Annotated in this window: 101 protein-coding genes (1 of these 101 running past the window's edge); 40 read left to right on the forward strand and 61 right to left on the reverse strand. The window is 70.3% G+C overall.

Going from position 1 to position 114983, the window contains the following annotated elements; translation table 11 throughout:
* Positions 1–221: 221 nt before the first annotated feature.
* Positions 222–2777, reverse strand: a complete 2556-nt coding sequence (locus tag ABH935_RS24880; protein ID WP_370380330.1) for a SpoIIE family protein phosphatase — start codon at positions 2775–2777, stop codon at positions 222–224.
* Between the two features lie 189 nt (positions 2778–2966).
* A complete protein-coding gene (locus ABH935_RS24885; RefSeq protein WP_370380331.1) occupies positions 2967–3377 on the reverse strand; it encodes a (deoxy)nucleoside triphosphate pyrophosphohydrolase in 411 nt (136 codons plus the stop codon).
* Positions 3378–3468: 91 nt separating this feature from the next.
* On the opposite strand from ABH935_RS24885, the gene ABH935_RS24890 reads away from it, so the two are divergent.
* A complete protein-coding gene (locus ABH935_RS24890; protein ID WP_370380332.1) occupies positions 3469–3762 on the forward strand; it encodes a 4a-hydroxytetrahydrobiopterin dehydratase in 294 nt (97 codons plus the stop codon).
* A 34-nt stretch (positions 3763–3796) separates the two neighbouring features.
* Here ABH935_RS24890 and ABH935_RS24895 read toward each other — a convergent pair whose 3' ends face one another.
* From ABH935_RS24895 to ABH935_RS24920, 6 genes are all read right to left on the reverse strand, one after another.
* Complete coding sequence (locus ABH935_RS24895) at positions 3797–4807, reverse strand: anion permease (RefSeq protein WP_370380333.1); 1011 nt, start codon at positions 4805–4807, stop codon at positions 3797–3799.
* A 3-nt stretch (positions 4808–4810) separates the two neighbouring features.
* The gene (locus ABH935_RS24900) at positions 4811–5443 is read right to left on the reverse strand and encodes a DUF47 domain-containing protein (RefSeq protein WP_370380334.1); all 633 of its coding nucleotides are present in this window, start codon (positions 5441–5443) and stop codon (positions 4811–4813) included.
* Positions 5444–5809: 366 nt separating this feature from the next.
* Positions 5810–6025, reverse strand: coding sequence for a hypothetical protein (locus ABH935_RS24905; protein WP_370380335.1), 216 nt, complete (start codon positions 6023–6025; stop codon positions 5810–5812).
* An 88-nt stretch (positions 6026–6113) separates the two neighbouring features.
* A complete protein-coding gene (locus ABH935_RS24910; RefSeq protein WP_370380336.1) occupies positions 6114–7115 on the reverse strand; it encodes a hypothetical protein in 1002 nt (333 codons plus the stop codon).
* 111 nt (positions 7116–7226) lie between these two features.
* Positions 7227–7988, reverse strand: coding sequence for a helix-turn-helix domain-containing protein (locus tag ABH935_RS24915; RefSeq protein WP_370380524.1), 762 nt, complete (start codon positions 7986–7988; stop codon positions 7227–7229).
* A 217-nt stretch (positions 7989–8205) separates the two neighbouring features.
* The gene (locus ABH935_RS24920) at positions 8206–8874 is read right to left on the reverse strand and encodes a hemolysin III family protein (RefSeq protein ID WP_370354181.1); all 669 of its coding nucleotides are present in this window, start codon (positions 8872–8874) and stop codon (positions 8206–8208) included.
* Between the two features lie 250 nt (positions 8875–9124).
* Here ABH935_RS24920 and ABH935_RS24925 point away from each other — a divergent pair, with 250 nt between their 5' ends.
* The 6 genes from ABH935_RS24925 to ABH935_RS24950 all read left to right on the forward strand — a co-directional run bounded on the left by ABH935_RS24925 (position 9125) and on the right by ABH935_RS24950 (position 17417).
* Complete coding sequence (locus ABH935_RS24925) at positions 9125–10987, forward strand: phosphoenolpyruvate carboxykinase (GTP) (RefSeq protein ID WP_370380337.1); 1863 nt, start codon at positions 9125–9127, stop codon at positions 10985–10987.
* A 179-nt stretch (positions 10988–11166) separates the two neighbouring features.
* On the forward strand, positions 11167–11946 hold the full coding sequence (locus tag ABH935_RS24930) for an isoprenyl transferase (RefSeq protein WP_370380339.1): 780 nt from the start codon (positions 11167–11169) through the stop codon (positions 11944–11946).
* Positions 11947–12285: 339 nt separating this feature from the next.
* Entirely contained in the window at positions 12286–13620 is a 1335-nt protein-coding gene (locus tag ABH935_RS24935) for a PhoH family protein (RefSeq protein WP_370380340.1), read from the forward strand.
* A gap of 335 nt (positions 13621–13955) precedes the next feature.
* Complete coding sequence (locus ABH935_RS24940) at positions 13956–14795, forward strand: transglycosylase SLT domain-containing protein (protein ID WP_370380341.1); 840 nt, start codon at positions 13956–13958, stop codon at positions 14793–14795.
* Between the two features lie 350 nt (positions 14796–15145).
* Positions 15146–16069: a lytic transglycosylase domain-containing protein gene (locus ABH935_RS24945; protein WP_370380342.1), complete on the forward strand. Its 924-nt coding sequence runs from the start codon at positions 15146–15148 to the stop codon at positions 16067–16069.
* A 127-nt stretch (positions 16070–16196) separates the two neighbouring features.
* Positions 16197–17417, forward strand: coding sequence for a low temperature requirement protein A (locus ABH935_RS24950; protein WP_370380343.1), 1221 nt, complete (start codon positions 16197–16199; stop codon positions 17415–17417).
* Here ABH935_RS24950 and ABH935_RS24955 read toward each other — a convergent pair.
* The 10 genes from ABH935_RS24955 to ABH935_RS25000 all read right to left on the reverse strand — a co-directional run bounded on the left by ABH935_RS24955 (position 17414) and on the right by ABH935_RS25000 (position 25330).
* Positions 17414–17944 (reverse strand): carboxymuconolactone decarboxylase family protein, encoded by a 531-nt coding sequence (locus tag ABH935_RS24955; RefSeq protein ID WP_370380344.1) that lies wholly within the window; start codon positions 17942–17944, stop codon positions 17414–17416. The genes ABH935_RS24950 and ABH935_RS24955 overlap by 4 nt on opposite strands.
* Positions 17944–18516, reverse strand: coding sequence for a peroxiredoxin (locus tag ABH935_RS24960; protein WP_370380345.1), 573 nt, complete (start codon positions 18514–18516; stop codon positions 17944–17946). Before ABH935_RS24960 ends, ABH935_RS24955 begins: the two co-directional genes overlap by 1 nt.
* Before the next feature lie 289 nt (positions 18517–18805).
* Positions 18806–19276: a hypothetical protein gene (locus ABH935_RS24965; protein WP_370380346.1), complete on the reverse strand. Its 471-nt coding sequence runs from the start codon at positions 19274–19276 to the stop codon at positions 18806–18808.
* A 304-nt stretch (positions 19277–19580) separates the two neighbouring features.
* Positions 19581–19730: a hypothetical protein gene (locus ABH935_RS24970; RefSeq protein ID WP_370380347.1), complete on the reverse strand. Its 150-nt coding sequence runs from the start codon at positions 19728–19730 to the stop codon at positions 19581–19583.
* A gap of 179 nt (positions 19731–19909) precedes the next feature.
* Positions 19910–20479: a hypothetical protein gene (locus tag ABH935_RS24975; protein ID WP_370380348.1), complete on the reverse strand. Its 570-nt coding sequence runs from the start codon at positions 20477–20479 to the stop codon at positions 19910–19912.
* A 367-nt stretch (positions 20480–20846) separates the two neighbouring features.
* Complete coding sequence (locus ABH935_RS24980; RefSeq protein WP_370380349.1) at positions 20847–21509, reverse strand: SDR family oxidoreductase; 663 nt, start codon at positions 21507–21509, stop codon at positions 20847–20849.
* Between the two features lie 27 nt (positions 21510–21536).
* Positions 21537–22757 (reverse strand): alpha/beta hydrolase, encoded by a 1221-nt coding sequence (locus ABH935_RS24985; protein ID WP_370380350.1) that lies wholly within the window; start codon positions 22755–22757, stop codon positions 21537–21539.
* Between the two features lie 135 nt (positions 22758–22892).
* Positions 22893–23303, reverse strand: a complete 411-nt coding sequence (locus tag ABH935_RS24990; RefSeq protein ID WP_370380351.1) for a RidA family protein — start codon at positions 23301–23303, stop codon at positions 22893–22895.
* Between the two features lie 85 nt (positions 23304–23388).
* Complete coding sequence (locus tag ABH935_RS24995) at positions 23389–24129, reverse strand: IclR family transcriptional regulator (protein WP_370380352.1); 741 nt, start codon at positions 24127–24129, stop codon at positions 23389–23391.
* Positions 24130–24208: 79 nt separating this feature from the next.
* On the reverse strand, positions 24209–25330 hold the full coding sequence (locus ABH935_RS25000; protein WP_370380353.1) for a sugar kinase: 1122 nt from the start codon (positions 25328–25330) through the stop codon (positions 24209–24211).
* A gap of 162 nt (positions 25331–25492) precedes the next feature.
* Between ABH935_RS25000 and ABH935_RS25005 the strand changes: the two genes are divergently transcribed.
* The 5 genes from ABH935_RS25005 (at position 25493) to ABH935_RS25025 (ending at position 31060) form a co-directional block, all read left to right on the forward strand.
* Positions 25493–26794, forward strand: a complete 1302-nt coding sequence (locus ABH935_RS25005) for an amino acid deaminase (protein WP_370380354.1) — start codon at positions 25493–25495, stop codon at positions 26792–26794.
* The gene (locus ABH935_RS25010; RefSeq protein WP_370380355.1) at positions 26794–28380 is read left to right on the forward strand and encodes an amidohydrolase family protein; all 1587 of its coding nucleotides are present in this window, start codon (positions 26794–26796) and stop codon (positions 28378–28380) included. The genes ABH935_RS25005 and ABH935_RS25010 overlap by 1 nt, the downstream gene beginning before the upstream one ends.
* Entirely contained in the window at positions 28377–29039 is a 663-nt protein-coding gene (locus ABH935_RS25015; RefSeq protein ID WP_370380356.1) for a bifunctional 4-hydroxy-2-oxoglutarate aldolase/2-dehydro-3-deoxy-phosphogluconate aldolase, read from the forward strand. The genes ABH935_RS25010 and ABH935_RS25015 overlap by 4 nt, the downstream gene beginning before the upstream one ends.
* Positions 29040–29090: 51 nt before the next feature.
* Positions 29091–30137 carry a hydrogen peroxide-inducible genes activator gene (locus ABH935_RS25020; RefSeq protein WP_370380357.1) on the forward strand — a complete coding sequence of 349 codons (1047 nt, stop codon included), beginning with the start codon at positions 29091–29093 and terminating at the stop codon, positions 30135–30137.
* Between the two features lie 203 nt (positions 30138–30340).
* A complete protein-coding gene (locus ABH935_RS25025) occupies positions 30341–31060 on the forward strand; it encodes a hypothetical protein (protein ID WP_370380358.1) in 720 nt (239 codons plus the stop codon).
* A 412-nt stretch (positions 31061–31472) separates the two neighbouring features.
* Here ABH935_RS25025 and ABH935_RS25030 read toward each other — a convergent pair whose 3' ends face one another.
* Together ABH935_RS25030 and ABH935_RS25035 are read right to left on the reverse strand one after the other, a co-directional pair.
* A complete protein-coding gene (locus ABH935_RS25030) occupies positions 31473–31667 on the reverse strand; it encodes a hypothetical protein (protein ID WP_370380359.1) in 195 nt (64 codons plus the stop codon).
* 70 nt (positions 31668–31737) lie between these two features.
* A complete protein-coding gene (locus tag ABH935_RS25035) occupies positions 31738–33390 on the reverse strand; it encodes a fumarate hydratase (protein WP_370380360.1) in 1653 nt (550 codons plus the stop codon).
* A 113-nt stretch (positions 33391–33503) separates the two neighbouring features.
* Here ABH935_RS25035 and ABH935_RS25040 point away from each other — a divergent pair, with 113 nt between their 5' ends.
* From ABH935_RS25040 to ABH935_RS25050, 3 genes are read left to right on the forward strand one after another with little or no spacing between them, the layout of a single operon-like run.
* On the forward strand, positions 33504–34871 hold the full coding sequence (locus ABH935_RS25040; RefSeq protein ID WP_370380361.1) for a CynX/NimT family MFS transporter: 1368 nt from the start codon (positions 33504–33506) through the stop codon (positions 34869–34871).
* 13 nt (positions 34872–34884) lie between these two features.
* Entirely contained in the window at positions 34885–35589 is a 705-nt protein-coding gene (locus ABH935_RS25045) for a FadR/GntR family transcriptional regulator (protein ID WP_370380362.1), read from the forward strand.
* Between the two features lie 36 nt (positions 35590–35625).
* On the forward strand, positions 35626–36276 hold the full coding sequence (locus ABH935_RS25050; protein ID WP_370380363.1) for a DUF1707 domain-containing protein: 651 nt from the start codon (positions 35626–35628) through the stop codon (positions 36274–36276).
* A gap of 23 nt (positions 36277–36299) precedes the next feature.
* Here ABH935_RS25050 and ABH935_RS25055 read toward each other — a convergent pair whose 3' ends face one another.
* The 3 genes from ABH935_RS25055 to ABH935_RS25065 form a co-directional block, all read right to left on the reverse strand.
* Entirely contained in the window at positions 36300–36662 is a 363-nt protein-coding gene (locus ABH935_RS25055) for a YbjQ family protein (protein WP_370380364.1), read from the reverse strand.
* Between the two features lie 37 nt (positions 36663–36699).
* Positions 36700–37764 (reverse strand): NAD-dependent epimerase/dehydratase family protein, encoded by a 1065-nt coding sequence (locus tag ABH935_RS25060; protein ID WP_370380365.1) that lies wholly within the window; start codon positions 37762–37764, stop codon positions 36700–36702.
* Between the two features lie 73 nt (positions 37765–37837).
* A complete protein-coding gene (locus tag ABH935_RS25065) occupies positions 37838–38386 on the reverse strand; it encodes a hypothetical protein (protein WP_370380366.1) in 549 nt (182 codons plus the stop codon).
* 593 nt (positions 38387–38979) lie between these two features.
* Here ABH935_RS25065 and ABH935_RS25070 point away from each other — a divergent pair.
* Both ABH935_RS25070 and ABH935_RS25075 read left to right on the forward strand, forming a co-directional pair.
* Positions 38980–39480, forward strand: a complete 501-nt coding sequence (locus ABH935_RS25070; protein ID WP_370380367.1) for a SigE family RNA polymerase sigma factor — start codon at positions 38980–38982, stop codon at positions 39478–39480.
* A gap of 37 nt (positions 39481–39517) precedes the next feature.
* Positions 39518–40459 carry a hypothetical protein gene (locus ABH935_RS25075; RefSeq protein ID WP_370380368.1) on the forward strand — a complete coding sequence of 314 codons (942 nt, stop codon included), beginning with the start codon at positions 39518–39520 and terminating at the stop codon, positions 40457–40459.
* A gap of 9 nt (positions 40460–40468) precedes the next feature.
* Here the strand turns inward: ABH935_RS25075 and ABH935_RS25080 are convergent, their stop codons facing one another.
* Positions 40469–42568: a thioredoxin domain-containing protein gene (locus ABH935_RS25080; RefSeq protein WP_370380369.1), complete on the reverse strand. Its 2100-nt coding sequence runs from the start codon at positions 42566–42568 to the stop codon at positions 40469–40471.
* Between the two features lie 80 nt (positions 42569–42648).
* A complete protein-coding gene (locus tag ABH935_RS25085) occupies positions 42649–43095 on the reverse strand; it encodes a MarR family winged helix-turn-helix transcriptional regulator (RefSeq protein WP_370380370.1) in 447 nt (148 codons plus the stop codon).
* A 138-nt stretch (positions 43096–43233) separates the two neighbouring features.
* Between ABH935_RS25085 and ABH935_RS25090 the strand changes: the two genes are divergently transcribed.
* The 3 genes from ABH935_RS25090 to ABH935_RS25100 all read left to right on the forward strand — a co-directional run bounded on the left by ABH935_RS25090 (position 43234) and on the right by ABH935_RS25100 (position 45205).
* Complete coding sequence (locus ABH935_RS25090; protein ID WP_370380371.1) at positions 43234–44178, forward strand: alpha/beta hydrolase; 945 nt, start codon at positions 43234–43236, stop codon at positions 44176–44178.
* 104 nt (positions 44179–44282) lie between these two features.
* On the forward strand, positions 44283–44645 hold the full coding sequence (locus ABH935_RS25095; protein WP_370380372.1) for a DUF1304 domain-containing protein: 363 nt from the start codon (positions 44283–44285) through the stop codon (positions 44643–44645).
* Positions 44642–45205, forward strand: a complete 564-nt coding sequence (locus ABH935_RS25100; RefSeq protein WP_370380373.1) for a TetR/AcrR family transcriptional regulator — start codon at positions 44642–44644, stop codon at positions 45203–45205. Before ABH935_RS25095 ends, ABH935_RS25100 begins: the two co-directional genes overlap by 4 nt.
* Positions 45206–45870: 665 nt before the next feature.
* Here ABH935_RS25100 and ABH935_RS25105 read toward each other — a convergent pair.
* The 12 genes from ABH935_RS25105 to ABH935_RS25160 all read right to left on the reverse strand — a co-directional run bounded on the left by ABH935_RS25105 (position 45871) and on the right by ABH935_RS25160 (position 61547).
* Complete coding sequence (locus tag ABH935_RS25105; RefSeq protein WP_370380374.1) at positions 45871–46908, reverse strand: NAD(P)-dependent alcohol dehydrogenase; 1038 nt, start codon at positions 46906–46908, stop codon at positions 45871–45873.
* Positions 46909–46912: 4 nt separating this feature from the next.
* Positions 46913–49111: an alpha-galactosidase gene (locus ABH935_RS25110; protein WP_370380375.1), complete on the reverse strand. Its 2199-nt coding sequence runs from the start codon at positions 49109–49111 to the stop codon at positions 46913–46915.
* Positions 49112–49120: 9 nt separating this feature from the next.
* Positions 49121–49918 carry a carbohydrate ABC transporter permease gene (locus ABH935_RS25115; protein ID WP_370380525.1) on the reverse strand — a complete coding sequence of 266 codons (798 nt, stop codon included), beginning with the start codon at positions 49916–49918 and terminating at the stop codon, positions 49121–49123.
* An 83-nt stretch (positions 49919–50001) separates the two neighbouring features.
* On the reverse strand, positions 50002–50949 hold the full coding sequence (locus tag ABH935_RS25120) for a carbohydrate ABC transporter permease (RefSeq protein ID WP_370380376.1): 948 nt from the start codon (positions 50947–50949) through the stop codon (positions 50002–50004).
* Complete coding sequence (locus tag ABH935_RS25125; protein ID WP_370380377.1) at positions 50946–53405, reverse strand: glycoside hydrolase family 95-like protein; 2460 nt, start codon at positions 53403–53405, stop codon at positions 50946–50948. The genes ABH935_RS25120 and ABH935_RS25125 overlap by 4 nt, the downstream gene beginning before the upstream one ends.
* Positions 53395–55764: a hypothetical protein gene (locus ABH935_RS25130; RefSeq protein ID WP_370380378.1), complete on the reverse strand. Its 2370-nt coding sequence runs from the start codon at positions 55762–55764 to the stop codon at positions 53395–53397. The genes ABH935_RS25125 and ABH935_RS25130 overlap by 11 nt, the downstream gene beginning before the upstream one ends.
* Positions 55765–55797: 33 nt before the next feature.
* Positions 55798–56847, reverse strand: a complete 1050-nt coding sequence (locus tag ABH935_RS25135) for a Gfo/Idh/MocA family protein (protein ID WP_370380379.1) — start codon at positions 56845–56847, stop codon at positions 55798–55800.
* Positions 56844–57596, reverse strand: coding sequence for a ThuA domain-containing protein (locus ABH935_RS25140; protein WP_370380380.1), 753 nt, complete (start codon positions 57594–57596; stop codon positions 56844–56846). Before ABH935_RS25140 ends, ABH935_RS25135 begins: the two co-directional genes overlap by 4 nt.
* Entirely contained in the window at positions 57572–58885 is a 1314-nt protein-coding gene (locus tag ABH935_RS25145; RefSeq protein ID WP_370380381.1) for an ABC transporter substrate-binding protein, read from the reverse strand. Before ABH935_RS25145 ends, ABH935_RS25140 begins: the two co-directional genes overlap by 25 nt.
* Positions 58886–59036: 151 nt before the next feature.
* Positions 59037–60035: a LacI family DNA-binding transcriptional regulator gene (locus ABH935_RS25150; protein ID WP_370380382.1), complete on the reverse strand. Its 999-nt coding sequence runs from the start codon at positions 60033–60035 to the stop codon at positions 59037–59039.
* Positions 60036–60232: 197 nt separating this feature from the next.
* Positions 60233–61084 carry a hypothetical protein gene (locus ABH935_RS25155; RefSeq protein WP_370380383.1) on the reverse strand — a complete coding sequence of 284 codons (852 nt, stop codon included), beginning with the start codon at positions 61082–61084 and terminating at the stop codon, positions 60233–60235.
* A gap of 94 nt (positions 61085–61178) precedes the next feature.
* Positions 61179–61547, reverse strand: a complete 369-nt coding sequence (locus ABH935_RS25160; RefSeq protein WP_370355648.1) for a MerR family transcriptional regulator — start codon at positions 61545–61547, stop codon at positions 61179–61181.
* Positions 61548–61641: 94 nt separating this feature from the next.
* On the opposite strand from ABH935_RS25160, the gene ABH935_RS25165 reads away from it, so the two are divergent.
* Positions 61642–62451, forward strand: coding sequence for an SDR family oxidoreductase (locus ABH935_RS25165; RefSeq protein ID WP_370380384.1), 810 nt, complete (start codon positions 61642–61644; stop codon positions 62449–62451).
* 58 nt (positions 62452–62509) lie between these two features.
* Positions 62510–64459 carry a DNA helicase RecQ gene (recQ, locus tag ABH935_RS25170; RefSeq protein WP_370380385.1) on the forward strand — a complete coding sequence of 650 codons (1950 nt, stop codon included), beginning with the start codon at positions 62510–62512 and terminating at the stop codon, positions 64457–64459.
* Between the two features lie 63 nt (positions 64460–64522).
* On the opposite strand, the gene ABH935_RS25175 is transcribed toward recQ, so the two are convergent.
* Positions 64523–66022 (reverse strand): glycoside hydrolase, encoded by a 1500-nt coding sequence (locus tag ABH935_RS25175; protein ID WP_370380386.1) that lies wholly within the window; start codon positions 66020–66022, stop codon positions 64523–64525.
* Between the two features lie 332 nt (positions 66023–66354).
* Between ABH935_RS25175 and ABH935_RS25180 the strand changes: the two genes are divergently transcribed.
* From ABH935_RS25180 to ABH935_RS25190, 3 genes are read left to right on the forward strand one after another with little or no spacing between them, the layout of a single operon-like run.
* Positions 66355–67419 carry a hypothetical protein gene (locus ABH935_RS25180; protein ID WP_370380387.1) on the forward strand — a complete coding sequence of 355 codons (1065 nt, stop codon included), beginning with the start codon at positions 66355–66357 and terminating at the stop codon, positions 67417–67419.
* Positions 67420–67430: 11 nt separating this feature from the next.
* Positions 67431–69311, forward strand: a complete 1881-nt coding sequence (locus tag ABH935_RS25185) for an HSP90 family protein (RefSeq protein ID WP_370380388.1) — start codon at positions 67431–67433, stop codon at positions 69309–69311.
* Positions 69308–73258, forward strand: coding sequence for a hypothetical protein (locus ABH935_RS25190; RefSeq protein ID WP_370380389.1), 3951 nt, complete (start codon positions 69308–69310; stop codon positions 73256–73258). Before ABH935_RS25185 ends, ABH935_RS25190 begins: the two co-directional genes overlap by 4 nt.
* A 78-nt stretch (positions 73259–73336) precedes the next feature.
* Here the strand turns inward: ABH935_RS25190 and ABH935_RS25195 are convergent, their stop codons facing one another.
* A complete protein-coding gene (locus ABH935_RS25195; RefSeq protein WP_370380526.1) occupies positions 73337–75823 on the reverse strand; it encodes an ABC transporter permease in 2487 nt (828 codons plus the stop codon).
* Positions 75823–76578, reverse strand: a complete 756-nt coding sequence (locus ABH935_RS25200) for an ABC transporter ATP-binding protein (RefSeq protein WP_370380390.1) — start codon at positions 76576–76578, stop codon at positions 75823–75825. The genes ABH935_RS25195 and ABH935_RS25200 overlap by 1 nt, the downstream gene beginning before the upstream one ends.
* 86 nt (positions 76579–76664) lie before the next feature.
* Between ABH935_RS25200 and ABH935_RS25205 the strand changes: the two genes are divergently transcribed.
* Positions 76665–77273 carry a DNA-binding response regulator gene (locus ABH935_RS25205; RefSeq protein WP_370380391.1) on the forward strand — a complete coding sequence of 203 codons (609 nt, stop codon included), beginning with the start codon at positions 76665–76667 and terminating at the stop codon, positions 77271–77273.
* A gap of 18 nt (positions 77274–77291) precedes the next feature.
* Here the strand turns inward: ABH935_RS25205 and ABH935_RS25210 are convergent, their stop codons facing one another.
* Together ABH935_RS25210 and ABH935_RS25215 are read right to left on the reverse strand one after the other, a co-directional pair.
* Entirely contained in the window at positions 77292–78092 is an 801-nt protein-coding gene (locus tag ABH935_RS25210; RefSeq protein WP_370380392.1) for an LLM class F420-dependent oxidoreductase, read from the reverse strand.
* Positions 78093–78164: 72 nt separating this feature from the next.
* Positions 78165–80264, reverse strand: a complete 2100-nt coding sequence (locus ABH935_RS25215) for a histidine kinase (protein WP_370380393.1) — start codon at positions 80262–80264, stop codon at positions 78165–78167.
* A 158-nt stretch (positions 80265–80422) separates the two neighbouring features.
* On the opposite strand from ABH935_RS25215, the gene ABH935_RS25220 reads away from it, so the two are divergent.
* Positions 80423–81703, forward strand: a complete 1281-nt coding sequence (locus ABH935_RS25220) for an MFS transporter (protein WP_370380394.1) — start codon at positions 80423–80425, stop codon at positions 81701–81703.
* Between the two features lie 110 nt (positions 81704–81813).
* Here the strand turns inward: ABH935_RS25220 and ABH935_RS25225 are convergent, their stop codons facing one another.
* From ABH935_RS25225 to ABH935_RS25245, 5 genes are all read right to left on the reverse strand, one after another.
* Positions 81814–83016, reverse strand: a complete 1203-nt coding sequence (locus ABH935_RS25225; RefSeq protein WP_370380395.1) for a hypothetical protein — start codon at positions 83014–83016, stop codon at positions 81814–81816.
* 26 nt (positions 83017–83042) lie between these two features.
* The gene (locus ABH935_RS25230) at positions 83043–83648 is read right to left on the reverse strand and encodes an RNA polymerase sigma factor (protein WP_370380396.1); all 606 of its coding nucleotides are present in this window, start codon (positions 83646–83648) and stop codon (positions 83043–83045) included.
* Between the two features lie 54 nt (positions 83649–83702).
* Positions 83703–84431 (reverse strand): HD domain-containing protein, encoded by a 729-nt coding sequence (locus tag ABH935_RS25235; RefSeq protein ID WP_370380397.1) that lies wholly within the window; start codon positions 84429–84431, stop codon positions 83703–83705.
* Positions 84432–84505: 74 nt separating this feature from the next.
* Positions 84506–84856 carry a UBP-type zinc finger domain-containing protein gene (locus ABH935_RS25240; RefSeq protein ID WP_370380398.1) on the reverse strand — a complete coding sequence of 117 codons (351 nt, stop codon included), beginning with the start codon at positions 84854–84856 and terminating at the stop codon, positions 84506–84508.
* A gap of 37 nt (positions 84857–84893) precedes the next feature.
* Positions 84894–85631, reverse strand: coding sequence for a Type 1 glutamine amidotransferase-like domain-containing protein (locus ABH935_RS25245; protein WP_370380399.1), 738 nt, complete (start codon positions 85629–85631; stop codon positions 84894–84896).
* 62 nt (positions 85632–85693) lie between these two features.
* On the opposite strand from ABH935_RS25245, the gene ABH935_RS25250 reads away from it, so the two are divergent.
* Both ABH935_RS25250 and ABH935_RS25255 read left to right on the forward strand, forming a co-directional pair.
* Positions 85694–86413, forward strand: coding sequence for a hypothetical protein (locus ABH935_RS25250; RefSeq protein WP_370380400.1), 720 nt, complete (start codon positions 85694–85696; stop codon positions 86411–86413).
* 66 nt (positions 86414–86479) lie between these two features.
* Positions 86480–88996 carry an ATP-dependent Clp protease ATP-binding subunit gene (locus tag ABH935_RS25255; RefSeq protein ID WP_370380401.1) on the forward strand — a complete coding sequence of 839 codons (2517 nt, stop codon included), beginning with the start codon at positions 86480–86482 and terminating at the stop codon, positions 88994–88996.
* Between the two features lie 487 nt (positions 88997–89483).
* Here ABH935_RS25255 and ABH935_RS25260 read toward each other — a convergent pair whose 3' ends face one another.
* Positions 89484–90182 carry a response regulator gene (locus ABH935_RS25260; protein WP_370380402.1) on the reverse strand — a complete coding sequence of 233 codons (699 nt, stop codon included), beginning with the start codon at positions 90180–90182 and terminating at the stop codon, positions 89484–89486.
* Complete coding sequence (locus tag ABH935_RS25265; RefSeq protein WP_370380403.1) at positions 90179–91444, reverse strand: sensor histidine kinase; 1266 nt, start codon at positions 91442–91444, stop codon at positions 90179–90181. Before ABH935_RS25265 ends, ABH935_RS25260 begins: the two co-directional genes overlap by 4 nt.
* A 174-nt stretch (positions 91445–91618) precedes the next feature.
* Between ABH935_RS25265 and ABH935_RS25270 the strand changes: the two genes are divergently transcribed.
* The 3 genes from ABH935_RS25270 (at position 91619) to ABH935_RS25280 (ending at position 96508) form a co-directional block, all read left to right on the forward strand.
* On the forward strand, positions 91619–92473 hold the full coding sequence (locus tag ABH935_RS25270; protein WP_370380404.1) for an ABC transporter ATP-binding protein: 855 nt from the start codon (positions 91619–91621) through the stop codon (positions 92471–92473).
* A gap of 82 nt (positions 92474–92555) precedes the next feature.
* Positions 92556–94985 (forward strand): ABC transporter permease, encoded by a 2430-nt coding sequence (locus ABH935_RS25275; RefSeq protein ID WP_370380405.1) that lies wholly within the window; start codon positions 92556–92558, stop codon positions 94983–94985.
* 140 nt (positions 94986–95125) lie between these two features.
* A complete protein-coding gene (locus ABH935_RS25280; RefSeq protein ID WP_370380406.1) occupies positions 95126–96508 on the forward strand; it encodes an L-serine ammonia-lyase in 1383 nt (460 codons plus the stop codon).
* An 81-nt stretch (positions 96509–96589) separates the two neighbouring features.
* Here the strand turns inward: ABH935_RS25280 and ABH935_RS25285 are convergent, their stop codons facing one another.
* A complete protein-coding gene (locus ABH935_RS25285) occupies positions 96590–96760 on the reverse strand; it encodes a hypothetical protein (protein WP_370380407.1) in 171 nt (56 codons plus the stop codon).
* Entirely contained in the window at positions 96757–97155 is a 399-nt protein-coding gene (locus tag ABH935_RS25290) for a sigma-70 family RNA polymerase sigma factor (protein WP_370380408.1), read from the reverse strand. Before ABH935_RS25290 ends, ABH935_RS25285 begins: the two co-directional genes overlap by 4 nt.
* 108 nt (positions 97156–97263) lie before the next feature.
* On the opposite strand from ABH935_RS25290, the gene ABH935_RS25295 reads away from it, so the two are divergent.
* The 3 genes from ABH935_RS25295 to ABH935_RS25305 are packed head-to-tail and all read left to right on the forward strand — an operon-like array spanning position 97264 to position 99172.
* A complete protein-coding gene (locus ABH935_RS25295) occupies positions 97264–97623 on the forward strand; it encodes a GntR family transcriptional regulator (protein WP_370380409.1) in 360 nt (119 codons plus the stop codon).
* Entirely contained in the window at positions 97620–98477 is an 858-nt protein-coding gene (locus tag ABH935_RS25300) for an ABC transporter ATP-binding protein (protein ID WP_370380410.1), read from the forward strand. Before ABH935_RS25295 ends, ABH935_RS25300 begins: the two co-directional genes overlap by 4 nt.
* Positions 98474–99172, forward strand: a complete 699-nt coding sequence (locus ABH935_RS25305) for a hypothetical protein (RefSeq protein ID WP_370380411.1) — start codon at positions 98474–98476, stop codon at positions 99170–99172. The genes ABH935_RS25300 and ABH935_RS25305 overlap by 4 nt, the downstream gene beginning before the upstream one ends.
* Positions 99173–99217: 45 nt before the next feature.
* On the opposite strand, the gene ABH935_RS25310 is transcribed toward ABH935_RS25305, so the two are convergent.
* The gene (locus tag ABH935_RS25310) at positions 99218–101182 is read right to left on the reverse strand and encodes a neutral/alkaline non-lysosomal ceramidase N-terminal domain-containing protein (RefSeq protein WP_370380412.1); all 1965 of its coding nucleotides are present in this window, start codon (positions 101180–101182) and stop codon (positions 99218–99220) included.
* Positions 101183–101305: 123 nt separating this feature from the next.
* Between ABH935_RS25310 and arfB the strand changes: the two genes are divergently transcribed.
* Positions 101306–101743, forward strand: coding sequence for an alternative ribosome rescue aminoacyl-tRNA hydrolase ArfB (gene arfB, locus ABH935_RS25315; protein WP_370380527.1), 438 nt, complete (start codon positions 101306–101308; stop codon positions 101741–101743).
* A gap of 122 nt (positions 101744–101865) precedes the next feature.
* Here arfB and ABH935_RS25320 read toward each other — a convergent pair whose 3' ends face one another.
* Positions 101866–102195, reverse strand: coding sequence for a hypothetical protein (locus ABH935_RS25320; protein ID WP_370380413.1), 330 nt, complete (start codon positions 102193–102195; stop codon positions 101866–101868).
* Positions 102196–102205: 10 nt separating this feature from the next.
* The gene (gene mca, locus ABH935_RS25325; RefSeq protein ID WP_370380414.1) at positions 102206–103159 is read right to left on the reverse strand and encodes a mycothiol conjugate amidase Mca; all 954 of its coding nucleotides are present in this window, start codon (positions 103157–103159) and stop codon (positions 102206–102208) included.
* A gap of 101 nt (positions 103160–103260) precedes the next feature.
* Here mca and ABH935_RS25330 point away from each other — a divergent pair, with 101 nt between their 5' ends.
* Both ABH935_RS25330 and greA read left to right on the forward strand, forming a co-directional pair.
* Complete coding sequence (locus tag ABH935_RS25330; protein ID WP_370380415.1) at positions 103261–103656, forward strand: DUF4307 domain-containing protein; 396 nt, start codon at positions 103261–103263, stop codon at positions 103654–103656.
* A 137-nt stretch (positions 103657–103793) separates the two neighbouring features.
* Positions 103794–104288 (forward strand): transcription elongation factor GreA, encoded by a 495-nt coding sequence (gene greA, locus ABH935_RS25335; RefSeq protein ID WP_370380416.1) that lies wholly within the window; start codon positions 103794–103796, stop codon positions 104286–104288.
* A gap of 150 nt (positions 104289–104438) precedes the next feature.
* Here the strand turns inward: greA and ABH935_RS25340 are convergent, their stop codons facing one another.
* From ABH935_RS25340 to ilvA, 4 genes are all read right to left on the reverse strand, one after another.
* The gene (locus tag ABH935_RS25340; protein WP_370380417.1) at positions 104439–106493 is read right to left on the reverse strand and encodes a serine/threonine-protein kinase; all 2055 of its coding nucleotides are present in this window, start codon (positions 106491–106493) and stop codon (positions 104439–104441) included.
* 130 nt (positions 106494–106623) lie between these two features.
* Positions 106624–107481 (reverse strand): ABC transporter permease, encoded by an 858-nt coding sequence (locus ABH935_RS25345; RefSeq protein ID WP_370380418.1) that lies wholly within the window; start codon positions 107479–107481, stop codon positions 106624–106626.
* On the reverse strand, positions 107478–108548 hold the full coding sequence (locus ABH935_RS25350) for an ATP-binding cassette domain-containing protein (RefSeq protein WP_370380419.1): 1071 nt from the start codon (positions 108546–108548) through the stop codon (positions 107478–107480). Before ABH935_RS25350 ends, ABH935_RS25345 begins: the two co-directional genes overlap by 4 nt.
* Positions 108549–108733: 185 nt before the next feature.
* Positions 108734–109954, reverse strand: coding sequence for a threonine ammonia-lyase (gene ilvA, locus ABH935_RS25355; protein ID WP_370356788.1), 1221 nt, complete (start codon positions 109952–109954; stop codon positions 108734–108736).
* Positions 109955–110075: 121 nt separating this feature from the next.
* Between ilvA and ABH935_RS25360 the strand changes: the two genes are divergently transcribed.
* Positions 110076–110564 carry a MarR family winged helix-turn-helix transcriptional regulator gene (locus tag ABH935_RS25360; RefSeq protein ID WP_370380420.1) on the forward strand — a complete coding sequence of 163 codons (489 nt, stop codon included), beginning with the start codon at positions 110076–110078 and terminating at the stop codon, positions 110562–110564.
* On the forward strand, positions 110557–112245 hold the full coding sequence (locus ABH935_RS25365) for an MDR family MFS transporter (protein WP_370380421.1): 1689 nt from the start codon (positions 110557–110559) through the stop codon (positions 112243–112245). Before ABH935_RS25360 ends, ABH935_RS25365 begins: the two co-directional genes overlap by 8 nt.
* Before the next feature lie 88 nt (positions 112246–112333).
* On the opposite strand, the gene ABH935_RS25370 is transcribed toward ABH935_RS25365, so the two are convergent.
* The 3 genes in view from ABH935_RS25370 to ABH935_RS25380 are tightly spaced (at most 34 nt apart) and all read right to left on the reverse strand, a layout consistent with a single transcriptional unit that may run on beyond the window.
* The gene (locus ABH935_RS25370) at positions 112334–112768 is read right to left on the reverse strand and encodes a hypothetical protein (RefSeq protein WP_370380422.1); all 435 of its coding nucleotides are present in this window, start codon (positions 112766–112768) and stop codon (positions 112334–112336) included.
* A 34-nt stretch (positions 112769–112802) separates the two neighbouring features.
* Complete coding sequence (locus tag ABH935_RS25375; RefSeq protein WP_370380423.1) at positions 112803–113768, reverse strand: ROK family protein; 966 nt, start codon at positions 113766–113768, stop codon at positions 112803–112805.
* Between the two features lie 25 nt (positions 113769–113793).
* A protein-coding gene (locus ABH935_RS25380; protein WP_370380424.1) for a hypothetical protein crosses the window boundary here: on the reverse strand, positions 113794–114983 show its 3' portion. 3235 nt of this gene lie beyond the right edge of the window; the window shows 1190 of its 4425 coding nt (coding positions 3236–4425); its start codon lies off the right edge, out of view — the gene reads right to left on this strand; it ends in the stop codon at positions 113794–113796.

Raw genomic sequence — 114983 nt, forward strand, 5'->3', positions numbered from 1 at the left:
GATTCTCGCGTGGCTGCTTGCTGATCCGCCTTGCCGCGCCGCCCAGCCCGCCGCCGAATCTGACGTGCCCACTTGCCGAACAACCTCGCCGCGCCCAGCCAAGCCGCCGATTCTCGCGTGGCTGCTTGCTGATCCGCCTTGCCGCGCCGCCCAGCCCGCCGCCGAATCTGACGTGCCCACTTGCCGAACAACCTCGCCGCGCCGCCGGCCAGCACCTCCGCCTACCCGCGCCCCAACCCGCCGTCCCCCGCGCCCAACTCGAACCACACGATCTTCCCGTTCCCCGTAGTCCGCGTCCCCCACCGCGTCGCCAGCTGGTTCACCAGCTGCAGCCCCCGCCCGCCCTCGTCCGTCTCCTGTGCGCGGCGGACTTGCGGCACCACGTCCAGCGCGTCGCCGACCTCCACCAGCAGCCGGTCCGTCTTCAGCATGTCCAGTGACACCGGCGACCTTCCATACCGCTGCGCGTTCGTCACCAGTTCGCTGACCAGCAGCTCCGCCGTGTCCGCCAGGCCGCTCATGCCCCACTCCGCCAGGCGCTCCCGCACCTTCCGGCGCGCGTCCGACACGGCCGAGGGGTGCGGGTCGAGCTGCCAGTGGGCCTTGCGGTCCGGGGGGATGGACTGGACTTGCGCCAGTAGCAGTGTCGCGTCGTCCGAGGTGTCGCCTGTGATGCCCAGGACGTCCGTCACCGCGTCGCAGCATTCTTCCAACGAGTCCGGGGGGCAGTTCGCCAGCAGTGCCGCCATCACGCCGATCCCCTCGTCGATGTCGCGTCCTTTGTCCTCGACCATCCCGTCCGTGTAGAACGCCAGGCGGGAGCGGTCCGGGATGTCGAACTCCTTCGTCTCGAACACCCAGCTCCGGTACGCCCCGCCGCCCACGCCCAGTGGCGGCGACGGCGGCACGTCCAGTCCGCCGACCGTCCCGTCCGGTGCCAGCAGCAGTGGCGGCGGGTGCCCGGCGCGCGAGACGGCGAGCTTGCCGGTCGCCGGGTCGTAGACCGCGTAGATGCACGTCGCCAGGTGGTTCTCCGACAGTGACGCGCCCAGCTCGTCCAGCTGGTGCAGCACCTGCGCCGGCGACAGGTCGAGCCCGGCCAGCGTCCGCGCCGCGGTGCGGAACTGGCCCATGATCCCGGCCGCGCGCACCCCGACGCCCATCACGTCCCCGACCACCAGCGCCACCCGCGCGCCGGAGAGCTGGATCACGTCGAACCAGTCCCCGCCGACCTCGGCCCCGACCGACCCCGGCAGGTACCGGTACGCCACCTGCACCCCCGGCAGGCTCGGTATCCGCTGCGGCAGCAACGCGCGTTGCAGCATCAGGGCCGTGGTCCGCTCCCGGTAGTACAGCCGCCCGTTGTCGATCGACACCGCGGCCCGCGTCGTGATCTCCTCGGCGACCTCGATGTCCTCCGGCTCGAATGGCGGGCTGTCCGGGTGCCGGTGGAAGTGCACCACCCCCAGCAGCGCCTCGCGGGCCCACAACGGCACCAGGATCGAGTCGCCGCCGGTCGGCTGCCACAGCAGCGTGCCGTCCACCGCCCGGATCGGTTCCTTCGCCACCGCGCTGATGCCCGCCGACGAGTGCCACGCCGCGCCGCCGAGCATCCGGTCGCTGATGTCCGCGTCGGTCGACCACGCGCTGAAGCCCTCGGCCCGCACCGGGTCCGGCACCGCCCCGACGCCCTCGTGCACCAGCACCCGACGCCGCCGCACCGGGGCCAGCCACACCGGACCGACCGGCCCGATCCGCTCGTCGAAGACCTCTTCCTTGATCTCGATCACGATCGCGTCCGCGAAGTCCGGCACCGCGACGTCGGCCAGTTCCCGGGCCGTCCGCTCGACGTCCAGCGCCGTCCCCATCCGCGACCCGGCCTTGTTCACCAACGCCAACCGCCGCCGCGCGCCGGCCGCCGCAGCCGCCGCCCGATGCCGGTCGGTGACGTCCAGGATCAGCCCCGACAGCCCGATGACCTCGCCGTCCGGGCCGTGCAGCCGGTTGTAGCTGACCGACCAGACCCGCTCCTCGTCGGAGGCCGGCGTGAACCCGCCGTACTGCTCGTCCACCACCGGGATCCCGGTCCGCAGCACCTCGTCGGGGATCTCCTCCAGCCGCGGATCGAGTCCCGGCAGCACCTCGCGCACCCGCTTGCCGATGTGGTCGGAGACCGGCAGCCCGTTGATCTCCTCCAGCGCCCGGTTCAGCCGGACGTACCGCCCCTGCTCGTCGTAGACCACGATCCCGACCGGGAACTGCTCGAACAGCGAGTCCAGGACGGCCCGGTCCCGCGTGAACCGGATCAGGTCCTCGGCGGAGTTGGCGTACCCGAACACCACCACGTGCCCGTCGCCGTCCCGCAGTCCCATGAGATGCGCGTCGACCGGCACGCTCGCCCCGCTCGGCGTGACCGCGTCCAGCGCCCCGCGCGCGTCGTCGCCGGACTGCACCGCCGCGACCATCCGGTCGGCCGCCGCCCGGTCCGCGGGCCGGAACATGGCGTGGAACGGCTTGCCGATCATCTCCGTACGCTGCCATCCCAGCAGCTCCTCGGCGTTGAGCCGGAACTCGCGGATGGTCCCCTCGCCGTCGAGCATGAAGGTCGCCGAGCGCACCCGCTCGATCACCCCGGCCATCCGCCCCAGCTGCCGCTGCGCGTCGCCCTCGGAGCCCTGCCCGAACACGGACGTGGTCATGGCCCACCCCCGGCCACGCCAGCCGGGATTGTCCTGCCGCTCCCGGTGGGGCTGCTGCTCCTGCGGCGTGTCGGGCATCGGGCGGACTTCGATTCTTGTTGTCTGAGAATCTGCGCTGTCTGAAGATCTGTGCTGTCTGAGAATCTGTGCGGTCAAGAACCCCGTGTTGCGGATCCGGGTCTTCCGTGATCCTTCCCGGAATGCCGCACTCTCAAGCAGTTGATCCGACTTTCACACTATGAGAGCAGTCACAGCCGTCTCCAGGTTTCACCAGGCCATATACCCCAATTGAGCCACGATCGGCACGTCCGGCGCCAGCCAGTCCAGGTCCAGCAGCTCGCCGCGCGAAACCCACGCCAAAACGTCGTGGTCCTCCAGTGGCGAAGGCTCCGGCTGACCGGGCTGCATGCGGGCCAGGAACACACGCAACGTGAACCGGTCGTCGATCCGCGCGTCCTCACCGACGCGGGCTCCGACCGTCACCTCGACACCCAGCTCCTCGCGGCACTCGCGCACGACCGCGTCGACGTCGCGCTCCCCCGCCTCGACCTTCCCGCCGGGGAATTCCCACTTCCCGGCCAGATGAGCCGGCGCCGACCGGCGGGCGCACAGCACGGCTTCGCCGTCGCTCCGGACGATGGCCGCGCCGACGACGATGACAGGTGTCCCAGTGGTCATTCCAGCGAGTCTAGGACACCGGCGGGCACCGGCGATCACGCTCCGTCACCGTCTGCCGACGCCCTCTTGGCAACAGGACGACAATGGGGACATGCGTATTCTCTCGCAAGAGGAGATCTCACCCCTGTTGGCGGACCACCCCGAGTGGACCGGCGGCGCGGAGCATCTCACGCGCGTGTTCACCGCCGGCGACTTCGCCGCGGCCATCGCCGTGGTGAACAAGGTGGCAGCCATCGCCGAGGACATGAACCACCACCCGGACATCGACCTCCGGTGGGCGACGCTGCGGTTCCGGGTCTCGACGCACTCCGCCGGCGGCGTCACGGACCTCGACCTGGAGTTGGCCCGGCGGATCGAAACGGTGCTCGCTGCGGAGACCGCCTAAGAAGCGTCCAGCCGGCCCGGCCGCCTCGCCCGCCCTACCCGAAGATCGCGTGCGTGGTCCACCAGACCACCGCCGCGCACAGCCCGGCGGCCGGCAGCGTGAACAGCCACGCGCCGAGAATGTTCCGCGCCACGCCCCAGCGGACCGCGCTCCGCCGCTTCGTCGCGCCGACGCCCATGATCGAGCCGGTGATGATCTGTGTGGTGGACACCGGCGCGTTCCAGACGAACGCGGTGAAGTACAGCACCCCCGAGGCGACCGTCTCGGCGGCGAATCCGCGCGGCGGGTCCAGCTCGATGATCTTGCGGCCCAGCGTGCGCATGATGCGCCAGCCGCCGGCGTAGGTGCCCAGCGAGATCGCGCACGCGCTGGACAGCAGCACCCAGTTCGGAACGCCCGACTTGCTGGTCGCGTGGCCGCCGGCGATCAGCGCCATCATGATCACGCCGATGGTCTTCTGCGCGTCCTGGATGCCGTGGCCCAGCGCCATCGCCGCCGCGGAGATGGTCTGCGAGATCCGGAAGCCGCGCGTCACCCGTCCCGGGTGCGCGTGCCGGAACGCCCACAGGATCCCCACCATCAGGAAGAAGGCCAGGACGAACCCGACGACCGGGGACGTCACCATCGGCACGATGACCTTCTCCCAGACGCCCTTCCACTCGACCGTGACGCCGGCCGCCAGGCCGGCCCCGATCATCCCGCCGATCAGCGCGTGCGAGGACGACGAGGGCAACCCGAAGTACCAGGTCGCCACGTTCCACACGATCGCCCCGACCAGCAGCGAGAACACGATCCACAGTCCGGCGTCGCCGCCGGGGGTCTTGATGATGCCCTTGGTGATCGTCGAAGCCACACCGCCGCCGAGCCGCAGGCCGATGTACGAGCCCAGCAGGTTCATCACCGCGGCCATCAGCAACGCGGCGCGCGGGGTCAGCGCCCGGGTGGACACCGAGGTGGCGATCGCGTTCGCCGAGTCGTGGAACCCGTTGGTGTAACTGAACCCCAGGGCGACGGCCACCACCGTGACCAGGCCGATCCAGTGCACCGGTCAGGACTCCTTGACGACGATGGACTCGACCGTGTTCGCGACGTGCTCGAACGCGTCCGCCGCGGCCTCTAAGGAGTCGACGACCTCCTTGAGTTTCATGACCGTCAGCGCGTCGTACTCCCCGGAGAACAGGTGGGCCAGCAGCTTGCGGTAGGACTGGTCGCCGGCGTTCTCCAACCGGTTGACCTCGATCCAGTACTCGGACAGGTCCTTCATCCCGCGCAGCTTGCGCATCGCCTCCGCGGTCAGCTCCGCGGCCCGCACCAGCGTGTCCACCTGCTCGGCCACCCCGGACGGCAGCGTCTGGATGCCGTAGAGGTTGACCAGGTCGACGGCCTCTTCCATCTCGTCCATGACGTCGTCCAGAGTGGAGGCCAGGGCGTAGATGTCCTCCCGGTCGAACGGGGTGATGAACGAGGAGTTCAGGGTGTTGTAGATCTTGTGCGTGGTGTCGTCGCAGGCGTGCTCGGCGGCGCGCATCCGCTCGGCGATCTTGCTCCGCTCGGCACCGGCCCCGGGTCCGGTCGCCCCGAGCAGCTCGGTGAGGATGCCGGCCCCGATGACGAGGTGGTCAGCCTGCTCGGCGAACAGGTCGTAGAAGCTGGTCTCCCTGGGGGTCAGACGCAGTTTCACTGGAAGTCTCCGGGTTTTCGGTTGCCGTTAATCCGGGCAGGGGCTGATTGTTCTGGCTTGTTCGCCGTAAGGATGCTAGGTGCTCAACCTACCGAGCGCACAACCGAGCCTCTGTCGTCACGGCCGTGAGCGGGGCCGTGTCCCTGGGCAGGGGCGATCTTCGGACCCGCAGATGTGATTTTCGCCATCCTCGCCGACGGCGCGGGCGGGGCTCGCCATGGGGACGCGGCCCGGTGGCTGCTCTGGCTGCTCAGGATGCTGAGGTGCCGTGGTTTGCCCTGGGATCCGCGGGGATGCGCCGGGTTGCCCCGGGACGCCGACGACGGAACGTCCGGGCCCTCGACGGGGCCCTGGGCCGGCGTCGCGCTAGTTCCGGTCCCGCTTCTGGTCCGTCGGCATCAGCCCGAGCGCCCGGTCGATGACCGCCCAGTCCAGCCGCTTGTCGCTGCTCGGATGCTCGGCGACGACCTGCAGCAGGTCGCCGTACAGCCGGATCTCGTCGAGCGCGGGGCCGTCGTACACCGAGGGCAGCGCGCCGTAACGGCCGTACGCCGAACCAGAATCGTGCTGGTAGAGCGTCATGGCTGATCACCGCCCGTCATCGCGACCCCTTAGTCCCCGACCGACGAGCCTATTGGGTGCCGAGGCCTGCGGGTATGGCCCAACAGGACTATTTGTGTGAGCGAGGGGGGCTAGTCGGATGGGCCGACGGGGCGGTGGCGCGGTGCCCGGGAGTGCTCTCCGCCGGGGCCGGAGTGGTGGCGGGCGTGGTCGCGGGCGTGGTCTTCGGCGCGGCGACGGTGACCGGCGTGCCGAAGCCGTACAGCTCCGTGGCCGAGGTCACCTGTGCGACCGGCTTGGTCGGACCGCCCTCCAGGAACGAGAACGTGGCGACGAAGCGGCGCAGGCGCCCCTGCGCGTCGAGGTACGCGTCGAAGGGCACCTTGGTGGTCGTGAACGCGTGCGCCGCATTGGTCAGCGCCTGCTTGTCGGCGGCGGCGTCGGCGACTTCAGCAGCGTCGGCGGCGGCGCCCTTGGCGGAGGCCGGACCGCTCAGCGCGGACGCGGCCTGCGCCAGGTCCAGCGTGCCCTGGTAGTGCACCACCGGAACGCCCCGGACGACTTCCTGTCCGACGTCGCGCACGCCGGGCTGCACGCCGCCGAGCATCGCGAAGATCAGCGCGGGATCGGTCACGCCGCCGGAGATCACGTCGCCGTCGGGGACCTCGGCCGTGGCGGTCCGGCTCCAGGCCGAGGCGGGGACCGCGGCGGCGGTCGCGGTCGCGGCGGTGGCGCTGCGGCGGACGTACACCGTGGCCGGCGTCAGCACCTCGTCGAGCGCGCCGGTCGGCACCGTGAGGCCGACCGATCCGACCTGCTTGGTGAAGTCGAACAGGCCCGCGCCGTGCATGGTCAGCGTCTGCGGCGCGACGGCCGGCGTCCTGCCCTGCGCCGGGACCGCCGGATTGGCGACGGTGACCACGGTGTCGGTCTGCGCGGTCCCGGCCCGCGCGGTGACCCCGGCCGCGCCGGTGACCGCCGCGACCGGCGCCGCGTGCAGGTCGACGGCGTTGGCGGAGCCGCCGGAGCCGAACATGCTCATCGCGCCGGCGGCGACGACGGCCAGTCCGCTGACCGAGGAGACCCCGATGGCGATGCGGCGACGGTTCACGGCTACCCCTGGTGGGTTCGGAAGGCGGCGGGTCTGTCCGCTGCCCAACGAGCCACACAGAAGGTGGTTACGTGATGACGCGCCGATACCACCGGATCGGACGATCCTGTGCTAGACGCGGGCCGCGTACTCCCGCAGCGCCTCGCCGGTCACTTCATCGGCCGGGAAGAACGTCTCCAACTGCATGTCCGCGAGCGTCAGATCGGCGGCCGAGCCGAACACGGTCGTGCAGCTGAAGAAGGTCAGCACCTTCCCGTCCCGACGGAAGCGGAACGGCAGCACCACGCCGGCGTACAGATCCGGCTCCGGCTCGGGTTCCGGATGCGGATACGCCACGCACTCCTTCAGCAGCGCGGTCAGCTCCGGATCCCCGGACGCCGCCGCACGCCGGCTCAGCGCGCGCAGCAACCGATCGCGCGCCTCGCCGTGGTTGACCAAGTGCGGCGCCAGACCCTCGGGATGCAACGTGAGCCGCACCGTGTTGCCGCCGTCCGCCAACAGATGCGGGGCCACCAGATCGGTGAAGATCCCGACCGTCTTGTTCGTCTCGATGATGTTGGAGCGCTGGTCGTGCATCAGCGCCGGATACGGCAGATGCCCGGTGAGCACCACGTCGATCGCCCGCCGCACCGCGGCCATCTCCGGGCTGGCCAGCGGCCTCGCCTTGAACTCCGGCGCGTACCCGGCGGCGACCAGCAGTTTGTTCCGCTCCCGCAGCGGCACCTCCAGCTCGTCGGCCAGCCGCAGCACCATGTCCCGGCTGGGCTTGGCGCGACCGGTCTCCATGAAGCTCAGGTGCCGCGTCGAGACCCCGCTGGCCGACGACAGATCCAGCTGGCTGACGTTGCGGGTGCGGCGCCAGGCCCGCAGCATGGCGCCGAAGTCGGCGGGAGCGGCCGGCGGCTGCTTCTTGAGCTGGGCCGCGGTCGGGTCGGTCGGGACGGTGGTCCGGGGCGCGGAGATCGTCGCGGTGCTCATGACCTCACGATACGGAGCCCGGCGTGACTGTTCGACCGGAAAGAACGGCGCCCGGGCCCGAAGCCCGAACGCCGCGCGAAAGAGAGCCCTTATATAAGGACACGATGGCGCTCTACATCGCCGCCAGCGACACCCCGATGAAGTGCAGCGAGAACGCCGCGATCGTCAGCGTGTGGAACACCTCGTGGAAGCCGAACCAGCGCGGCGAGAAGTCCGGCCGCTTCGTCCCGTAGACCAGCGCGCCGATCGAGTACAGCAGCCCGCCGACGACCATCATGACCACGATCGCCACGCCCCCGGAGTGCAGGAACTGCGGCATGAAGAACACCGCGGCCCAGCCCAGCGCCACGTAGCACGGGGTGTAGATCCAGCGCGGCGCCCCCAGCCAGAAGACCCGGAAGGCGATGCCGGCCAACGCGCCGCCCCAGACCGTGTAGAGCAGTGCGCGCTCGGCGCTTCCGTGCAGCAGCAGCACGGTGAACGGCGTGTAGGTCCCGGCGATGATCAGGAAGATGTTCGCGTGGTCCAGGCGCCGCAGGATCGCCTCGCCGCGCGGGCCCCAGTTGCGGCGGTGGTACAGCGCCGAGGTGCCGAAGAGCATGACGGCGGAGAAGGCGAAGACGGCGGAAGCCGCCCGCGCCCGGCCGTTCTCGGCCAGCGCGATCAGCACGATCCCGGCGGCCAGCGCCAGCGGCGCCGCGCACAGATGCAGCCAGCCGCGCAGTTTCGGCTTCATCGGGGCGACGGCGTTCGATACGGCATTCGTAAGCGGCGGCGTCATGTCACCGACGGTAACCTACGGAACCGTAACTTCGATAGGCCCGGGCGCCGTACGCCGGTGGTACGCCGCGAGAACACCGCGCAAACCGCCCAGAACCGGACACGACGGCGAACCGAGTGTGACGAACTAGCCATTGCCGACTATCCACCATGTGGACTGCTCTGGGTACACTCCGAAATACCCTCATACATCGACCGGGGCCGCCGACCAGTGCGGATGGGAAACGACCCCGGTGTCTTAGGAGCGCGCCATGACTGACGTGTCCACAAAAACCGTGCCCGCGAACAGCCCTGCGGCCATACCCGGGCTGGACCACGCGCCGACGGGCCACGCGGCCCTGAAGGCCTGGGTCGCCGAGATCGCGGAGCTCACCCGGCCCGACGCCGTCGTGTGGTGTGACGGCTCGCAGGACGAATGGGACCGGCTGACCACCCTCCTGGTCGAGCAGGGCACCTTCACCCGGCTGAACGAGGCCAAGCGCCCGAACAGCTTCTACGCCAAGTCGGACCCGAGCGACGTCGCGCGCGTCGAGGGCCGCACCTTCATCTGCTCCGAGGACGAGTCGGACGCCGGCCCCACCAACAACTGGATGGCCCCGGCCGAGATGAAGGGCATCCTGGGCGGCCTGTTCGCCGGCGCGATGCGCGGCCGCACGATGTACGTCGTGCCGTTCTCGATGGGCCCGATCGGCTCGCCGCTGTCGGCGATCGGCGTGGAGCTGACCGACTCCCCGTACGTCGTGGTCTCCATGCGCGTGATGACCCGGATGGGTCAGAAGGTGCTGGACGAGCTAGGCACGGACGGCGAGTTCGTCAGGGCCGCGCACACCGTCGGCGCCCCGCTGGACGCCGACCAGGCCGACGTGCCGTGGCCGTGCAACCCCACGAAGTACATCACCCACTTCCCCGAGACCCGCGAGATCTGGTCCTACGGGTCGGGCTACGGCGGCAACGCCCTGCTCGGCAAGAAGTGCTACGCGCTGCGCATCGCCTCGGTCATGGCCCGCGACGAGGGCTGGCTGGCCGAGCACATGCTGATCCTGAAGCTGACGCCGCCGAACGGCCAGGCCAAGTACGTCGCCGCCGCGTTCCCGAGCGCCTGCGGCAAGACCAACCTGGCGATGCTCACCCCGACCATCCCGGGGTGGAAGGTCGAGACCGTCGGCGACGACATCGCGTGGATGCGCTTCGGCCAGGACGGCCGGCTGTACGCCATCAACCCGGAGGCCGGCTTCTTCGGCGTCGCCCCGGGCACCGGCCGCGAGACCAACTCCAACGCGATCGACACCCTCTACGCGAACTCGGTGTTCACCAACGTCGCGCTGACCGACGACGGCGACGTGTGGTGGGAGGGCCTGACCGAGGACAAGCCCGCGCACCTGACCGACTGGAAGGGCCGCGACTGGACCCCGGACAGCGACGAGCCGGCCGCGCACCCGAACGCCCGGTTCTGCGTGCCCGCCGCGCAGTGCCCGACCATCGCCGACAACTGGGAGGACCCGGCGGGCGTCCCGATCTCGGCGATCCTGTTCGGCGGCCGCCGGGCCACCGCGGTCCCGCTGGTCACCGAGTCGTTCTCCTGGCAGCACGGCGTCTTCCTGGGCGCCAACGTGGCCAGCGAGAAGACCGCCGCCGCCGAGGGCACCGCCGGCGAGCTGCGCCACGACCCGTTCGCGATGCTGCCGTTCTGCGGCTACAACATGGGCGACTACTTCGGCCACTGGCTGCGGATCGGGCAGAAGGCCGAGGCCGACAAGCTGCCGAAGATCTACTACGTCAACTGGTTCCGCAAGGGCGAAGGCGGCAGGTTCCTGTGGCCCGGCTTCGGCGAGAACTCGCGCGTGTTGAAGTGGGTCGTGGACCGCCTGGACGGCACCGCCGAGGGCGTCGAGACCCCGATCGGCGTGCTGCCGACCAAGGACGCGCTGGACCTCGACGGCCTGGAGCTGTCGGAGGCCGACCTGGACGTGCTGCTGAGCGTCGACAAGGACGTCTGGAAGGCCGAGGCGGCGCAGATCCCGGCGCACTTCGACCGCTTCGGCGACCACCTGCCGGCCGAGCTGACCGCCGAGTACGAGGCGCTCGTGTCCCGGCTGGACCGCCTGGAGAGCTGAGACACCGCTCACACCTTGTACCGGCAGGCCCGTTCCCGCTCGCGGGAACGGGCCTGCCGGTCTTCACGAAACCCGCACCCGAAGGTTTGCTGAAGGCCGTGACGAGACGCGCCGGGACTCCGATAACCTCGATGCGTCCACTTCTGACGCCCCCTGTCCCTTAAGAAAGGCGCCGTGCTGTGAGCATGCGTGACGTCGCCTACAGCGTGTACGAACGGCGCCTGGCGGCCCGGCTGCACTCGGACGTCCAGCGCGGCAAGAAGAAGGTGCCGCGGCACATCGGCGTCATCATGGACGGCAACCGGCGCTGGGCCAAGCAGATGGGCGAGCAGATCGCCACCGGCCACCAGCGCGGGGCGGACAAGATCCACGAGGTCCTGGACTGGGCCGAGGAGGCCGGCGTCGAGACCGTGACGCTGTGGCTGTTCTCCACCGACAACTTCAACCGGCCCCCCGAGGAGCTCACCGACCTGCTGCGGATCATCGAGGGTTCGGTGCGCTCGCTGGCCGACACCGGCCGCTGGCGGGTGCACCCGCTGGGCGCGCTGGACCTACTGCCCGCCGATTTCGCCCGGCACCTGAAGGAGATCGAGGAGCAGACCCGGGACAACCCGGGGATCCAGGTGAACGTCGCCATCGGCTACGGCGGCCGCCAGGAGATCGCCGACGCGGTGCGCTCGCTGCTGGCCGACGCCGCGGCGCGCGGGACGTCCATCGAGGACCTGCTGCAGATGCTCGACGTGGAGCACATCACGGAGCACCTGTACACGCAGGGCCAGCAGGATCCGGACTTGATCATAAGGACGTCCGGGGAACAGCGGCTGAGCGGTTTCATGCTGTGGCAGAGCGCGCACAGCGAATTCTATTTCTGTGAGGCGTACTGGCCGGCTTTCCGGAAGGTCGACTTCCTGCGGGCCCTGCGCGACTACGCGAATCGCCACCGGCGCTACGGCTCATAAGCCGCGCAAGGCACGCAAGGCGTGCGGGCGCCGCACAGTTCCCGCTCTGCCGCCGATCCGCCGCCGATCTGCCGCCGCTTTGTTGCCGCGATGTTGCCGCACAGAGCGGATGCACTCGCACCCGCACCCGGCCTGCGCGAATGCCGTATTCACGTGCGTGCATTCTGTTACGTAGCGTCATCACTACAGGTCAGAACCGTGACAACACGAAGGACTGCGTTTAGCCCCATCAGGTGACGGGAACTTTCCAGACGTGCCGGTGGAGCAAGGTCGACTCACACAGATGGCTGTGACGGGTCTGCTCCCCGGCATTTGTCGCTTCTGGGGAGACAGACAACTGTGGCAGCTACCCCTCGCCGCCGCGCCTCCAGCAAGGCCCGGCGCCGCACCTACGTCCTCGACACCAGCGTCCTGCTCGCCGACCCGTCGGCGCTGACCAGGTTCGCCGAACACGAGGTCGTCGTCCCGATCGTGGTCGTGACTGAGCTGGAGGCGAAACGGCACCACCCCGAACTCGGCTACTTCGCCCGCAACGCGTTGCGGATGCTTGACGAGATGCGTGTCGTCCACGGGCGCCTCGACGCCCCGATCCCCGTCGGCGAGTCCGGCGGAACCCTCCGTGTGGAGCTCAACCACACCGACCCCGAAGGTCTGCCGCCGGGCTTCCGGCTCGGCGACAACGACTCGCGCATCCTGGCGGTGGCCTGCAACCTCAAGGCCGAGGGCCTGGACGTCACGCTGGTCAGCAAGGACCTGCCGATGCGGGTCAAGGCCAGCGCGGTGGGGCTGCCCGCGGAGGAGTACCGCGCGGAGATCGCCCTGGAGGCGGCGTCCGGCTGGACCGGCATGGCCGAACTGGAGGTCACCGCCGAATCCGTGAACGAGCTGTTCTCCTCAGGGCTCGTCGACGTCCCGGAAGCCGCGGGACTGCCCTGCCACACCGGACTGGTGTTGCTCTCCGAGCGTGGCAAGGCCCTCGGACGCGTGACGCCGGACAAGAAGGTGCGCCTGGTGCGCGGCGACCGCGACGTCTTCGGACTGCACGGCCGCTCGGCGGAACAGCGCGTGGCGCTGGATCTGCTGCTGGATCCGGACATCGGCATCGTCTCGCTCGGCGGCCGGGCCGGCACCGGCAAGTCCGCGCTGGCGCTGTGCGCCGGCCTGGAGTCGGTGATGGAGCGGCGGCTGCATCGCAAGGTCGTGGTGTTCCGACCCTTATACGCCGTGGGCGGCCAGGAGCTGGGATATCTGCCGGGCACCGAGAACGAGAAGATGTCGCCCTGGGGCCAGGCGGTGTTCGACACGCTGTCCGCGCTGACCTCGCAGGCCGTCATCGACGAGGTGGTGGACCGGGGAATGCTCGAAGTTCTCCCGCTCACCCACATCCGCGGCCGGTCACTCCACGATTCCTTTGTCATCGTGGACGAAGCGCAATCGCTTGAACGCAATGTGCTACTGACCGTTCTGTCGCGTATCGGCACCGGTTCCCGGGTCGTTCTCACCCATGATGTAGCGCAGCGTGACAATCTGCGTGTGGGGCGTTACGACGGCATCGTCTCCGTGGTGGAAAAGCTGAAGGGACACCCCCTATTTGCCCACGTAACTCTCAGCAGGAGCGAAAGGTCCCCCATCGCCGCTCTGGTGACAGAGTTGCTGGAGGAACTGGCGGTTTGAGTGCGTACCCCCCTCGTGCTGGGGATATCACGGAGCGTGCAACGTGATGCAGGACACGCCCGATTGAGTTGAAAAGGGACCAAAGGCCCTGCATCGTCGAATGCGTAAGACCCCGCGTCTGGCAATCGCATTCGACGATCCAGGGCCGAACGGCCGCCGGCGCCGAAAGCGAGAACCGGGAGTTTTCCCGGCTCGACTTTCGCTCTCGACCGCAATGAGTCGCAATGAGTCATTGCATTGTCGCTGTCTGTGAACAGACGGTGAGTCGAGCCGCAGCGGGGTGAACCCACTTCGGAAGGCTCCCTTTGTTCTCCGTGCGGAATTCTGTGTCCGGTATGCGTATTTCCCGGACGAAGGCCCTCGCCGTCACCGGCGCCCTCGCCGTGACCGGCGCGCTCGTGGCGACCGGTGTCGCCGCCCACGCCTCGTCCGTCAACACCGGCAAGGCCGCCTCGGCCGACGCCGCTGTCGTCTCCACCATGAAGGCCGACCAGGCCAAGAGCGCCGCGGACATCGTCGCGCAGCGTGCGGCCGCCGCCGACGCCGCCAACCGCAGCGCGCAGCGCGCCGCCCTGCCGGCCGCCGCCCCGGCCGCCGACACTGCCGCCGCCGCTCAGGCCGCCGCCCAGAAGGCGGCCACCGACAAGGCTGCCGCAGCCGCCGCGGCGAAGGCCGCCGCTGACAAGGCCGCGGCCGACGCCGCCGCCAAGGCCGCCGCCGAGAAGGCCGCCGCTGACAAGGCTGCCGCCGCTCAGGCCGCCGCCGCCCAGGCGCAGGCCGCGGCCGCCGCGAAGGCCAAGGCCGCCGCTGCCGCCGCCACCCCGACCTACGCCAACAACCTGGACGGCTGGATCAAGCAGGCCGTCTCCATCCTGGACTCGACCGGCACCCCGACCTCCTACAACGCCGTCTACCAGGCCGCGATGCACGAGTCCGCGGGCAACCCGAGCGCGGTCAACGGCTGGGACTCCAACGCCGCCAAGGGCACCCCGTCCATCGGCCTGCTGCAGGTGATCCAGCCGACGTTCAACGCGTACATGCTTTCGGGCCACGGCAACATCTACAACCCGGTCGACAACATCATCGCCGGCGCCCGCTACGCCGCGGCGACCTACGGTTCGCTGGACAACGTGGTCGCTCAGCGTTGCGGCGGCTCCTGCTGGGTCGGCTACTAAGCCGCTCAAACCAGCAAGAATCCGGCGTTGACCCGGTGCTGTTCCGAACAGTGACCGAATCATAACTCAATGTACTGTGACATTTCCGACCCTCTCCCGGCTTGAGTTCGATCTCAGTTCCGGGAGAGGGTCGATTTTTGGAAGACCCCGCGCTCGGGCTCGCGGGACCAAGGTCCTTCACGGACGTTGATCCACCAGGGGGTGGATGTGGCGGCGAGGAAGCCGCCTATCCGTTCGCCCATGCGCCGCTCCATGAGGGAGCCGGTCGTCTCTTCCCACACGCCACGGACGACTCCGTGCTGTGCGGAGACGGCTGTCGAAAAGGGGTGAGGCACTGCGGAAGGCAACTCTTGTCCAGCCATACTGGCCCTGAGCACGAGCACAACCCCGAGCACAACCCCACCTCGCAGGACCCGAAGACCCTGCAGGACCCGAAATCCGGGATCGCGGGCGCCGCTTCGACAGCGGCGGGCAAGACCGTCTCGTTCATGACCGCCAAGCTCCCCACCAAGACCTCCCGAATAGTCGCGGCAGCCGCCGCCGGCACGATGGTCCTGGCAGGCGCGGGCACCGCGTACGCGGTGCACTCGAACGACGTCTCCACCCACAACAGGCAGGTCGCGGCGGCACAGTTCGCGGCAGAGCAGAAGGCTGCGTCCGACAAGGCCGCCGCCGACGCCGCCACCAAGGCAGCAGCGGAGAAGGCCGCTGCCGACCAGGCCGCCGCGGCAGCGGCACAGAAGGCCGCAGCCGACAAGGCAGCAGCCGACGCCGCCGCGAAGGCCGCGGCCCAGAAGGCAGCCGCCGACAAGGCGGCAGCCGACCAGCGCGCGGCCGCAGCGGCCGCCGCGAACCGCGACGAGCAGCGCCAGCAGCTGCCGACGAGCACCACGAGCACGCCGTCCGCGCCGACCACCACGCCGACGCAGACGCCGACTCCCAAGCCGACGCCGACGACCCCGAAACCGCCGGCGCCGACCGGCTCGTACGGCGACGCGTACTCCATCGCCCAGTCGATGGTGCCCTCCGGCCAGTTCGCGTGCTTCTCGAACATCGTCGAGCGCGAGTCCGGCTGGAACGTGCACGCGACCAACCCCTCGTCCGGCGCCTACGGGCTCGGACAGGCGCTGCCCGGCGACAAGATGGCCTCGGCCGGCTCGGACTGGGAGAACAACCCGACCACCCAGATCAAGTGGGTGCTGTCGTACATGGACTCGCGCTACGGCTCGCCGTGCGGCGCGTGGTCCTTCTGGCAGTCGCACAGCTGGTACTAGGCCGACCAGCACTCGTTTGACCCGGCGCTGACACGGCGCTGATCCGGCACGCCCAAAACACCGGCGCCCCGTCCATGTCGCACGACAATTGCGACTGGACGGGGCTCCGGTGTTCTTTAATGCACCTATGCCGTCCACCCCCGTCGCCATCATCATCCGCCCGATCCGGCTCCGCGACCCCAACGAGGAGGGCCGCACCTCCACCAACCTGGAGCTGTTCTTCGACCTGGTCTTCGTGGTCACGATCAGCGCCATCGCGCAGCAGTGGCACCACGCCGTGACCACCGGGCACCTGCAGCACGGGGCCATCTCGTTCACGGAGATGATGTTCGGCGTCTGGTGGGCGTGGATGGGCTTCACCTGGTTCGCCAACTTCTTCGACCCCGACGACGTGCCGTACCGGCTGATGGTGCTGGTCCAGCTGCTGGCCTCGCTGGGGCTGGCGACCGGCATCCCGTACGTCTTCCAGAGCGACGACTTCCGCATCCTCGTGGGCTGCTACGTCGTGATCCGCCTGGTGATGTCGGCCCAGTGGTTCCGCGCCGGCCACGCCAACCCGCCGCTGCGCCAGTTCTGCAACCGCTGGGCCTACGGCATCCTCCTGGTCCAGATCGGCTGGGTGGCCTTCGGCTTCGGCCTGCGCCACCTGACGCCCGCGCAGACGATCCCGTACTTCGTCCTGGGCGCGGCCGTCGAGCTCCTGATCCCCTGGTGGGCCCAGCGCGCCGAGGAGCCGGCGATCCCGCACTCCGAGCACGTCGAGGAGCGCTACGGGCTGTTCACGATCATCATCCTCGGCGAGATGGTCCTGGTCGCCTCAGAGGCCTTCAACACGGCGCTGACGGACCACAAGCACCTGGCCACCCTGATGGTCGGCGCGATCAGCGCCGGGATCCTGGCCTTCTGCCTCTGGTGGCTCTACTTCGGCTTCCTCGGCGAGTACGACCTGACCCGCATGCGCACGGCGTTCATCTGGGGCTACGGCCACTTCTTCATCTACGGCACCCTGACCGCGATCGGCGGCGCGATGGCCGCCCTGCTGGAGCAGGTGGCGCGCGACGACGGCGAACTGGGCCGCACCGTCATGGCCCTGATGCTGGCGGCCCCGGTGGCAGCCTTCCTGGCCACCATCGCCTTCCTCCGCACGGTGAGCGAATGGGCCAACTGCACCCGCTGGCTCCTGGCCGCCGCGGCGATCCTGGCGATCGGCACCGGCGCGGGCGCCGCGTGGGGAGCGATGTGGACGTTGCTGTCCGTATGCGTCGCGACCGCCGCCTTCCTGGCTTCGGAGATCGTCACGAAGTGGAAAGCGGCGGTCAGACGCCGGCAAAACCAGGGTGCTGCTTAAGCCAGCGAGTCTTCCGCCTCCAGCGTCACGGAGACACTGTTGACGATGGCAGCAATCTTAACGGCTTCCTGGACCGTCTCACGGGAGGCACCGGCCTTCACAAGAACTTGCTCATGCGATTCCAGACACCGCTGACACCCGTTGACGGCGGACACGGCGAGCGACCACAGCTCGAAGTCGAGCTTGTCGACCCCGTGGCTCGCCATGAAGTTCATCCGCAACCCGGCACGCAGATTCTGGTACTCAGGATCGCCCAGCAGGTGCATACCCCGGTAGTAGACGTTGTTCATGGCCATGATCGCCGCAGCACCCTTAGCCGCGACATAAGCGACATCGGACAGATGCCCCTTGGCCTCCGCCGAGAGCTCCGCGACGACCTTGGCGTTCCGCGAGGCGATGGCCGTACCGAGAATCGCACCCCACAACTGCTGCTCACTCAATTTTGAGGTATTGACCATCGAGCTGAGGTTCAGCTTGATGTCCTTGGCGTACTCCGGCAACTGCTCCTTGAGAACCTCGTACCCCATCAGGCGTTCAACAGCTCACGAACGACCAGCGTCTCATCGCCGGCCTTCCAGTTGCACGGGCACAGCTCATCAGTCTGCAGCGCATCGAGCACCCGCAGCACCTCGTCCACGTTCCGGCCGACAGAGCCGGCAGTCACCATGACGAACTGAACCTCATTGTTCGGGTCGACGACGAACGTGGCCCGATCCGCGACCCCATCGGCGTTCAGCACACCACACGCGGCGGCCAGCTCCCGCTTGACGTCCGCCATCATCGGAAAAGGCAGCTCCCGCAGATCCTTGTGGTCCAGCCGCCAAGCACGGTGCACGAACTCGTTGTCCACCGAAACCCCCAACACCTGCGTGTCCCGGTCCTGGAACTCGCCGTTGAGCTTGCCGAAGGCGGCGATCTCGGTCGGACAGACGAAGGTGAAGTCCTTGGGCCAGAAGAAGACGACCCGATACCCGTTTTTCTGCTCGGTCGAGTCGATGACCTCGAAGACCTCATCCGGACCCTTGTCGGTGAGGTCGCCTCCGACGACGGAGGTCAGACGGTAGTCGGGGAACTGGTCGCCAACGGTCAGCAGAGCCATGGTTGATCTCCTTGGTGAGGGGTGTCTTCGGGGCGCGCCTCATCTCAGGCTCTTGGCCGGTCGGCGCGACGTGATCAGGCTGCCATGATCGATATTGATCGGAGAAATAGGCAGGAGCACACATCGCGATAGGCGGAGCCGATCAATCGGTGACGCTTGGCTGTCCTGGCGTGAGGTGTCGGCGTCGCACAGGCTCTAGCAGTGTCATCCAGAATCCGGCTCGTGACGAATCCACCTCGTGGGATGAGACGTCAGTTCTGGTAGCAGCGACCGTACTGAACCGGGACTCCTAAGGGATCGCGCGGCTGGGTAGTCCTACCCGAGTCCGCAGCTGTACTGGATCGTGAGTGTCCTTGAGCCAGCCGATGATCTGGGATGCGGTTCGCTCGAACGCGTCAGCCACAGCCCCGCCGTCCTCGCATTCGTGCCGCACCTCAGCGACGTCATGGAACTGATGGTCTTCCCGGCACCAGCACACAACATTCACGGTCGCCACAATCACGCGTGCGCCCTTGGTGCTGTGGCTTTCGACCTCCAACTCAAGGTAGTACGCGTCGCCGCCCCGATGGTGTTCGGTGACGCACATGTGGAAGCTGGACCAGCGGTCCCCCGCCTCCCATTTCCACAGTAGGTCATCCGTGCGTGCCTGATCGATCGCCACGCCGGCATCGGCAACCCGTCGAAGATCGTCACCGGTCACCTCCGGCATGAGCCGCGCCAACGGAACGGTGTGGATGCCCAGCCCTTCACCCTTCTCCACGAACGCATTCTGCACCGAGGCCGACGGCCGTGCCTAGACTGCCGTGGCAAGGTCGGCTTGTTGATGCCGACCATCGGCGTCATCCATTCAGCTCGGCGAGACGGTGCCTGCACTGGACCCTGGAGCCGTCACTTCGAGCTCGCCCAGTCATTCCTACGAGCGCTGTTAACATAGCGGCACTGGTCTCAGTCGCAATGAACCCCGGTCTACCACTCTGATCGTCGGACTTCGCAGCCCCCTCAGACCGCGCCACCGCCGCCAGCGTCAGAAGACCAGCACCCTCAACAAGGGTAAATACCCTGGCTCAGAAGAAGACGACCCGATACCCGTTTTTCCGCTCGGTCGAGTCGATGACCTCGAAGACCTCGTCCGGACCCTTGTCGGTGAGGTCGCCTTCGACGACGGAGGTCAGACGGTAGTCGGGGAACTGGTCGCCAACGGTCAGCAGAGCCATGGTGATCTCCTAGCGATGAGGGGTTGCCGTTCAGATGCGCCAGGCACAGGCCTCGTGAGCCGGCGGGCGCAACAAGATCAGGCTGTCACGCCGGGATTGATCAGTGAAATAGGCACGAGCGCGACACGCAATAGGTGAAGCCGATCAATCGCGGCTGCGGGCCCGCTCAGCAGAAGGCATCACCCGTCCATCCGCCGAGACAGCGCTTCCACACCCACGGCAAGCCCCTCGAATCCCTCGCGCCAGCACGGATGGTCTTTGTTGAAGTTGGTGCGTCGCAGTTCTTCGAGCAGCCAGTCGTCGCGACGGAAGTTCGAGCCCGCCGCGATGATCTCCATCGCAAGAGCCGTCGCACGACCGGCACGTGCGAGTTCCCTGAAAATCTGAAGCGTCGCCACCTGAGCCGTGAAGAAGGCGTTGCGGTCAGTTGCCCTCACGTCTCGGCTCTTACGCTCGCTGTCGGCGATCTCCGCACGGATTAGGGTTTCCGTCTCGCGCAGTGCAAGTAGATGGGAGAAGTCAGGAGGCAACCACGCGGTGGCCGTGTGCAGCAGCCACGCGATATCCCAGGAATCGGATGTACCTGTAAGCACGGTACGTATACCCGCCCGAAACAGGACCGTGGACAGAACCGGACCGACGAGATGGCAGGCTGGCAAGACCTCGGCAACGACCTGGTCCGAGCGTGCGTCGTTCAGCGCACCCCACAAGCTCACCAACGCCTCCGACGCGTCACGGTCAAGCGCCACCCCGAACCCCGTCCAATCTGCTTCTTTCCTGGCGCGCCGTTCACATAGCGCCGTCAGCCTCAGTCGCACTCAGGATCTCAGCGTCGAAGGACTCCGGTCTACGACTTTGATCGCTGAAATCTGCGGACCCCTCAGACACCCGTCGCCGTCACCACAGCGTTAGAAGATCAGCCCCCTCAAACAGGGGTAAGTGCCCTGGCTCAGAAGAAGACGACCCACCACTTCCCCTCGTAGGACCTGGGGTCGCCTGGGGAACCAACTTTCTGAAGCCACCATCGCCGATTGAGGGAACCCACGTCGGCAGCCCGCTTCGAAGCGTCATCGGCGTCGAGTCGCTGCATGAAGTCGACCATGACGCCCGAATCCATCAAACCCCTGAGTCAGCAGCCAACGCCGCAAACTCTGCCGCCCAATCCGGCAACACATCGCCCGCGTCATAGATCTCGAACGTCTTCCCCACGGCATCCGGTGACGCTAGCGACGCGACGGCCGCCGCAGCCACCGAAGCCCGGCTGACCCGCCCGTCCCCCGCGTCCCCCTGCTCCAGCCGCACCCCGCCTGCGGGCCCCGGCGTCAGCCAGGCCGGCCGCACGATCGTGTACGCCGCCCCGCTGGCCCGCAGTGCCTCTTCGCCCCGCCCGCGAGCGATGATGATCCCTGACATCTGCGGATGCTCCGCGGCCCGCGTGATGTAGATCTGCGACACCAGCACCACCCGCGCCCCGCTCTGGGCGGCGGCCTTGCCGACCGCCGCCACACCGCGGTGCATCACCGCCTCCGCGCCGTGCTCGTCCGCCGGCGGCTCGACCGAGACGACCACTCCGTCGTACCCGGCGAGCAGCGCCGTGTCGAAGCCGGCCGCCAGGTCCACCACAGCCGTGTCGGCGCCGGCGACGCCGCGGGGACGCCGCCCCGCGACCGTCACCTGTGCACCCCGCTCCAGCAGCAGCGACGTCACGAGCGAACCGGTCCGGCCCGACCCGCCGAGCACCAAGTACCTGCCGTCACCCACAGAATCGCGAACCGTCATGCGGCCATTCTCCGATCAACGGCCCGACTACGGCTGTTCGGCCACCTCCGGATACGCCGCCGAGTCGCCGTGCATCAGCGGCGAAGCCTTCCCCTTCAGAGTCTCGTCGAAGAACCCTGCGACGTAGTCGCGAGTGATCTGGATGCTGCGGAAGCCGTCCAAGGTCTGCCCCGGAACCGGCATCCCCGCCTCCTCGGCCAGCACCGAGATGTCGGTGAACGACGCGTGCGCCTCCCCCGAGACCGCGAACCACCGCTTGTACCCGCTCAGATCGGCCCAGGTGGCGCTCCAGGTGGGATCCAAGTACGGCGCGTTCCCCTCGACATGGTCGCTCTGCTTGCCGAACAGCATGAACGCCCGATCGCCGAGCGCCGCGGCCGGCACCGCGGGCAGGAAGGTGCCGTCCAGGTTCACGCCGGCCTTGATCCGCGGATCGGCCTCCATCGCCGCCGCGGCTGCCGCCCCGCCGGCGGAGTGCCCGGCTATGCCGATGCTGTGCTTGTCTATCAGGTGGCTGAGATCCCACACGTGAGCCCGAGTCAGCTGGTCCATCACGAACTTCACGTCCACGCCACGGCTGGCGACCAACTGGTCGTCACTGGCCGGGTCAGCCCCGTCCTGGTTGCACCACAAGCACGGCGCGATACTCCCGTCCGCCAACTGCTCGCCGCTGTCCTCATACGGATGCCCGACCAGCGCCACGACGTAGCCACGGCTGGCCAGATCGGTCGCCACCGAAGTCAGAGTCGCCCGCGGATTCTCCAACCCGGGCGACAGCACGACCAGCGGGAACTTGCCGTGCGCAGCCGAAGCGCCGGTAAAAGCGTGAGTCTGCAACGCCGCAACAGCGTCAGCGGTGATACCGAAACCCGGCGGCACCCGCAGAGCCACGAAGTTCTGCGCCTCACCAGCGCTCATATAGGGCGCGGGCCGCCCGGTCCCCTGACGAGCGGGGTAGAACATTGAGACAGTCAGCTGGCGATAGCCGGCCGAGGGGTTCCACGGGTCGAGGCGGCTGGTGTCGGTCAGGTGCAGAACGTCCGCACCGACCGCGTAGCGACCGGTCGGCGCGGGCAGCGCGAAATGCGCGACAGATGCGGCGGCTGCGGCGGAAGCAGGCGCGGAGACCGAGGACGATTGCCTCGCCGGAGCCGCAGCCGAAGCGGCGCCGGACCCGACGAAGGTGATAGCGGAGACGGACAGGGCAACGATCGCGGAGGCCGCAAGACGGCGTCGGTTGATTTCCATGGCTCGACGTTATGAGCCGCGCCCCTCATCGTGGATCAGTCCACGGATGGTACTTCGCCGCAGGTCATCCCGCAGATCCAGGGGGCCTCATCCCGCAGGATGAAGCCCCCGGCGTGAGCGACGCCGACCCGCACGTCAGCCGACGACGGCCAGCGCGTCGATCTCCACCAGCATCGACGCCTTCGGCAGCTCGACGAAGACGGTCGTCCGGCTCGGCTTCACACCGTCCGCGCCGAGGTTCGCCTCGATGAACTCCGCGTACGCCTCGTTCATCAGCGCGAAGTGCTCGCGCGTCGTGAGATAGACGCGGAACATCACGATGTCGTCGACCGTGCCGCCGCCGGCCTCGACGATCGCCTTCACGTTCTCCAGCGTCCGCGCGGTCTGCGCCTTCACGTCACCAGGCGCCACGTATTGGCCGGTCGCCGGGTCCTCCCCGCCCTGCCCGGACACCTGCAGGATGGGGCCCTTTCGCACGCCCTGGGAGAACACCGGCATCGGAGCCGGGGCGCCGTCGGTACGGATCTCGGTCTTGGAGGAGGTCATCAGAGGGCTCACTTTCTTTGGGTGATGACGGAATCGGAAGGGATGACAAGAAAATCAGGAGACGCAGGCGAATCAGGATGCGAACTCACGGCGCCCCGGCGTCAGCCGAAATGGCCCGCACGGTATCGAGCAGCTGCGGCAACAGCTCCAGCACCTGCTCGTACGGCAGCACGACGTCCGGCACCGAAATCGACACCGCGGCCACGGCCCGCCCGGACGCGTCCCGCACCGGCGCCCCGACGCAGTTGATGAACGTCTCGTGCTCGGCGTGATCCTGCGCCCACCCCTGCGCGGCCACCGTGTCGAGCTCCGCGAGCAGCTGCGGCCCGGAGGTGATGGTGTTCGGCGTGTGCGGCACGAACTCGATCCCGGCCACCACCCGCCGTCGCTCCGCCGCCGGCAGGTCCGCGAGCAGCACCTTCGCCACCGCCGTGTTGTGCAGTCCGGCCCGCAGCCCGACGCGCGAGTACATGCGCACCTTGTGGCGCGAGTCGTACTTGTCGATGTAGACGACCTCGCCGCCCTCGTACGCGGCCAGGTGCACGGTCTGGCCGGTCGCGGCGTTCAGCGCGGCCAGATGCGGCGCCGCGATCCGGCGGACGCCACGCTGCTCCATGGCCAGGTTGGCCAACGCGAACAGGCCGGCCCCGAGATGGTAGCGGTAGTCGGCGTCGCGGTAGACGAACCGATCCTCCTCCAGCGACTGGAGCAGCCGCAGCACGGTGGTCTTGTGCACGCCGACCACCTCGGCCAGCTGGTCGAGCGAGCGCTCGCCGTCGCCGAGCTCGGCGAGCAGGCGCAGAGCGCGGGTGACGGTCTGGCTCATGGCACCCTCACTTTCTCGCGGACGACGCCGGCTGCGCGACCCTGCGCGACCCGAGCTGCTGCGAACGGCTGATGGCGGATCACGGACGCCCTGTCTCCGGCCCGCCGACCACGATGCCGTCGGCCGAGACCCGCGTCGCGCGCCACTCCTCGGCCGAGGCGTCCAGCAGTGCGGCGATCGTCGCCGCCGACCACTGACCGTCGGTCTCAGAAGGGACAGAAGAGGCAGAACGATCGGCCCGATCGGCACCGTCACCGACAGCGAGCCTGCTCAAGTCGCCCAACTCCCCCACATCCCCGTGCGCCACCAACGCTGAAGCAGCGGCCAAATGCCCGAGCCGCAAGCGCCGCCGCTGATCGAAGCCGTGCAGCGTGCCGGCCAGGTAGCCGGCGGCGAACGCGTCCCCGGCGCCGGTCGGCTCGACCACGTCCACCGTCAGCGCCGGCTCGGACACCGCGCCGTCGGCCGTCAGCGCCGTGACCACGCGCTCGGCGTCCTTCACCACGATCGTCGACGGCCCCGGAAACAGTGTCCTGAGTTCTGCCGGAACGCCAGTGCCGAAAGCAGCCTCGGCCTCGTCGGCGCCGAGCAGGGCGACATCGGCCGCGTTCACGAACTCCCGCAGCACCCCCGCGTCGCGGTCCCGCCACAGCACCGGCCGCCAGTTCAGATCGAAGCTGATCAGCCGCTGCCCGCGCGGCGCGTCCAGCAACGCACGCACCATCGCCAAGCACGTCTCCGACAGCGCCGGCGTGATCCCAGTGAGGTGCACCAGCCTCGCGCCGTCGACCAAGTCCGCGACCGCGGCCTCGCTCAACGTCGCCGGCGACATCGCCGACGCGGCCGAACCCGCGCGGTAGTAATGCAGCCTGCTGCGACCCGCACCGAGGTCCCCGTCGCGGTCGGATCCGCCGGTCTCCTTCAGGTACAAGCCCGTCGGCCGCGCCGGATCGACCGCCACGCCCGACGTGTCCACGCCGCGCCGCGCCACTTCGCCGACCAGTCGGCGTCCGAACCCGTCGTCCCCGACGCGGCTCACCCACGCGCTCGGCACCCCCAGCGCACGCAGCGCGCAGGCCACGTTCGACTCCGCGCCGCCGGCCGACACCGCGAACGACTCGACCCCGTCCAGCGGCCCGGGCCCGTCCGGCAGCAGCGCCGCCATCGACTCGCCGACACACACCGCCCACGGCGTCACCATGCGGCCTCCCCTGCCATCCGTCGGTCCCGTCCTCGCCTCTCGCCAGGCCCGCCGCGAGTGCCGCGGCGTTGACCACCCTTCGGCTGGAATGCTAGAACCGAAGCACAGCATATGCAACGAGCGTTGCAAATAGTGCAACGCCCCTGGCAGCGGAGGTGCCGTATGGTCCACCAGACGTTCGGCAGCCACACCGCGTCCACAGGCATCGACCGAGCGGCGGTCGCCGCGCTCGCCGAGGAGCACCTGGACTGGCGGTTCAAAGCCCTGCCGCCGCAGGCCTGGGGCCGCACCGCGCACGCCTGGCTCGCCTCGGCCCCGCACCTGTCCGACCTCGGCACTCCGCTCCTCACTCTCGACGCCGGAGCGCTGGACCACAACCTGCTCACCATGGCCGCCTGGTGCCGCGACGCCGGCGTCACCCTCGCCCCGCACGGCAAGACCACGATGGCGCCGGAGCTGTGGCAGGCCCAGCTGGACGCCGGCGCGGTCGGCATCACGCTCGCCAACCTCCCGCAGCTGCACGTCGCCCGGGCTTTCGGCGTCCAGCGCCTGATGCTCGCCAACACCCTGCTCGACCCGGCCGGCCTGGCGTGGATCGCCGCCGAGTTGGCCGCCGACCCGGATTTCGCGTTCGTCTCGTGGGTCGACTCCGTGGAATCCGTGGCCCAGATGGACGCCGCCCTGCGCGCGGCGGGCGTCGGCAGCGGCGCCGATCCCGAGACGGACCGGCCGGTCGAAGTCCTGGTCGAGCTCGGCGGCACCGGCGGCCGGACCGGAGCGCGCAGCATCCCAGAGGCCGAAGACATCGCGAACGCGGTCCGGGCGGCGCCGACGCTGAGGCTCGCGGGCATCGCAGGGTACGAAGGTTCCCTGGCTCACGACGCCTCATCCGAGAGCCTCAAGGTAGTCCGCGGCTACCTCCGCAACCTCGCCGAGCTACACCTCCGCATCGCGGCGGCCTACGAGACCGAGCACGCGGTCATCACTGCGGGCGGCAGCGCCTACTTCGACGACGTCGCCGAGATCCTGAAGCCTGCGGCCATCGAATCAGGGGCCGAAGTGGTGCTGCGCTCCGGCGCCTACGTCATTCACGACGACGGGCACTACCGAACCATCTCGCCGCTGTCTCGCGACACCACGAAGACTCCCTTCCGGGCAGCGATGCATGGCTGGGCCCGCGTCGTCTCTCACCCCGAGCCGCAGCTCTCGCTGCTGGACGGCGGCAAACGCGACTTCCCCTTCGACGAAGGCCTGCCGATTCCAGCCGTCGGCACCGTGACCGCGCTGAACGACCAGCACACGTTCCTGCGCGATGCCGGTGACACCGCTCCCGTCGGCGCCGTGCTCCGCTTCGGCCTCTCGCATCCGTGCACGGCGCTCGACAAGTGGACGCTCATCCCCGTCCTGGACGACTCCGACGGGGCCGACCCGCTGATCGTCGATCTGGTGAGGACGTTCTTCTGATGACAGATCTTGTCTTCCGCGGCGTCACCGTCGTAGACGGCACGGGAGCCGACCGCTACCACGCCGACGTCACCGTCGCCGACGGCTTCATCACCGACGTCAGCCCCGTCGCCGGCCCCACCGACGGCCTCGTCCTGACCCCCGGCTTCATCGACATGCACGCGCACTCCGACCTGCGCACCCTCGTGGAACGCGACCACCCCTCGCGCGTGACCCAGGGCGTGACCTGCGAGGTCCTCGGCCAGGACGGCCTGTCCTACGCCCCGGTCGACGACACCACGTTGCCCGCCCTGCGCCGCCAGATCGCCGGCTGGAACGGCGACCCCGACGGCTTCGACTGGAACTGGCGCACCGTCGGCGATTACCTCGACCGACTGGATCAGGGTATTGCCGTCAACGCCTGCTACCTCGTCCCGCACGGCTCGGTCCGCATGCTCGCTATGGGCTGGGACAACCGCGAACCGAACCGCGCCGAGCTGAACCGCATGCGCGAGCTGGTCGCGCAGGGGATGCGCGAGGGTGCCGTCGGCATGTCCAGCGGACTGTCCTACACGCCGGGCATGTACGCGGGCACCGACGAGCTGGTCGAACTCTGCGAAGTCGTGGCCGCGTACGGCGGCTACCACTCCCCGCACCAGCGCTCCTACGGCGCCGGCGCCCTCGGCGGCTACGCCGAGATGATCGAGATCTCGCGCCGCTCCGGCTGCCCGCTGCACCTCGCGCACGCCACGATGAACTTCGGCGTCAACGCCGGCCGAGCCGCCGAGCTTCTGGAGCTGGTCGACGCCGGCCTGGCAGAGGGCTGCGACATCAGCCTGGACACCTACCCCTACCTGCCGGGCTCCACGACCCTGGCGGCCCTGCTGCCGAGCTGGTCGGCCGAAGGCGGCCCGGACGCGACGCTGGCCCGGCTCGCGGATCCGGCGTCCCGGGAGCGGATCCGGCGCGACGTCGAGGACCGCGGCAGCGACGGCAACCACGGCATGATCGTCGACTGGCAGACCATCCAGATCTCCGGCGTCCAGGATCCGAGCCTGTCCGACGCCGTCGGCCGCACCGTCGCCGAGATCGCCGCCGCGCGCGCCGTGACCGGCACCGAGGCGTTCTTCGACCTGCTGCGCACGGACCGCTTGGGGACCACGATCCTGCACCACGTCGGCAACGAGGAGAACGTCCGCGCCATCATGCGGCACCGCGCGCACACGGTCGGCAGCGACGGCCTGCTGGTCGGCGCGCGTCCGCATCCCCGCGCCTGGGGCACGTTCCCGCGCTATCTCGGCCACTACAGCCGGGATCTCAAGGTCCTGACACTGGAGGAGACGGTCGCCCGGATGACCGGCCGGCCGGCCCGGCGCCTGCGCCTGGACCGGCGCGGCCTGATCCGGGTCGGCCACCACGCCGATCTGGTGCTGTTCGATCCGCGGACCGTCACGGACACCGCGACCTTCGAACAGCCCCGCCAGGCCGCCGACGGCATCGTCGAAGTGCTGGTCAACGGCGTTTCGGTACTGACAGACGGCACGCCCACCGGGGCCCTGGCGGGCCGGGCGCTGCGACGTACAGAGCAGGGGGTATCAGCCTTATGACTTTCGATCTGCATCGATTCCCAAACCTTCCGCATCCGGACTTCCGCGCGGCCCTGGCCGCCGAGCCGGTGATAGCCGTGGTCCGCGCACCTTCGATCCCTGATTCGGCGGCGCTGTGCGCGGCACTGGCCGCCGGCGGCATCACCTGCACCGAGCTCACGTTCAGCACGCCCGACGTGGTGCCGCACCTGCGGGCCGCCGTCGCCGCCGGGCACCGCATCGGCGCCGGGACCGTCATGAACGCGCAGCAGGCGAAGGACGCGATCGATGCCGGAGTCTCATTCCTCGTCACCCCGGGGCTGCGGCCCGAGGTCGCCGCGGCCGCGCACGAGGCGGGCGTCCCGATCGTGCTGGGAGCGCTGACCCCGACGGAGGTCGCGCAGGCGATGGACCTCGGCACCGCGGCCGTGAAGATCTTTCCTGCCAAGGCGTTCGGCCCCGGCTACTTCAAGGACCTCAACGGCCCGTACCCGGGACTGCCGCTGGTCGCCTCCGGCGGAGTCAACGCCGGCAACGCCGCGGACTTCCTGGCCCAGGGAGCGCTCGCGGTGTGTGCGGGCACTGATGTGGTGCCGCCGGATGTGGTGGAGGCGGGAGACTGGCCGGAGATCACCCGGCGCGCCCGAGCGTTCATGGCGGCCCTCAAGCCATCAGCCTGACACCCGAGAGATCGATCACCTCACGCCCGGCGCTTCCCATACCGCGTTAAAGTGGATCTATCACTAGCAAGCGCGCACGCCGGGAGCACCACCATCGCCACGTCCCTCCGTACCCCGACCATCGCGCAGCTCAAAGCGTTCGCGACGGTCGCCGAACATCTGCACTTCCGGGACTCGGCCGCGGTGCTCGGGATGAGTCAGCCGGCGCTGTCCGGGGCGATCGCGGCCCTGGAGGAGAACCTCGGGACGCGGCTGGTCGAGCGGACCACGCGCAAGGTGCTGCTGACGTCGTCCGGCGAGCGGGTGGCGCGGCACGCGCAGCGCGTCCTGGCGGCCATGGACGACCTGGTCGAGGAGGCCGCGGCGGCGCGGCAGCCGTTCACCGGGACCGCGAAGGTCGGCGTGATCCCGACGCTGGCCCCGTATCTGCTACCGGCTTTGCTGCGGCCGTTGAAGAAGCGGTTCCCGAAGTTGGACCTGTTCGTCCACGAGGAACAGACCGCGGTGCTGTTGGAGGGCATAGCAACCGGGCGGCTCGACCTCGGGCTGCTCGCGTTGCCGGCGGGGGCGCCAGGCGTCGACGAGCTGGCGCTGTACGACGAGGACTTCCTGGTCGTGGCGCCCGAGCACACGCTCCCGGTCGGGAGCGGCCCGGTCTCCCGGAAAGTGCTGAAGCAGCACGACATCCTGCTGCTGGAGGAGGGTCACTGCCTGCGGGACCAGGCGCTGGACGTCTGCGCCGAGGTCGGTGCCGCGGGCTCCGGGGCGACGCGCGCCGCGTCGCTGTCGACGCTGGTCCAGCTGGTGGCCGGCGGGATAGGCGTGACGCTGCTGCCGGAGACGGCGGTCGCGGTGGACGCGCGCGCCGGGTCGGGCCTGGAGGCGCGCAGGCTGGACGGGACGGCGCCGTCGCGGCGGATCGGGCTGGTGTACCGGTCGTCGTCGGCGCGGGCCGAGGAGTTCGGCGGGCTGGCGGCGGCGATGCGCGAGGCGGTCGCGGCGGCCCGGCTGCCGGTGCGGCTGGTCGCGGCGGCGCCATTGGCCGCGGCGGCCCCGCTGACCCCACTTGTCACGGCGGAGGCCGGTGACCGGAGCTGACTCTTCATCTGTCCCCGCCGCAGGTGAAGCGGCAGCTCCGGCCCACCAGCAAATCATGCTGAGAATTGGGTGAAACGCCAAGAGTTGTTGCCGATCGGTTATCAACTTTTGCGCGGCGATGACCGTTTCGTGATGCTACCGCCACGTACCGCACAGTTGATCATTCGCGCCCGCAGTCCCGGCCGCCCTGCTTCAATAGCGCCATGACGCCCCGCGAGACTCCCGTGCCGCCCGCAATAGCCGCCCTGCCGCACGACCCGCGCGGCTACCCGATCCCCGCGATCACACCCCGTGACGCCGAGGGAAACCCGACCTTCGCGATCACCGGCGCGGCCCGCACGCTGATCTGCGCGATCGAACGCCGCTGCTCGATCTGCGGCACCCCGATGGCACCGGGGCCGGTCTACCGCGTCATCGCGGCGGCCGAGACCGAGGCGCTGACCGCCGCACACAAGGCCGGCCAGACCGCAACCAACAAGGCACCGTCCCCCGAACCGCCGGGCCACCGCGCCTGCATGCTCTTCGCCGCGTTCACCTGCCCCTTCCTGGCCCGCCCCAACGCACGCCGAGGCCAGGACGCGGACGTGATGGGCTCGGCCCTGACGCGCGGCACGGCGCGCGGCAGCTCGACCGAGTCGGGCACCGAGATCGGCGGCGCGGTCGCCGGCTTCGCAGACTACGAATTCCGCTACACCCCGGGTTCCAACCAGGTGGCGTTCGTCTTCACCGGCCTGACCGAGCTCCGGACACACCAGCTGGGCGCGGACCAGGTTCCGGAGCTCATCAAGGCACTGACAGACGCCGAACCACCGGTCGGAACATGCCCGCCATACCTGCTCGACGACGAGGACGCGGCGGCCGCGTACGCCGGCGCCCTGCTGAAGGAGGCGATGGCGCGGAGCCGGAATGCCGGCGGCGCCTGAGCCTGAGGGTGACGATCGGCGGCGACCCGGGACTACCCCGCTCCGAAACTGGTTCTTCGGCGGCGGAGTCCACATCGTCTCGCTGCTCGGCGCCAGCCTCTCGGTAACGGCAGGCGCGTCCTTCGGCGCTTTTCGGCGTCGGCGCCGAGTCGGGCACGGCCTGAGCTCGCTACCAGGCGCTCCGCCCGACGCGTCGTCACGAGCCTGACCTGGCCTGACCTAGCCTGGCCTCCGCGATCTTCGTGCGACGATTCGCCGATGGAACGCGACCTCACACCCAACGCCTGGGACGACCCGGCGGACGCGGACACCAGAATGGTCGTCGTTCCAGGCCGGCCGCCGATACGGGACAAGGCACTGACCACCGACAGCGGAAGCATCCGGCGTCCGGGAAAGAGTCGTCCTGACCCCTCTACGCAAAGCGCGTGTTGCGACCCAGTGCGACATCAACGGCCCGCAGCAACGCGCCAAGCCGCTCCATCTCCTCACTCGGCGGCGGCACCAGGTCAGCGCCGGCCGCCCAGTGCTCACCCACCTCGCGGAGCAGGTGCCACAAAGCCTGGGCGGTCGGCCGATCCAGCGTGAGCGCAATCGCGTCGTCGTCCATGCCCGGACTGTAGCCCCGGCGCACACGATCACGCGCCGGGGCCCCCATCAAAGCTCGTCCGAGCGACATCTCACGCCGTGGGCGGCTTGCTCCCGATCCGCATCACCGGACCGGTCGTGTCCTGGAAGAAGTCGTTCCCCTTGTCATCCACCACGATGAAAGCCGGGAAGTCCTCCACCTCGATCCGCCACACGGCCTCCATCCCGAGCTCGGGGTACTCCAGCACCTCGACCTTCTTGATGCAGTCCTGCGCCAGGCGCGCCGCGGGGCCGCCGATGGAGCCGAGGTAGAAGCCGCCGTGCTCCGCGCAGGCGTCGGTGACCTGCTTCGAGCGGTTGCCCTTGGCCAGCATCACCATCGAGCCGCCGGCGGCCTGGAACTGTGCGACGTAGGAGTCCATGCGGCCGGCGGTCGTCGGGCCGAAGGAGCCGGAGGCGTAGCCCTCGGGGGTTTTTGCCGGGCCCGCGTAGTAGACCGGGTGGTCCTTCATGTACTGGGGCATCGGTTCGCCGGCGTCCAGGCGTTCCTTGATCTTCGCGTGCGCGATGTCGCGGGCCACGACCAGGGTGCCGGTCAGGGCCAGGCGGGTCTTCACCGGGTACTTCGACAGTTCCGAGCGGATCTCGGTCATCGGGCGCGACAGGTCCACGCGGATGACGTCGTCGTCGAGGTGTTCGTCGGTGGTCTCCGGGAGGAAGTGGCCCGGCTCGAACTCCAGCTGCTCCAGGAACACCCCGTCGCGGGTGATCTTGCCGAGGGCCTGGCGGTCCGCCGAGCAGGACACGGCCATCGCCACCGGGAGGGAGGCGCCGTGGCGGGGCAGGCGGATCACGCGGACGTCGTGGCAGAAGTACTTGCCGCCGAACTGCGCGCCGATGCCGATGCGGCGGGTCAGCTCCAGGACCTCGGCCTCCAGCTCCAGGTCACGGAAGCCGTGGGCGGTGATCGAGCCCTGCTTCGGCATCGTGTCCAGGTAGCGCGCGGAGGCGTACTTGGCCGTCTTCAGTGCGAACTCCGCCGAGGTGCCGCCGATCACGATCGCCAGGTGGTACGGCGGGCAGGCCGCGGTGCCCAGGGAGCGGATCTTCTCCTCCAGGAACTTCAGCATCGCCTTGGGGTTCAGGATCGCCTTCGTCTCCTGATACAGGTACGACTTGTTCGCCGACCCGCCGCCCTTGGCCATGAACAGGAACTTGTACGCGTCCCCGTCCGTGGCGTACAGCTCCACCTGCGCCGGCAGGTTCGAGCCGGTGTTCTTCTCGTCCCACATCGTCAGCGGCGCCATCTGCGAGTAGCGCAGGTTCAGCCGGGTGTAGGCGTCGTACACGCCGCGTGCGATGTGCGCCTCGTCGCCGCCGGAGGTCAGCACCTGCTGGCCGCGCTTGCCCATCACGATCGCCGTGCCGGTGTCCTGGCACATCGGCAGGATGCCGCCGGCCGAGATGTTGACGTTCTTCAGCAGGTCCAGCGCCACGAACCGGTCGTTCGCCGAGGCCTCCGGGTCGTCCAGGATGTTGCGCAGCTGCTGCAGGTGCCCGGGACGCAGGTAGTGCGCGATGTCGTGCATCGCGGTCTCGGTGAGCAGCCGCAGCGCCTCCGGCTCGACCTGAAGGAACGTGCGCCCGCCAGCCTCGACGGTGCTGACGCCCTCGGTCGTGAGCAGGCGGTACGGGGTCTCGTCCGGCCCCGTCGGGAGGAGGTCGGCGTACTCGAAGTCAGGCATGTCGCCAGCGTACTCGCGGCGCACGGAGCCCCCGGAAGCCCTGCTTGTGCGGTGTGCCACACCGGGTCGCGGGAACTTGAAACACAAACATCATACGTCTTACCATCGGACGCATGACGATATCGCTCGACCGGCCGGACAGCCGCGAAACGGACCTCCTGGAAACGGACCTCCTGGAAAGCTTCGAGCGACTCACCGAACCCACCGCACCGGCCGAGCCCGAGGAACGCCGCCAACAGAAGGTCGCCGGCGGCGCCCTGATCCTGGCCGGCATCGTCCTGGTGGCGGCCAATCTGCGACTCGGCGTCTCCTCCACCGGCCCGCTGCTCGACCAGCTGCGCGACCGCCTGCACCTCGGCGCCGGCGTCGTCACCCTGCTGCCCACGCTCTGGGTCGTGATCTTCGCCTTCGCCGGCCCGGCCGGCTCCTGGCTGGCCCGTCGGCACGGCGCCGGCTCGGTCCTGGCCGCGAGCCTGGCCGTCCTGGTCGCCGGCTCCGCGGTGCGTGGCATCCCGGACGTCCCCGGCCTGCTGGCCGGTTCCGTCCTGGCCGGCATCGGCATCGCGCTGGGCAACGTCCTGCTGCCGGTCGTGGTGCGCACCTACTTCCCGCACCGCATCGGCGCCATCACCGGCCTCTACTCCACGATGATCGCCCTGGGTTCCACAGTCGCGGCGGGCATCGCGGTCCCGCTGTCCAACACCCTCGGCGGCCCCTCCGCGGGCCTGGAGTTCTGGGCCATCCCGGCCCTGGCCGGCCTCGCGTTGTGGATGGCCAGCCACCCGCACCGCCGCCGCCACGACCGCGGCGTCGCCGCCGCGGCCGCCACCTCCGGCGCCGCGCAGCGGCCGCACATCCCGCTGAAGTCCCTGGCCAAGAACAAGCTCGCCTGGGCCATGACCTTCGCCTTCGGCCTGCAGAGCATGTCCGGGTACGTGGTCATGGGCTGGATCCCGACCGTCCTGCACGACCACGGCATGTCCTCGGCCGCCGCCGGCACCGTGCTGAGCGTGACGTTCGCGGTCAACGCGCCGCTGTCGTTCATCGTGCCGCTGACCGCCGCGCGCCTGCGCAGCCAGCGCCTGCTGGCCATGAGCCTCGGCGTGGTCTTCGGGCTCGGCTTCGTCACCCTGATGGTCGCCCCGGCCTCGCTGGCCTACCTGGCCGCGGTCCTGATCGGCGTCGGCATGGCCGCTTTCCCGCTGGTCCTGACCATGATCGGGCTTCGCGGCGGCACCCCGGAGGGCACCGCGGCCCTGTCCGCGTTCTCCCAGTCCGCCGGCTACCTGATCGCCGCGACGGGCCCGATCATGTTCGGCTTCCTCGGCCACGCCCTGCACAGCTGGACCGTCCCGCTGGGCATCATGGTCGCCGTGGTCCTGGCCCAGGGAGTGGTCGCGTCCTACGTGGGATCGCCCAAGCGCGGCACGTTGGCAGCGCCCGGCGGGGACTCCGGCTCGGCCACCGCGGCCGCGAACTGAGAGACTGCCGTCTGTGGCGAACGGACTCACCGGCATCCAGCGCGGCTCACTGGTCGACGAAGTCATCGACAAGCTCCGCGAACAGATCAGCAGCGGCGCGTGGGCGGTGGACGCCCGCATCCCCACCGAGCCGGAACTCGTCGAGGCTCTGAACGTGGGCCGCGGGACGGTCCGCGAGGCGGTGCGGGCGCTGGCCCACGCCGGCCTGCTGGAGGTGCGACGCGGCGACGGGACGTACGTCCGGGCCCGCAGCGAGCTCTCCGGCGCGCTGCGGCGCGAGATCCAGGCCACGACGCACGACCACGTCCAGGAGGTCCGCCGCGCGATCGAGGTCGAGGCGGCCCGCCTGGCCGCGCGCCGGGCCACTCCCTCCGACCTCGAAGCGTGCGACGCCGCGCTGGCCGCCCGGGACGTCGCGGCGCGCAGGGTCGAGAAGGCCGATCCGAGCGACACGTCCTGGGTCGACGAGTGGGTCGAGGCCGACGCGAACTTCCACACCGCGATGGTCGCCGCCGCAGGCAACCCGCTGCTGCTCGACCTCTACCTGGAGATCGGCAGCGCCCTGCGCACCGTGTTGACGGAGCGCGCGCTGCGCACGGACTTCGACCGCTTCCTCGTCGCCGGGCACAGCACCCTGCTGGACGCGGTGCGCGCCGGGGACCCCGAGGCCGCGGTGCGCGAGGCCTCGCTGAACGTGGAGACCAGCGCGGAAGAGTAAATCCCTTCCACGATCGCCGCGCGTATAGTGCACAAGGTGAGCGTGCCCGCAGCCTTTCCGGCCAACGACCCCCACAGCACCATGCGCGCTTCCGACGCCGACCGGGACCGTGTGGCGGACGCCCTGAGAGAGGCCTACGCGGAGGGCCGTCTCGACGTCGAAGAGCACAACGAGCGCATCGATCTCGCCTACAAGGCCAAGACCCTCGGCGAGCTGTCGCCGTTGCTGTCGGACCTGCCGCAGCGGCACGCCGCGACCCTCGCCAGTCCCACCTCCCCGGTCCCGCCGATGCCCGCGGACTACGCGCCGGGTTCCAAAATTACCGCGGTCTTCGCCGAGCAGAAGCGCTCCGGGCGCTGGGTCGTGCCGTCGCAGACCACCGCGGCCGCCGTCTTCGGCTCGGTCACCATCGACCTGCGCGAGGCCGTGCTGACGCAGCGCGAGGTGGTCATCATCGCCAACGCGGTGTTCGGTTCGATCGAGATCAAGGTGCCGCACGGCGTCATCGTGCGCGACGAGGGCACCGCGGTGTTCGGCTCGCGCAGCGGTTCGGACCGGAACGCGGCCGGGGACGTGCCGATCACGCCGGACTCGCCGGTCGTGGTGCTGCGCGGGATGGCGCTGTTCGGCGAGGTGTCGGTGCGGTATCCCAAGCCGAAGAAGCTCGGCAAGTTCCTCGGGCGCTAGCCCTTCCAAGCTGGTTCCGAACTCTAGTTGAGCGGCGTCGCCACGCAGGCCGTCCCATAAGCGCAGATCTCGGTGCCGAGCTCGCCGGGCGACGTCTCGAACCGCATCGCCAGCACCGCGTTCCCGCCCCGGCGCGTGGCCTCCTCGGTCAGCCGGGCCATCGCTTCCATCCGGCTGTCGACGAGCATCTTCGTCTGGCCCTTCAGCTCGCCGCCCTTCAGCGACTTCATCGCCGATCCGAACGAGCTGCCGATGTTGCGCGCACGGACCGTCAGCCCGAAGCACTCGCCCAACACGCGTTCGATGCGGAACCCCGGCAGGTCGTTCATCGTGCTCACCATCACGGTGTTCGCAGGATCCTGGCCGCCGCTGTAGTCAGTGCTCATACCGAACAGCTTGAGCACCGCGGGCCCGATCGGCGCGCTACGCGAGCGAATGGGTTAGCGCGAACTCCGCCATCCCGTCGGCGAACTCCACGTGTGGGCGCCAGCCGAGCTCGTCACGGATCCGCGCGCTGGAGGCGGTGATGTGCCGCACGTCCCCGAGGCGGTAGCCGCCGGTCACCACCGGAGCCGGGCCGTCCATCGCGCGCGCCAGCTCGGCGGCCATCTCGCCGACGGTGCGCGGGGTTCCGCTGCCGACGTTGTAGGCGCGCAGTTCGCCGGGCCCGCATCCGTCGGCCCTGGCGGCATCGGTAGCACTGGCCGTACCAGACGCACCGGCGGCAGCGGCGGCACCGGCGGCCCACTCCAGCGCGGCGACGTTCGCGGTCGCGATGTCGCGCACGTGCACGAAGTCACGCCGCTGCCCGCCGTCCTCGAACACCGCCGGCGCCTCGCCGCGCAGCAACGCCGACCGGAACAGCGCCGCGACTCCCGCGTAGGGCGTGTCGCGCGGCAGCCGCGGGCCGTAGACGTTGTGGTAGCGCAGGGCCACGCCGCGGACGCCGTCGGCCAGACGTGCCCACGAGGCGGCCAGATGCTCGGTCATCAGCTTCGAGGCGGCGTAGACGTTGCGCGGATCGAGCGGAGCGTCCTCGCCGACCAGTCCCGGGGCCAACGGCTCCGCGCAGATCGGGCACGGGGGTTCGAAGGACCCTGAGATCAGGTCCCCTTCGCGCCGCGGACCGGGACGTACCCAGCCGTGCTCGGCACACTCGTACCGACCCTCGCCGTAGACGACCATCGACGAGGCGAAGGCCAGCGCCCGCACCCCGGCGGCGGCCATCTCGGCCAGCAGGACCGATGTGCCGAAGTCGTTGTGCGACACGTAGTCCGGCGCGTCGCCGACGGTACGATCCAGGCCGACCTTCGCTGCCTGGTGGCAGACGGCGTCCACGCCACGCAGGGCTCTGCGAACCTCCTCGGCGTCCCGGATGTCGGCGCCGTTCACCAGGTCCAATCCCACGACCTCGTGCCCGGCGGCCTCCAGCGCCTCGACGACATGCGACCCGATGAACCCGGCGGAACCGGTGACGAGAACCCTCATGCCGCCGACGCTAGACGCCGACGGCGGTGCCGCACCCCATGCGACGCCGCCGTTCAGCGAACCGTAATCAGTTCTAGCTCTCGTCCGCGCTCTCACTCTCACGGTCCGGTCCGGCTTCCCGGACCTCCTCGACCTTGCGCATCGCGTCCCGCAGGTCGCCGACCCAGTCGCCGGCGTGCTTCTCCACGAGCCGCACGCACCAGGCCAGCGCGTCGCTCCGGCTGCGGGCGACGCCGCCGTCCACCAGCGTGTCCAGCAGCGCGCGCTCTGGCTGCTTCAGCCGGGTCATCACCGGCACGGAAAGGTGCGTGAACAGGCGGCCCTGGTCACCGCACCGCACGCCCCAGGAGACCTTGCGCCCGAACTTGTGCTCCGCGTCCCGGGCCACGGCCATGCGCGCCTCGCGCGTGCGCTCCCGGAACTCCTTGATCCGGCCCTCGACGGTGGCGGCTTTCTCCGCCTCCGAGGCGCCCTCGGTGTAGGCCGGCTCCGGTATCCGCCCGACGACCGTGATCTCCTCGCGGTCGACCGTGACCTCCGGCGCGCCGTCGAACAGGTCCTCCGGCAGCCGTCCTGTGAACCATCCTCGTGTCTTCTCGATCAGCTCTTCTCGTGTAGCCATGTATCCACGATTACACGATTACAACGTCTACGACAGCTTCGCGGGCGCACGAATAAAGGCGGGGCGTTCGCCTTGAGCGAACGCCCCGCCTTGCCCCCTGGTCCCCCCAGGGAGGTTTGCACGACCTGTGTCGATCAGTGCGCGCCTCATCGCGCGCGGTTCACCGCAATCCGGAGTCCTTTCACCAGCCAGCGCGGGTACCGGCGCGCGTCCACACAACGCAGTGCCGTTGACCCTCACGACGACTTATCCCAGTGACCGTCTCTCTTGTGAAGTTTTCTATGGTGACCGTCGCGTGCCGAACCGGGCCACACCCCGGGACCGCACAACAGCAGAGGTCTTGCAGAGAATTCTCGAACGCGTTCGGCGGCTCCAGCTGCCTGTCTGGCGCCTGGCTTCAGCGTAGGCGCGAGACACCGGAAGCCTGATCCGTCAGGCGACGTAGAAATGCGCACCTATGTGACTAGGGCGCTGACGTACGCTCGGGGACGGATCCAGAGATCGCGATCGCCACCGGGCGCCGCGTCTGTAACACCGGCACCGGACTCCGCGTCGGTACGGGTGGAATGTTCGACGAGGGAAGCGCGGTGGCCATGGCGAAGCACGATGAAGAGTTCTTGGAGTTCGCTTCAGCGCGGACCCAGCACCTGTTCCGTACCGCGTATCTGATGTGCGGTGACTGGCACCAAGCCGAGGACCTCGTTCAGGAGACGCTCGGCAAGGTCTTCGCGGTCTGGGGACGCAAGCGGCGTATCGAGAACCCCGACGCCTACGCGCAGACCGTGCTGACCCGGACGTTCATTTCGGCGCGCAGGAAGCGCAGCTCACGGGAGCTGCCCTCCTCCAGCCTGCCCGAGGCCGAGTTCCACGAGGCGGACGCGTCCCTGCGCATGACCTTGCTGGAGGGCCTGGCGGCCCTGCCGGCCAAGGACCGCGCCGTGCTGGTTCTGCGGTTCTGGGAGGACCGCAGTGTCGAGGAGGTGGCGCACATCATGGGCGCCAGCTCGGGCGCGGTGCGCACGCGTACGAACCGGGCGCTGACCCGGCTGCGCGGCACGCTCGGGGATCTGCTTCCGGAACTCGCCCTCACCTGAACACCACACTGTGGATCCGACAAAGAAGGAAGCTGACATGCCCGACAACCTCAACGGTGTCATGCGGAGCGCGACGGAGAACCTGAACCCGAACATCGGCAAGCTCACCGCCGGCGGCATCGAACGCGGCGTGCGCAAGCGCCGCAACCGGCGCGTCGCGCAGATCGCCGGCGCCGCGGCCAGCGTGACCGCGGTGTTCGGCGTGGTGGCGGCGGTCGGCGCCCCCGGCCACGGGAGCCCGGCGACAATCGCGGCCGGCTCCAGCGGCACGCCCACGGCGCCGCGGTCCACGACGCCCGCCGACGTCACCGGCCCCGCCGCGACGCCGACGCCGACCACGACGAGCTCGACGAACACCCCGGCCGTCCCGCCGGTGAGCGGCGACCAGATGGCCGGCTGGCTGGAGCAGGCGCTGGCGCCGTATCACTTCACCGGTGAGAAGGTGCTGTACTCGGAGGGGTCGGACGGCCCGGCCGGTCCGTACGCCACGCTGCGCATCGGCTACGACGGCCAGGCCGGCAGCGTCTCGCTGAACGTCGTCCGCTCCAGCTACCAGGACCAGGGCGGCGGCTCGCTGCCGCCGTACTTCACGGAGCGGACCCTGCCCGACGGCAGCCACCTGCAGGTGTTCGACGGCCCGGAGTGGCCGGCCGGCAACGGCGACCCGGCCGCGAAGCGGATCGACGTCGAGTGGTACCGCACCGACGGCGTCGCCGTCGAGATCCAGGTGCTCAACGCGGTACAGGAGAAGGGCACCACGACCGCCAGCAAGCTCGGGCTGACCACGGACCAGGCGACGGCGATCGTGCAGTCGGCGGTGTGGGACAAGGCGATCGAGGCGGTGTGGGCCAAGCCGCTGCCGACCGCTCCGAAGGTTCCGAGCGGCGACAAGTCGAAGCTGCTGCAGCAGAAGAACGGCGGCGCCGACAGCCCGGCGACCAGCCCGGCGTCGAGCCCCGTTTCCAGCCCTGCCGGCTAGCCCTGTCGGCTAGCCCAGCTGCGCTGTCAGCTCACTGAGATCCGTTGTAGGGGTCTGACATACGAAGCCCCGGCAGACGTACGCGGTCGGTTCGCCGGCGATGGTGGGGCGGTCGTGGAGGAGTTCGGGGAGGGTGGCGGGGTCCCGTTGGGTCCCCGCCGCTTCTGCTGCATCTGCCGCTTCTGCTTCAGCCGTTTCCTTCGGCGGGGTCACGGCGATGACGAGGCCGGGGGCGGTGCTGCGGAGAGCGGCTTGGTGGAGGGCCCGGAAGGCGTCCTCATCTCCTCCCTTTGCCGCTTTTCCACTCCACTCGCCGACGATCGCCACCTCGCGTGGCCCGTCCGCCAGCGCCTCGGCCGCCGCCAGTCCCCAGCCCGCGAACCTCGGCGCCTTCTCGGCCAGCGCGCCGGTGAAGCGCAGCGCCTGCTCCGCGGCCTCGCGGTGGCGTCCCGAGCCGGTGAGCGCGGCGTAGGTGAGCAGCGCTCCGGCCGCCGCCGAGGTGCCGCCGGGGGTCGCGTTGTCGGTCGGGTCGGCCGGGCGGAAGATCAGGGTCTCGGCGTCATCGGCGGTGTCGTAGAAGAGGCCTGATTCGTCGCGGAAGTTGTCGAGGACGACGTCCAGCAGCCGGCCCGCGAAGGCGAACCACCGCGGCTCGCCGGTGACGGCGTACAGGGCCAGGAGCCCCTCCGCGACATCGGCGTAGTCCTCCAGAACGCCCGGATTCTGCGCGCCGGCGACGCCATCGCGCGAGGTGCGCGTCAGACGCTTCGCCTTGTCGTCCCAGTGCACGCGTTCGAGCATCTCAGCAGTCTGACGCGCAGCCGTCACGAGCTCGGGACGCCCGGTCAGCGCCCCGGCCTCGGCGAGCGCCGCCACCGCCAGGCCGTTCCACGCCGCCACGGCCTTGTCGTCGCGGCCCGGGGCGGTGCGCTCGTCGCGGCGGGCTTCGAACAGGCGGCTGCGCACGCCGGCGAAGCGCACGGCGTCATCAGGGTCCTGCAACAGCTGGAGGACAGACAGCCCGTGCTCAAAGGTGCCCCCGGGCGTGACGTCAAAGACCGTCGCGGCCCAGGCGGCGTCCTCCTCACCGAGGACGGCTTCGAGCTGGTCGGCGTCCCAGGCGTAGAACTTGCCCTCGACGCCGTCGGTATCGGCGTCCAGCGACGAGGCGAACCCGCCGGCGCCGTCGAGCCACAGCTCGCACAGCATCCAGTCGGCGGTCTCGTTGACGACGCGCAGCGCGAGCGCCTCACCGGTAGCGCGCCACAGGTGCAGGTAGGCGCGGAGAAGCAGGGCATTGTCGTAGAGCATCTTCTCGAAGTGCGGCACCACCCACGCATCGTCGACGGAGTAGCGCGCGAACCCGCCGCCGAGCTGGTCGTACATCCCACCCCGCGCCATCGCCTCGCACGTCTGCCGGACCATCACGAGCGCATCGGCATCGCCGGTCCGCGCATGGTGGCGGAGCAACTGCTCCAACGTCATGGACGGCGGAAACTTCGGCGCACCACCGAACCCACCGCGCTCACCATCGAACTCCCGCCGCAACGCCCCCACAGCAGCCCCGAGCGCAGCGGCATCCGGCACCCCCTCCGCCCCGGCCACAACCCGCGCATGATGCGCCAGCTCCGCGACCAGGCCGTCACCCGCCCGCAGCACATCGTCCCGAATGTCACCCCACGCACGATCAACAGCGACCAGCAACTGCTGAAACGCCGGCAAACCGTGCCGAGCCACCGGCGGATAGTAGGTCCCAGCCTGAAAGGGCTTGCCATCAGGCGTGGCGAAGACCGTCATCGGCCACCCCCCACCGCCAGTCATGGCCTGCGTAGCCGCCATATAGACGGCATCAACGTCGGGGCGCTCCTCGCGATCAACCTTCACGCACACGTACTTCTCGTTCATGAGAGCGGCAGTCGCCTCATCCTCGAAGCTCTCATGCGCCATGACATGACACCAATGGCACGCGGCGTACCCAATGGAGATGAGCAGCGGCACATCACGGCGCCGCGCCTCGGCGAAGGCCTCCTCGCCCCACTGGTACCAGTCGACGGGGTTGTCGGCGTGCTGGAGGAGGTAGGGCGAGGTGGCACTACCGAGCCGGTTCATGCGGCCAGTCTTTCACGATGGTCGGCCATCGTCCGATCGATCCACGCGAGTCGCGGCCCCGATCGAATCACGCCACTCCCTCAGCCCGGCTGCCCGTAAGACCCCGCCTCAAGCGTCGCGCGCAGGCTAGCCAGGATCTCCGCGAGGCGGGTCAGATCGTCGTCGGAGAGAGTCGCTGTCAGTGCCGCGAGTTCGTCCTCGACGATGGGGCGGGCTGCGGCCAGTGTCTTCTTGCCTTCGGGGGTGAGGCGGAGGACTGATGAGCGGCGGTCCTGGGGGTGGGGTTCGCGGGTGCACCAGCCGGCGGCGGCTAGGCGGTCTACTGCTTTGCTGACGGCGCCTACGGTGATTGCCACTTCGTTCACGATGTCGAGGACGCGGCAGGCGGGGATGCGGTTGATGATCTCCAGGAACTCGATGTGGCCGAGGCCTGTGCCCTGCTCGGTGCGGAGGCGGGCGGTGGCTGCGTTGTAGAGGCGGGTCTCGACGCGGACGAGGTCGGTGAAGGTGGGTGTGACGCGGCTCACAGTGGCTCCGATGGATTCCTTGGAATCATCTTCCTTGGAAGGTGGTTGGCTGGGTGCAGATGGATTCCTGGGAATCCATCTTGGCAGACCGAGTGCGGCGGCCGCAGGGGCCGCCGCTCACCAGCCACGGAGGCGACCATGTCCCGACAGCAGCGTGAAGCCATCGACGCCCTGCTGCGCTCCGCCCCGCGCCCCGAGACGCCGCCGAGCGTCGAGGAACAGCGCAGCGGTTTCGCGGCGGCCATCGCCCGGCACGCGCCGGACGATGTCGCGGTCCGACGGACCGTGCTCGGCGGGCGGCCGGCGCTGGAGCTGACGCCGAAGGGCGCCGCCAGCTACGGCCACCTGCTCTACCTGCACGGCGGCGGCTACGTCATCGGTTCGCCGGACACGCACGCCGGCCTGGTCGGCGAGCTGGCGCGCCGGGCCGGGCTCCGCGCCACGTCCCTCGACTACCGTCTGGCGCCGGAGAACCCCTTTCCCGCGGCCGTCGAGGACGGGCTCGCCGCCTATCGCGAGCTGCTGGCGACTGGCACTGACGCGCGGGGGCTCGTCGTGGCCGGAGACTCCGCCGGGGGCGGCCTGACCATCGCCACGCTCCTCGCGGCCCGCGACGCCGGGCTGCCGCTGCCCGCCGCCGCGGCCGTCTTCTCGCCGTGGGTCGATCTCACGGCGAGCGGGGACAGCATGCGCGGCAAGCACGGCGCCGACCCGATCTTCGTCGAGGCCGACATCCGCGCCTACGCAGACCTCTACATCGGCACCGGAGACCGTACGCAGCCCCTGGCCAGCCCGCTGTTCGCGGACCTGACCGGCCTGCCGCCGCTGCTCATCCAGGTCGGGACGAACGAGCTCCTGCTCGACGACGCGGTCCGCCTGGCCGGACGCGCGGGTGCCGCCGACGTGGAGGTGACGCTGGAAATCGGCAGCGATCTCCCGCATGTCTACCAGCACCACTACGGCCGGCTCGACGAAGCGGACGCCGCGCTCGACAGCACCGCCCGGTTCTTCAGCACGCGGATCAGCGCCGCGCACGCCATGACAGATGCCGGCGCCGACCGTCTCGAACCGGCGGCTCGGTGACGTCACGACACGCACCACTGAGCAGAGGCAGAGGAAGAGGCAGCAGACTAGCTTTCTAGACACCCGTCCATCTATTCTGGACACCCGTCTAGAAAGGTGGACCCGTGCAGACGACAGCGAACATCCTCACCGGCCTGGTCGCAGCCCTCCACGCCTACATCCTGATCCTGGAGATGTTCCTGTGGCAGAAGAAGCCGGGCCGCGACCTCTCCGGCTTCGACCCCGACATGGCCCGCGCCACCGCTCCGCTGGCCGCGAATCAGGGCCTGTACAACGGATTCCTGGCCGCCGGCCTGGTCTGGGGCCTCATCGCCGACTCCCCCACGGCCTTCTCGGCGAAGGTGTTCTTCCTGAGCTGCGTCGTCATCGCGGGCCTCTACGGAGCGGCCACGGCGAACCGCCGCATCCTGGTGGCCCAGGCTCTGCCGGGAGCCCTGGCGTTGGCGGCAGTACTGTTGGCTCGGTGAGCGGTGTCCAAGATCCCCGCGCCGCACGGACCCGGGAGCGACTGCGTGCGGCGCTCTTCGAAGCCTGCGCCGAGCAGCCGCTGAGCGACGTCAGCGTCGCCGACGTCGTCCACCGCGCGCACGTCGGCCGAGCCACGTTCTACCTGCACTACCAGGGGCTGGAGGAACTCGCCGTCGACGCGTGCGCGGACATCGTCCGAGAAGCGGTCGACGCGCTGCACGCCTGGCGCGGGATCCCGGATCCCGAGTCCCCGCCGCCGGCGCTCGACGAGTTCTTCACCGGGCTGGATCGGCACCGCACCGTCTACACCGCGCTCCTCACCCCGGGAGGCGGCGGCCCGCTCGGCATGGTCCTGCACCGGGATCTCAGGGAACGAAGTCGCACGGAACGCGAGCTGGCCGGAGCGCCGGAGGCGGAACTGGTCGCCGCCGCGGTGGCCGGCACGTTCACGGGAGTGCTGGCCGACTGGATGCACGGGCTCGTGCCTGGCACCGCGACCGAGGTGGCGGCGCGGGTCTGGCGTCTGCTCATCTCGCTGCACCGCACGCGACTCAGTTGAAGCCGGGCAAAGGCTCAGCTGTAGCTACTTGAGGAACGGGGACGGTGGCACGAACGCCAGCCCCGGCCCCAGCTTCACCGCCACTGCCACTGCCACTGCCACGGCCGACACCGACACCGACACAACCGGGAAGCGAAGCCGGCGCGGCATCAGGCCACACCTCACCCCGCATGGCCGACAACGCAGAACCCACTATTTCGGTCAACCCCCGCCGATCAGCGCCAGCCGCGACAGCATCCGCGACCGCCCGCTGCGCCACCGCCAGCGCCTTCGCGACTTCCGTCAAAGGATCGGCATGCGTCTTGCACCGACCACCGCCGGTCGGCACCTGGCACCGCCGACCGGACCGCGTCGGCACCCCGCACTGGACCGCCGGATCGTGGACATGGCACAAGCCAGAAGGCCGCGCGTCGACCGGGCACGGCTTGCCCGTCTTGGTCGTGGCTGAGCACTTGGTCATGACATCAGGGTATTCAGCCGCGCCGACAATCCCCGTCGAAAGATCAAGCGCCGCCCGCACAACCCTCGTGCGCGGACGGCGCCTGTCGATCTTCGGCTAGCCGGAAACGATGCTCGCGCCACACCGGAACCTTCCCGACGTGGCGGGAGCATCACAGCAGTCTGTCAAAGGTGCCGCCGGACAGCGACTACTGGCGTCATTCCCCTTAGCCTCCCGGCACCAGGACCGCCCGTCCGCCGACGCGTCCGGCGGCCACCGCCGCCATCGCCTCGGCCGCCGCCTCCAAGGGAAACGTCTCGGTGCTCAGCCTCACGCGTCCGGCGGCGGCCAGGGCCATCAGCTCGCCGAGTTCCGCGTGCGTGCCGATCTGGTTGCCGAGGATGGTCAGCTCCCGGTTGATCATGTCCAGGTGTTCGATGTGCGCGCCGCCGCCGTAGCCGACGATCGAGTAGACGGCGCCCTTGGCGAGCATGCGCAGTGCCTGCTGCGGGACGTCGCCCTCGCCGACCAGGTCGAGAACCGCCTGGGCGCCGTGGCCTGCGGTCAGGTCCAGGATCGCGTCGGCGGCTGCTTCGGCGGGGAGGGTGATGACTTCGTCGGCTCCCAGATCGCGGGCAGTCTGAGCGCGCGCCTCGTCCGGTTCCACGACGACCACGCGGGCCGGCGTCAGGATCTTCAGCAGTTGCACCGCGATCTGTCCCACGCCGCCGGAGCCGAGACAGACCACTGTCGTACCGACGCCCGCGAACGGTGTCAGCCGCTGCACCGCGTGCATCGCCGTCAGGCCCGCGTCGGCGAAGGGCGCCAGGCGGGCCGGCGACGCCTCGGCCGCCAGCTTCACCAACGCGCGTGCCGAGGTGCGCATCAGCTCCGCATAGCCGCCGGGCCAGCCGTCGACGCCGGGGAAGCGCCACGTCGCGCAGTGCATGTCGGCGCCGCGTCGGCAGGCGTCGCAGAACCCGCAGGTGACCGCCGGGTGCACGATCACCGGGTCACCGACGGTCAGATGCGACACCCCGTCGCCGACGGCCTCGACCCAGCCTGCGTTCTCATGCCCCAGCGTCAGCGGCAGCCGCTGCGAGAAGGCCGCTTCCAGGCCGCCCTCGACGATGTGCAGATCGGTCCGGCAGATCCCCGCGCCCGCGATGCGGACCACCACGTCCCGCGGTCCCTCGACCGCCGGCTCCGGCACGTCCACGACCTCGACCGGCCGCCCGAATCCGACCACTTGTACCGCGCGCATCCCCTCATCCTTCCCGCACCAGGTGCACCATCGTGCTGACCGGGTCCCCGCCGCCGAGCGCCATCGGAAGTCCCCGGCTCAGCAACACCGCGCCGTGGTGCACGATCCCGCTCCCGACGTCGCGGTACCGCCCGGCGGCATCGACGCCGCGCAGCACCACCGGCCGCTCCATCTGCGCGAACCGCCGTTCGCGCCGGTAGACGAACACCACCGCCTCCGAGCGGTCCGCGGCGACGTACTCGACCCCGCTCAGATCTCCGGAAGCGTTGCCGTGCGCGTATCGCGCGCCGTGCTGCACGACGGGACGGATCCGCTTGTAAGCGGCCACCATCTCGTGCGCCGTGCCCAGTTCCTCCTCGCTCCACTCCGCGAGGTCGCCGCCGATCCCCAGCACGCCGGACATCGCGACGTGGAACCGGAACTCCAGCGGGATCCGCCGGCCGGTGTGCGGGTTCGGCGAATCCGTCACCCACGCCGACATCACCCGCGCCGGGTACACCTGCGCGAAGCCCTCCTGGATCGCCAACCGGTCCAGCGCGTCGGTGTTGTCCGACGTCCAGACCTGGTCGACGCGCGCCAGCATCCCGGCGTCGAGCCGCCCTCCGCCGCCGCTGCACGACTCGATCCGGAGTGCGGGGTGATCGGCGCGAAGCTTGTCCAGCAAGGCGTACAGGTTCTCCACGTACCTCCGCCAAACGAGGTCGCCGCCGCGGTCGCCGGCCTCGGGCCATCCGACTTCCGTGAAGGGACGATTCATGTCCCACTTGAGGAAGCCGATGTCGTTCTCGGCGATCAGCCGGTCCAGCCACTCGTGGACCCAGGCGGCGACATCGGGCCGCGCCAGGTTCAGCACCAGCTGGTTGCGGTGCTCGCTGCGCTGCCGAAAGGGTTGGTGCAACACCCAGTCGGGATGCTCGCGATACAGATCAGAGTTCGGATTCACCATCTCCGGCTCGACCCACAAGCCGAAGTCCATCCCCAGCTCACGGACGCCCTTGACCAGCGGCGCGAGCCCGTCGGGGAAGCGTTCCGGATTGGGCCACCAGTCCCCCAGGCCGGTCCGGTCCGAGGTCCGGGAGCCGAACCAGCCGTCGTCCATGACGAACAACTCGACGCCGATCTCCGCCGCCTGCCGGGCCAGCGCCAGCTGTCCCTCCAGGGAGACGTCGAATCCTGTCGCCTCCCACGAGTTGTAGACGACCGGCCGCAGCTCCTCCGGATGCGGCAGCACGTGGTCCAGCACGTACGCGTGCCAGGCCTGCGAGGCCGCGTCGAACCCGCCGTCCGACCAGAGGCCCGCACTGACCGGCGTGGTCAGCGCCTCGCCGGGCGCCAGCGACCACATCGCGCCGTCGGGCCCGAAGCCCGCCGCCACGACGGTCCGGTCGGCGGACGTGCGCTCGACCGTGATCTGCCAGCTCCCGCTCCAGGCCAGCGCACATCCGAAGACCTGGCCGTGCGTCGCGCCGGCGGTGCCGTCGTCGACCATGACCCACGGGTTCGCGTGGTGGCCGGTGATGCCGCGACGGCTGGTCAGCAGCGTTTCGCCGAACGGAGGCGACGACCTGTGCAGCCGGGTCTCCGCAGCCCACCGGCCGCGCACCTGGCTCAGCCGGTAGTCGGCCAGCGGCGGCAGCGTCCACGACGCGGAGTCGGCTCGCAGGATGCTGATGTGCTCCTCGCCCGCCGATCCCGTGTGCCGCAGGACCAGCCGCCGCTCGATCACCGGGCTACCCCTGCGAACCCGGTGTCGGCTTTCCACAGCCAGTGGATAGTGACGGTCGGCGAAGCTCAGGACGAGCTCCGCCGCGTCCTCGGTATCAGTGTCGTCGGTATCAGAGTTCTCAATGAGCGCCGAGACGAACTCCAGCTCCAGTTCCCGCGTCCCGTCCGCGAAGCGCACTGCCAGCTGCGCGTGCCCGAACTGGAAGGCCGCGCCGACCGCCAGCTCCAGCGGTCCCTCGACGTCCTCCTCGAAGGGCCAGGCGCCGCCGTGCCCGACGGCCCCGAACCCGGGCGCCGCCGCGCCGGCGGGCACCGGCACCGAGGCCCCGACCAGCGCCGCGGCCTGTTCCAGCCCCAGCTCGCGTCCCCAGTGCGCCGACAGCAGCCGGTCGCGGTCGTCCAACCGCAGCACCGCGCACGACCGGCCGGCGGTCACGACCCAGGCCCGAGCCCCGGGAATCGACCGAATGAGCGTCATGATTCCCTTTCAGCCCTTGACCGCGCCGCCGGTCAGGCCCTTGACGAAGTGCTTCTGCAACAGGAAGTAGAAGACGACCACCGGCAAGGCCGCCAGGAACATCAGGCCGAACAGCTGGCCGTAGTTCGACTGGTGCTCGCCGAGGGCCCGGTAGACGCCGACGGTGACCGTGGTCCCGCCGACCGGCCCGAGGATGATCAGCGGATCCAGGAAGTCGTTCCAGATCCACACCCCGAGGAAGATCAGCACGCTCGCCGTCGCCGGCCGCAGCAGCGGGAAGACGACCGTCCAGAACGTGCGCCAGCGTCCGGCGCCGTCCAGCGCGGCGGCCTCCTCCAGCTCGATCGGGATCGAGCGGATGAAGCCGGCGAACACGAACACCCCGAAGGGGATGTAGTACCCGACGTTGAACGCGACCATCCCGGTCAGCGTCGCCATCAGGTGCGTCAGCCGCAGGATCCGCACCACCGGGACCAGGATCACCTGCGGCGGGACCATCAGGCCGGCCAGCAGCACCAGCAGTGTCACGCGGGCGAACCGGCTCCGGGTGCGGGCCAGGTAGTGGCCGAGCATCGCGGACAGAACGGCCAGCACGACGATCGAGACCGTCGTGATCTCGGCGCTGTTGATCAGGCCGTCCCAGTAGAGGTTGTCCGGCCGGTCCAGCGCCGCCTTCAGGTTGCCCAGGGTCGGCGGCCACGGCACCGACGCCGGGGAGCCGGTGATGTGGCCGCCGGGCTTGAACACGTTCACCACGACCAGGTACAGCGGCACCGCGAACACCGCCGTGACGACCAGCGCGACCAACGGACGCACCCACGGCGCCCGCGACTCGTCGCGGCGGGCGGACTGTTCCCGCACAGTACGCTCTGTCTTCTCGACCACCGCCGTCACAGTTCCACCTCCCGCCGTTGCAGCAGCCGGAGCACCACGCTCGACACCACCGCGACGATGAGCAGCATCAGCACCGCCATCGCCGAGGCCAGCCCGGTCTTGTTCTCGGTGAACCCGGTCTGGATCACGCCGTACGCGACCGTCGCCGTGGTCCCCGTCCCGGGGCCGCCGTGCGTGATCACCTGGACGTAGTCGTAGGTCTTGAAGCCGGTGATCAGCAGCATCACGGTGTTGATGGTCAGGGCCGGTGCCAGCATCGGCCAGGTGACCCGCCGGAACCTGGTCCAGCGCCCGGCCCCGTCGATCGCCGCCGCCTCCAACAGCTCGTCCGGCACGCCTTGCAGCCCCGCGAGGTACACGACAGTGCAGAAGCCGAGCAGCTGCCAGCTCGCGATCGACCCCACCGAGTAGAGCGCGATCGACGGATCGGACAGCCAGCCCGGCGGATGCCGCACCCCCATCGACCCCAGCACGGTGTCCAGCAAGCCGCCGTCGGTGAGCATGGCCTGCCACACCACCGACACCACCACGGAGCTGAGCACGACCGGCACGAAGAACACCGTCCGCAGCGCGCGGTAGAGCCGGCCGTTCCGGTTCAGCAGCACCGCGATCGCCAGGCCCGCGACGTTCGGCACGATCACGATGATCAGCGTCAGGATCGTCGTGACCCGCAACTGCATCCGGAAGTCCGGATCGCCGAGCAGCTTCACGTAGTTGTGCAGACCGGTGAACTTCGTATTGGGCAGGAACGCGTCGGCGTTGGTGAAGCTGTAGCCGACGCTCAGGACCAGCGGCGCGAACACGAAGCACGCGTAGAACAGGAGCCCCGGCGCGCCGAACCCGAGGAAGTACCCCAGGTTCGCGCGCCGGTTCCGTGCGGACTTCCGTGCAGACCGCGGTGAACCTTGCGGTGTGCCCGGTAATGAGCCTTGCAGTGCCGTCATGGGGTGACCTTGTACGAGGTGCCCGCCGTGGTGGCGAACGTGGCCCGACCAGCGGAAACGGTGACGGGGACGGAGGATCCGTTCGCGGTGACGGTCGCCGAGCCGGTGTTCCACGGGAGCACCAGCGTCACACTCCCGCCGGTCTGGCTGGTCACGCCGACCGAGGCCACCTTGCCGCCGCTGATCGCGCTGCTCACCAGGAACGCGCCCTTGGCCAGCAGCGTGAACGACGCGTCGCGCGCGGTCGGCCAGCACGGGAAGACCCGGATCGCGCCGGCCTCGCTCTGCATCAGCATCGAGTTCAGCGTCTCGATCGACCCGGACGTCTCGATCCCGCCGCCGCCCTGGAAGTCGGTGTCGTTGCTCGACCGCCACAGGTGCGCGATCGAGGCTTTGAACTTCTGCACCAGGTCCTCGGCCGGCCAGCCGGCCCGCGCGGCGATGGGGAACTCCTTGGGGAACCCGTTGTTGGAGTTGCCGCCGGAGGTCACGCCCCAGGAGTTCATCTGTGTCAGGGAGTTGATCGCGTACTGCAACAGGTTGGCGTCACCTCCGATCGAGCACTGCTCGCCCGGGAAGATGACGCCTTCCATGTTGATCGGCTGGTTCCCCGGCTCGAACTTGTTCGGCAGGCTCGGGTTGTTGATGACCTCGGCGGTGTAGAAGACCGTGACGCCGTTGTAGGTCCCGGTCGGGTAGGCACTGAGCTTGGCCAGGAAGCTCTGCCACGTGGTCTGCATGTTCGCGTCCACGCCGAGGATCGCCGAGGTCTCCAGCAGCGTGTTGATGACCTTGCGCGCGAAGCCGAGGTCCAGGTTCGGGTTGGTGTCGTCGCCGCCTTCGTGGGCCGACGAGTGCTGGAACACATAACGCTTGCCGTCGAAGACCGCGAAGTCGCGCCAGAACGCGTCCAGCTCCTTCAACAGCGGATACAGCTGCGTCTGGAGGTAGGTGGTGTCGCGGGTGTACTCCCAGTGCCAGATCAGCGGCAACGCCGCGAAGGTGGCGTTGGACTTCTGGTCGGCGGGCAGCTTCGTGTAGTCCTTCTTGGACGCGACCGGGACCGTCGAGGGAGCGGTCTCGTACAAGTGGAACGGTGCCAGGCTTCGCTGGAACGCCGTGCCCTGATATCCCGCGCCGTGCGTCGTGTTCCGCTGCCAGGGAACTTCGTTGTAGATCAGGCGGCGGTAGGGCTCCGAGAGGTCCGCGTGGTTCGAGGAGAAGGCTCCGTAGTACAGCGCCTCCTCGTTGTAGTTCAGGAAGTAGCGACCGCCCCAGCTCGGGGTGTCGTTGGTGAGCCACTGGCCCCACAGCGACGGCGGGTTGGGAGCGCCGGTGCGGGTCGCGCTGCCGAGCACGTACAGCGCGTTGAAGTAGTACGTCTCCAGCTGGGAGTCGCCGACGACGATGTTGGACCGCGTCCAGAAGTCCTGCCAGAACGCGGCGTGCGTGCTCGCGGCGCCGGTGATCCACGCCGCATCGATCGCGCCGGAGGCGGTGACCGCTTGATCGCGGAGCTGCGTCGGGGTCGGGGCGGTGGACGAGTCGGAGACGTCCTGCGCGTGCGAGCGGACGGCCGTCACGAGCGTGGCCGTCGCGCCGCCGGCCAGCGTGAAGGTGCCGGTCGCAGAGGTCTGCGAGGACGTCTTCGAGGTGCTGGTCTTGGTGAACTTGCCGCCCACAAGCTGCGTCGCGGAGGCCGCGGTGGCCTGCATGCTGACGTTGCCGTTGCCGGAGGTGTTGTTCTGCCGGGTCAGCCAAAGCTGGGTACTGTTCAGCGCACCCGAACCGGACGGATAGGCCGAGTCGACCGGAAGCGTGACGGTCGCCGTCAGGCTGACCGAGGAGCTGCCCGCCTTGGACGACAGCTGGGTGATCAGGACACTGTCGTTGTCTGCGGTCCAGGACTTCATGGTGACCGTGGCGTTCGACAGCGCGAGCACGGTCGTGACCGTCGCCCCGGCCAGATCCGTGGTCATCGCGTAGCCGCTGGACGCCGCGCTCGCCCCGGACGCCGCCACCGTCAGCTTCCCGATCGGCAGGATCGAGGCCTGCCACGAGACCGGGCTGGTCGTCTTGCGGTTGCTGCCCCAGAAGTCGCTCTTGCCGAGGGAGAAGGTCTGCTGCGTGGCTGAGGAGTCGCCGACCACGACGCCGAGGTCTCCGTTGCCGAGCAACATGCCCGGCGTGTACTTGTTCGTGACGACGCCCGAGATCGGCTTGGTGACCTGCGGGTTCACGGCGGCGAGCTGAGTCTGGACGGCGGGCCAGCTGATGCCGGTGGCGGCCGGTGTAGCTGCGGCAGGTCCGGCCGCACCGGTCGCCCCGACCGCGATGGCTGCGCCGGTCGCGTCGGCCGTTTCCGCAGCGGAGCCCAGCAGGACCGCGCCGACCCCGGCTGCCGCACCCCCGAGCACCGCGCGCCGACCGACGAGCGGGTACTTGTCACTGCGCATCTTCGTCCCACCTTCCCTTCGGAGTGATGTTGTAGGTGCGGCCGGCGACGGTGCGGAACGTGACCCGGCCGCCCGATCCGGACTTCCACGGCAGCTGGACCGTGACGTCGCCACCGGCCTGGCTGCGCAGCCGGATGTGGTCGACCACTCCCCGGCGCTGCTCGGAACTGACCAGGAATCCGCCCTTGGCCAGCAGCGTGAACGACGCGTCACGGGCCGCCGGCCAGCACGGGAAGACTCGGATCACGCCGTCCTCGCTCTGCATCAGCATCGAGTTCAGCGCCTCGGTGGTGCCGGTGGTCTCGACCCCGCCGCCGCCCTGGAAGACCGTGTTGTTGCTGGGTCGCCACAGGTAGGCGACGGACGCCTTGAGCTTCTGCAGCAGGTCTTCGGTCGGCCAGCCGACGCGCGCGGCGATGACGAACTCCTTGCAGAAGCCGTTGTTGGAGTTGCCGCCGGGGGTCACGCCCCAGGAGTTCATCTGTGTCAGGGAATTGACGGCGTACTGCAGCAGCATCGGGTCGCCGCCGACCGAGCACTGCTCGCCGGGGAAGATGACGCCTTCCATGTTGATCGGCTGGTTGCCGGGCTCGAAGGTGTTCGGTACCCCCGGGTTGTTGATGACCTCGCCGGTGAAGAAGACCGTGACGCCGTTGTACGTGCCGGTCGGGTAGGCGCTCAGTTTCGCGAGGAAGTCCCGCCAGACCGGACGCAGCTCGGCATCGACGCCGAGGACGGCGGACGTCTCCAGCAGGGTGTTGACGACCTTGCGCGCGAACCCGAGGTCCAGGTTCGGGTTGGTGTCGTCACCGCCCTCGTGGGCGGAGGTGTGCTGGAAGACCCAGCGCGTGCCGTCCCACACCGCGAAGTCGCGCCAGAACGCGTCGAGTTCCTTCAGCAGCGGGTAGAGCTCGTCGCGGAGGTAGTCCCGGTCGCGGGTGTACTCCCAATGCCAGATCAGCGGGAGGGCACCGAACGTGCCGTTGGACTTCTGGTCGGCGGGGAGCTTCTTGTAGTCCTTGGCCGCCGCGACCGGGACCGGCGCCGGAGGCGTCTGGTAGAGGTGGAACGGCGGCAGGCTGCGCTGGAACGCCGTGCCCTGATACCCCGCGTTGTGCGTGGTGTTGCGCTGCCAGGCGACCTCGTTGAGGATCATCCGCCGGTAGGGCTCGGACAGCTCGGCGTGGTTCGAGGAGAAGGCGCCGTAGTACAGGGCTTCCTCGTTGTAGTTCAGGAAGTAGCGGCCGCCCCAGTTCGGGGTGTCGTTGGTGGTCCAGGCGGCCCACAGCGACGGCGGGTTGTGGACGCCGACGCGGGTCGCGCTGCCCAGGACGTACTGCGCGTTGAAGTAGAAGGCTTCCAGCTGCGAGTCGCCGAGCACGACGCTGGACCGGGTCCAGAAATCGGTCCAGAAGGCACGATGTGTGGCGCGTGCTTCGCGCAGCCAGCGGTCGCGGATCGACATCACCGCCGCTATCGCCTGGTCGCGCAGGTTGTCGGGGGTTGGCGCCGGGGTCGGATCGGAGAGGTCCTGGCCGTTCGAGCGGAATGCCGTCAGGAGGACGGCTTTGCCACCGCCGGGAAGGACGAAGGTGCCGTTCGCGGTGGTGGTCGTCGAGCTCGTGGCAGTGAGGGCGCCAGCCATGACGACCGTGGCCGAGGCGACAGACGCCTTGTAGCTGACGTCGCCATAACCGACGGCGTTGTTCTGCCGCGTCAGCCATAGGGCGCTTCCGGTCGCTCCGGCCGCCGACGGATAGGCCGGATCGTCTGGCAGCACCACGCCGGCGCTCAGAGTGAGGTCGGGGTCGCCGTGAGCCGAAGAGATCTCGGTGACCAGGACGTTGTCGTGGTCGGCGGTCCAGGAGGTGAGGGTCAGCGTGCCGTTCACGAGCGGCAGCACGGTCGTGACCTGTGCGCTCCCGATGTCGGTGACCATCGAGTAGCCGGTGGCCGCCGCGGTGGCACCCGGCACCGAGACCGTGAGCGCACCGACCGGCAGGATCGAGTTCTGCCAGACGAGCGGGTTCGTGGTCTTGCGGTTGTTGCCCCAGAAGTCGCTCTTGCCGAAGTGGAAGCTCTGTTGCGTGGCCGAGGAATCCCCGACCACCACGCCGATGTCGCCGTTGCCCAGCAACATGCCCGGCGAGTACTTGTTCGTGACGACCTTCTGGATCGGTGCGCTCACCTGCGGGTTCACCGCGGCCAGTTGGCGCTTCACGTCCGACCAGCGCACCCCGGTCCCGGGTCGGCAATCAGTGTCGGCGAAAGCAGGAGGGGCGAAGGTGACGCCGGCGATGGTGGACGCACCGGCCCCGGCGGTAGCGGCGAGCACGGCGCGTCGGCTGATGGAGGTCATGGCTGTTCTCCCTTCAAAGCGCGTTGCGGGATCTCAGTTCTCGACGACGACGGGTTGGGCGAACTGCGAGGAGGCGACGGCCGCCTCAACCATGGCCAGGCTGCGGAGGTTGTCGTGGCACTCGCCGTCCGGGGCCTCGCCGGTGCGCAGGGCGTGGACGAATCCGGCCAGCACCTCGGCCAGGCCGGGGAACTCAGGGGACTGCGGCTCGACCGGCAGCGTCTCGGACGGCGGCTCGGGCTCTCCCTCGTCGCGGGCCGGGGTGAGCACCGGTGCGCCGAGGCCGTCCCAGGTCGCCGAGCCGCCGGCGCCTTCCAGGTACCAGCGGCCGGTCCAGGACGTGAAGTCCGAGCGCGCGGTCCAGCAGCCGGTGAAGGCGAAGTGCAGGCCGTCGTCCATCTGGAACAGGGCCTCGGCGGAGTCGTTGCCGGGGTACCAGGACCACGGCGTGCGGTAGGCGGTGCAGAACACTGATCGCGCGTCCGCACCGGTGACGGCGCGCGCCGCGTCGAACAGGTGAATGGCCATCTCGCGCAGCAGCGGCTCGTCCCACAGATGGACGTAGGGGCCGGCGCGGTGCGGGAGGCGGAAGTCGATTTCGAGCCGGGTGAGCGGGGCCAGGCGGCGGGCCGCGTCCTTCAGGGCGCGGGTGCCGGAGAGCTGGCGCCGGTCCTGGGTGACGGCGAGCAGCCGGCCGGTGCGTTCCGAGACCGCGACCAGTTGGCGGGCTTCGGCGAGCGTCATGGCCATCGGCTTCTCAGACAGGACCGCGCAGCCGTGTTCGAGGGCTGAGGTGGTGACCGTACGGTGCGCGGCCGGTGGGGCGCTGTTGAAGACGATGTCCGGGGCGAGATCGGTGAGCAGGGCGACCAGATCGGTGCCGGTCGTGATGTCGCTGGTGCCGTCCGGTCCGGCCTCCTTCACCGCCTCCCGCAGCGCCTCGGGGTCCAGGTCGACCCAGCCGACGAGTTCGGTGTCGGGCTGCCGGGCGATCTCGCGGGCCCAGTTCCGGCCCATGAAGCCGGCGCCGACGATGACCGCGCGCAGCGGTCCGGGTGTGGTGACCGTGGCGAATCCGCTCACCGTTCCCACCACCCGAGCGGCGAGGGCGCGTCCACGAAGTGCTTGCCGATCGGACCGGTCGGGGCCGCCCAGCGCACGGCGTTGGCGATCACGTCCTGGACCTCCTTCTGGTGGTAGACCGGGCATTCCTGGTCGCCGGCGCCGAAGTAGAAGATGCGGCCGGCGCCGCGGGTGAAGCAGGCGCCGCTGCGGAACACCTCGCCGCCGCTGAAGGAGGACAGGAATACCAGTTCGTCCGGGTCGGGGATGTCGAAGGGCTCGCCGTACATCTCGTCGTGCGGGATCACCAGCGGCTGCGGGATGCCGGCGGCGACCGGGTGGCCGGGCTTGACGGTCCACACCAGGTGCCGGTCCTCGCCGTGCCGCCAGCGGCGGTCGCAGCTGGTGCCCATGAGCGAGGTGAACAGCTTCGAGCCGGCGCCGGAGTGCAGGACCACCAGGCCCATGCCGTCCAGGACGCGGCGGCGGACGCGGTCCACGGTCTCGTCGTCCATCTCGGCGTGCAGCAGGTGGCTCCACCAGACCAGGACGTCGGTGTCCTCGACGGCCGCGGGGGTCAGGCCGTAGCCGGGCTGGTCCTGGGTCGCGGTCGTGACGTCGGCCGCGGGCCCGAGACGGTCTTCGAGCGCGGCGGCGATGGTGCCGTGGATGCCGAGCGGGTAGCGCTCGGCGATCTCGGGGCGGGTGAGTTCGTGGTGGTTCTCGTTGAAGACCAGGACGCGCATCAGCTCGACGCCTGCTTCGCCCACTCGGAGTCCAGGTAGGACGCGGCGTCCTTGGCGGACTTCCGGCCGAGCATCACGTCCTCGACGGCGCCGTAGACGACGTCGACCATCCCGGGCAGCAGCGCGTCGTCGCCGGACTCCCAGCTGAAGGCCTTCACGACCGTGCCGGTCTGCTGGGCCTGCTGGTACAGCTGGTAGGACTCGTTGAACACCGGGCCGGTGGTGGTCGGCGGGGTGTAGCCCTTGATCGCCGGGAAGAGCGCGTCACTGAGCACGTTGTTGTCGAGGTTCGACTTGTCCAGCTGGAAGGCCAGGGCGAACTTCTTGGCCAGGTCCAGGTTCTTGGCGTGCGCGCTGACCTCCAGGCCGCCGCCGGTGTAGGCGGGCATGACGACCTTGCCGTCGTCGGTGGGCCAGGCGAACACGCCGAGGTCGGCCTTGATCGGGCTGGCGTCGGCGGCCGAGGCGAACCAGATGCCCATCGGGTACATCGCGCCGCTGCCGTCCAGGAACGCCTTCTGGCTGTCGGCGTAGTTGCGCGACAGGCCCGCGCGGTCGATGTAGCCCTTGGACGCCAGGTCGCCGACCCGCTGCAGGGCGTCGACGAAGTCCGGGTCGGAGAACTTCACCTTGTCGGTGTGCCGGTCGACGAGCCAGTTCGGATCCTGGCGGTAGACCTGGGTGGCGACGGTGGCGGACAGCGGCAGGACCGCGGCGAAGGCGTCGGAGCCGCCGCCGACCTGGAACGGCAGGAGGCCGGCGGTCTTGAGCTTGGCCGAGTCGTCCAGGAGCTGCTGGTAGGTGGTCGGCGTGCCGGTGATGCCGGCCTTGGCGAACATCGACTTGCGGTAGTAGACCATCGGGATGGTCTGGGTGTTCGCAGGGAGCTGATAGACCTTGCCGCCGATCGCGCCGCCGTCGGGCACCTCGAAGCTGGTGAGCTCGCTGGGCTGCCAGGCGTAGAGGTCGCCGGCCTGCGCGAAGCCGGTGGGGGTGACCGCGATCATCACGTCTGGAAACTGACCGGAGGCCTTGAGCTGCTTGGCGTAGCTGGTCCGGTCGGCGGTCGGGGAGACGAGGCGCTTGACCTTCATGCCCGGGTACTGATCGGTGACGCGCTTGATGGCCGCGTCCCAATAGGCCGGGGTGAGGTTCGGGGTCTCGAAGGTCAGGAACGTGATGGTGTTGGTGTCTCCGCCGCCGGAGCTGGAGGAGGAGTTGCCGCCGGCCGCGGAGCAGGCGGACAGCGCCAGCACCGTCAGCGCGACCAGGGCCTTTACAGAAGACGGTGCTCGGAGTCGACGTGGGAACATCCGCTGCCTCCCGGACTCGGGGATGAGGGGGGTCCGTGAGCGCTCACGGGAGCGCTCACGGAACGTAGAGTGGTCCCGGTCACACCCTCTCGTCAAGGGTCGTTACCGAATTTCTGTTACTCGGCCGTCACCGGAGAGCCCGATGACTGATTCACGCCGAGCCGCGCACCCGCAGTTCGGGAACGACGACCACAGGCTCCGGCGTGCGGCCGGCCAGGAGTTCCGCTGCCGCGGCGACGGCCAGTTCGCCCATCCGCCGGATGTCGACGTGGACGGAGGTGATCGGCGGCTCGACCAACTCCCCCAACGGCAGACCGTCGAAGCCGATCACCGCGAAGTCCTCGGGCACTCTCAGTCCGGCGGCCTTCAGCCCCCGTACCGCGCCGACCGCCAGAACGTCGTTGTAGGCGAAGGCGGCGGTGATGTCCGGCCTGCGCGCCAACAGCGCTCGCACCGCGTCCGCACCGCCTTCGACCGTCCGGGGCGCGCTTTCGACGTCGTCCTCGCCGACGTCCAGCCCGAGTTCCCCGGCGATGGCCAGGAAGCTGGTCCGCCGCTTGTCGCGCGGATCGGCGGCGCCGTCGATCATGCCGACGCGCCGGTGGCCGGCCGCGGCCAGGTGCTCCACGGCGAGCCGGACGCCGCCGGCGATGTCGATGCCCACGCCCGGCGCGGCACCGGCGTCCCAGCCGGGGTCCAGGACGGCGAAGGGCACGCCGAGCTTCACGGCGTGCGCGAACACCGCCGGCGAGGTGAGGAAGCCGGCGCCGACGTCGGCCTGGTCGGCAAGCGTCGACAGCGCCAGCACCTCGCGCTCCGGGTCTTCGCCGGTGTCGTAGAGCACGACCTGCCAGTCCCGCGCCTGCGCGGCCCGCAACACCCCGGACGCCAGCTCGGGGAAGAACGGGTTCCCGATGTCGGAGATGATCAGCCCGAGCGTGGTGGTGTCCTGCCGGATCAGCCCGCGCGCGAACCGGCTGGGCCGGTAGTTCAGGCTCCGCGCGGCGTCCAGCACCCGCCGCTTGGTCTCGGCGTCGATCTCCGCCTTGTCGTTGACCGCGCGCGAAACCGTCTGCCGCGACACCCCGGCCAGTCTCGCCACGTCCTCGATGGTCGCGCGCTTGACCCGGGACTCCGGGGAATCGTTCAAGAAGGTCGCCTCCTGCCGCCAGCGGAACTCCACGCCCGAACCACCGGCACCGGCCGCCCGCTCCGGACGCGAAGGAACGGCGCCCCCGAAGCGGGGACGCCGAGTGCACGTGATCGGGACGCCGCCGCCCCACCTTCACCGTACTCGATGCGGAGGCCGGTTCGGTGGAGCAGCGGGACGGCAGGGAGCAGGGCGGCTCAGTTGTGGATGACGCACCCGTTGGCGTTGTTGCTCCAGATCGGCTGCATCGGGAAAGTGCCGGTGGACAGCGTCACGTTCTGGAAGTTGGCCTCACACTGGTCGCCAATCTCCTCGCCGTTCGGCGCCACCCAGCCGTTGCCGGCCTGCGGGTCGGTGATCGACTCGGCGTATTCGTGCCCCTCGACGATGCTGAACGCGCTCAGCTTGTTGCCCAGCAGGTTGTTCGGGCACCGGCTGCCGGCCGGGGCGTCGAGCTGGTAGGGCATGTTGGTGTAGGAGACGGAGCCGGAGTAGTCGTGGTAGGCGCAGAAACCGGAGCTCGGCCAGCCGTCGGGGTGCGTGCCGTGCGCGCTGAGCACGACGATCTGCGCATCGCCGTTGCCCGAGACCCCGAAGTGCGAGGCACCCCGGTTGCCCTCGTTCGCCACGGCGTTGGCGCTGGGGTTGGTCGGCTCGGCCTTGGCGTTGTCCATCCACACGCCGCCCAGGACCGCACCGCTGAACGTCGGGCCCTGCCCGCTGGAGTCGGTGTACTGCGAGGTGATGGTCGACCAGTTGTCCGAACTGGTCCCGAGCCCGTTGAACACCTTGGTCAGGTAGGCCGGTATCCCGTTGGTGTCGCTCTTCCACTGCGATCCCCAGAACACCAGGTACACCTTGGGATGCAGCTGCACGGGCCCGCCGCCGTACTCCATGTTCTCGCCGGCCTGAGCCGCTCTGGCGGCCGTGTACGTCCCCGCGCGCTGCGAGCCGGCCGAGGCCGCTCCGGTGCTCGCGGTGGCGCCGACCAGGCCCGCGGCCATGAGGACGGCTGCTGCGGCGATTCGCCCGTTCCTGTTCATGCGCATGCTGAATTGCTCCCAACTCAGTGTTTTGGCATGGATGTGCGGTCACGGTGAGGTTAACCGCAGGAAATGGGTTCGCATACCCTTGATATGACCCTTAACCATCCCGTGCGTCGCGTGCCTGGAGCTGCGCGATCTTCGCGGCGAGCGCCCTGCGGGCCGCGTTGACCTCGCGGGCCTGGCGGTCCAGGCGCGCGAGCTTGTCCCTGAGGAACTCCAGCTGCCGCTCCGGGGTGAGGCTGCCGTCGTCGAAGGCGGCGGCCAGCGTCCGCGTTTCGGCGATCGTCATGCCGGTGGCGCGGGCTTGGAGCAGGAGACGGAGGCGCTGCACGGCGGCGTCGCCGTACGTGCGGTAACCGTTCGGGGCGCGGGTGACGTGGCGGTCGTCGAGCAGACCTTCGCGCTCGTAGTAGCGCACGGTGTCGGTGCTCACGCCGACCAGCGCGGCGATGTCGCGGATCAGCACGGCGATGTATGCCGTCGTCCGGCTTGACCTTGGAGCACGCTCCAAAGTCTACGCTCGCGACGCAGAGCTCGGATACGCGAACGTGGGAGGACATATGACGCAGACAGTGCTGGTCACGGGTGCGAGCGGAGGCGTCGGCCGTGCGGTCGCGCAGCGGTTCCGCGCCGACGGCGCGACCGTCCTGGCCGGCTATCGCGACCCCGCCGCGGTGGACGCGCTCGTCGCGATGGGATGCCGGCCGGTGCGGCTGGACGTCACGAGCGAATCAGACCTCGTTGACGCGATCGAGGAGGCCGCCGACATCGACATCGTGGTCAACGCCGCAGGGATCTCCCAGGGCGGTCCGATGGAGGAACTGCCGTTGGCGGCGCTGCGCCGGCAGTTCGAGGTGAACGTGCTCGGCGCGCTCCGGGTCGTGCAACTGGTCGCGCCGGGCATGCGGCGGCGAGGACACGGCCGGATCGTCAATGTCAGCTCGGTCGCCGGGCTCGTCACGTTTCCCGGCATGGGCGCCTACGCCATGAGCAAGCACGCACTGGAGTCGATGAGTCAGGCGCTGCGGCAGGAGCTGAAGCCGTTCGGCATCGGGGTGAGCGTGGTCCAGCCCGGCGGTGTCGATACCGCGTTCGCGGAGGCCGAGCGCCGCACTTTCCTGCACGGCCGGCCGGAAGGCCCCTACGCCGCCTTCACCGCCGAGGTCGTCGATCGGCTGAGCCGCAATCCGATGCCGCTGGCTCCGGACGGGGTCGCGCGCACCATCGTGCGGGCCGCCACCGCGCGCCGTCCGCGAGCGCGGTACCGCGTCGGCACCGTCGCGCACGTGATGCTCGGGCTGCACGATCTGCTGCCGAACCGGATGTGGGATCGGCTGCTGCCGCTGATGGCGCCGACTCCGGGACGCTGACCTGGCAAAACACCCAACCTCCCGCCCCGGCCCCCGTCCACCTCCGTAGACTTCTCGCATGGCTCCTCCCGAAACGGCGCATACGGTGACCGACGCGGACGACGTCCTGCGGCGCGTCTTCGGCTACGACTCGTTCCGCGGGGCGCAACAAGAGATCGTGGAGCACGTCATCGGCGGCGGCGACGCGCTGGTGCTGATGGCCACCGGCGGCGGGAAGTCGCTGTGCTACCAGATCCCGGCGCTGGTGCGGCCGGGGGTCGGGGTGGTCGTCTCGCCGCTGATCGCGCTGATGCAGGACCAGGTCGACGCGCTCACCGCGGTCGGGGTGCGCGCGGGCTTCCTGAACTCCACGCAGGATCCGGACCAGCGCCGGTTCGTCGAGCAGATGTTCCTGGCCGGCGAGCTGGACCTGCTCTACCTCGCGCCGGAGCGGCTGCGCTCGGAGTCCACGCTGCAGCTGCTGGACCGGGGCAAGATCTCGCTGTTCGCGATCGACGAGGCGCACTGCGTCTCGCAGTGGGGCCACGACTTCCGGCCCGACTACCTCAACCTGTCGATGCTGCACGAGCGCTGGCCGGACGTGCCGCGCATCGCGCTCACCGCCACCGCCACGCAGGCCACGCACCGGGAGATCGCCGAGCGGCTGAACCTGGGCGGCGCCAAGCACTTCGTCGCCGGGTTCGACCGGCCGAACATCCAGTACCGCATCGTGCCGAAGGCCGAGCCGAACAAGCAGCTGCTGGAGCTGCTGCGCACCGAGCACCAGGGCGACGCCGGCATCGTCTACTGCCTGTCGCGCGCCTCGACGGAGAAGACCGCGCAGTTCTTGTCGAACAACGGGATCTCCGCGCTCGCCTACCACGCGGGGCTGGACGCCGGCACCCGCGCGCGGACGCAGTCCCGCTTCCTGCGCGAGGACGGCCTGGTCATCGTCGCCACGATCGCGTTCGGCATGGGGATCGACAAGCCCGACGTCCGCTTCGTGGCGCATCTGGACCTGCCGAAGTCGGTCGAGGGCTACTACCAGGAGACCGGCCGCGCCGGGCGGGACGGGCTGCCGTCGACGGCCTGGCTGGCGTACGGCCTGCAGGACGTGGTCCAGCAGCGCAAGATGATCGCCTCCTCGGACGGCGACGACACCTACCGCAGGCAGCTCACCGCGCACCTGGACGCCATGCTCGCGCTCTGCGAGACCATCGAGTGCCGCCGGGTCCAGCTGCTCAACTACTTCGGCCAGTCCGGCGAGCCCTGCGGCAACTGCGACACCTGCCTGAACCCGCCGGAGTCCTGGGACGGCACGGTCGCCGCGCAGAAGCTGCTGTCCACGGTCTACCGGCTCAAGAACGAGCGCCGGCAGCGGTTCGGAGCCGGCCAGTCGATCGACATCCTGCTCGGCAAGCAGACGCAGAAGGTCTCACAGTTCAGCCACGATCAGCTCAGCGTCTTCGGGATCGGCACGGAACTGTCCGAGGGCGAGTGGCGGGGCGTGGTGCGGCAGCTGTTGGCGCAGGGCATGCTGATGGTCGAGGGGGACTACAGCACGCTGGCGCTGACGCCGGAGAGCGGCGCGGTGCTGCGCGGGGATCGCAAGGTGCTGATGCGGCGGGAGCCGGCGAAGGCGGCGCGGGCGCCGAAGCAGTCGCGGGCGGCGGCCGCGGCGGTCGAGGACCTGAGCGAGGAGGCGAAGCCGGTCTTCGAGAAGCTGCGCGCGTGGCGCGGGCAGTCGGCGAAGGAGCAGGGCGTCCCGGCGTACGTCATCTTCCACGACGCGACGCTGCGGCAGATCGCCGCGCAGGCGCCGACGTCGCTTCAGCAGCTCGGGACGATCAGCGGGGTCGGCGAGAACAAGCTGGCCAAGTACGGGCAGGAGATTCTGGACACGCTCGCCGAGGCGCTCGACCGGCCCGGGCGGGCGGCGCCGGCCGAGCCTCCGGCCGAGCTCGATTTCGAGGAGCCTCCGGAGGATTACCCGGAGGAGGAGCCCGGGGACTACTTCCCTCCTGAGTGAGGTCCGGCTACCGGCTAGCCGGCTACAGGTAGCCGGTAGCCGGTAGCCGGTAGCTGCGGTCAGCTACAGATAGACCCCGTCGATCTCGAACGACTGGACGGTGTTCGTGGTGAACCACGACCAGAACACCTTGCCGTGCAGGAACGTGTCGGCGTGGTACGTGTACGCGTCACCGCCGGCGGTCTGCGTGGCCCAGCGGCCGACCAGGCCGTTGCCGCCGGAGCCGGTGACGGTGGTGAACTTCGAGAGGTCGAAGTTGATCCACTGCGCGGTGCCGTAGTTGGTGCACACGATCACCAGCTTGTGGTTCACCGGGTCGTAGGCGGCGACCGAGTTGTGGTCGCCGCTGTCGATGAGCCGCATTCCGGGGCGGATGTGCCGGGTGTACTGCGCCAGGACGTAGTACTTGGGGTTGACGGCGCCGGTGGTGCCGGCGGCCTCGTCGCACTGGATGGCGCCCCAGCCGCCGCCGTCGAGGACCTGCCAGTAGACCCAGGCGGTCGGGTGCAGCCAGGTGAGGTCGAGGTTCAGGTTGCTCGCGAGGGACATGCCCGAGGCGTCGCCCTCGCCGTACTCGGAGTTCCACAGGACCTTGCCGGCCGACTTCGCGGCGTCGTAGAGGAGGTCGCGGCGGCCGCCTCCGTACTGGTAGCCGTGGGTGTTGATCTTCCCGACGTGGCCCTGCGCGTTGCTCCCCAGGCCCTGGAACGTCGCGGTGGCCTCGTCGTAGGTGTTCTCGTCGGAAGAGGCGACCGGGGTCCCGGTGAGGCCGCGGCTGTTGAGCTCGGCACGCAGGTAGTTGATGACGGTCGCCTGCGTCGAGACGTTGAAGTGGCAGCCCTCCTGCGAGCTGCTGTCAGCCTTCCACCAGTTGGAGATCGGCTCGTTGAAGGCCTCGACGGAGGTGAACTGGAAGCCCCAGTTGTCGTGCGCGTACTTGGCGATCGTGGCGAGGTACACGGCGTGCTGCTGGTAGTTCCAGGACTGGAGGTTGTCCGACGTCCCGTCGGCGGAGCCGGAGGGGTTGTGGTTGTAGCACATCCACCACATCGGCGAGTTGGAGAAGAGCTCGAAGTGGTTGACGCCCCGGTCGCGCGCCTTCCAGAGCATGTTGCGCTGCGGGGCGTCGACGTACCAGTTCCAGCTGGCGGAGGCCGGATCCTGGGAGTACCAGTCGAGCCAGTAGCCCTCCATCTGCCGCGTGGACTGCACCGCGGCGCCCTTGACCATCGTGGTGCCGCCGATGGAGTTCCAGCTACAGGCCCCGGCGTTGTAGCGCACGATGTTCAGGCCGAGGCCCGGCAACGTGCCGCCGTTGTAGGGCGCGGAGTTGAGCGTGAAGAAGATGTCGGCGAGGTCGTCCCGGTTCCCGAAGGCCTTGGCCCACCAGGCGAGCGACGTGCCCCAGCCCTCCCACGTGCCCCACGAGGTGCCGGGGTTGACGGTGGTGGTGTAGTCGGCGTTCGCGGCGGACACCCCGAGGGTGCTGAACGCGGCGGCGGAGGCGGCGGTCGTTGCGGAGGCGGCGACGAAGGTGCGACGGCGCATACTGTTTTCGGCCACGGGTGTCAGGCTACAGATTTGGCGGGGTTGCGAAAGAGATGTGGTGCAGTCGGTTCCGGAGCCCCTTGGAATGACAAATTCCTGAGAACTCCCGCGCCCGCAGTCGCCCGAAGACCTGACCAGACGCGATCCGCACACCAGTTCTTCAAGCGCCCCGAACCGTCTCGTCCCGATCCCCAAGACGGATAGCTGACCTGCGGCGCAGCCACGGAACCGGTTACCGCAGTGACGGTCCGGTCGGCTACGGTAGCCGTGCCGGGCCGTGAACCGCGCCGGACCGGGCCAACGGAGGGGATCGAGGGGATCACACTTTGACGTCGAGTATCCCGGCCATGACGATTGCCGCCGTGGCCGCCGCTTCCGTCATCCGCGGGTTGTCCAAGGGGTACGGCGGGCAGCGGGGCAAGCGGAGCGCCGGGCAGCCGGGGCGGCCCGGGCGTGCGGTGGAGGCCGCGGCCGTGAAGCCGGTGCCGATCGACCGCTCGTACGGTGATCCGGAGCTCGCGGTGCTGCGCCAGGCCGCGCGGGTGGCCGACTGGCCGGGCATGGAGGCGATCCTGCGGCCGGTGCGGGAGCGCGGCGACTTCGAGCGGCTCACCTTCCTCATCGCCAACGTCGAGGACCTCGGCGGCGACTTCCTGCTCAAGCTGCCCGAGCAGCTGCCCGGCGATCCGCTGGCGCTGAGCGTGGCCGGCGCCCGGCATTCGGCGTGGGCCTGGGAGGCGCGCACCGGTTACCGCGCCACGCAGGTGTCGGAGGAGCAGTTCCGGGTCTTCCATGAGCGGCTGCGGGTCGCCGAGGAGTACCTGTACACCGCGGTCGAGCTCGATCCGGCCGGCGCCGCGCCCTGGTACACGCTGTGCGTCACCAGCCGCGGGCTGGAGCACGGCGCCGGCATCACCCGCCGCCGGTTCCAGGCCGGGATCAAGCGCGCCCCGGAACACGTCGGGCTGCACCGCCAGATGCTGCAGCAGCTCTGCGCGAAGTGGGGCGGCTCGCACGAGGAGATGCACGCGTTCGCCACGAAGACCTTCGACGCGGCCCCGCCCGGCAGCGGCCTCGGCGAACTCGTCGCGCAGGCCCACCTGGAGCACTGGCTGGACCTGGAGCAGGGCCCCGACGACGTCTACATCCGGGACGCGATGGTCCTCAAGGAACTCCACCAGGCCGCGGAGGCCTCGGTGTTCCACCCGGCCTTCGCCCCGACGTCCTCCCCGTACATCGCGCTGAACACCTTCGCGATGGCCTTCTGGCTCGCGGACGACAAGGAGACCGCGAGCCGGTTGTTCGAGCGGATCGGGGACCACGCCACCAAGGCCCCGTGGCGGTATCGCGGCGACCCCGAGCGGGTGTTCGCGATGGCACGGCAGGACTGCGTCAAGAAGCGAAAGAAGTAGGGGAGCCACACGTGAGCACCGAACCCGGCCACACCTTCCAAGTCGACCTGCGCGGACTGGTCGACCTGCTCTCGCACCACCTCTACTCCTCCCCCAAGGTGTATCTGCGGGAACTGATGCAGAACGCCGTGGACGCCATCACGGCGCGCCGCATGCTCGACCCCACCGCCCCGGCGCAGATCCGCATCCGCACCGGCGTCGGCGGCGGCATCCAGGTCGAGGACTCCGGCGTCGGGCTGACCGAGGCCGACGTGCACACCTTCCTGGCCACCATCGGCCGCTCCTCCAAGCGCGCCGAGGACGGCGGCCTGGACCTGTCCGCGGCCCGCCAGGACTTCATCGGCCAGTTCGGCATCGGCCTGCTCGCCTGCTTCGTGGTGGCCGACGAGATCACCGTGGTCTCGCGCAGCGCCCGCGACACCGCCGCGCCGGCCGTGGAGTGGCGCGGCCGCAGCGACGGCACGTACCAGATCAGGACCCTGCCGGCGGATCAGGAGGTCGCGCCGGGCACCACGGTCACCCTGGTGCCGCGTGCCGACGGCAGCGAGTGGCTGGAGCCGAACCGGGTGCTGCGGCTGGCCCGGCACTTCGGTTCGCTGCTGCGCTACGACGTGGAGATCGTCGACCGGTTCGGCGACGTCAGCAAGGTCAACGACACGCCGCCGGTCTGGGACCGACACTACGGCTCGCCGCTGGCCCGGCGCGAGGCCCTGGCCGGGTACGCGAAGTCGACGTTCGACTTCACCCCGCTGGACACCATCGACCTGGACCTGCCGCTGGTCGGGCTCAAGGGCGTGGCGTTCGTGCTGCCCACGCCGGTGCACCCGACGAAGCGCTCGGGCCACCGCGTCCACCTCAAGGGCATGCTGCTGTCGGACTCGGCGCAGGAACTGGTCCCGGACTGGGCCTTCTTCGTGTCCTGCGTCGTGGACACCACCGGCCTGCGGCCCACGGCCTCGCGCGAGTCCCTGTACGAGGACGAGACGCTGGCAGCGGTCCGCGACGCGATCGGCGAGCGGATCCGCGAATGGCTGGTGGGGCTGGCGGCCTCGGACCTGACGCTGCTGCGGCGCTTCATCGACGTGCACCACCTGGCGGTCAAGGCGCTGGCCCGCTACGACGACCGGCTGCTGGCGCTGCTGCTGCCGTGGCTGCCGTTCGAGACCACGGACGGCAACGTCAGCCTGGACGAGTTCGCCCGCGCGCACCCGGTGGTGCTGGTGACCTCCAGCGTCGAGGAGTTCCGGCAGGTCGCGCCGATCGCGGCCTCGGCCGGGCTGGGCGTCGTCAACGGCGGCTACGTGTATGACCGGGAGCTGGTGCACCGGCTGCCGGAGGTCCGGCCCGGGGTCACGGTCGCGGACCTGGACCCGGAGACGGTCAGCGCGCACCTGGACACCGTGGACCCGGCGGCGGAGCTGGCCGCGGCGGCGTTCCTGGCGCGGGCCCGGGCGGTGTGCGACAAGTTCGACACCGATGTCGCGCTGCGCTCGTTCCAGCCGGTCGGCGTGCCGGCGATGCTGGTCGACAACCGCGAGGCGCGGCACGAGCGGCGGCGCGCGGAGCTGTCGGCCGACGCCGACGAGCTGTGGGCCGGGATCCTGGGGTCGCTGGGGTCGTCGGCGCCGCGCGCGCAGCTGATCGTCAACCATCTCAACCCCCTGATCCGCAAGATCGCGGACATCGCGGACGCGGGGCTGTCGGAGACCGCGATCGAGGCGCTGTACGGGCAGGCGCTGCTGTTGTCGCGGCGTCCGCTGCGGCCGGCGGACCACGCGCTGCTGAACCGGTCGTTCATCGGGCTGCTGGAGTTCGCGGCGGCCGCGGCCGGTTCCGGCGAAGGCCGCAGCTCCGCGGCGGACAAGGCCTCTGACACGCTGGGGGATGCGTGAGCGGGTTCGGCACGAAGGAGGAGTTCTTCGGCGCCCTGCGCGAGAACCGCGACCGGGCCGACGGCCGGGCCAAGGCGGCGATCGCCGAGGAGATCGCGGACGAGGCCGAGGCGTTCGGCGACGACGAGGTCACCGCGACCGCACTGGTCGAGCTGATGAGCGCGTACCGCGGCAGCGGCGAGCGGGTGAAGTACCCGGTGGTGTTCGCGCGGCTGCTGCGGCTGTGGGACCGGAACCCGAAGGCGTTCGACGACTGGGAGGCGCACCGCGTCTTCTGGTACTTCAAGTGGGTCGGGTCCGGGCTGCTCGGGACCCCGGACGTGCCGCTGGCCGCCATCCGCGGCTGGATCGCCGAGATGCGCAAGCGCTACGAGGCCGCCGACTACGGGCTGCAGCCGGTGTACGGGCAGCTGCACTTCCTCGCGCAGCACATCGGCGAGGGCGAGGAGCTGGCCTACGAGCTGTGGGCCACGCGCGGCCGGACGCGGATGAGCGACTGCGAGGCCTGCGAAGCCCGGGCGCGCGCCGAGTACCACTTCGGGCGCGGCGAGGACGAGATCGGGATGGCCGAGCTGGAGGCCACGCTGGACGGCCGCAGCACCTGCGACGAGGAGCCGCACGCGAGCCAGTCCTCGGCGCTGCTGCCGCTGGTCCGGCTGGGGCGCACGGACGAGGCGCGCGGGGCGCACCTGAGCGCGTACCGGGCGGTGCGGGGGCGCGAGGCGTACCTGGCCGAGGTCGGGCGGCACCTGGAGTTCTGCGCGCTGACCGGGAACGAGGCGCGCGGGCTGGAGCTGCTGGCGCAGAACCGGGCGCTGTTCGGCTTCACGGCGGCGCCGCTGGGCCGACTGGGCTTCCTGACGCGCGTCGAGGTGCTGCTGCGCCGGCTGGCGGCAGTCGGGCACGGCGACACGCCGTGCGGCGGGCCGCTGGGGCGGGAGTGGACGGTCGCGGAGCTGCTGACGTCGGTCGCGGCCGACGCGGACGCGCTGGCCGCGCGGTTCGACGCGCGGAACGGGAACACGTCGGTATCGGGGCGGCGCGCCGCGCAGCTGGCGCTCGAACCGCTGGTCGCCGAACTGAACCTGGGCGTGCGCGCGGCGGCGTTGGAGGGTTCGGAGGGTACTGCGACGCCGCTGGTGGTGCCCGCGGCCGGATCGGCCATGCTGCTCTCAGCATCGCAGGTGCCTGAGACACCGATCCCCGACGACTTCGACGCGCTGGTGGCCGAGGCGCTGCTGCTGGACCGGCAGTTCCACCCGGATTCGCGGCGGCTGTGGGACGTGCTGCTGGAGCGGGCGGCGGGACCGGACGCGGACAAGGTGGACGACGTGCTGCGCGCCGAGATCGCGACGGAGCGGGCGTCGCGCGCGCACCAGGAGCGGGACTGGGACGCGGTCAACAGGCACTTCACGGAGGCGGCGGAGTGCTACGAGCGCGCGGGACGTCCGGACCGCGCGATCGCGTCGGCGGCGCGGGTGCAGTGGAGCAAGGCGACGCGCGGGGATCAGGACACTGATGCGTCGGCGGCCGCCGAGGAGACGTGGCCGGAGCTGAACGCGCTGCTGCAACGGATCGACGCCCTGCTGGCCGCCGGCGACCTCGGGCCGAACCTCGCGGACGCGCAGGTGCAGAAGCTGGTGGTGCACCAAAGCCGGGTGTTCGCGGCACGCAACGCGGCGATGCGCGCCGCCGACCCGGCGGACGCAGAGCGCTGGCTGGGCGTCTTCCGCGCGGAGACGGACCGGATGGTACGCGAGGGCAGCGGATTCGACGCGCCGCAGCGCCTGGCACTGGTGCTGGAAGCGGTCGCGGAGTACGACGCCACGCACGACGACCCGAAGGCCGCGGAGCCACTGGCCCGGCACGCACTGCAGATCTTCACAGACCTGGGCTGGCCATGGCGACTGCACCGCTCGCGCATGCTGGTAGGCCTCGCACTGGCAGGGCAGGACCGCCACGCCGAAGCGATGCAGGTCCTACAGACGGGCATCACCGAGGCGCACCCAGCGGTCGACGCCGACGAGCTGACGCCGCTGTACCGCCTGCTCGCGGAGACAGCGCTACACGGCGGCGAACCGGCGACGGCAGTACGCGCCTTCGCCGAGGCGGCGGTACGTCTCGACCGCGAGGGCGACGCCTTCGGCGCGGTGGAGTCACGCTGGCGGATGAGCAACGCGCTGGCGGCGCAAGGGCAGACGGCGGACGCGGTCGCGGTGCTGGAGACGCTGGTGGAGACGCCGCTGCGAGGGGACGGCGGGTATGCGGGGCGCGGTGCGGATGCCGCGCTGAGCAAGCCGGTTGCCGGAGCCGAGCCGGACAGCGCGGACTCGGTCGGCGAGATCGCCGACGGCGAGGCTGCTTTGGCCGATGCGAGCCAGCCCGGCGCCGAGCCGAGCGCCACGACCGCGAGCGCCGACGCAGTCGCTGCTCCGGCCGACACGAGCAGCGAGGTTGCTGGCGACCCGGCTGCCGCCGATGCGAGCCAGCGCGGCGCCGAACCGAGCGCCACGACCGCGAGCGCCGACGCAGTCGCTGCTCCGGCCGACACGAGCGGCGAGGTTGCTGGCGACCCGGCTGCCGCCGATGCGAGCCAGCGCGGCACCGAGCCGAGTGCCACGACCGCGAGCGCCGACGCAGTCGCTGCTCCGGCTGCCGCCGACGCGAACCAACCCAGCACCGAACCGGGCACCGCGACTACGAGCACCGAAGCATTCGGCGGTCGGGCTACCGCTGACACGAGCGGCGAGGCTGTCGGCGACCCGGCCGCCTTGGCCTATGCGAGCCAATCCGACACCGAGCCGAGCATCGCGGCCGCAAGCGTCGATGCACTCGGCAGTCCGGCTGCCGCCGACGCGAGCCAACCCGGCGCCGAATCGAGTGCCACGACCGCAAGCGCCGACGCTGTCGCTGCTCCGGCCGACACGAGCAGCGAGGTTGCTGGCGCCCCGGCTGCCGCCGACGCGGGCCAACCCGGCACCGAGCTGGGCACCGCGACCACGAGCGCGGACGCTGTCGCTGGTCCGGCTGCTGCGGGCACGAGCGGTGGGGCTGCCGGCGACCCGGCCGCCTTGGCCGATGCGAGCCAGCCCGACACCGAGCCGAGCACCGCAGCCGCGAGCACCGATGCTCTCGGTGGTCCGGCTGACACGAGCGCCGAGAATGCTGGCGAACTGGCTGGCCGCGATCAGGCAGCGCATGCCGCCCCCGCGCCCGCTCCGGCGCCGAGGCCCTTCAAGCACCCCACGCGTGCTGACATGCTCATGGTGCAGGTGCGGTCTGATTTGGCGCGGGGGTTGCTGGCGCTGGATGAGCCGCGGGCGGCGGCGGTGGAGTTCTTGCATGTCGCGGATGCGGTTGATGGGTGGCCGGATGCGAGTCGGCTGACTGCGGCGGCGGCTGAGGCGGCGGGGGCTTTGGCGCTGGCGCGGAATTGGGAGGGGGCTCGGGCCGCTTGGGCGCGGGCTGTCGCGTCGAATCTGGTGGCGCCGCGGATTCCGGACATGACTGAGGCTTTGCGGGACATGGCTGGGGAGAGCATCAACGCGTTCGGGGTCGAGGGTGCTGATGACGCGCTCGGGTATCTCGCGGAGGCTGATCGGATGCGGGTCGACTTCGCGGAACAGTCGCGGACGCAGTTCTTGAGCGTCGAGGTCGATGAGGCCCAGACCTGCTACACGCGGGGGTGGGTGCTCAACGCCGCTGGTCGGCCGGAGGAGGCGATCGAGCAGTTGGAGCGCGCCTCGATGTTGTACGACCGGCCCGGCTTCTCGGGGATCCCGCCGCGGTTCGACGCGATTCGGCAGGCCGCGGTCATCGAGTACCGGTCGCTGGATCGGGAGGACGCCGCGAAAGCCCGGCTCGACCAGGCCATCGCCGACGCCGAGGTCGCCGGGCATACCGACGGCGTCGCGACTCTGCGCAAACTCCGCGACGCGCTGAGATAGAAATAGAAGACGGGAAGGGCTGCCCCGGTCACCCGGCCGAAGGCAGCCTTCCCGCGCCGAACCGTCACCGGCAAACCGTCAACCCGAACCCGGCCCCGCCGCCAAGGCCGCCCGAGCCGGCACCCACGTCGCCAGCGTCGCGAGCACCGCGCCGCCGCCGACCACCGCCGCCAGCGCCCCCGGCGGCATCGACACGCCGCCCGTGCCGCGCGTCATGCCGCTCGCGTACGTCGTCAGCACCGCCACCGCGACCGCCAGCCCGAGCGCCGTGCCCACCGCCACCGCGGTCGCCGTCTCCCAGCCCAGCATCCGCTGCACCTGGCGGCGGGTCGCGCCGGTCAGGCGTAGCGCCGCGAACTCGCGGCGGCGGTCGCTGATGCTCATCGCCAGCGTGTTGACCACGGCGATCGCCGTGAACGCCACGATCAGCCCGAGCGTCACGTAGCCGATCTTCGCCCCCGCGTCATTGCTCGACGCCTGCGCCCGCACCCGGTCCCGGATCCCGAGCCCGGGCTCTGCCTTCAGCGCGGCGACCAGCGCGGCCCGCTCCACGCCCGGCGCTTTCACCAGCAGCTCGTCGTCGAGCGGCACGTCCACGTGCGGCGCCAGCAGCGAGTGCGCCACCACGAGGTCGCCGAAGCCCAGCTGCCGCGAGTACAGCGCGACGATCGTCACCCGCGCGGGCGTCCCGTCCGGCAGCGTCATCGAGACCTGAGACCCGACGCGATACCCCTGCCCGAGCGCAGCCGCCGCCGTGTCCGGCCCGGTGAGCGAGCCGACGCTCCCAGCCGTGACCCCGAGGTCCAGCGTGTCGCCGAGCCCCGCGGGCGTCACGCCGAGCACGTTCCGATCGTTCAGCCCGGTCCGCACCGTCGCGTGCAGCACCTGCGTCACGGTCCGCACCCCCGGCACCGCCTTCACCTCCGCGGCGGCCCCCGCCGGCACCTTGCTCCCCACGACATAATCGGCCACGTTCCCCGCCGCACGCTGCGCCGTCGCCGCGTCCGCGACGCTCGTCTGCGAGAACAGAATCGTGCACGCCATGGCCGTCATCAGCGTCAACGGCGTGATCACCGACGCCAACCGCGGCGCAGCCGCCCGCAGGTTGTTCGCGGCCAGATACCCCCCGACCCGCGACAGCCGCAACGGCACCCCCAGCACCGCCACCGCCGACCGCGCCACCCACGGCCCCAACAGCGCCAGCGCGACACACCACAGCAGCACCGCGTTGAAGCAGACCGGCGTCGAGGCCCCGTCGCTGTGCAGCGCGGTCAGCAACGCTGTCAGCACCGCCGCCCCGGCGATCGCCAGCACCCCGAACAGGGCCCTGACAACCGACACCCGCGGCGGCTTCAACTCGGCCTCCCCGAGCGCCTCCACCGGACGGATCCGCGTGGCCCGCCGCGCGGAGATCCGCGCCGCCGCCCAGCCGGCGCCGACCGTGGCCAGCACCGAGGCGAACACCGGGAACACCGACAGCACCACCGGAACGTTCGCCGGGATGATGTTCAGCGACACGAACTCCCCGTGCAGCCAAGCCCCGAGCGGCAGTCCCGCGAACGCCCCCGCCACCCCGGCGGCCAGCCCCACCGCCAGCGCCTCGCCGCCGATCATCTTGCGCACCTGCTTGCCCGTCGCCGCCACCGCACGCAACACCGCGATCTCCCGCTGCCGCTGCTGGATCGACAACGCGAACGTCCCGACGACCACCAGCACCGCGACGATCAGCGACGTCCCGCCGAGCACCGCTCCCATGCTGATCAGCCGCACCGAGGCGTTGGCGGAGTCCGGGAACTCGGCGGCACCACGGGAATCCCCGGTGTGGACGACCGGCGCGGGAACGGTCCCGGCGTCAGCCGACGAAAGCAGGCTCTTGACATCGGTCGCGGTGACATCGGGATCCCCGGCGGGAAACACGCCGATCGCGTCGACCAACCCGTCGTGTCCCGCCAACATGCGTGCCTCGGCCGTGTCGAAGTAGATCGCGGCCTGGCTCGCAAAGCCCTGCGACGTGACACCCACGACGCGCACCGGCATCGTCCCGCCAGCCGTGCGCAACGGCGCCGTCGATCCGACGCGGAGGTGCGTCGCAGTCGCCGTCGACGCGTCCAGCACCACCTCGTCTGGAGCAGAAGGCGCACGCCCCGAAGCCAGCGTCAAACGGGACAGCGAAGCGGATTCCCAACCGTGGCCGAAGGAATCGCTCGTCGGACCACCCGGCAGGTACGCCGCGAACAGCACCTCGGTAGCGACCGCCTTCACCGAAGGCAGAGTCCTGATCTGGTCGGCGAGCCCCGCGGACACCCACACGTGATCGCTGACAGGCTTGGCCTTGTTCTTGACCTTGCCCTTCCCGCTGACCTCCGTGGCGTGCACGTTCTGGTCGCCGGTGACGACGATCTGCGCGGCGGCGAAACGTTCGGGCTTGACGCTCCCGAGGATCCCGGTGACCAGCAGCGTGCCGCAGCCGGTGACCAGCGCGGCAGCACAGAACAGGGCGATCAGCGCCCCGACGAATCCACCCTTGCGATGACGCAGCGTGGCGACGGCGATGGGGAACATCATCACGCCCACGCCCCCAGACGAATCATGCGGTCGGCGACGCCGGCGGCGGTCGGGGCGTGCATGGAATCGGCGATGCGGCCGTCGGCCAGGAACAGGACCGTGTCTGCGTAGGCAGCCGCGACCGGGTCGTGGGTGACCATGACGATGGTCTGGCCCATGGTGTCGACCGTCTCGCGCAGCAGCACCAGCACCTCGCGCGCGGTCATGGTGTCCAGCGCGCCGGTGGGCTCGTCGGCGAAGATCACCTCCGGGTCGGCGATCAGCGCCCGGGCGATCGCCACGCGCTGCTGCTGCCCGCCGGAGAGCTGGCCGGGCCGATGGTGCGTGCGCTCGGTGAGGCCCACGCGCTTGACCACCTCGGCCAGCCGCGCGTCGTCGGCCCGGCGGCCGGCCAGGCGCAGCGGCAGCGTGATGTTCTGGCTCACGGTCAGCGACGACACCAGGTTGAAGGCCTGGAAGACGAAGCCGGCGCGCTCCCTGCGCAGTTCGGTGAGCTTGGTCTCGCTCAGGCCCGACAGGTCGGTGCCGCCGAGCCGGACGGTGCCCGCGGTCGGCCGGTCCAGGCCGGCCGCGCAGTGCAGGAACGTGCTCTTGCCGGAGCCGGAGGGGCCCATGATGGCCGTGAAGCCGCCCTTGGGCAGCCCGACGGACACCTCGCGCAGTGCCGCGACCGCGCCGCGGCCCTTGCCGTAGACCTTGCTGACGGCCTGCAGGGTGATGGCCTCTGAGACCGTCTGTGTGATCGCCTCGTTCATGCCTACCAGCCTGCCGAGCTGCGGGTTCGTTCCCCAGAGAGGCGGTCATCGATCACCCGTGACATCGTCACGGGTATCGTCGTGACGTGATCCGACTGCTGTTGGCCGAGGACCAGCTCGTGGTGCGCGGCGCCCTGGCCGCCCTGCTGGAGCTGGAGCCGGACCTGGAGGTCGTGGCGCAGACCGCGACCGGCGACGACGTGGTGCCGCGGGCGCTGGTGTTCGCACCGGACGTGGCCCTGCTGGACATCGACATGCCCGGCGACATCGACGGCCTGGAGGCGGCGGCCCTGCTGAAGCAGAAGGTGCCGACGTGCCGGACGCTGATGCTGACGTCCAACGGCCGCCCCGGCATGCTGCGCCGCGCACTGGAGGCGAAGGTCGACGGCTTCCTGCTGAAGACGGCGCCGCCGGAGGAGCTGACCGCCGCGATCCGCACGGTCGCCGGCGGCGGCCGGGTACTGGACCCGGCGCTCGCCGTCACGGCCTGGGACCTCGCGGAGAACCCGCTGACGCCGCGCGAGCGGGACGTGCTGCGCGAGCTGGCCGCAGGCGCGGAGCCACCGGAGATCGCCGCCGCACTGCACCTGTCGACGGGAACGGTACGGAACGTGCTGACGGCGATCGTGGGGAAGCTGAACGCGCGGAATCGGACGGACGCGGTGCGGATCGCCCGCGAGGCCGGATGGGTCTAAGAGCCCTGATCAGGGCGACTACGACGCCGCCGCGTCCCGGTTGTGCTCATCCCGCCAAGCAAGCCAGTCCCGCAGCTCACCGAAGTCGAAGTCCGGCCCCGGGTTCCTGACCACGAACAGGCTCACGCCGAGCTCCAGCTCCCGCTCGCACTCCGCGGGGTCGCCGCCGACCAGCACCGAGCGCTGGATCTCCGCCGGATCCCGGCCGACCGCCGCGCAGTGCTCGTCCAGGACCTTCATCTTGTGCGCCAGCTCGTCGCCGCCGGCGAAGCTGTGCCAGATGTCAGCGTGCTGAGCCACGATGCGGAGCATCTTCTTCTCGCCGCCGCCTCCGATCAGGAGCGGGATCTTGCGGGTCGGGGGCGGGTCGAGCTGCGTGAAGCGGTGCTCGATGCGCGGGAGGGAGCGGGACAGGTCGTCGATGCGGCTGCCAGGCGTGCCGAACTCGTAGCCGTACTCGACGTATTCGCGTTCCTTGAAGCCGGCGCCGATGCCGAGGATGAGGCGGCCGCCGCTGATGTGATCGACGGTGCGTGCCATGTCGGCGAGCAGGTCGGGGTTGCGGTAGCTGTTGCAGGTGACCAGCGGGCCGATCTCGACCCGCGAGGTGGCCTCGGCCCACGCGCCGAGCATGGTCCAGCACTCGAAGTGCTTGCCGTCGGCGACCTTGCCGAGCGGGAAGAAGTGGTCCCAGTTGAACAGGACGTCCACACCGAGTTCCTCGGCCTGCGCGGCGGCGCGGCGGATGACGGGGTAGTCGACGTGCTGCGGCGCGAGCTGGATTCCGACGCGGATCTTCGACGAGGGCTGAGCGATCATGGGGCGCAGCTTACGCCCGGGGACCATGCCGAGGTCGGCGAGTTCGCCAGCGTGATCGGCCGGCTGTCGCACCTATCGCGGCAGCTCGGCGTGCAGGAGGTACCAGCCGTCGTCCGGTCCGGCGGTCAGGGTTCCGCCGTACTCGGCAAGGCGGAGCGTCAGGCCGCCGACGCCCGAGCCGGATGGTCCGGGCGATCCGACGTCCGATGCCACGCCGTCGTTCTCCACTTCGAGGCGCACCTTGGCCTCGGTCAGGGTGACGGCGATCCGCGCGTGGCGCGCCGTGCTGTGACGCAGGACGTTCGTCACCGCCTCCCGCAGCACGACGCCGAGCACCGCGCCTGCCTCTGCCGGCACGGCCAGTTCATCGCCTTCGACCTCGACCGCCACCTCGGCCGCGGCCAGCACCGCCGCCGCGGATGTCAGTTCGTCGCCGAACGACAACTCACGCGTGCCGCCTGTCAGGGCCCGTAGTTCGCGCTCGCCCTGCGCGGCCAAGCGTTCGACGTCGCGGATCTCGGTCAGGCAGCGGACCGGATCGGTCGTCCGCAGTCGGCGCGCCAGCTCCGCCTTGAGCAGGATCGCCGCGAGTCCGTGGCCGAGCAGGTCATGCAAGTCACGCGCCGCACGCAGGCGTTCACCCACCATCGCTGCGCGCGCCAGACCGTCGTTGGCCTGTTGGAGCTCACGGACGAGACGCGCCAAGCGCAGCATGCCGTACACGATCAGACAGGTCACCAAGGCGTTCAGGATCGCCGACACCGCGCTGGTGCCATCGGCCGACGCCATGAGGCCGCCGACCCCGAGCGCCGCCGCGACCACCGGCACGGCCAGTGGCAACGGCAACGCGATCAGGAGCGAGCCGGTCAGGAGACCGAGGGAGGCGATCCAGTTCTGACCGAAGGAATGCATCGGGGCGTAGGTCAGCGCTGCGAACAGGACGATCGCCGCCTCGCTGTGGCGCTTCTCGTCTCGAACCGAGTAGACGACTTGCAGCGTGCAGAGCACCGCGAGGACCAGCAGCGCCGGCGCGATCAGGACAGCCGGCACGTATAGCAGGGTCCGTACGCAGAACGCCGCCAACAGCAGGTAATACAGCACAGTCGCGCGCCGAAGCTCCGGCGCGTCCACCGGTTCGGCCGCCGAAGGCGTAGCCGGTACCGACGCCTCGACAGCGAAACGGCCGTCGGCCTCCAACCCCGCCGCCAGCCGTCCACCGCTGGCCCGGACACGTTGCGCCAAGCCATCCAGGACATCCGCGCCGAGGGCCGCGGTGCGCACGCCATCGCTGGTCACGCGAAGCGCGACCTGCCCGGCGGCCTCGCCGGTGACGATCTGGCAGTGCCGCGCGTCGCCGACCCGGACCACGGCGGTCACGGCCTCACGCAGGACGGTCGCCAGCACGGTCCCCGCCGGCCCCAGCGGTTCAGTGTGGCCGGTGACCACGTCCGCCTCGATCCCCGCCGACTGAAGCAGGGCCTTGGCGCTCGCGGACTCCGGCGCCAACGACAGGCTGCGGAGATCGGCGGCGGTCGCGCGCGTCGCGGCCAGAGTCGTACGCGCGTCGGCCAGCAGGCCGTCGAGGACGTCGGGATCCTGCTTCGCAGCCAAGACCCGGATGCGAGTCAGGCCCGAGGACAGATCGGCGTCCAGGCCCTCGGCGATGCGCAGGCGCTCGGCGGTCACAGCGGCGGCGGCGAGCGTCAGGCGGGTCCCGTGAACGCGCGCGGCCAATGCGGCCAGGGTCGTGACGGCGTACAGGACCATCCCGCCGAGCAGGATCGTGACGCACATGTCGACGGTGTCGCGCGCGCTGTCGGTCCGCACCGCCTGGACCCACGCCGCCGCGCCGAGCACGGGGACGACCAGCGGCCACAGGCCCTGCAGGAACGCGGCGCCGACCGGAACCGCCAGCAGCCCGATCGACGCGCCGGCCGGCACCACGGCCACGAAGCCGCACGCCAGCTGCGCCACGACCCGCGGCCACGTCGCCGGCCGGAATGCGAGCAGCAGGATCGCCAGGCAGGCGGCGATGATCGTCAGCCCGGCCGCCGGATCGCCGGGGACGCGGCCCACGGCCTTGACGACGTGCACCGACACCAGCGCCGCCGCGACCGCGAAGACCAGGCCGCGAGCCAGGCGCGGCGCACTGTCGCTCCCGGTGATCCCCACCCGGTCATCGTAGAGCCGGCGGCCTGCTTTGCGACCGGTTGTGCGGTAAGGGGCTCATTGCCGCCGCACCCGCAGACGGCACAGTGACCACCTGACGAAATGCCCCGCGGAGCGACCGCCTCGCCGGGGTAGGGTCTTGCCCGGCTCTGGGAGGGACCTTGTCTGCGACCATCGAAGCGGGCGGCGGCGCCGAAGACATCCGTGACGGCAAAGACTTCAGTGACGGCAAAGACATCCGCGAGGACACCGTGTTCGGGCGCATCGGCGGCGCTCTTCGGGAACGCGACTTCCGGTGGTGGTTCGCCGGACAGATCACGTCCGCGTCGGGGGTGATGGCGCAGGGCGTCGCGCTGTCGTGGTGGATGCTGCAGACGACCGGCGACGCGGTGTGGCTCAGTGTCCTGACGCTGTGCACCATGGGCCCGACCCTGGTCGGCGGCGCGTGGGCGGGCGCCGTGGTGGACCGCTCGGACCGGCGGCGGCTGCTGATCGTCACCCAGTCGGTCTTGATGGGGATCGCGGCGGCGTTGACCGTCCTGGCCGCGACCGGCACGCTCGCGGTCTGGAACGTGCTGGTCGCGTCGGTGCTCTCGGGCACGGCGATGGCGGTCGACTCGCCAGCACGCCAGGTCTACGTGGTGGACCTGGTCGGGGCGGACGGCGTCGCCAGCGCGGTGGGTCTGTGGGAAGTGGCGCTGAACGCGTCGCGGGTCGTGGGGCCCGGTTTGGGCGGGGCGTTGCTGGCCGGACCGGGGGCCACCGCCTGCTTCGGGGTGAATGCGTTCTCTTACTTGGCGCCGCTGATCGTGTTGCTGCGGATGAAGCCGCACGCCGGCGCGACCGCCGCGACGAAGCGAGTGCGCGTACGGGGCGCCGCACGCGACGGCATACGCTACGCGTTCCGCTCGCCGGTGATCCGCGCGCTGCTCCCGATGTCGGCCGCGTCCGGCCTCATATTCGGCATGGGTATCGCACTGCCGCCGCTGGTCTCGCGCGCGCTACATCAGGGCGGCGGCGGGTACGGCGCGATGATGGCGGCGTTCGGCGTCGGCGGGCTGCCCGGAGCGCTGTTGGCCGCCGCGCAGCCGGAGCCGACCGGGCGCCGCGTGCGCTGGCTCGCGCTGGCCACGGCCGCGACCGTGATCGGCATCGCGGTGTCCCCGACCATGCCGATCGCGCTGGTGGCGATGGCCGCGCTGGGCGTGACGTCGATCTGGTTCATCGCCTCGGCCAACACGCTGGCTCAGTTGCGCTGCGCGCCGGACATGCGCGGACGCGTGATGAGTCTGTGGGGCGTGGCGATGACGGGGACGTCGCCGATCACCGGGTTCGGGGTCGCGGCGGTGGTGGAGTTCGTAGGCCCTCGGGAGGGGTTCTCGGTGGCGGGGATCGTGTTGGGGGCTGCGGCTATCGCCGGTTGGCGGGCCTTGCAGGACTAGGAAGTAGGGCTGTTCCGTCCGCACCCGGCGTCAGGTGGGGTGGGGTGGGTGGGGCACGCCGGATGCGGACGGATCAGACGCTCGGTCAGTGCGAGATCAGCGTCCGTATGTCAGTGCTGCGAGCCGCCGACGCTGCCGGAGGCCGTGGGGGCGCCGGGGCGGATCGGGTCGACCGGGTTCTGCGGTCCGCCGTCGATCGGCCAGCCGGTCGGCCAGGTGGGCGCGCCGGACGGCAGGCCGGTCGGCAGGTGCGTGGGCAGGCCGCTGGGTAGATGTGTGGGCAGCCCGGTCGGCAGGCCGCTGGGCACCTTCGTCGGCCAGGTCGTCGGCCACGTGGTCGGCCAGCCGTCGCCGGGGTGCGGCGTCGGGATCGGGAACGTCGGCGTGTGGCCGTCGTGGACGTCCTTCTCCGCCTGTGCCAGCCGGTCGCAGAACTCCTGCATCCGCTTCTGCGCCTCGCTGCGCTCCGCGTCCAGGGCGGACTGGAGCTTGGCGATGTCGGCCGCCGGGACGTTCGCGGCCTTGGCCAGCTTCTGCAGCTCGGCGGCGGTCAGGGCGTGTCCCTGATCGTCGCGGTCGCCGTCCTCGGCAGCCTTGCACAGCCGGAAGCTGTCGTCGCCGAGCAGCTTCGCGCCGGCGGCATCGAGGGCGGTCTGGTCGGTGCGTGGCGGGGCGGACTTCGTGGGCGCGCCGGTCGGGGTCGGGACGGCCGGGCCCTTGCCCTCGGCGCCCACGGGGGTGGTGATCAGGTCGGTGCCGCCGACGCGGCTGTCCTTCGGGGCCGGGAAGCCCAGCGAGTGGGCCTTGGACTGCAGGCCGGACGGGAGGGAGTTGGTCGCGGCGGCGGCGGACACGCCGACGACCGACACGCCGCAGACGGCGACGACGATCTTCACCGTCACGGTCTTGGCGAGGAGGGCTTTGCTGAACACGCGTCTCTCCTTGGAGGGTGTCGCGGAGGCGGAGTGATGCGCGGAGAACACGGCACGGGCCGCGTCCTCGCCCGAGAGCTCGGCGGTCAGGGCAGGTCCGGCGGCCGAGTCGAGCAGCCGCGCCAGAGCCCGCAGATCGGGGCTGACTTCGAGCCCTGATCCCGCCGGCGGGAATCCCGCGGTGGCGCCCGCAGCGCCGGCGACGTTCGCGCCAGCGACGTTCGCAACGTCGCCGACGTTCGCAGCGCCCGCAACGCCTGCGGCACCCGGCACCGCGCCCGCGGCACCCGAGCCGCCGGCGTGGTCGAGCAGTTCCTCGGCGGCTCGGCGACCCGGTCGCCGGCTCCCGAGGATCCGCGGGGAGTTCCCTGTCGTACGCATCGTGCTCCAAGGAGCGATCCTGCGCCTCATCGTGTTACACCCGCCCTCGAACCCGTCCGCGCCATCCCTTTGAGCTGCGCCTTCTCCGGCTCGGCCGCCTTGTCGAGCCGCTTCTTCAGCGTGCGCAGACCACGCATCGCCGCCACCCGCACCGCGCCGGAGCGCTTGCCGACGACCGAGCCGGCCTGCTCGGCGCTCAGACCGGCCACGGCCCGCAACAGCACGGCTTCGGCTTGGTCGCGCGGCAGCTCCGCGATGGCCGCCAGCGCCCGACGCGTGGCCATCGCGGCCAGCGCCGCCTCGGCGGTGTCGTCCCCGGACCGCTGTTCCGGCAGCGCGGCGACGGGATCGTCCAGCTGGCGCTGGTTCCGGCGGCCCTCGTCGATCGCACGGTTGCGGGCTATACGGAACAGCCACACCTGGAACTGTTTGGCGTCCCCGGTGAAGCCGCCGAGATCGCGCGAGGCCTGCAGCCAGGTCTCGGATGCGACGTCCTCGCAGGCGGCGGGGATCAGGACTCGGAGATACCGCAGCAACGGCGGGTTCAGGGCGCGCCAGAGCACGGCGAAGGACGCCTCGTCACCGCGCACGGCGCCGGCGAGAGCGTCCGCTATGTCTTGCCCATCCAGCATTGGGGTCCTTGATGCGAAGGTCTTGGACCCACCCCGCCGGGCAGCCTACCCGAGCTACCCCAGAATGGAGCGGAATCGTTCCGCGGCTTGGTCGAGCTGTCCGGCGATGAGTTCTTTCACCTCATCGCTCAACGGGGTGTCGGCGCGCAGTGCGAATTCGCGGAGCTGCGGGACCAGCGGCGCGTATTTCGCCGAGGCCTTGCGGACCTTCGGGCCGGTGGTGTGGATGATGCCGACGCCGTTGTCGGTGAAGTCGGACAGCTTGATGACCCGCGCCCACGGATCGACTTCCAGGCTCTCCACGACGTGCTCGCGATACTGCTCCCCGCGGTCGCGCGCGAGGTCGTAGTCGGGATTGGTGACCGCGGCGATGAGGTTGGCGACCCGCGGGGAGAAGGCGCGGGCGAGGACGGCCAAGGCCGCGTACCGCTCCCCCGAGGCGCGTTCGCCGTCGCTCGCCAGATCGGCGAGATCCGCGGGGTGGTCCTCGACCGCGTCGTGCAGCAACGCGGCGACGACCACCTCGGCGTCGCGGACCTGGTAGTGGCGGATGATGCGGATGGCGACGCGAAGCAGATGGTTGACATACGGTTCGCGGACGCGCTTGTCGCCGGCGTGCAGCCGGGAGGCGACACGTTCGGCGCGCTTCAGGGTGGCGCGCTCTCCGTCGGGGAACGCCTCGATCTCGACGTCGAACAGCGCGTGCAGGCCGGCCTCGCCGTAGACCTCGGTCACGGCGTGGATGGGCATGACTTTCAACTGGCCCCGCTCAATCCCGTCCATGGCGGGAATGTAGCGGGGTCAGGTGACGTGACTCCAGTCTGGGCCTTGCTTCTACGGGAGTTTCGAAGCCTTCCTCAGGCGTTCAGCTTGCTCTGCCAGTCCGCCGGGACGCGGCCCTTCGGCCCGGGCACCGGCTGGTCGGCCGGGTGGCTGTCCGGGGGCGCCAGGGCCGGCCCGGACTCGTAGAAGTTGTCGTTGCTGAAGTCGTAGAACCAGTCCTCGCCGGGCTCGAAACTGGTGATCATGGTGTGGCCGCTGCTCGCGGCGTGCTTGCGGCCGTGCTGCTCGGGCGAGTTGTCGCAGCAGCCGACGTGGCCGCACTGCGTACAACGGCGCAGGTGCACCCACCAACCGCCGTTCTCGTCGCACTCCACACAACCGGTGCCGCTCGGCGGGACGCTGGGGTCGACTCCTGGGATGGACATGCTCCAGACGCTACCCGGCCCGGGGCGCGAGCGCTTGTCAGGTGCTCGGGGCGCGGCCGCCGGCCGACGATCCCGAGCCGAGGAGCTGCACCGGGAGCCGGGTCTCGGCGATCATCCCGTCGACGACGTCGACGCGCAGCGCACTCGCCGCCGGCGAGGAACTGAAGGCGCCGACGAATTCCGTGCCGTGGAAGTAGATCCCGACGAGGTCGTCGATGCCGTAGCCGCCGGGCAGGGCGCCGGAGTGCAGGGCGTCGCGATACACCGGACGGCGGGAGTCCTCGCCGTCGTAGTGCGGACAGACGCTGCCTTCCAGGAAGCCCAGGCCGTCGGCGAGCACCTGGTAGGGCAGGCCGAAGGAGTCGGTGGTGCCGCCCTGGAACCAGCACAGCGCGCCGGCGCTGCCGCCGGTGAGGACCGCGCCGTTCTCCCACGCCTCGCGCAGGATCACGTCCAGGCCCTGGCGGCGCCAGACGTCGAGCATGTTCGCGGTGTTGCCGCCGCCGACGGTGATGAGGTCCATGGACAGCACGAACGCGCGCAGGTCGGTCACGGTGCGGGTGAACAGGCGCAGGTGGAACGGGTCGCAGCGGTCGGCGGTGTAGGTCTCGTAGAAGGAGACGATGTACGCCGGGTCGTCGCCGGTGGCGGTCGGCAGGAAGAGGACGCGGGGGCGTTCCTTGCGGGTGAGGCCCAGGACGAACTCGTGGTACGGGTCGGTGCGGCGCTCCATGAGAGCTCGTCCGGCACCTGTAGCGACGATGTGGCCTGCCATGATCGGCAGCCTAGCGGGACGGTTCGGCGAGCGCCGAAACGAACCGGCCGTACGGTCGGGGCATGGTGACTCTGACTTCTCGCGCCGACATCGAGGCGGCGCTGGCTGATCCGCTGCTGGTTCCGCTGCCTGCGGAGTCCGGACCCGAGGGTTCGATGGCGTGGCTGCGGGCGACGGTCGCGCGGTTCGCTCATGGTGCGGTGCATGCGCGGCGTCGTGCCTATGTGGAAGCGGAGTTGGCGCGCATCGACGTGGACGAGCTGCGGCGGTTGGCCGCCGGCCTGCTTGGCGACGACCGGACGCGGGTGCTGCGCGCCCTCGCGTCGGCGATGGGGCTGCCAGAGCTTGATGAGGCGGCGGTCGCGGCGTTGTGCGTCGTGGCCGACAACTACTTCGGTGGGGACGACCCGGCGGCCGACGAGGCTGTGCGGCTGCTTCTGCCGCTGATCCAGGCGTCCGATCCCGAGCACGCCGCGAACCGCGTGGGCATTCTCGTGCAGGCTTGCGACGCTACTGCGGCGTTGATCGCAAGTGCTCGCGGCGGTTCTGGGGACGTGCACGCCACGATTCGCAGTACGCCGCCGGTTCAGGTGATGCGGCGCGTCGCCATTGCCGCTACGCGGGTCGGCGATACCGAGATCGCTGACGGTGAAACGGTGCTGCTGGAGGTAGGTCCGGTGGGGTTGACGTTCGGTAGCGGTCCGCGGGTGTGTCCCGGCCGAGCGCTCGCCCTGGCGCTGGCCGAAGGTGCTTTGGAGAAAACCTCGGCATCGGCTCGGTAAGGAGCGCCTACCCGCTCGGCTCAGTCTCGCCGTGCGGTTCGCCCATATGGGGTGTTGTCTGGATTCATGTCCATGAGCTCCTTCGGCGGCTTCTTCGACCGCTCCGACGATCCCTTCAACGACCTGCTCAATCGGTTCTTCGGGATGTCCCCGGAGTTCTCGCCGCCGCGGGTCCAGCGTGTGCCGATCGGTCAGCTGCTGACCGAGTCGGCCCGGGAGCTGATCTCCACGGCCTCGCATCGCGCGACCCAGGACGGCAGCTCCGACCTCGACACCGAGCACCTGCTGTGGGCGGCCACGCAGCTGGAGCCGACGCGTGGCATCCTGGCCGCGGCGAACATCGACCCGGACCGGCTGGCGCAGACGATCGAGAAGTCGCTGCCGGCCTCCGGCGGGACGCCGTCGTCGGAGCCGGGGCTGACGCCTTCGGCGAAGCGCGTGCTGATGCGGGCGCACGAGCTGTCGCAGGCGTCCGGTTCGACGTACGTCGGGCCGCAGCACATCCTCGCGGCGCTGACCGAGGACCCGGACTCCGGGGCCGGGCACGTCCTGAACAACACCCAGGCCGACGCGAAGGACCTGGGCAAGCGCATCACGAAGGCGTCACGCGCTGAGGGAATGCCGACCGGGCCGGAGCAGCCGTCGGACACGCCGACGCTGGACGAGTACGGCCGGGACCTGACCGAGGACGCCAAGGCCGGGAAGCTCGATCCGGTGGTGGGGCGGGCCGACGAGATCGAGCAGACCATCGAGGTGCTGTCCCGGCGGACGAAGAACAACCCGGTGCTGATCGGGGATCCGGGCGTCGGCAAGACCGCGATCGTGGAGGGGCTGGCGCAGCGGATCGTGTCCGGGGACGTGCCCAAGACCCTGGAGGGCAAGCGGGTCGTGATGCTGGACCTGGCCGGGCTGGTCGCCGGGTCGAAGTACCGCGGGGAGTTCGAGGAGCGGTTGAAGAACGTGATCGACGAGGTGGGGAAGGCCTCGGACTCGACGATCCTGTTCATCGACGAGCTGCACACGGTGGTCGGCGCCGGATCGGGCGGCGACAGCTCGATGGACGCGGGCAACATCATGAAGCCGGCACTGTCGCGCGGAGAGCTGAACGTCATCGGCGCCACGACGATCGACGAGTACCGGAAGAACATCGAGAAGGACGCGGCGCTGGAGCGGCGGTTCCAGCCGGTGCTGATCGCGGAGCCCACGGTCGAGGAGACGATCCAGATCCTGGAGGGGCTGCGCGACCGGTACGAGGCGCACCACGGCGTGAAGTTCACGGACGAGGCGCTGGCGGCCGCGGCGCTGATGTCGGACCGGTACATCTCGGACCGCTTCCTGCCGGACAAGGCGATCGACCTGATCGACCAGGCCGGCGCACGGATCCGCTTGCGCAACCTCGGCAAGTCGACGGAGGCGATCGAGCGCGAGGACAAGCTGGCGAAGCTGACGCGGGAGCGCGACGAGGCGGTCTCCTCGGAGAACTACGACCGCGCGAAGGATCTGAAGGCGCGGATCGACGAGCTCAACGACGAGGTCGCGACCATCGAGGAGCGGCGCGAGGGCGCGCTGAAGGTGACGGAGAACGACATCGCGGAGGTGGTGTCGCGGCGGACCGGGATCCCGGTCGCGCAGCTGAACGAGGACGAGAAGACGCGGCTGCTGAAGCTGGAGGAGGCGCTGCACGACCGGGTGGTCGGCCAGGACGAGGCGGTGACGGCCATCGCCGAGGCGGTGCGGCGGTCGCGGGCCGGGATGGGGGACCCGAACCGGCCGACGGGCTCGTTCCTGTTCCTCGGGCCCACCGGCGTCGGCAAGACGGAGCTCGCCAAGGCGCTGGCCGAGCTGCTGTTCGGCGACGAGGACCGGCTGCTGCGCTTCGACATGAGCGAGTTCCAGGAGAAGCACACGGTCTCGCGGCTGCTGGGGTCGCCGCCCGGATACGTCGGGTACGAGGAGGCGGGGCAGCTGACGGAGAAGGTGCGGCGCAAGCCCTACTCCGTGATCCTGTTCGACGAGGTCGAGAAGGCCCACCCGGACATCTTCAACACCCTGCTCCAGGTGCTCGACGACGGCCGCCTGACCGACGCGCAGGGACGCACCGTCGACTTCCGGCACACGGTGGTCATCATGACGTCGAACATCGGCAGCCAACTGATCCTCGCGCACCACGGCGACACCGACGAGATCCGCGACCAGCTGATGGACCAGGTCCGGGGCTTCTTCCCGCCGGAGTTCATCAACCGCCTGGACGAAGTGGTGATCTTCCACAGCCTCGGCAAGGGCGAGATGGGCAACATAGTGGACCTGATGCTGGACAGCTCCCGCCGCCGCCTGAAGGCCCAGAACCTGGGCCTGGAGGTCACGGAGAAGGCGAAGGGCTGGCTGGTCGAGCGCGGGTACAAGCCGGAGTTCGGCGCCCGGCCGCTGCGCCGCACGATCCAGTCGGAGCTGGACAACAAGGTGGCCTCGCTGCTGCTGTCGGGCGACACGAATCCGGGCGACACGATCGTGGCGGACGAGGCGGACGATCATTTGGTGTGCAGTGTGCGGCACGGGAGCAAGGCGGGGGCGGCTACGGGATAGGCGGCTCGCCGCTCGGGATCGAGCGGGGTCGCGGGCTTTGGCTCGCGGCCCCGCTGCTTTGCGGCGGGCAGGTGGGGCGGCGGCGAGCGGCAGCGAGCAGCGGCGGTGGCGGCGAGCGAGCGGCGAGCGAGCGGCGGCGGTGGCGGCGAGCGAGCGGCGAGCGAGCGGCGGCGGTGGCGGCGGGCGGCAGCGGCGAGCGGCGGGCGGCAGCGGCGAGCGGCGGGCGGCAGCGGCGAGCGGCGGGCGGCGGCGAGCGGCGAGCGGCGGCGGGCGAGCGGCGAGCGGCGGCGAGCGGGGGTGGCGAGCGGCGGCGGGCGAGCGGCGAGCGGCGGCGAGCGGCGGTGGCGGCGAGCAGTGGCGGCGGCGGCGGCGAGCGGCGAGCGGCGGCGGGCATTTTGTTAGGAAGTTTTCGCCCCTTTTATATGTATAAGCGCTGGCACTGACACACACGGCGGCCGACAGCCGAACGTGCGTCGCCGCTAGCGTGCTACGCCACCCCCGGCGTGATCAGCCCCGTCTCGTAAGCGACCACGACCGCCTGGGCCCGGTCGCGCAGGTTCAGCTTCGCCAGGATTCGTGCGACGTGCGTCTTCACCGTCGCCTCCGAAAGGTGGAAGCGTGCCGCCAGCTCCGCGTTCGACAGGCCGCGGCCCAGGAGGCCGAGGACTTCGCGTTCTCGGGGGGTCAGGGTCGCGAGGTCCTTGTGCAGTGCTTCGGTGCGGGGGTTCACGGTCGGGACCGCGAAGCGTTCGACCAGCCGGCGGGTGATGGCCGGGGCCAGCATCGCGTCGCCTGCGCGGACCATGCCGACTGCGGCGACCAGGTGCTCGGGGCTGACGTCCTTCAGCAGGAAGCCGCTTGCTCCGGCTGTGATGGCCGCGTAGACGTACTGGTCCAGGTCGAAGGTTGTCAGGATGATGATGCGCGGCGGCTCGGGGGCGGGTTCGGAGGAACCGGCGCCCGTCCCCTCCGACAGGATCAGTCGCGTGGCCTCCAGGCCGTCCATCCCCGGCATCCGGATGTCCATCAGCACCACGTCGGGCCGGGTCTCGCGCACCACGCGCAGCGCCTCGTCGCCGTTGGCGGCCTCGCCGACCACGTCGATGCCCTCCGACATCAGAATCATGCGGAAGCCCGTCCGCACCAGTACCTGGTCGTCGGCGATCACCACTCGCGTCGCGTTCATGCCGTCGCCCCCTCCCTCAGCGGGATCACCGCGCTCACCATGTAGCCCCCCGTCAGGCGCGGCCCCGCGCTCAGCGTCCCACCGTAGACCGCCAGGCGCTGGCGGAGACCCGCCAGGCCGCGGCCGTTGCCGGTGGCCGCCGCCGCGGAGGTCGTTCCTCCCGTGTCGACGACGTCCACCTTCAGCCGCTGCGGGCTGTACTCCAGGGTCACGCGGATCAGGGCGCCGACCGCGTGCTTCACCGCGTTCGTCAGCGCTTCCTGCACCACCCGGTACGCCGCCAGGTCCAGGCCCGACGGCAGCGGTATCACGTCGCCCTCGATCGCCAGGTCCACGCGCACGCCGCCGCTGCGGATGCGTTCCACCAGCGCCGGGATCTGCTCCAGGCCCGGCTGCGGCGCGAGGTCCGCGGTGCCGGCCGGGTCGCCGCCCTGCGACGTCATCGTCAGCAGGCCCATCACGTGCCGCAGTTCCGCCATCGCCGCGCGGCCGCTGTCCTCCACCGCCAGCAGCGCCTCACGCGCCAGGTCCGGGGACTTGTCGAGGACCTTGCGGGCCGCCCCGGCCTGGACCACCATCACACTCACGTTGTGCGACACCACGTCGTGCAGTTCCGCGGCGATGCGTGCGCGCTCCTGCTCCACGGCCCGCAGCATCGACGATTCGCGTTCCTCTTCCAGGTCGTGGACGCGCTGCTTCCAGTTCCCGATGGCGTTGGCGCCCAGGACGATCGGGATCAGGAACAGGAACGGCACGAAGCTGCGCGTGATGTTCGGAATCTGGCCGCCCCGCGTGGCAGCGAGCATGATCGCGCCGAAGCCGAGGCTGTAGACCATCGCCGAGCGGTAGGGGCTGTAGATGGCGGCGCTGTAGGCGGCGATCAGGACGGACATGAAGGTGAAGATCGCGGTGTCGTTGGAGTCCGCCACGTCGGCGTGCAACAGCATGATCGCCACCTCGCAGGCCCAGAACGCGGCCAGCGGGAAACGGCGGCGGACGGCCAGCGGCACCGCGGTCATGACCGCCCAGAAGTCGTCGCGCGGGCTCACCGAGATCAGGTGGTTCAGGGCGTAGAAGGGGCCGTGCTGGTCGGGGCTGACCACCGCGTGGTGGTAGCCGCTGTTGAGGGTGCTGATCACCATCGCCAGGGCCAGCGCGATGTCCGCCGCCCACGCCCAGTGGGTGGGCGACGGCGTCGCCCCCGTGCGACGGCGCACCGCCGTCCACACGACCCGCACCCAGCCCTCGTCGTCCCTGTTCACCGCCTCAGTGTCGCAAGAACCCGGGCCGGTTCACATCACCCGCTCCGTCTACAGGCCTACGCCTGCGGGATACACCACCAGGATGACGACCCCTCGGCATCGGCTCACGGGTGTAGCACAGTTCATGACTCAGGCCGACGCGGTCGATCACCGTCTGTCCATAGGTTCATGGCCATGACGAACCCGCCGACGAATCCGCCGACGAACCAACCGATGATCGACCTGCGCGACGCGACGAAGAAATACGACGACGGCCCGCCCGCCCTGGCCGGCGTGACCCTGTCCGTGGCCGCCGGGGAGTGCCTGGCGGTCCTCGGCCACTCCGGCAGCGGCAAGTCCACGCTGCTGAACCTGATCGCCGGCCTGGACCGTCCCACCGGGGGCAGTGTGACGGTCAACGGGACGCGCGTGGACCAGCTCGGCGAGGCCGGCTCGGCGAAGTACCGGCGGGCCTCGATCGGCATGATCTTCCAGTTCTTCAACCTGCTGGACGACCTCACCGTCCTGGACAACATCCTTGTCCCGGCGCAGCTGGCCGGGATGGGCAAGGGCGAGGCGAAGCGGCGGGCCGCCGAACTGCTCGGCTCGCTGGGCATCGACCGGCACGCCAAGGCCTACCCGGCGCGGCTGTCCGGCGGCCAGCGGCAGCGCGTCGCGGTGGCCCGGGCGCTGATGAACCGGCCCGCGCTGCTGCTCGCCGACGAGCCGACCGGCGCGCTGGACTCGCACGCCGCCGCCGACGTGCGCCGGCTGCTGCTGGACCTGAACGCCGAGGGCCAGACCATCCTGCTGGTCACCCACGACGTCGAGCTGGCCTCGACCACCGCGCACCGGACGATCGAGCTGGTCGACGGCGCGGTGGCCCGGGACGTGGTGAACACGGACACGGCCGTGGCGAACAGGGCTGCCGTGAATCCGGCCATCGGTGCGCCGCGGGGGGACGCATCGCCGGCCGGTTCCACGACGACCGCGAACGCAGCGAACGTCACGACCACCACCTTCAACGGCCCGTCAGGAGCGGTCCGATGACCCTCGGCAAACCACCCCTCCCCCGGCGCCTCTTCGAAGCCGCCTTCCACGCCATGGCCCGCTTCCTGCTGGCGGTGATGCGATGAGCGCCCTGGGGAAAGTGGTCCGCTCCGGCGTCGGCCGCCGCCGCGTCCAGTCCTTCGTCATGGCCCTGACCACGCTGGCCGCCGTGACCTCCTCGGTCCTGTCCCTCGGCCTGCTCAGCGCGGTCTCGGCCCCGTTCGAGCACGCCTTCGCGCAACGCGACGGCGCGCACCTGGCCGTCCAGTACGACGGCGGCAAGGCGACCACGAGCCAGGTCGCCGCGACCGCGCACGCCACCGGCGTCACCGACGCCTCCGGCCCCTTCCCGATCACCACCGCGCTGGACGCGACGATCGGCGCCGACTGCACCGCGACCGGCGGCCCCGGCATGCCCTTCGCCGGCACCTCGGCGCCGCCGGTGACCGTGACAGCGCGGCCGAACCTGTCGGCGACCTCCGGCCTGGACCAGATCGTCCTGGACCACGGCAGCTGGCCGACGAACGCCAACCAGATCGTCCTCTACAACTGGCCCGACGACTGCCTCGGCAAGTCCGTCGTGTTCACCTCGCTGCCCGGCAAGCCCTCGTTCACGGTCGTCGGCTTCGCCAACTCGCTGACCTCCACCGCGAGCGGCTGGACCACGCCCGACGGCTTCGCCCGGCTGACCGCCGCCGGGGCCCGGGCCGACACGCAGATGCTCTACCGCTTCGCCTCGGCCGGGACCGATGTCCAGATCGCCGCCGACCGGCAGACGCTCACGGCCGCCGTGCCGGCCGGTTCGCTGGAGGGCTCGCAGTCCTGGCTGACCGCCGAACAGCAGGCGACCGGCAACGCCAAGGCCTTCGTGCCGTTCCTGATCGTCTTCGGCGTCCTCGGCCTGTTCCTGTCGGTGCTGATCATCGCGATCGTGGTGAGCGGCGCGGTGGTGTCGGCGATCCGGCGCATCGGGATCCTGAAGTCCCTCGGTTTCACCCCGGGCCAGGTGGCCCGAGCCTATGCCGCGCAGGCCATGATTCCGGCGACGATCGGCGTCGTGGTCGGAACCGTCTTCGGCAACCTGCTGGCGGTCCCGGTGCTGAGCGGGACCAGCCACGATCTCGGAGCCGCCAACACCAGCCTGCCGCTGTGGGTGAACATCGTGGTCCCGGTGGGCACGCTGGTGGTCGTCGGGATCACCGCGCTCATCCCAGCGCTGCGGGCCGGAAGGCTGCCGGCCGCGCAGACGCTGGTGGTGGGCCGAGCGCCCAAGGCCGAACGGGGCCGTGCGGCCCAGCGTCTGGCTTCCCGTCTGCCGCTGCCCCGGGCGATGTCGCTGGGGCTGGCGCAGCCCTTCGCCCGGCCGGCGCGGGCCGCGCTGGTCGGCGCCGCGGTGCTGTTCGGCGCGGTGAGCGTGACGTTCGCGCTGGGTCTGGAGACCGGGTTCAGCAAGTTCCAGGACCAGCGGGCCGCCGGCTTCAACGACGCCTCCGTGATCGTGGTGCCCGGCCAGTCCGACGACAGTGGGCATCCGCAACGTCCGGGCGGGTTCTACGGTCCCAACGACCCGCGCACCCCGCACTTGGACCCGGCGAAGGTGTCCGCGGTGCTGAACACGATCCAGGGCACCAAGGCGGCCTTCGGCTGGGGCGACAGCGGGGCGAGCATCGTCGGCGCGCCGACCGGCGATCCGAGCCAGGTGGACACCGTCTCCGGCGACTTCTCCTGGACCGGTCTGGAGCTGATCGGGGGCCGCTGGTACTCCGGGCCCGGCGAGGCGGTGGTCAGCGACCGGCTGGCCTCGGCGATGGGGACGCACGTCGGGGACACCGTCACCGTCGTGCAGCAGGGCAAGCCGCTGACGCTGAAGGTGGTCGGCATCGACTTCGACACCCACGACGGCGGCCGGTCCGTCCTGGTCGACAGCGCGACGTTCACCGCCGCCGGCCTGACGCCGCACATCGACCAGTTCAACGTGGAGCTGGGCTCGAACGTCGACGGGCCGGCGTGGGCCGCCTCGGCCACGGCCGCGCTGTCGCCGCTGAACGCCTCGGTCGACCACCAGCCCGGGCGCGGCAAGTCCGACGTGGTGGTGACGATGAGCGCGCTGGTCGCGACGCTGTCGGTGATGCTGCTCGTGGTGGCGGCGCTCGGCGTACTGAACACCGTGGTCCAGGACACCCGCGAGCGGATCCACGACCTGGGGATCTTCAAGGCGCTCGGGATGACGCCGCGGCAGACCGTGACCATGGTGCTGACCTCGGTGGCGCTGACCGGGCTGATCGCCGGGCTGATCGGGGTGCCGATCGGCACCGCGCTGGAGAAGGCGACGCTGACTCCTATGGGGAACGCGGTCGGCATGCACCTGCCGCCGAGTGTGACCAACACCTACTCGCTCGGGCTCGTGCTGCCGCTGCTCGCCGGCGGGGTCGTGATCGCGCTGCTCGGGGCGCTGCTGCCGGCCGGCTGGGCCGCGCGGTCGCGGACCGCGACGGCGCTGCGGACCGAATAGCGCGAGAACGCGACGAGAACAGCAGCCAACCTCAGCAATCACCAAGGAATGTCGGCTTCCGGCGGTTGATACCCTCGGAAGGCCGGCATTCCGGCTCAGCTCTTAAAAAGCCCAGTCACAATGGTGTGAGAGGCAAAAGCATGGCGGTCAGTGTTTTCGACCTGTTCTCGATCGGCATCGGCCCGTCGAGTTCCCACACCGTCGGCCCGATGCGCGCGGCCCGGATGTTCGTCAAGCGCCTGGACAACGAGGATGTGCTGCCGAAGGTGGCGCGGGTCCGGGCCGAACTGTTCGGCTCGCTCGGCGCGACCGGCCACGGCCACGGCACCCCGAAGGCGGTGCTGCTCGGCCTGGAGGGCCAGGTCCCGGCGACCGTCGACGTGCGCGGCGCGGAACTCGACCTGGTGCGTATCCGCGAGACCAAGCGGCTGCGGCTGCTGGGGACCGAGCACGGCACCGCCGCCGAGGTCACCTTCAGCGAGGACCGCGACCTCGTCCTGCACCGGCGCAAGTCGCTGCCGTACCACTCCAACGGGATGCAGCTGTCCGCGTACGACGAGCACGGCGAACCGTTGATGACCAAGACCTACTACTCGGTCGGCGGCGGCTTCGTGGTCGACGAGGACGCCGTCGGCGCCGATCGCGTGGTCCTGGACGACACCGTCCTGAAGTACCCGTTCCGCACCGGCGCGGAGCTGTTGCAGCTGACCGAGCAGACCGGCATCAGTGTCAGTGGCCTGATGCTGGAGAACGAACTCGCCTGGCGCACCGAGCCCGAGGTGCGCGCCGGCCTGCTGGAGATCTGGCGGGTGATGCGCGAGTGCGTGAGCAACGGCATCAGCACCGAGGGCATCCTGCCTGGCGGCCTGAAGGTCCGCCGCCGCGCCCCGGGCCTGGCCCGCACCCTGCGCACCGAGGGCAACCGCGAGATACACGCCAACGAATGGGCCACGCTCTGGGCGATGGCGGTGAACGAGGAGAACGCGGCCGGGGGCCGGGTCGTGACCGCACCGACCAACGGCGCCGCCGGCATCATCCCGGCCGTGCTGCACTACTACGTGAACTTCGTCCCGGACGCCGACGAGGAAGGCGTGGTCCGCTTCCTGCTCGCGGCAGGCGCCGTCGGCATGCTGTTCAAGGAGAACGCCTCCATCTCCGGCGCCGAGGTCGGCTGCCAGGGCGAGGTCGGCTCGGCCTGCTCGATGGCCGCCGCCGGCCTGGCCGAGGTGCTCGGCGGCACCCCGGAGCAGGTGGAGAACGCCGCCGAGATCGGCATGGAGCACAACCTGGGCCTGACCTGCGACCCGATCGGCGGCCTGGTGCAGATCCCGTGCATCGAGCGCAACGGCATGGCCGCGGTGAAGGCCGTCACTGCCGCGCGGATGGCCCTGCGCGGCGACGGCCGGCACCACGTGTCGCTGGACAAGGTCATCAAGACGATGAAGGACACCGGCCGCGACATGTCGGTGAAGTACAAGGAGACTGCGCGGGGCGGACTCGCGGTGAACGTCATCGAGTGCTGACGGTCAGGGCCGGGTGACGGGGTTGTGCCGATCACACGCGTACCACCCGGCGCGCGAAGGCTCCGTTCCGGAACGTCACGGTCACCGGGCCCTCGGCCGGGTGACCGCCGGCCGCCGCGAACACCGCGGCCGCCGCCACAGCTTCCCGCGCACCGCGCCCTCGGCAATCGGGCGGGCGTGGAACACCGGAGGCTCGTGCCGGTCGGCTTCCGCGGTCAGGACCCGCGACAGGGTGTCTTCGATCTCTGTCATGACATCCGCTTCTCCTCGGTCGACGCCATCGCCTCGCGCAGTCTGGCCAGCGCCCGCGCCGCCTGGGACTTCACCGTGCCGACCGAGACGCCCAGTGCCTCAGCGATCTGCGCCTCGCTCAGGTCGTCGTAGTAGCGCAACACCAGGACCGCGCGCATCCGCGGCGGCAACTGACTCAGAACCCTCATGACGCGTCGTGGTCGTCCGCGTCCGGGGACGGGTCGCGAGCCGCGGTTCTGGAGCCGATGATGGTCGGCGGCCAGATTCGCCAGGATCCGCCGCACGTACGCCTCCGGCGCCTCCATGCCCGCGACCCGGTCCCAGTGCCGATAGGCGCGCTCCAGCGCGCCCTGCACCAGGTCCTCGGCGGCGTGCCGGGTCACCGGTTGCATCATCGCCGAGGTCTTTCCCTTGCGACACCTCGTCTTCAGCTTCCTCGCTTGACACCAGAGCCTACCCACTTGCATGGTTAGTTACATGAGTAATGAACCCAGGAACCGGTGATGGACGAGGGCCGCCCGCTCTTCCAGCAGATCGCCGAACAGATCGAGGACTCGGTCCTGGACGGCACGCTGGCCGCGGACACGCAGGTGCCGTCGACCAACGAGCTCGCCGCGTTCCACCGGATCAACCCGGCGACCGCGGCCAAGGGCATCAACCAGCTGGTATCCGACGGGATCCTCTACAAGAAGCGAGGCATCGGCATGTTCGTGGCGGGCGACGCTCGGCAGCGCGTCCTGGACCGGCGGCGGGAGGCCTTCGCCCGGGACTTCGTGGAGCCGCTGCTGGCCGAGGCGCGCCGCCTGGGCCTGAACGCGGCCGACGTGCAGAACCTGATCGAGAAGCGGGGAGGGGAACGATGAGCGCCGTGGTCGTCGAGGACCTGACGATGCGCTACCGCGGCCACACCGCGCTGGACGGTGTGAGCCTGACGCTGGAGCAGAACACCATCCACGGGCTGCTGGGCCGCAACGGCGCCGGCAAGACCACCCTGATGCGCGTCCTGACCGGGCAGGAGTTCGAGACCTCCGGCCGGGTCGAGGTGTTCGGGCAGCCGCCGCGCGAGAACGCCGCGGTGCTGGACCGCGTCTGCTTCATCCGCGAGTCGCAGAAGTACCCGGCCAACTTCAAGGTGCGCGACGCCTTCGCCGCCGCCGCGATCGCCTGCCCGAACTGGGACCAGGGCTACGCCGACCGGCTGGTGGGCGAGTTCGACCTGCCGACGAAGCGGCAGGTCAAGAAGCTCTCGCGGGGCCAGCTCTCCGCGGTCGGCATCGTCATCGGCCTGGCCGCGCGGGCCCCGCTGACCATGTTCGACGAGCCGTACCTGGGGCTGGACGCGGTGGCCCGGCAGGTCTTCTACGACCGGCTGCTGGAGGACTTCGTGGCGCACCCGCGCACCGTCGTGCTGTCCACGCACCTCATCGACGAGGTCGCCGACCTGATCGAGCACGTGGTGCTGATCGACCACGGCAAGGTGCTGATCGACGCCGACGCGGACGACCTGCGCGGCCGCGCGGTGTCGGTGAGCGGCCCGAGCGCGGCGGTGGCCGCGTACGCGGACGGCACGCCGGTGCTGCACCGCTCCGAGCTCGGGGGCCGGCTGCGGGTGGCGTTGCCGCGGCGTCCGGAGGGGCGGGCCGAGGGCGTCAGCGTCGACTCGCTGTCGCTGCAGGAGCTGATCGTGTTCACGACGAACCAGGGGGATCCGGCATGAACCAGACCATGAAGGCGCTGCGCATCCAGATGCTGAAGCCGGGCACGACCTTCGCGGTCCCGTGGTACAGCATCGGCATCGCGATCGCCATCTGCACGGCGCTGTTCGCCTTGATCAGCGGCCAGGTCCCCTACCACAGCCGGAGCACCGGCGCGCTCAGCGCCTTCTACCTGTCCGGTCTCGGCGTGCAGCCGTGGCTGATCACCCAGCTGTTCCCGTTCTCGACGGCGCTGTCCATCACCCGCCGGGCCTTCGTCCGGGCCACCGCGCTTCTGGTCGCCGCCGAGACGGTGATCGCCGGCCTCGGGCTGGCGCTGCTGAACAAGATCGAGATCGGCACGCACGGCTGGTTCGTCCACATGCGGCTGCTGGATCTGCCGCACATCCACCAGAACAACTACTTCACGCAGGCGCTGGTCTACGGGATCCCGATGATGGCCCTCACGTCGGTCACGGCGTTCGTGGCCGCGATCTTCCGGATCTTCGGCCAGCTCGGCCTGTGGCTGTTCTTCGTGGCCCTGGCCGCGGTGTCCGCCGCGGTGGCGGCCCTCCTGGTGCTGACACACACCATCGGACACGTCGGGCACTACTTCGGCTCCCAGCCGATGCTGGCCGACTTCGCGCTCTACCCGCTGGCGCTCGTGGTGTTGTTCGGCACCGGCTGGGCCGTGCTGATGCTGCGGTCGCGGGTGTAGACGCGGACTTGCGCCAGGAATGTCAGAGCTCTGACGGGGAGGGGATCAGAGCTCTTCACCGGGGCCGACGTCGAATTCCTGACTCCGCCCCTCGAACGCCACCCGGCCGGTGTCGCCTCGGTAGACGATGCGGTACCGGCCTCGTGGTGTCTCCGGCGGGACCCGCCACTCGATGCGGACCTTGGAGATCGTGGTGTGGGAGGGCGACGGCAGCCGGGTCCAGTGCATGCGGGTCGACCAGTCGCCGTCGTCGGCGATCCGGTGCCAGTACAGGCCGGCGCGGCGCTGTACTTCGTAGTACGTGCCGCCGCGCTTGGGGTCGTGGGCCGGGTGCACGCCGACGAACTCGACCGTCACCATCTCGCCGTCCCACGCGAAGGAGAGCTCGCGGCCGATGTCGTCGTCCGGGAGCGGGGCGTCGGGGTAGGGCGACCGGGGCTTGCGACGGCGGCGCCGTGACAGGTCCGGTGCCGGACGGCCCGGAGCGATCTGCCGGCCCTCGCGCATCGCCGTGCCGAGGAGCGCGGCGTTCTGTTGCAGCGCCGGGAGTTCCCAGCGGCCGAAGAGCGTGCTGGCGCCCTCGTACATCTGGGCGTCGTACTCCTCGGGGGTGGTGACGTAGTGGCCGTAGGCGTTGGCGTAGCCCATGACGAGGACGTGGTCCGGGTCGGTGCCGACGGATTCGGCGACGGTGCGGCGCAGGCGCAGGCCCGCGACGATGGTCACCTCGAAGGGCAGGCACAGCAGGTAGAGCGGGCCGATGCGCAGCAGCTGGATCGGCAGAATCTCCTGGCCGAAGGGGACGATGCGATTCAGGAGGCTGATGGGGGCGGCGAGCGTCTTCGGGGCCTGGGCGTCCCGGAGCCGCCGGCTCAGGCGGTAGATGCCGTGGCGGGAGACGGCGTCCAGGAGCGGGTTCTGCTCGGGGTGGGCGAAGCGCCAGCCGGTCGGGCCGTCGGGCAGCGCGCCGGCGAACGCGGTCGCGCCGGGGACCGCGTGGGAGGTGCGGTGCGGGAGGCCGTCGCCGGTGAAGCGGGGGCTGACGCGGACGTTCGCCATGTCGACGTGGATCAGGCGGTGGTCCAGGCCGCCTTCGAGGATCTCGGCGCCGTCCTTCTCGTGCAGAAGGGTCGCCGCCGCTTCGTACTGGCGGGTGCCGATGATGCGAGTGTTCTCGAACTCGTCCTCGGTCGGGCCGCTGCCGGGGCGCAGGAACAGGTTCGGGGACATGTCGCCGGCATTGGTCTGGGCGAAGGCGGTGATGAGGGTTGGATTGCCGGCCTCGGCGGGGTTCGAGGCCGGGTTCTCGTCGGCTTCGGCGAGATAGTCGATCCCTGATACCTCGCGCTCCCAGTGGTACGCGGCGTAGCCCTTGTTGTCCGCGCTGACCAGGCGGTTGCGGTTGGTCATGCTGGTGTTGTGGACGGCGAACCAGCTGAGCAGGCCCACCGGGACGCCGTCGCGCTCGATGGTGAGCAGCGTGGTCGCCGGGTCCACGGCGTCCGGGAAGACCGCCTTGTCAGCACTCGGATTCCGGTCGAAGGCGCGGCGGGACCGGTTGGCGCTGGCCTTGTGCAGCTCGCCGCGGTTCAGGCGCAGCGTGGCGGGCTGGAGGTCGGCGATCGCGCGGCGGGCGGCCTCGACGATGCCGTCGACGATGGCGCGGAACGTCCGCGGCCGGAAGCCGCCGGTGTTGCTGTTGTAGACGGCGTGGTACGAGTAGCCGCCGGGGCCGCAGTGCGTGTGGGTGGCGGTGATGACGACGTTCGCCTCGGTGTAGACAGCCGGCAGGCGCCGCACGACGGCCTGCGTCACACTGCTGAAGACCAGCGGCAGATCGCAGACCACGAGCAGCATCCGGCGCTCCCCGTCGGCGAGCGCGAAGGCCCGGGCGCGCAGCCGCGTGTGCAGCCCGGCCGCCTGCTGCTCGGGCAGCCCGTAGCCGAGCAAGCCGCACTCGGCGATCTCCCCTGTGATGTCCGCGATGCCGCGTCCCGCCAGGTACCCCATGCGGATCACGTAACGCGCACCGGATAAGCGGTGTCAAGCATGACGCCGGTCTGAGAACATCGAGTCATGGCTGACGAGACCGCGAACGGCGTGAACGGACCCCTGACGGTCCGCTACAACGCCATGCCCGGCTCCAGCCACGGAGGCCGCCACCGAGCCGAGGCGATCATCCCCGCCGCCGAGCTGACCTGGCGCTTCTCGCGCTCGGCCGGCCCCGGCGGCCAAGGCGTGAACACCACCGACAGCCGCGCGGAACTGTCCTTCGACCTGGCCGCGACCACCGCCCTCCCGCAGTGGCTGAAGTCGCGAGCCTTCGAGCGCCTGGCCGGCCGACTGGTGAACGGCGTACTGACAGTGACGTCGAGCGAGCAGCGCTCGCAGCTCCAAAACCGCGAGGCGGCCCGGGAACGCCTGGCGCACGTCCTGGCCGAGGCGCTGGCCCCGCCGCCCCCGCCGCGCCGGGAGAAGAAGGTGCCCGCTGGCGTGACGCGCCGGCGGCTGGACAACAAGACGCGGCGCGGGCAGACGAAGCAGTTGCGGCGCCGGGTCGACGACTTCTGAGCCGCGGCGCCATAGGGCTCGCGTCGTCAGCAGCGGTTAAAACGACAAACCAACCGCCACTCGCCTCCGCCGAGCACCTCTCGCCCCACCTCGCGGCGCAGGGCGAATGGCCGGAGCCGGAGCTACTCCCCCGCCGCGTCCTTCGAAGCGTCCTTCGCCTTCTCGGCGGCGCCCTTCGGCCCGTCCTGCTGCTTGGGCACCTCGGCGACCGCCTCGGCGGTGCCGACCGTGGCGGAGGCGGCGGCCTGGGCCGCCAGGGCCGCGTCCTCGGCCTCGAAGTGGTCCTTGGCGCGGCCGAGCTGCTTGCCCATGTTCTTCAGGAGCGCCCAGAGGGCCACGCCGAGGGCGAGGACGATCAGGAACGCGACCAGCCCCGGCTTCGTCTTGTCGAGGCTGCCGCCGCTGGCGAGCACCGGCTGGGCGGTTGTGAGCAATCCGGACACAGCGTTCATGACCCGCAGTCTACGAGCACACTCCGGCGGGCTCGTGCACGCCCTGCCCCGGAACCTCGTCGGCGGCCTTCGCGCACTGCTCCTTCTCGTATTCGCGCACGCCGGCGAAGAGGTCGTCCTCCGGCAGTGTGGTGTCGATCACCGAGCGGGCCAGCTCGAAGTCCTCGGTCGGCCAGACCGCGCGGCGGATGTCGTTCGGGGTGCGGAAGAAGGGGCCTTCGGGGTCGATCTGCGTGGCGTGCGCCTTCAGCGCCGCGTCGCGGATCTCGAAGTACTCCCCGACCGGGACGCGGGTGGTGATCTCGCGCTGCGGCCAGTTCTGGCGCTCCTTGAGGAATTCCCAGTAGGGGGATTCCATGCCGCGGTCCAGGAGTTCCTGGTGCTCCGCCTCCAGGCGCGGCATGGACCAGGCCACGTCGTAGTAGAGCTTCAGGGGCTGCCAGGGCTCGCCGGCGTCCGGGTACTTGTCGGGGTCGCCCGCGGCGTCGAAGGCGGCGATGGTGATCTTGTGGGTCATGATGTGGTCCGGGTGCGGGTAGCCGCCGTTCTCGTTGTACGTCACGATCACCTGCGGCCGCTGCTCGCGGATCAGCCGGACCAGCGGCTCCGCGGCGGTCTCGACGTCCTGGAGGGCGAAGCAGCCCTCCGGCAGCGGCGGCAGTGGGTCGCCCTCGGGCAGGCCGGAGTCGACGAAGCCCAGCCACTCCTGCCGCACGCCCAGGATCTCGCGCGCCGCGTCCATCTCCTTGCGGCGCACCTCCAGCAGGTTGGCCTCGATCTCGGCCTGCACGGCCGGGTCCTTCTTCAGCTGTGGGTTCAGGATGTCGCCCCGGGAGCCGTCAGTGCAGGTGACGACCAGCACATCCACCCCTTCGCGCACATAGCGCGCGGTGGTGGCCGCACCCTTGCTGGACTCGTCGTCCGGGTGCGCGTGGACGGTCATCAGGCGCAGTTCGTGCGTCACGGTGTTCCTCCATCAGTAGCCGCCCGAATATACTGACGCACGGATCCGACACTGCGCACATCCGAATCGCGCTCCGTCGACTGAAGGCCAGGTGAACCGCGTTGACGTCCGAGGTGCAGGACGAGGTGGTCGCGCGCTACGCGCGCTCCTCCGGCCTGTCCAGGCGCGGACGCGTCGCCCTGGGGGTCGCCGGAGTGCTCGCGCTGACCGGCGTGGTGTCGTACATCGGACTCAAGCAGGCCACCCCCACGCTGACCGCGACCGTCCTCGGCTACCAGGTCTCCTCCGACCATGCCGTCGACGTGCGGTTCCAGGTGGACAACCGGAAGAGCGACCGGCCCGCGACGTGTACCGTCCGGGCCCGCGACTACGGCGGGAACGAGGTGGGGCGCCTCGACGTACCGGTCCCCGCCGGCCCGCGGCAGGTGCTCTCCGCGACGATCCGGACCAGCAGCCGGGCCATCAGCGGCGAAGTTCTGGACTGCCAGCTCACATAGCCCCGCGGTCCACGGCTGATTAACCCGGCGTTATCCGTCCGTGCTCCTTGTTACGATCGCCATTCTGTGTCTGACTGAAAAGCGTGCGTGACTGAGCAGCACGGTCCCCTCAACTGAGTAGAACCCTAGGAGTACCCGTGACCCAGACCAACGACAGCGTCACCTGGCTGACCCAGGACGCCTTCGACCGGCTCACCGCCGAGTTGCAGCACCTGTCGGGACCGGGCCGCGTAGAGATCGCCCAGAAGATCGAAGCTGCTCGCGAAGAGGGCGACCTCCGCGAGAACGGCGGCTACCACGCGGCCAAGGAGGAGCAGGGCAAGATCGAGCTGCGCATCCGCCAGCTCACCCAGCTCCTGGAGCACGCCAAGGTCGGCGACTCCGTGGAGTCCGGCGTGGCGGTGCCGGGCGCGGTCGTGACCATCGCCTTCGACGGCGACGAGGACGACACGCTGACCTTCCTGCTCGGCTCGCGCGAGGACGCCGCCGAGAACATGGAGGTCTACTCGACGCGGTCCCCGCTGGGCGGCGCGATCAACGGCAAGAAGATCGGGGAGCAGGCCGAGTACGAGCTCCCGAACGGGAAGCCGATGATGGTCAAGCTGCTGGACGCCAAGCCGTACTTGGGCTGAGGCGGCCGTCAGGAACGGCTCGTCGACACGATCGACAGGATCGACACAGAGCGGCCCCCGGCGTGATGATCACGCGGGGGCCGCTTTGTCGTGTCGCTTTGTCGTAGCGCTTCGTCGTGTGCTCGGCGCTGTGAGCTCGGCGCCGCCGGCTCAGCCGGCGCTCGACGAGCCCTGCGTCGACGGTGAGGTCGGCGGCGTCGTCGGCCCCTGCGACGTGCTGCCCGTCGAGGTCGGCGGGCCGGGCTGGCTGGAGCTCGTGGTGGACGTCGGGCCGGTCGGCTGGCCGGTCCGGGAGCCGGTGGCTGTCGGCTCGCCCGAGGACGTGGACGTCCCGTACGCCGACGAGCGGGTGTACGACGGATACGTCGAGTACGTGTGGTGCGGGTAGCCGGTGTGCCCGTACACGCTGGTCGACGTGGGCACCGGCTCGGTCGGCGGCACGAGGTCGTCGGTCCCGGTGGTGGCGGTGGGCTGATCGGACTGCTGCGCCGGGTTCGACGCCGGGCCGCCGCCGTCGGGGGACTTCCCGGACGAGCTCATCGCGAGCGCCACAGAGAGCCCTAGCAGGGCCGGCACAGCGACCGCCGCGGTGATGAGCGCCTTGCGGCGCGTGTCCGGCCGCAGACCCCCGCCACGGCCGCCGAGGCCGGTCGACGCGCTCTGATAGGAGTCGGCCCCGCGACGGCGCACCGGTGGCTCGTCGGCGGCGGCGCGGCGCGAGTGGCTGGCGTGGCTGGTGTGGCCCGCATGACCCGCGTGCCGGCCGCCGGAGTCGGTCATGGAGGTCGGGAGCTCGTCGTAGACCCGGGTGCCGTCCGGGAAGTCCGCGGCGTGGCCGCGACGCCCTCCGGAGTCCGACATCGGGGCTATTCGCTCGTCGTAGACGCGGGTGCCGTCCGAGAAGTCGGCAGCGTGGCCGCCGCGGCCCCCCGAGTCCGGCATCAGCGCTGTGCGCTCGTCGTAGAGGCGGGTGGCGTCCGGCGGCAGCGCGTCGGCGGAAGGCATCGCGCTGAGCTGTGCGGTCTCCTCCAGCGCGCTGGCGGGGTTGTACGAGGCGGGATATTCGCTCTCGTACTCGCCCCGGCCGTACCGGGTGCCGAAGCCGGACGCGGCGCTCTCCCCGAACGCCGCGTCGCGACCGTACCGGCCCCCGGAGCCGGACTCGCCGTATAACCCCTCGCCGTAGGCCGCGGCCGCGGCAGCACCCCCGGCTGCCGCGTACCCGCCGCCCTCGGCCGCGGGCCGGCGCCGGCGGCGCCCGCCGGAGTCGGTCAGCGTGTCCTCGTAGCCGCTCGGGATGCCGGTGTAGCCGCCGTAACCGCCCGCCAGGCCCGGTTCGGCGGTAAGATCCTCGCCGACCTCGACCGGGCCGGCCAGCACGTGCCGCACCGCCTCGGCCATCTCAGCGCCGTCGGCCCAGCGGTTCGTCGGGTCCTTCTCCAGCGCGTGCCACAGCACCTCGGCGGCGGGAGTGGCGACGTAGTCCGGCAGCGGCGGAGGCGGCTCGTGCATGTGCATGTACATCACCGCGGCGGTGCTGCCGGCCTGGAAGGGCTGGCGGCCGGACAGCAGCTCGTAGCCGAGGATGCCGACCGCGTAGACGTCGGCCGCCGGGGTCGGGGTCTCGGCGTGGAAGAGCTCGGGTGCCAGGTACGGGACGGTGCCCATGAGCGCGTCGGCGGCCGTCAGGCCCAGCGACTCCGGGGAGCGCGCGATACCGAAGTCGGCCAGCACCACGCCACCGGAGGTGAGCATCACGTTCGCGGGCTTCACGTCCCGGTGCACCACGCCGGTCCGGTGCACGGCCCCCAGCGCGTCCAGCAGCGAGGCCAGCACCTTCATCGCGAAGCGCGGCTCCAACGCGCCGGTGCGGGCCAGGACCCGGTCCAGCGACTCGCCCTCGATGAACTCCATCACCAGGAACGCGGCACCGGGCGTGTCGGGATCCGTGGCGTCGGTGTAGCCGTAGTCGTACACGCGGACGATGCCGGGATGGTCCATCATCGCCATCACCCGGGCCTCGGCCACGAAGCGCGCGCGGAACGTCGGAGTGTCCAGCAGCGCCGGCAACACGATCTTCACCGCGACGGTACGGCCCAGCACGAGATCGCGGCCCCGCCACACCTCGCCCATCGAGCCGCCGCCGATGCGGTCGATCAGCTCGTACCGGTCGTTCAACACCTCGCCCGGTCTAGGTCCTGCCATCGGTCCCCCCTGCTGCTGTTTGTTGCGCCCCCTTTCCCCAAGAATAAGACGCTTGAACATCGGGGTCGGTTGCCGATGTGCTCGATCATGCCAGGATCGTGATCGATTGTGAGTGTGGAGAACCACACTCTCACGCCGAAACCGATCGGTATTTGCGCACCGACAGGGGGACGAACACCATCAGAATCAGCAACGACCAGAACAGCGACACCCAGGGGGCGTGCGCGATCGGCCACGGCATCTTCACGGTCGGCTCATAACCATCGGGGTTTCCCCACAGTGATCGCAACGCCTGGACGGTGGCTGAGACCGGGTTCCAGTCCGCGACGTCCTGGAGCCAGTGCGGCGAGATCTTGCGCGAGGGCACGAAGGCGTTGGACAGGAAGGTCAGCGGGAAGATCCAGATGAAGCCGATGGTGTTCGCGGCCTCGGGGGTGCGGACCGAGAGCCCGATCGTGGCGCCGATCCAGCTCATCGCGTAGGCGAACAACATCAGCAGCAGGAATCCGGCGAGCGCCTTGAGGATTCCGTCGTGGATCCGCCAGCCCACGGCCAGTCCGCAGGCCGCCATCACCAGCAGCACGAACAGGTTCTGCAGCCAGTCGGCGGTGGTCCGGCCGGCCAGCACCGCCGAGCGGGAGATCGGCAGCGAGCGGAACCGGTCGATCAGGCCCTTGTGCAGGTCGTCGGCCAGGCCCACGGAGGTGGTCGCGGCGGTGAAGGCCAGTGTCTGCACGAAGATGCCGGGGAGCAGGAACTCGCGGTAGGCGGTGGTGCCGCCGGCGCCGGGGACCGGGATCGCGCCGCCGAAGACGAAGGCGAACAGCAGCACGAACATGATCGGCTGGATCGAGGAGAAGACGACCATCTCCGGGATGCGGGTCATCCGGCGCAGGTTGCGCAGGGTGACGACCCAGGCGTCGTGCAGGGTCATGAGCAGGCTGTTCCCGCCGAGCGGGACCGGGGGCGCCAGACTGTCCGAACTCATCGCACCGTCTCCTTCGGCTCGTGGCCCTCGTCGAGCCCTCGCTCATCGTCCAACCGTCGGCCTTCGTCGTACTCGGCTCCGGACTGCCCCGAGCCGCCCTCGCCGCCCTCGTCCTCCGTGGAGCGGCCGGTCAGCTGCAGGAACACGTCGTCCAGGGTGGGGCGGCGCAGCGCGACGTCGTCGATCTTGATGCCCAGGCCGTCCAGCTCCCGGATGGCCTCGACCAGCAGCTGCGCCCCGCCTGAGACCGGCAGCAGGATCTCGCGCGTGGGCTCGTGCACCCGCGGCGCGGCCGTCCCCATCCTGCCCAGCAGCTCGGCGGCCTCGCCGAGCCGGTCCGGATCGGAGACCACGATCTGCAGCCGCTCCCCGCCGATCTGCGCCTTGAGCTGGTCGGCGGTCCCCCGCGCGATCACCTTGCCGTGGTCCACCACGGCGATGGAGTCGGCCAGCCGGTCCGCCTCCTCCAGGTACTGCGTGGTGAGCAGCAGCGTCGTCCCGCCCTTCACCAGCCCCGCGATCACGTCCCACATGGCGATGCGGGTCCGCGGGTCCAGCCCGGTGGTCGGCTCGTCCAGGAAGATCACCGGCGGCTTCACCACGAGCGCGGCGGCCAGGTCCAGCCGCCGCCGCATGCCGCCGGAGTACGTCTTCGACGGCCGGTCGGCGGCGTCGGTGAGCGCGAACTCCTCCAGCAACTCCCCGGCCCGCTTCAGGGCCGCGGCCTTCGGCATGTGATAGAGCCGCCCGACCATGGCCAGGTTCTCCCGGCCAGTGAGGTTCTCGTCGACGGCCGCGTACTGCCCGGACAGCCCGATGGCCCGCCGCACGTCGTTGGGATGCCGCAGGACGTCGATCCCCAGCACCCGCGCACTGCCGGCGTCCGGCTTGAGCAGGGTGGTCAGCACGCGCACGGCGGTGGTCTTGCCCGCGCCGTTCGGCCCGAGCAGACCCAGGATGGTGCCCTCGGGCACCGCGAGGTCCACACCGTCGAGCGCGCGGACCTCCTTGGTTTTCTTGCCTCCACCGTAGATCTTGACCAGACCCTCGGCCTCGATTGCTGCCATAGAAATGACCGTAGAGGAGGGGTCCGACAGCAGGTGTTCGGATGTTCACAGTTGGTGGGCCGAATGGATGAATTCCCGGTGCCTCAGAGTGCGAACAGGCATGCGCTACTTCACCGACGCCACCGACGCCACCGGGGCCTCGGCGACCAGCGCCGCGCGCACGCCGTCCCTCAGCTCGAAATCCCTCAGAAAGAAGTCGGCTCCGGCTGATACCCCGCCGCCCGCAGCCGCGAGATCAGCGTCTCGGCGTGCGCGATCCCCCGCGTCTCCAGCTGCAGCGCCACCTCGACCTCGCCGAAGGCCAGCGACGGCCGGGTCCACAGGTGCTCGATGTCCATCACGTTCGCGTCCGCCTCGCCGAGTTCGCTCAGGAGCTTCGCCAGGGCGCCGGGGCGGTCCGGGATGCGCAGCCGCAGGGCCAGGAAGCGGCCGGCGGCGACCAGGCCGTGCCGGATCATGCGCATCATCAGCAGCGGGTCGATGTTGCCGCCGGACAGCAGGGCGACCACCGGGGCGTCGAAGGCGCGGGCGTCGTCCATCACCGCCGCGACGGCCGCGGCGCCGGCCGGCTCCACCACGAGCTTGGCCCGCTCCAGCAGGGCCAGCATGGCCTTGGACAGGGACTCCTCGGAGACCACGCGGATCTCGTCGACCAGCCTGGTGATGAGGTCGAACGGCACGTCGCCGGGCCGGCCGACGGCGATCCCGTCGGCCATCGTCGCCATCCCGGCCAGCTGCACCGGCTTGCCGGCCGCCATCGAGGGCGGATATGCCGCGGCCCCGGCCGCCTGCACGCCGATCACCCGCACGTCCGGCCGGACCGCCTTGACCGCCGCGGCCACTCCGGCGAGCAGCCCGCCGCCGCCGACCGAGACCACGATGGTGCGCACCTCCGGGCACTGCTCCAGGATCTCCAGGCCGACCGTGCCCTGCCCGGCGATCACGTCGGGGTGGTCGAAGGGGTGGATGAAGGTGGCGCCGGTGTCGGTGGCGAAGGCCCGCGCCGCGATCAGCGCCTCGTCCACGGTGTGCCCGGCGAAGCGCACGTGCGCGCCGTAGGCCTCGGTCGCGGCCACCTTCGGCAGCGGCGCGCCCTCGGGCATGAACACCGTCGACTTGCTCTCCAGCAGCGACGCCGCCAGCGCCACGCCCTGCGCGTGGTTGCCGGCGCTGGCCGCGACCACGCCGTTGGCCCGCTCGGCCGGGGTCAGGTTGGCGATCCGCACGTACGCGCCGCGGATCTTGAACGACCCGGTCCGCTGCAGGTTCTCGCACTTGAAGTGGACATGTCCCCCGACCCGCTCGGAGATGCTCCGGGAGCCCTCCAGCGGGGTCCGCCGCGCCACGCCTTCCAGCAGGTCACGAGCCCGCTCGACGTCTTCCAGGGTCACAGTCGCCGTTGACATGATCCCAGTCTGGCAGGTCCGGCGGCGGCACCACGAGCCCTCCGGCGAAACTACTTGCATGGCGCATGCATCCAGGTATATGCTTGCAGCAACCAAGCATCTGTAGGAGACGAGAAGACCGATGAGCGGCGAGCCTCTGACCGACGAGGAGTACAGCGAGCTCGGCAAGACGATGGGCATGCTGTTCCAGCGCATCATGCGGGCCCGCAAGGAGCCCGAGGGCGGACAGGTCGCCGCGCTGGGGATGCTGGCCAAGTGCGGGCCGGTCCGGTCCAGCGACCTGGCCAAGAACCTCTTCCTGGACCAGTCCACGGTCTCCCGCCACGTCGCCCACCTGGAGGCGGACGGCCTGGTCGAGAAGGTCGCCGACCCCTCCGACGGCCGCGCCACGCAGCTGCACGTGACCGAGCTCGGCCACAAGCACATCCAGGACTTCTGGCAGAAACGCATCGACGCCATGCGCGAGGGATTCGACCACTGGGATCCGGCGGACCTGCGGACCCTGACACAGCTGATGACCCGCTATGTCGAGGACTTCAGCACCATCATCGCCAAAACCCAAGATGCGAAGAACGGCCCCACAACGGAAGACGGAACCGCCAATGAGTGAGACCACCGAAGTTCCCGAAAAGATAGCGAGCCCTCAGGCGCCACAGGTCGCCGAGGGCTCCACCATGAGCCACAAGCAGATCCTGGTGGTCTTCGGCTCGCTGATGCTGGGCCTGTTGCTGGCCTCGCTGGACAACACCATCGTCAGCACCGCGATCCGCACCATCATCGGCGACATCGGCGGCCAGAACGGCCTGGCGCGCATGCCGTGGGTGACCACCGCGTACGTGCTGGCGTCCACCGCCGCCACCCCGATCTACGGCAAGCTCTCCGACCTGTTCGGCCGCAAGCCGCTGTACATGACGGCGATCGCGCTGTTCCTGACGGGCTCGGCACTGTCCGGCTTCTCGCAGAACCTGAACGAGCTGATCGCCTTCCGCGCGCTGCAGGGTCTGGGCGCCGGCGGCATCATGGGCCTGACGTTCGCGATCGTCGGCGACGTGGTCCCGCCCCGCGAGCGCGGCAAGTACCAGGGCCTGTTCGGCGGCGTGTTCATGCTGGCGATGGTGGCCGGGCCGCTGCTCGGCGGCATCTTCACCGAGCACAGTTCGATCCTGGGCATCACCGGCTGGCGCTGGGTGTTCTACGTCAACCTGCCGATCGGCATCCTGTCGCTGTTCGTCATCAGCGCGGTCCTGCACCTGCCCAAGCGCCGGGTGAAGGCGACCATCGACTACGTGGGCGCCGCGCTCGTCGTGGCCGGCGTCGTGTGCCTGTTGCTGGCGGCGCAGATGGGCGGCCAGCAGTACGCGTGGGGCTCCCCGGTCATCATCGGCCTGGCGGTGGCCGGCGTGGTGGTGCTGGCGGCGTTCGTCATGTGGGAGATCCGCACGCCGGAGCCGATCCTGCCGATGCGCCTGTTCCGCGGCGACGTCTTCCGGGTCTCCAGCGTCATGGGCTTCCTCATCGGCATGGTGATGATGGGCGCGATGATGTACATCCCGTTCTACTTCCAGGTCGTGAACGGCGACAGCCCGACCAAGGCGGGCCTGCGGATGCTGCCGATGATGGTCGGCCTGCTGACCACCTCGATCAGCTCCGGCCGGATCATCAGCCGGACCGGGCGCTACCGGTTCTTCCCGATCGCCGGCATCGCGGTGACCACCGTCGGCCTGGGGCTGATGACGACCATGAACGAGAACACCAACTTCGCGGTCGCCGGACTGTTCATGTTCATCGTCGGCCTGGGCCTGGGCGCCACGATGCAGGTGCTGATCCTGGCGGTGCAGAACGCGGTCGACATGAAGGACATGGGTGTGGCCACCACGTCTAGCACCTTCTTCCGCTCGCTGGGCCAGACCTTCGGCGCGGCGATCATGGGCGCGATCCTCACGAACCAGCTGACCAGCCACCTGAAGACCAACGCCGGTCCCGGCGCGGCTCTGGCGCCGGTACGCGATCACGGTATGGAGATCCTGCAGAGCGAGGGCGCGATGGCCAAGCTGCCGCAGGCGGTGCAGCACGTGCTGATCCACTCGTTCACGCAGGCGCTTTCGACGGTGTTCATGGTCGGCGCGGCGCTCAGCCTGATCGCGTGGTTCGCGAGCTGGTTCCTGAAGGAGCACAAGCTGCGCTCGATGTCTCCGGCGGACGCGCGCAAGGCGGCGGGTCCGGATTCGGGTTCGGGTTCGGGTTCGGGTTCGGGTTCGTCCGACGTGGAGGCTCCGGCCCTCGCACACTGAGTTCCTTTTTGCGGACTCAATATTTAGTGCGCACAACTAAGAACACTGCGACCGCCGTCCTGGACATCCGGGGCGGCGGTCGCGGTGTTCATCGCCTTCGGTCTGGTTCGCGGCCCTGGCGAAAGCTGATCTGCACGCCGTCGGGGTGTTCCCAGTCGCGGTTGTTGCCGATCACCGACACGCACACCTCACGATCGCCGTCCGAGTCGCGGGCGACGGTGACCTCGATTTCGGGGCCGAGGAGTTCAAGGACGTCGCCGGGTCCGGCGACAGCGGCGACTCCGTCTTCCATCACCGACCGGTCGAGGGACAGGAACGCCTCGATGGCGGCGTGGAAGTCCTGGGGGCGTTCGTCCTCGTCGTAGCCCTCGACGAAGATCTCGACCTCGGTCCCCAGGGCGGGGACCGGGATCGGCTCGCTGACGTACTCGCCGCCGAACTCCTCGACGTGGCCGAGGCCCGGGATCTCGAAGGTCTTGGCCGTGTGCCGGGTGGATTCCGTCTTCTGCCGACGCCATTTCATGGGGGACATCGTCTCCTACCGGTCCCCGCTGATCTCAGTCGACCCGGTCCGCCGACCAGTAGGTGTCGCCGCGCAGGATCAGCGCCGCCGCGCCGACCAGACCGGCGTCCTGCCCCAGATCGGCCGGGACCACCTTCAAGTTCTTGGTGAAGTCCAGCCTTGCGTGCCGATACAGCGCGGAGCGCAAGGGCTCGAAGAGGAGCTCGCCGGCCTGCACGATGCCGCCGCCGATCGTCACCAGCTCCAGGTCGCACATCGCCGCCGCACCGGCGATGGCGACGCCGAGCGCGGTGCCGGCGCGGGTGAAGGCTGCCTCGGCGATGCCGTCGCCGGCGCGGGCGTCGTCGGTGAGGTCCTTGCCGGTGTGGCTGCCCTGGCCCGCGCGCCAGCCCTGCGCCGCCGCCCACGCGGCCATGCGCGGCCCGCTCGCGACGGCCTCCAGGCAGCCGGTCCCGCCGCAGGCGCAGGGCGTCTCCTGGTCGACGACGACGTGCCCGATGTGCCCGGCGTTGCCCTTGGCCCCGTCGATGAGGCGGTCACCGAGGATCAGGCCGCCCCCGACCCCGGTGGAGACGACCATGCCGAGCATGTTCGCGGAGCCGCGCCCGGCGCCCTGCCAGTGCTCGGCGGCGGCCAGGCAGATGGCGTCGTTGTGCAGGCGCACGTCGCGCCGGAAGTCGGCCTCCAGCCGCCACCGCAACGGGAAGCCGCGCCACCCGGGGATGTTCAGCGGGGACACCTCCCCGGCCGGCCACCGCATCGGACCGCCGCAGCCGACACCCACGGCGCCGAAGGCACCGCGCTCGTACGGAAGGTGGTCGACGGCGTCGAGCAGCGCGGCGTAGAGCGCCTCGCCGTCCGCCCCGGCCCCGGCGGGCGTCGGCGTCCGGAACGAGGCCAGCACCTCGCCGTGCTCGTCGACGGCCCCGACCGCCATCTTCGTCCCGCCGATGTCGATCGCCAGCACCGGGGCCCGCCCGGAGGTGTCAGTCACCGTCATGGTGGACACCTTAGGTGGTTTTGTATCAGCTTCCAGAAAAGCCCCGCAGATAGGTCGCCTGCTGGCGCAGGGCCTGAGCGGTGGAGTGGCTGATGGTGCCCTGGTTCTCTTCGGAGGTGATGGTCTCGGTGAACGTCGCCAGGGTCTGGTTGTAGGTGTTGGAGCCGACCTGGGTGTTCTGGAGCTGGGTGACGATGTGGGTGAGGGTGGTCCGGGCCGTGGTGTCCGTGACCTGGGTGGTGACGATGGTGCTGATCTGGGTCTCGGACTGCTGCGGCGAGGTGGGGGCGGTGGAGGGGGCGCCGTTGTTGGGGGCCGTGTTCGGGCCGCTGGGGGCGCCGCCGGGGGCGGTGGGGCTGGAGCCCGGGCCGCCGGGGGTGCTCGAACCGCTCGGGGCGCCGGGGCCGGTCGGGCTGCCGGGGCCGGTCGAACCGGTCGCGCCGCCGGAGGGTGCCGAGGACACGCCGCCATTCGGACCGGACGTCACGGATGCCGCGCTGTTGGGGCCGCTGGCACTGGAGCCGCCGGCGGTGTCGGTCGCGCTGCCGCCGGTGGTGCTACCAGATCCGCTGGGCGAGACGACGGGGACACCGCCGGACGCGCCGGTGCTCGCACCGGTGCCGCCGCTGGGGAGCGCCGGGGAGCCGGTGATGCTGGACGAGGCGTTGGTGAGCGGGGTCGCGGTGGAGGAGGAGTGCGAGCCGTGGATGGCGTAGCCGATGCCGATGCCGACGACCGCGCCGAGCAAGACCCCGCCGGAGGCGAGGACCCACGGCTTCGGCCTCGGGGATGCGGCTGCCACGAGGCCGCCGGAGGCTCCGCCTGCCGAACCACCGGCCGCACCGCCAGCCGAACCACCGCTGGCTGCGCCGGACTCGCTGGCCAAGATCGCGCCGGAAGCGGCTGCGGTAGTTGCGCCGCCTGCCGCGGTTGCCGCCGAGCCCCCTGCCGCGGTCGCTCCGCCGGCCGCCGATCCACCGGACGCCGAGCTGGACCCGGCAGCACCAGCCGCCAAGCCGCCGGCTGTCGCCGCACCAGCGAGTGCCGCGCCCGACGCCCCGGTCGTCGCGCCGCCCGCAGCGGCCGACGCCCCGGTCGTCGCGCCGCCCACAGCCGCCGCGCTGGACCCGGCAGCACTGCTCGCACCGGCAAGACCAGCAGCACCTGCCGCCGTCTCAGAACCGGCCAGCTCCGCACCGATCACCAGCCCGGCGG

Origin of the sequence: Catenulispora sp. GAS73, from assembly GCF_041262085.1 — a bacterium.
GTDB lineage: Bacteria > Actinomycetota > Actinomycetes > Streptomycetales > Catenulisporaceae > Catenulispora.

Bases quoted from the DNA above. Each gene is read 5' to 3' on its own strand.
- ABH935_RS25120 (WP_370380376.1), bottom strand. From the start codon at position 50,949: ATGACGGCACTGCAAGGCTCATTACCGGGCACACCGCAAGGTTCACCG.
- ABH935_RS25030 (WP_370380359.1), bottom strand. From the start codon at position 31,667: ATGGACGACGACGCGATTGCGCTCACGCTGGATCGGCCGACCGCCCAG.
- ABH935_RS25295 (WP_370380409.1), top strand. From the start codon at position 97,264: ATGGACGAGGGCCGCCCGCTCTTCCAGCAGATCGCCGAACAGATCGAG.
- ABH935_RS25320 (WP_370380413.1), bottom strand. From the start codon at position 102,195: ATGAACGCTGTGTCCGGATTGCTCACAACCGCCCAGCCGGTGCTCGCC.
- ABH935_RS25240 (WP_370380398.1), bottom strand. From the start codon at position 84,856: ATGTCCATCCCAGGAGTCGACCCCAGCGTCCCGCCGAGCGGCACCGGT.
- ABH935_RS24905 (WP_370380335.1), bottom strand. From the start codon at position 6,025: ATGACGCTCTACCAGCACGATTCTGGTTCGGCGTACGGCCGTTACGGC.
- ABH935_RS25180 (WP_370380387.1), top strand. From the start codon at position 66,355: ATGACGATTGCCGCCGTGGCCGCCGCTTCCGTCATCCGCGGGTTGTCC.
- ABH935_RS25195 (WP_370380526.1), bottom strand. From the start codon at position 75,823: ATGATGTTCCCCATCGCCGTCGCCACGCTGCGTCATCGCAAGGGTGGA.
- ABH935_RS25280 (WP_370380406.1), top strand. From the start codon at position 95,126: ATGGCGGTCAGTGTTTTCGACCTGTTCTCGATCGGCATCGGCCCGTCG.
- ABH935_RS24925 (WP_370380337.1), top strand. From the start codon at position 9,125: ATGACTGACGTGTCCACAAAAACCGTGCCCGCGAACAGCCCTGCGGCC.
- ABH935_RS24940 (WP_370380341.1), top strand. From the start codon at position 13,956: ATGCGTATTTCCCGGACGAAGGCCCTCGCCGTCACCGGCGCCCTCGCC.
- ABH935_RS25260 (WP_370380402.1), bottom strand. From the start codon at position 90,182: ATGAACGCGACGCGAGTGGTGATCGCCGACGACCAGGTACTGGTGCGG.
- ABH935_RS25055 (WP_370380364.1), bottom strand. From the start codon at position 36,662: ATGAGCACTGACTACAGCGGCGGCCAGGATCCTGCGAACACCGTGATG.
- ABH935_RS25125 (WP_370380377.1), bottom strand. From the start codon at position 53,405: ATGCGCAGTGACAAGTACCCGCTCGTCGGTCGGCGCGCGGTGCTCGGG.
- ABH935_RS24955 (WP_370380344.1), bottom strand. From the start codon at position 17,944: ATGGGGTACGAGGTTCTCAAGGAGCAGTTGCCGGAGTACGCCAAGGAC.
- ABH935_RS24985 (WP_370380350.1), bottom strand. From the start codon at position 22,757: ATGGAAATCAACCGACGCCGTCTTGCGGCCTCCGCGATCGTTGCCCTG.
- ABH935_RS25035 (WP_370380360.1), bottom strand. From the start codon at position 33,390: ATGCCTGACTTCGAGTACGCCGACCTCCTCCCGACGGGGCCGGACGAG.
- recQ (WP_370380385.1), top strand. From the start codon at position 62,510: ATGGCTCCTCCCGAAACGGCGCATACGGTGACCGACGCGGACGACGTC.
- ABH935_RS25165 (WP_370380384.1), top strand. From the start codon at position 61,642: ATGACGCAGACAGTGCTGGTCACGGGTGCGAGCGGAGGCGTCGGCCGT.
- ABH935_RS25340 (WP_370380417.1), bottom strand. From the start codon at position 106,493: ATGGCAGGACCTAGACCGGGCGAGGTGTTGAACGACCGGTACGAGCTG.
- ABH935_RS25360 (WP_370380420.1), top strand. From the start codon at position 110,076: ATGAGCGGCGAGCCTCTGACCGACGAGGAGTACAGCGAGCTCGGCAAG.
- ilvA (WP_370356788.1), bottom strand. From the start codon at position 109,954: ATGTCAACGGCGACTGTGACCCTGGAAGACGTCGAGCGGGCTCGTGAC.
- ABH935_RS24970 (WP_370380347.1), bottom strand. From the start codon at position 19,730: ATGGCTCTGCTGACCGTTGGCGACCAGTTCCCCGACTACCGTCTGACC.
- ABH935_RS25245 (WP_370380399.1), bottom strand. From the start codon at position 85,631: ATGGCAGGCCACATCGTCGCTACAGGTGCCGGACGAGCTCTCATGGAG.
- ABH935_RS24950 (WP_370380343.1), top strand. From the start codon at position 16,197: ATGCCGTCCACCCCCGTCGCCATCATCATCCGCCCGATCCGGCTCCGC.
- ABH935_RS25015 (WP_370380356.1), top strand. From the start codon at position 28,377: ATGACTTTCGATCTGCATCGATTCCCAAACCTTCCGCATCCGGACTTC.
- ABH935_RS25275 (WP_370380405.1), top strand. From the start codon at position 92,556: ATGAGCGCCCTGGGGAAAGTGGTCCGCTCCGGCGTCGGCCGCCGCCGC.
- ABH935_RS25210 (WP_370380392.1), bottom strand. From the start codon at position 78,092: ATGATCGCTCAGCCCTCGTCGAAGATCCGCGTCGGAATCCAGCTCGCG.
- ABH935_RS25110 (WP_370380375.1), bottom strand. From the start codon at position 49,111: ATGACGCTCATTCGGTCGATTCCCGGGGCTCGGGCCTGGGTCGTGACC.
- ABH935_RS25105 (WP_370380374.1), bottom strand. From the start codon at position 46,908: ATGCGCGCGGTACAAGTGGTCGGATTCGGGCGGCCGGTCGAGGTCGTG.
- arfB (WP_370380527.1), top strand. From the start codon at position 101,306: ATGCCCGGCTCCAGCCACGGAGGCCGCCACCGAGCCGAGGCGATCATC.
- ABH935_RS24920 (WP_370354181.1), bottom strand. From the start codon at position 8,874: ATGACGCCGCCGCTTACGAATGCCGTATCGAACGCCGTCGCCCCGATG.
- ABH935_RS25285 (WP_370380407.1), bottom strand. From the start codon at position 96,760: ATGACAGAGATCGAAGACACCCTGTCGCGGGTCCTGACCGCGGAAGCC.
- ABH935_RS25375 (WP_370380423.1), bottom strand. From the start codon at position 113,768: ATGACGGTGACTGACACCTCCGGGCGGGCCCCGGTGCTGGCGATCGAC.
- ABH935_RS25070 (WP_370380367.1), top strand. From the start codon at position 38,980: ATGGCGAAGCACGATGAAGAGTTCTTGGAGTTCGCTTCAGCGCGGACC.
- ABH935_RS25350 (WP_370380419.1), bottom strand. From the start codon at position 108,548: ATGGCAGCAATCGAGGCCGAGGGTCTGGTCAAGATCTACGGTGGAGGC.
- ABH935_RS25060 (WP_370380365.1), bottom strand. From the start codon at position 37,764: ATGAGGGTTCTCGTCACCGGTTCCGCCGGGTTCATCGGGTCGCATGTC.
- ABH935_RS25200 (WP_370380390.1), bottom strand. From the start codon at position 76,578: ATGAACGAGGCGATCACACAGACGGTCTCAGAGGCCATCACCCTGCAG.
- ABH935_RS25010 (WP_370380355.1), top strand. From the start codon at position 26,794: ATGACAGATCTTGTCTTCCGCGGCGTCACCGTCGTAGACGGCACGGGA.
- ABH935_RS25005 (WP_370380354.1), top strand. From the start codon at position 25,493: ATGGTCCACCAGACGTTCGGCAGCCACACCGCGTCCACAGGCATCGAC.
- ABH935_RS24960 (WP_370380345.1), bottom strand. From the start codon at position 18,516: ATGGCTCTGCTGACCGTTGGCGACCAGTTCCCCGACTACCGTCTGACC.
- ABH935_RS25145 (WP_370380381.1), bottom strand. From the start codon at position 58,885: ATGTTCCCACGTCGACTCCGAGCACCGTCTTCTGTAAAGGCCCTGGTC.
- ABH935_RS25370 (WP_370380422.1), bottom strand. From the start codon at position 112,768: ATGAAATGGCGTCGGCAGAAGACGGAATCCACCCGGCACACGGCCAAG.
- ABH935_RS25255 (WP_370380401.1), top strand. From the start codon at position 86,480: ATGTCCATGAGCTCCTTCGGCGGCTTCTTCGACCGCTCCGACGATCCC.
- ABH935_RS25225 (WP_370380395.1), bottom strand. From the start codon at position 83,016: ATGCGTACGACAGGGAACTCCCCGCGGATCCTCGGGAGCCGGCGACCG.
- ABH935_RS25300 (WP_370380410.1), top strand. From the start codon at position 97,620: ATGAGCGCCGTGGTCGTCGAGGACCTGACGATGCGCTACCGCGGCCAC.
- ABH935_RS25235 (WP_370380397.1), bottom strand. From the start codon at position 84,431: ATGGACGGGATTGAGCGGGGCCAGTTGAAAGTCATGCCCATCCACGCC.
- ABH935_RS25310 (WP_370380412.1), bottom strand. From the start codon at position 101,182: ATGGGGTACCTGGCGGGACGCGGCATCGCGGACATCACAGGGGAGATC.
- ABH935_RS24995 (WP_370380352.1), bottom strand. From the start codon at position 24,129: ATGAGCCAGACCGTCACCCGCGCTCTGCGCCTGCTCGCCGAGCTCGGC.
- ABH935_RS25025 (WP_370380358.1), top strand. From the start codon at position 30,341: ATGACGCCCCGCGAGACTCCCGTGCCGCCCGCAATAGCCGCCCTGCCG.
- ABH935_RS25075 (WP_370380368.1), top strand. From the start codon at position 39,518: ATGCCCGACAACCTCAACGGTGTCATGCGGAGCGCGACGGAGAACCTG.
- ABH935_RS25130 (WP_370380378.1), bottom strand. From the start codon at position 55,764: ATGACCTCCATCAGCCGACGCGCCGTGCTCGCCGCTACCGCCGGGGCC.
- ABH935_RS25230 (WP_370380396.1), bottom strand. From the start codon at position 83,648: ATGCTGGATGGGCAAGACATAGCGGACGCTCTCGCCGGCGCCGTGCGC.
- ABH935_RS25065 (WP_370380366.1), bottom strand. From the start codon at position 38,386: ATGGCTACACGAGAAGAGCTGATCGAGAAGACACGAGGATGGTTCACA.
- ABH935_RS25270 (WP_370380404.1), top strand. From the start codon at position 91,619: ATGACGAACCCGCCGACGAATCCGCCGACGAACCAACCGATGATCGAC.
- ABH935_RS24990 (WP_370380351.1), bottom strand. From the start codon at position 23,303: ATGACCTCCTCCAAGACCGAGATCCGTACCGACGGCGCCCCGGCTCCG.
- ABH935_RS24885 (WP_370380331.1), bottom strand. From the start codon at position 3,377: ATGACCACTGGGACACCTGTCATCGTCGTCGGCGCGGCCATCGTCCGG.
- ABH935_RS24890 (WP_370380332.1), top strand. From the start codon at position 3,469: ATGCGTATTCTCTCGCAAGAGGAGATCTCACCCCTGTTGGCGGACCAC.
- ABH935_RS25155 (WP_370380383.1), bottom strand. From the start codon at position 61,084: ATGCGCATGAACAGGAACGGGCGAATCGCCGCAGCAGCCGTCCTCATG.
- ABH935_RS25080 (WP_370380369.1), bottom strand. From the start codon at position 42,568: ATGAACCGGCTCGGTAGTGCCACCTCGCCCTACCTCCTCCAGCACGCC.
- ABH935_RS25290 (WP_370380408.1), bottom strand. From the start codon at position 97,155: ATGATGCAACCGGTGACCCGGCACGCCGCCGAGGACCTGGTGCAGGGC.
- ABH935_RS25040 (WP_370380361.1), top strand. From the start codon at position 33,504: ATGACGATATCGCTCGACCGGCCGGACAGCCGCGAAACGGACCTCCTG.
- ABH935_RS24915 (WP_370380524.1), bottom strand. From the start codon at position 7,988: ATGCTGCGGGCCTGGCGCCGCACCCGCAACGTCAGCCAGCTGGATCTG.
- ABH935_RS25250 (WP_370380400.1), top strand. From the start codon at position 85,694: ATGGTGACTCTGACTTCTCGCGCCGACATCGAGGCGGCGCTGGCTGAT.
- ABH935_RS24980 (WP_370380349.1), bottom strand. From the start codon at position 21,509: ATGACGGTTCGCGATTCTGTGGGTGACGGCAGGTACTTGGTGCTCGGC.
- ABH935_RS25365 (WP_370380421.1), top strand. From the start codon at position 110,557: ATGAGTGAGACCACCGAAGTTCCCGAAAAGATAGCGAGCCCTCAGGCG.
- ABH935_RS25000 (WP_370380353.1), bottom strand. From the start codon at position 25,330: ATGGTGACGCCGTGGGCGGTGTGTGTCGGCGAGTCGATGGCGGCGCTG.
- ABH935_RS25305 (WP_370380411.1), top strand. From the start codon at position 98,474: ATGAACCAGACCATGAAGGCGCTGCGCATCCAGATGCTGAAGCCGGGC.
- ABH935_RS25090 (WP_370380371.1), top strand. From the start codon at position 43,234: ATGTCCCGACAGCAGCGTGAAGCCATCGACGCCCTGCTGCGCTCCGCC.
- ABH935_RS24880 (WP_370380330.1), bottom strand. From the start codon at position 2,777: ATGCCCGACACGCCGCAGGAGCAGCAGCCCCACCGGGAGCGGCAGGAC.
- ABH935_RS25345 (WP_370380418.1), bottom strand. From the start codon at position 107,481: ATGAGTTCGGACAGTCTGGCGCCCCCGGTCCCGCTCGGCGGGAACAGC.